The following is a 115,343-nucleotide window of genomic DNA, read 5'->3' as shown; positions in this document are numbered from 1 at the left end:
TTATCTCGATCTTGAGGGTTAAGTATATCTGTAATTTTACCATAAACTTTATCACCCTTCTTATAAATCTCTACAATAGATTTTGCCTCACCAGTCTCATCATCTATAGTTTTCCATTTACCAAAAACAGAGTCTTGTTGTGCCACAGCACTTGTAGTAAACAGTATTACGATAAAAAAACTAATTAGATACTTCATAATGTGATAAGTGTATTTGTGTTTTAAACCAAAAAATGGCAATTCTTAAGAATCGCCATTTTTATAAAAGTTGTAATCTACTAGCTTTTACCTAGCATCGCTTCTTTAAGGTCATCATCTGCAGGGTCGCTACCTAACCAAATTCCAAAAAGTGCTTTTTTGAATTCTAATCCTGATATCATCCCTACTTCTTTACCGTTTTTGTAAACAACAGTTCCTTTACCTTTTATGTAAGCAATGTCAAAAACATTTGTTTTTACAATCTTATCGCTAAAGAAACCTTTAAATTTTGTGATTTGTGCATCTAGAGCGCTTGTGTCTCCGTTCATAGAAGCGTCAAAACCATCGTCTACTGCTCCTATCATTTTCTTACTTGACACCATACCAGAAACGATATCTAGCTTCATAGCCATTGTCTCATCTGCGTTTACAATAGCAGCGGCATCACTCTTTTTTGAGGCTAGGTATAATCCTCCCGCGTAGAGATCAAAAATTACTTTTTCTCTCATTCCCGCACCGTTTAAAACGAGATCTGTTCCTTCTACAGTCATTGTGTTAGGTAATGTTGCATCACCTACAACTGTTTGAGCTTGACTAAAAGTAAGACTACATACTGCTACTAGTGCTAATAAATACTTCTTCATAATTTACGTTTGTGTTAATTTAATTAGGGTTTTTGTGTAATATCCTTAGTTTTTGCAATGTTGCATTGAGCTCAAATCCTAATAATATAAGATTAGAGTTCAACCAAATATAAAGCATCATTATCAATAATGCACCAATTGAGCCATACAACTCATTATATCTTCCAAAAGTGTCGATATAAATACCAAAAAGGTACGTGGTTATCATAAATAATATAGTAGTCATTAATGCACCTGGTGAAAAAAACCTGCTTTTGCGCCCCTCTTTGGTACCAAAATAATAGAGCGTTGCAATCACAGCATATATCATTATCAATACAAAAACGTTTTTTCCAACCGATAGCAATGTTATATCTAAGTTTGTACTCATAAAGTCTCTCTCCTTGAGAGAAACGAGTAAATACTCAAAATAAACGACTACCGATATAGTAGTAACCAACAACAATGCCAAGATAATAGAAGTCGCTATAGCCACGGCATATTGCCTAAAAAAGCTTCGATTAATCTCATTATAATGAGAACCCTCAAAACCACTAAAAATGGAGTTAATACCATTTGCCGTCAGAAACAAAGCAAGAAGACCAGCTACAGACAGCAAGCCTGCACGCTCATTTTGTGCAATATCACTTATAATAGGCCTAAAAAAATCTAGAGACTGTGAAGGTATGAGCTCATAAATAAACGCCATAAACTTAATATCAAAGTCTGGCACAGGTACATAAGGTATAAGATTAAGCACAAATATAAGCGCAGGAAAAATGGCCATAAAAAAACTATAAGCAATAGATCCTGCTCTAGATCCCAGCGCGCCTTTTATAATACCAGTAAAGTAAGCGCGTAACAAGTTTAGTAAAGTCATCCCTTCAAAACCAGGAATCACCACCTTATCTAGCATTGCTACGATCCAGCAAAATGGCTTGAACCGCATAAGGCGTTGCTCTAAGGTCTTGTCTGAGGCCATTATACCGCTTTAAGGCTTAAATCTAGATTATAAACAGAGTGAGTAAGTGCTCCACTAGAGATATAATCTACACCACAAAGTGCATACTCACGTATGGTCTCTTCATTAATACCACCAGAAGATTCTGTAAGGCACTTATCACCTATAAGAGCAACCGCCTTACGCGTATCTTCATAATTAAAATTATCTATAAGAATTCGGTATACGTGCTCGTGATTTTTAAGAATCTCTTCTATCTCCTCAAGGCTTCTCGCCTCTACGATTATTTTAAGATCTCGATTTTCAGTTTTAAGATACGCTGCAGTTTTAAGTATCGCCTTAGTCACTCCTCCAGCAAAGTCTATGTGATTATCCTTAAGCATAATCATATCATATAATGCAAAACGATGATTTTCTCCCCCTCCTATTTTTACGGCCCATTTTTCTAAGGCGCGTATACCTGGAGTGGTCTTTCTTGTGTCGAGTATTTTTGTGCCTGTTCCCTCGAGTAGGTTTACAAAGAACTTTGTTTTGGTCGCTATGGCGCTCATACGCTGCATTGCGTTAAGCACCAGTCGCTCTGCCTTTAAGATGCTTTGGCTCGAACCAGATACATAAAATGCAATGTCTCCATACTTTACCTGATCACCATCTGTAAGTACATCTTCTACTACGAGGCTGTCATCTACGTAGGCAAATACCGCTTTCGCGAAAGCGCAACCCGCAAGAATCCCCTCATCCTTCACCAGTAACTTTGCTTTGCCCGTCGCATCTGCCGGAATACAAGCAAGACTACTGTGATCTCCATCACCGACATCTTCTCTTATTGCATTTGAAATTATACCATCTATCTCAAGCTGAAACTGCGCTTCTGTTATCATAAAAATATAAAATACGGTTTCTGTAAAAATAAGGAAACACAAACACATCCACCGTCATAGAGAGATTTGTATTTTTGCAAAATGAATATAAAACTTCTATGCGTAGGCAAGACAGATAACAAGCAGCTACAGGTACTCGTAGATGAGTACAGCAAGCGCTTGAATTTTTATATTAAGTACAATATTGAGACTCTTCCAGATATAAAGAATGTGAAAAATCTCAGTGAGCAAGAGCAAAAGACTAAAGAAGGCGCCCTCATACTTTCAAAATTGGGTCCCTATGACCACCTTGTATTATTTGACGAGAATGGCAAATCATTTTCTAGCGTGGGGTTTTCTAAGTTTTTACAAAAAAAGATGAACAGTGGCATAAAAACCTTAGTCTTTGTGATAGGAGGTCCTTATGGTTTCTCTCAAGAAGTTTACAATAAAGCGATAGGTAAAGTATCTTTGTCACAAATGACCTTCTCCCACCAGATGGTACGTTTATTTATCACAGAGCAAATTTATAGAGGGTTTACCATTTTAAAAGGAGAACCTTATCATCATCAATAAACCGATCCCTACATAGTTTAACCAATATTTATGAGTACTAAAGATACTAAGACGCCGTACTCACGTTATTTTTGTAATACATATACGACTACTATTTAATGAGTTCAAAATCAGGCATAAAAAAGAAAAACAGACTACAGTTACTGCACCAGTATTATGTATACACTGGCTTTTACTCTTTTCTTAAAGATGCACTTAAAAAAGCACTACCACCTATACTATTCGTTGTAGCTGCCATAATATGCATACACTACTTTGTAATAGACCTTAACACGGCATTACAATACGTGATAGATAATTACTCTAACTTCTTAGTGCTTACCTTATTCTTTGTTTCGGAGTCTATACTCGGTATTATTCCTCCAGAGCTTTTTATAGCTTGGAGCGATAAAACTAGTGATCCCGTATTATATCTTTCTATTATAGCTCTACTATCTTACCTAGGTGGTGCTGTCTCTTATTTTACGGGGAGAGCTTCTCTTAAAATACCAGCGATACACAACTATCTTGAAGTAAGAATGGAAAAGCATTTAAAAAATGCTCGTAAATGGGGAGGTTTCTTAATTTTAGTAGGAGCCTTACTCCCATTACCTTTTGCCGTAGCAAGTCTTGCTGCTGGTATGATTCGTTTTGATTTTAAATATTGGGCACTCTTTGGTCTAGCGCGTTTTGTACGTTATGCGATTTATGGAGCAGCCATTTTTAGTCTTGTCTCTTAAATGAAATTAGTCTTTGCAACACACAACCTTAATAAACTTAAGGAAGTACAAGCCCTAGTACCAGAGCATATCACAATATTATCACTTACAGATATAGGATGTGATGAAGATATTGTAGAAGATGCACCTACAATAGAAGGCAATGCGATTATAAAAGCACAATACGTACGTGATCATTATGGCTATGATTGCTTTGCAGATGACACGGGCCTTGAGGTTACCGCCCTAGATGGTGCACCAGGAGTATACTCTGCACGATATGCAGGGCCTCAAAGAAGCGCTTCAGATAATATGGATAAGCTTCTCATAGCTCTTGCAGTAAAGCAAGATAGAACGGCGAGGTTTAAGACGGTTATCGCTTTCGCGAAAGCAGAAAAAATAGAGACTTTTACAGGTATATGTGAAGGAGAGATTACAAAAGAACGCTATGGAGATGACGGTTTTGGTTATGATCCTATCTTTAAACCTAACGGCTACGAGGCCACTTTTGCCCAAATGGCAATATCTCTTAAAGGTAAAATAGGCCACAGAGGGCGCGCGATGCAGCAGTTTTTATCTTACTTAAGAGACGAGTAAATTACGTTCTTTAAAAAATTACCAAGTCACTTTACGATTATTCAATTATATATAGTAATTTTGCACCTTGAAAAACCTCAGGGTGAGGTACGGCCACTATTTATGGCACGTGTTGATTGAAGCAATTGGTTAATAAGTCGTTGCGCTTCCTACAGCACGATAACTTATTAAAATTTTGTCTTATGACATTTGATCAACTGGGCCTAAACGCGCCCTTACTTCAGGCTATCGCCGATATGGGATTTGAAACCCCATCAAAAATCCAAGAAGAAGCAATCCCACAACTACTCGCCGAAGATCGCGATATGGTTGCACTTGCACAAACAGGTACAGGTAAAACTGCTGCTTTTGGTTTTCCATTATTACAAAACATTGATGCTTCAAGCAAGACCACACAAGGTCTTATTATAGCGCCTACTCGTGAGCTATGTCTCCAGATTACTAACGAGATGAAACTTTATGCAAAACACATTAAAGGTGTGCGCGTAGTAGCTGTTTACGGCGGTTCTAATATACAAGAGCAAGCTCGTGAGATCTCACGTGGTGCTCAAATTGTAGTAGCTACACCAGGACGTATGCAAGATATGATGCGTCGTCGTATGGTAGATATTACAAAATTAAGCTACTGTGTTCTTGATGAGGCAGATGAGATGCTTAATATGGGATTCTATGAGGATATAACAAATATTCTTGCAGACACTCCAGAAGATAAACTTACGTGGCTCTTTAGCGCAACAATGCCTAGAGAGGTTGCACGTATCGCAAAAGAGTTTATGCACGACCCACTAGAAATTACAGTAGGTCATAAAAATGAAGGTGCAAAAAATGTATCACACGAGTACTACGTTGTACACACACGTGATCGTTACCAAGCGCTTAAACGTCTTTCTGATGCAAATCCAGATATATTTTCGGTAATATTCTGTCGTACTAAGAGAGATACTCAAAAAGTTGCAGAGCAACTTATAGAAGATGGATATAATGCAGGTGCGCTACACGGTGACTTAAGTCAGAATCAGCGTGACCTTGTTATGAAGAGCTTTAGAAATAATCAAATACAGATGCTTGTTGCAACAGATGTTGCTGCACGTGGTATAGATGTAGATGATATTACACACGTTATAAACTACCAACTTCCAGATGAGATAGAGACATATACGCACCGTTCTGGTCGTACAGGTCGTGCTGGTAAAACTGGTACCTCTATGGTTATTGTGACCAAGAGTGAAATGCGTAAAATCAAGCAGCTCGAAAAGATTTTAGCAAAGAAGTTTGATCAAAAAACAATTCCTGACGGAAAAGAGATCACACAAGTACAGTTATTTCACCTTGCAAATAGCATAAATAACACAGAGATCAACCAAGAGATTGATGCTTATCTTCCAGAAATAGAAGAAGTACTTAAAGACAATACTAAAGAAGAGCTTATAAAGAAAGTCTTTTCGGTAGAGTTTACACGCTTCTTTAATTACTACAAAAAAGCAAAAGATCTTAATCAAAATGCTGTTGCAGCGTTTAAAGAAGAGTCTGGTGATACAACACGTTACTTTATAAACGTAGGTCGTAAAGACGATTTTGACTGGATGAAGCTTAAGGACTTCTTAAAAGAAATGACAGGCTTAGGTCAAGATGGGATATACCGTGTAGACTGTAAAGACGCTTTCTCATTCTTTAATACAGATACAGAGCATAAAGAAAAAGTACTTGCACTCTTTGAAGATTATCAACTTGATGGTCGTCGTGTAAGTGTAGAAGAGACACAAGGCGGCGGAGGTCGCGGTGGTAACCGTGGCGGTGGCGGAAGAGGCCGAAGTGGCGGAGGCCGTAGAGGTGGCAATGATGGCTTTAGAGGTGGTCGTAGCGGTGGCGGTGATCGTCGTCGTAGCGGTGGTGATCGTGACAGATCAGACAGAAAACGTAGTGACCGTCGTGGCGGTGACCGTGATCGCAAGCCTAGCTATGGAGAAGATAAAGGAAGATCTAGAAATCGCTCAGAAAGATCTAGTAGATCAGAAGGCAGATCAGATCGTAGAGGACCAAGTCGCACTCCAGACAGAGCTACAGAGGGTAACAAAAGCCCATTTTCTGGAAAAAGACGCCGTCGCAGCTAGCCTAAAGTGTTAGAATTATTGTAAAAGTTAAATTTTGGTATGGTTTTCTCATAGGATTGCATAAATTGCTACTCTATATGATGAAAACCATACTTTTTTTATTGCTACTTGCCGTATGCACAGTAGGATACTCGCAAGAACCAGCAACCCCAACTGGAGAAACTTCTACAAAGGAGCTTCAAGATGGATTTATAGAAGGTAAAGTTTTAAGCAGCAGTACAGATATTGCTTTACAAAACGTAAATATTCTCAACCTTTCAAACTTTAAAGGAGCTACTACAGATAAGCTAGGTAACTTTGACATTAAGGCCGCCGTAAATGATACACTATACTTTTCATATTTAGGTTATAAATCGCTCAAAGTAAGAGTAAGTTCTGACTGGATAAAATATGGAGATGTAAAGATTAAAATGACAGAGATAGGCATTGCACTAGAAGAAGTGGTTGTAGAAGAGATAGAACTTACAGGCTACTTAGAGATAGATGCAAAGAGAATCCCTATTTACAGCAACCAGCGCTATAGCATTTCTGGTCTTAACTCTGGTTATGAAGTAGGTCAAGGACAACCTGGTGCCGTGTCACGCGTGCTGAGCTCTATTTTTAACCCTGCAGATTTTCTTTACAATATATTCAGTCGTAAGAAAGGACAATTGCGCAAGCTACGCCAGATGAAAGAAGATGACAAAGTGCGTAACCTTCTTGAACGTAAATTTGACCGCGAGACTCTAGGCGCTCTACTTCAAATAGACCGTGTAGATATAGATGCTATATTAAAGAATTGTAGTTATTCAGATAACTTTATAATGACTGCAAATGACCTTCAGATTCTAGATGCCATAAGTGAGTGTTATGAAGAGTATCGAGTCTTACAAAATAAAGATTAAGAGAATATTTTAATTACGCTTTCGCGAAAGCGTACTCCTACCCTCTTTCACCTAGATAGCGCTGCTCAATGCGCTCTACATCTTTAATCATTTTACGAGTCCAGGCCAGCTTTTTATCAAAAAGTTCTTGCTCAGAAAACCTCCAGTCTACAGCCGAAGATTTGAGCTTAGTCATTATATACTGTAATGTTATTGCCGCCGAAACTGAAATATTGAGACTCTCAGTAAAGCCTACCATAGGTATATAAATAAAATCGTCTGCCTCCTCCATCACGAGGTCGCTTAAACCTTCTGTCTCTCTCCCAAAAAATATAGCAGCCTTCTCTGTCACATCAAACTCTTCTAGTCTGTGTGCATCTTTATGTGGTGAGGTCGCAACAATCTTATACCCTTGCTCACGCAGTGATTTTATACAACTAGAAGCACTATTGTGACGCGCTACATCTACCCATTTTTGAGCCCCCATAGCAATCTCACGATCTATACGCTTTGCGTTTACCTCCTCTATAACGTGCAGTTCTTGTACTCCAAAAGATTCACAGCTACGTATTACAGCACTCGTGTTGTGTAATTGATACACATCCTCTACAGCAACGGTAAAATGTGTTGTGCGCTCGCGTAATACTTTATCAAATAATTGTACGCGACGTTCGGTTAAAAAAGATTGCAGGTAGGTTAAAAGGTCTTGATCCATTAAAAATTGTTTACAGGGTAAAGATACTGTACTTTTAAAGTGTAAAAAACCTATTGAGGAGTATGCAAAAAGTTGTTGTATTATCTGGCGCTGGTATGAGTGCAGAGAGCGGTCTTAAAACCTTTAGAGATGCAAATGGTCTTTGGGAAGGTCACGATGTTATGCAAGTGGCCACACCAGAAGGCTGGAAAGCAAACCAAGAGCTTGTTTTGAGATTTTACAATGAGCGCAGAAAGCAACTACTAGAAGTCTTGCCTAACCAAGGACATCTTGATCTTGTAAAACTAGAAGAAGCCTATGATGTACATATCATCACTCAAAATGTAGATGATTTACACCAGAGAGCGGGTAGCTCACAAGTAATACACCTACACGGTGAATTACTTAAGGTGCGCAGCTGTAAAGATCCATCTCAAGTTTTAGAATGGAAAAAAGATTTAAAAACTGGTGATTTATGTCCTCAAGGAGGCCAGCTTAGACCACATATTGTTTGGTTTGGAGAAGAAGTACCGCTTATGGAAGATGCTACTCATATTGTTAGTCAGGCAGATTATATCATCATAGTAGGTACCTCTATGCAAGTATATCCCGCTGCCGGACTCATTACACTAGCTCAACCAGATGCAGAAGTGTTCTTTATTGACCCTGCACCATCTATTACACAAAAAAAGGGACTAACGATACTCCCAGAGAGAGCAACAACAGGAGTTAAAAAAGTGGTAGATACACTTCTTTCTAAATAAACTAACAATTGACACTTAACGAGCTTTATAAAGATCTAGACTACGTCAATCACAGTCGTGAGAAGCGCGCCTACTATGCGCAACTTATTGTTGATAATCCTGATGCAATGAGACACGTACTAGAAATTCTATTTATGGTGGATGACCCAAGGTCTAATCGTGCTGGATGGCTTGCGGAGTTTGCTATAAAAGAAGATGTGACCATTATTCTCCCACATCTTGACTACTTTACAACTCATATTCACACAGTCTATCAAGATTCTGCTCTCAGACCGGTTGCTAAAATTTGTGAATACCTTACCACCTCATATTATAAACACAAGCATCCAGAAACCAAAAAGAAACTTCTATCAAATCACAAGAATCATATTACAGAATGCGGGTTTGACTGGTTAATCACAGATCAAAAGGTCGCTGTAAAGGCTTATACTATGTCTACACTGTTTTATTTAGGTACCGAAATAGACTGGATACATCCTGAATTACAACGAATTATGGAAGACGGATATCATACCGGGAGTGCAGCTTTTAAGGCCCGATGCAGACACGTTAAAAAATGGATTAAAAAATTCAACAAACTGCAATCTTAACACTGTCAAACGCAGTAAAATCAACGATTACATAATGTAATGTTTAAAGAAAAGTTAAAAGTAGTTAAAGATGAGATTTTAACACTTAAAACTTTCTTAATCCTGTTATATTTGGGCTTTAAACACAAAAACTTCTTATGATTTTACGTACACTTTTTATTGCTGGTTTCCTACTAACGGCAACAGTTTCAACTGGACAAAATACATTTGGCGGCGGCGGCTCTTCTACATCTGCAAATTCTGTTTTTAATCAGAAAATGAACCTTGGATATAAAGCTGGAGCAAATCGCGTTGAAGATAAAAAAATTGATGGATCACCTTATCTTTTTGAAAATTGGGATCGTGCTGCTACGGTTGTAACAAAAGCCGGTGAAAATCTAAAAATTGAAAATGTAAACTTTGACGGCAGAAGAAATAAAATTGTTGCAAAAATCAATAAAGATTCTATTTACACATTTAACTCTCTGGCGGTTGATAAGGCTATTATCAATGGTAAAACATTTGTAAACATAGAATCACCTAATAGTGCTGTCATAAAAGTTTACGAGCTTGTTGTTGAAACACCAGAATTTAAAATATTAAAAGATCACGTAGTAGATATAAATGAGGGAAGCTCAAACCCAATGCGCGGTACAACGGTTGCTCGTTACATACCTAGAGAGTTTTATATGCTTCTTAAAAAAGATAGTTTTGAAAAATTCAGTCTTAGAAAGAAGAAAGTACTTAAGCTTCTTGCTGCACAAGAAGAAAAAGTAAAAACCTTCGTAGATGAAAATGATTTAAATTATAAAAACGAAGAAGACCTTAATAAGATAATGGAATTTTACACAGGTCTATAAAAGCAATAACCTACATACTAAAAAAGCCGCCTACTGGGCGGCTTTTTTAGTATGTAGATAGTAATTATAATTATCTATACATTCGCAGTACGACCAGATTTATATGTATAAAAATTTTCTAGCCGCTGTAGGCCTCTTGTGCTGTAGTTTTATGTTTGCTCAAGAGAGCAATCCTTTTGAAGTAGAGCTCAACTACTTTTATGGGAGTATATTGAGACACAACAAAGACATCACATCGCTCATAACCGGGCATCCAGAGGGGTTGATTTTAAGTTATAACAAAAAAACCTACGGCAATCAAGAATGGTCCAGAAGATATAATTACCCTGACTACGGATTTACATTTGCCTATCAAGATCTTAAAAATGACAACCTAGGCAAGACCTATAACGCCCTAGCGCATTACAGTTTCTACTTTCTTAACCGGAAACTTATGTTTAGAGTTGGTCAAGGTATCGGGTATACTACAAATCCTTTTGACATTGAAACCAATGTAGCAAATAACGCTTATGGGTCAAGGTTTTTTAGCGCCACACTTGTAATGCTTAACTACAAGCAACCTATCACTCCACAAATATCTTTACAAACAGGACTTACCTTTTTACACGGGTCAAATGGTAATTTTAAAGCACCTAACACTAGTACAAACACGCTAGCGATTAACGCAGGTGTGGTTTATACAAATAAACCGATTCCAGACTATATTCCCAGAGTACCTAGAGAGGGTTATACAGAACCTATAGGTTTTAATTTTGCTCTTAATATGGGACTTAACGAGAGTGATTATGTAGGGCTGGGTCAAGAACCATTCTTAATCTTGACTGCTTATGCAGATAAGAGATTGAGTAAAAAAAGCACCATTCTTGCTGGAGGAGAATTCTTTTTCTCAAAATTCTTAAAGAACGAAATTGAGTTTCTATCTGTAGCCCTCCCCTCATTTGGTGTTACAAAAGACCAAGATTGGAAACGAGCGGGCGTATTTGTTGGTCACGAATTGCGATTTAATAAAACCGCACTTATAACGCACGCCGGTTATTATGTGTACTATCCTTATGATTTTGAAGGTAGGTTCTACCAGCGCGTGGGGCTTAAACACTATATACAAGAAAAATACTTTGTTTCTGCTGCCGTAAAAACGCACGGAGCAAAAGCAGAGGCCGTAGAATTTGGATTAGGAATACGATTATGATGACAACAAACTTGAGATTTATAAGAGCTATATATACGCTTTCGCGAAAGCGTAACACCTTCCTACTCGCACTACTGCTAGCAATTTTAATTTCTTGCGACTCTGAAGATGCAAATGATTGTTTTCAAACAGATGGAGATATCATAACGTATACTCTTGATGTGGATACATTTTCAAAAATTCAAATGGAAGATGACATACGCGTTATTCTTAAAGAAGGACCTCAACAAGAAGTTATCGTTGAAACTGGTGAAAATCTAGTGCCAGACCTCAATCTATTTGTAGAACAAGAAACACTTGTACTACAGAACCTAAATGGTTGTAATTTTTTACGCGAGTATGGAAGGACACTTGTGACTGTAACTTCACCAAATATCACTCGCATACGCCAGGCGTCTGCCTTTGAGATTACCAGTGAGGGTTTACTCAACTATGAATCATTAACTATTGTGAGCAACTCAACTCCTAACAGTCTTAACATTACAGATATTAATAAAAGTGGTGCTGTGACGCTCCATATAAACAGTACTAACCTGGTGGTTTCTGCAAATGGATCAAGTAATATTACAATGTCTGGAAGTGTTGAAACGGCATCTATAAACTTTAGCGATGAGTTTCCGCAATTCAATGGTAGAAACCTTGAGATAGGTGATTTGACCTTTAACCATACCAGTGCTGCACAAATGGTAGTAAATCCTCAAAACAGCCTGCAAGGCGTTATAAAAGCCACAGGAGACCTTATATCTGTTACAGAACCGCCACTAGTCGATGTAAATGTGCTTTTTACAGGACAATTAATTTTTGAGGATTAGATTAATTACAATATCTTAAACACTTTGTATATTAAAAACAAATTAACACTAATACTAAAATAATGGTAAAAGCAAAATATCAAAACGTTCTTGACCTAGGAGAAAAACTTAACATCCAGAACGGAGATGTAAAAGAAGAAAATGGAGTCCTTCACGTAACAGGTACTGCAACAAATCAATATGAGAAAAACCAACTTTGGGATGCTATAAAAGCGGCTGGAGGAGAAAATCCAAGTGACATTGTAGCAGACATTAAAGTTGCAGATACTTCTGTTTATGCACGTCATACAGTAGCGAGTGGAGACACACTAGGCAAGATTGCAAAGCATTATTATGGAGACGCAATGAAGTACAAAGAGATCTTTGAAGCAAATACAGACATTCTTAAAAACCCAGATGTTATACATCCAGATCAAGAATTAGTAATTCCAAACCTAGGATAATATAAAACATCCCACAAAGAATTATATTCATAAAAAAGCTCCTTTTTGAGGAGCTTTTTACATTTTAGTCTAATCTAAAAATTTAACATTAAATATTCAAAATCAAATACTTACAATTATTATATAAATCAATAATTTACATTTTAAAATTATCCTAATCCCGAGATGTAATTACCATAAAGATCATTAAAACGCATCCCTGTAGTGAGTTTATACTTGCTCAGTTTCTTATATTCTACAAGTCCAAAAAGGATAAACTCTTTTAAGAAATAGCGGTCCTCCTCTACTGTTTCGGGCTGATATTTATTTACGAGTTCTTCTAAAGGTGTAATGCTATCTAGCATTAATCTGTATTCCTTGTCAGTCAAATTATCTTCAAGTTCAAAACCACTTTGCTCAAAGAACCAAGCCAAGACATCACCATAAGGATCTTCTTGATTATCTTTTACAAGCTTTTCAATCTTTGGGAAATAATCATCAAAAAGTGAACGCGTTGCATCACCTATAAGAATTTTTGCAACCTCATCTGCTCCCTCTTGTTCTCCTTCATATACTAATTCTACCTTTCCGGTAATCGCAGGAATGATGCCCATAAGATCAGAATATCGTATTGTAGTAGTTGTATCTCCAGATAGCAACATACGACGCTCTGCTGTACTCATTAAGTTTTCAAATGCCGTTATACTCATACGTGCACTTATACCACTCTTTTCATCTATATACTCGCTCTCTCTAGCAACAAAACCTATCTCTTCTATAAGATCTTTTACTAGGTTAGGTACGTGCACTTTAGTTTTCTGACGTTCGTCTAGATTTGCTTCTTGATCTGTTATAGTACGGGCGATAGCCACTGTTTCTGGATAGTGAGTAAGTATTTGAGAGCCTATACGGTCTTTAAGTGGAGTAACTATGCTTCCTCTGTTTGTATAATCTTCTGGATTTGCAGTAAAAACAAACTGCATATCAAGTGGTAGTCTCAATTTAAAGCCGCGTATTTGAATATCGCCTTCTTGTAGTATATTAAACAAGGCCACTTGTATACGTGCTTGTAAATCTGGTAACTCGTTGATTACAAAAATTGACCTGTTTGCACGAGGAATCATTCCGTAGTGTATCACGCGGTCGTCTGCATAACTCAATTTAAGGTTTGCTGCCTTTATAGGATCTACGTCACCTACTATATCTGCAACAGTCACATCTGGTGTTGCGAGCTTCTCTGCAAAGCGCTCAGATCTATGCACCCAGTCTATAGGTGTGTCATCTCCTTTTTCCTTAATAAGCTCTGTAGCATACCTCGAGATAGGATTAAGTGGATCATCATTAATTTCTGAACCTGCTACTATAGGCATCCATTCGTCAAGTAAGTTTGCCATTTGACGTGCAAGTCTAGTTTTTGCCTGGCCACGTAACCCTAATAAATTGATATTATGTTTACTTAATATGGCTCTTTCTAGTTCTGGTATAACCGTATGCTCATAACCGTGTATACCTGTAAATGTAGGTGTACCAGCTTGTAATTTTGATATAAGATGCTCGCGCAATTCTTCTTTTATACTTCTAGATGTCCACGATGCTTTTTTAAGAGCTCCTAGTGTTTTTATTTCTGTATGATTCATAGCTATTCTTGTTTTACCTCATCTCACAATGAGGTATCTATTCTTTTTTTTTACAATTATTTTATTCTCTTCTTTCTGTTGCTTTCATAATCTTGAAAGATCATCTCCCCTAGACCTTGTAGTCCTGTATAGAACGCTTTACCTTGGTTTGCCTCAGTAAAATTATCTACAAACTGTTGCAGGTAAGGGTCATTTGCAATCATAAATGTTGTGATAGGGATATGAAGCTTACGTGCTTGTCTAGCCATACTGTAACACTTGTTTACAATATACTCGTCTAGTCCATTTGGATTTTTATAGTAGCGCCCATCTTTAAGCTTTATACAAGACGGTTTACCATCTGTAACATTAAAGATCTGTTTATTTGAGTTACGCTTACGCCTCAAGATATCCATAGCGAGATTAAGACCTGCTACTGTGTTAGTGTGATAAGGACCCACTTGCAAATACGGTAAATCTTTAATTTTGATAGGCCAGGCATCATTACCATAGACGATAATATCTAAAGAGTCTTTGGGATACCTGGTTGTGATGAGCTGTGCAAGTGCCATCGCTACCTTTTTGGCTGGAGTAATACGGTCTTCTCCATAGAGTATCATACTGTGCGATATATCTATCATAAGTACGGTACTCATTTGCGCCTTAAAGTGGGTTTCTTCTACCACTAGGTCGCTTTCGCGTAAGCGGAAATCTTCTGCGCCATTATTAATTTGGGCATTGCGTAAACTTTCTGTCATAGAGATACGCTCTAGCCCATCACCAAAACGATACTCGCGATAATCACCAGTATGCTCATCACCTCTACCGTTAAGTTTTGACCTGTGGTTACCCTGAGAGCTCTTCTTAAGCTTCCCAAAAATTTGATCTAGGGCTCTCTTACGTATGGCGCGCTCTGTCTTCTCTGTGATAGCCGTACCGTTATTACCGTCTGGCTTAATTTCTTCTCGTATGTAGCCTTTGTCTTTAAGCTCCTGTACAAAGTCGTCTAAGGTATACTCATCATTTGTGAGTTTATATTCTTTATCAAGCTCTTTAAGCCAGTCCATCGCCTCGTCAAAATCACCAGAGGTGTGGGTGATGAGCTCTTGAAATATATCAAGCAGCTGGTCAAAAAGGGATTTTTGCGGAGCGTCATAGGTTTTGAATACAAAACCGCTCCTATTTTGTTGTTTTCTCATAGCTGTATAAAATTACTACCTAATAGGTCAATAAAAAAGCGCCCCTACTGAGGCGCTTCTTAATTCTTTATTAAATGTGGGTTGTAATTACTTCCCTTTAGGCATAATTACAGTGTCTATAGCGTGTATTACTCCGTTTGAAGCATCTACATCTGTCATAATAATTACAGATGTCCCGCCTTTTGCATCTTTAATAACAACGTTTTCTCCGTCCATCATTAAAGTAATTTGTTCTCCCATCACAGTGTTTGTACTAAAAGAACCATTGTTCTTTTTAATAGCAGCAACTACGTCTCCAGCCATATACTCACCAGCTACTACGTGGTAGGTTAAGATATCTGTTAACATTGCTTTGTTTTCTGGCTTTACTAGAGTACCTACAGTTCCTTCAGGAAGTTTTGCAAAAGCATCATTTGTAGGTGCAAATACAGTAAATGGTCCCGTACTAGATAAAGTTTCTACAAGTCCTGCTGCTTTTACAGCTGTTACTAGTGTTGTAAAATTTTCATTACCTACAGCGATATCCACTATTGTTCCCTGCTCTTCTACTACAGGCTCTTCTAGCTCTACTACTGCTTGTGCAACTTCCTCATTAGTTTCTGTTGCTTTTTCTTTAGTTCCTTCGGCGCAAGAAGCAAATAATAAACCTGCTGTTGCTGCCATTAATAAAGTCTTTTTCATAATTATTGGTTTTTTTATTTGTTCAAAGATATGTTCATATTCTTAAACAAAAAGCTAATGTTATACCAATATCTTGTTAATTATTTCATAACGCTTTATTAGAGATATAATTGCGCTTTCGCGAAAGCGTGAATAAAACCTTTAAAACATAGCGTATCCATTAACAACTATTTAAGAAATTAAGATTGTCTTTTATTTAACTTTAGTCCCTTGACCGAAAGGTCATTATAATTCAACCAAAATTTTATAATGAAACAACTCTTCTCACTCCTACTGCTATGCATCTGCACAGTAGTATCTGCTCAAAAACTTGATATGTCCTTGCTCAAGGATGTACAACCCCGTAACATAGGCCCAGGCGGTATGTCTGGTCGTGTGACTGCTATAGATGTGGTTACAGATAATCCAGATGTAATGTACGTAGGTACAGCTTCTGGAGGTTTATGGAAATCTACTTCTGGCGGTATAAAATGGGATCCTGTTTTTGAAAACGAGCTTACAGCATCTATAGGAGCTGTAGCGATACAACAATCTAATCCATCTGTGATATGGGTAGGTACAGGTGAAGGAAACCCACGTAACTCCCTTAATGGTGGTTATGGTGTTTATAAATCACTAGATGGCGGTAAGACGTGGCAATCTATGGGATTAGAAAAAACCCGTCACATACACCGTGTTATTATAGATCCTACTAATCCAGATGTGGTTTATGTGGGCGCTATAGGTTCTCCTTGGGGAGAACACCCAGAGCGTGGCGTTTTTAAAACTACAGATGGCGGTAAGACTTGGAACAAGATTTTATTTACAAACATCAAGTCTGGTGTGGCAGATATGGTTATGGACCCTACAAATCCTAATAAACTTATTGTAGCAATGTGGGAGCACAAACGTGACCCTTGGTTCTTTAAGTCTGGTGGTGAAGGTTCTGGTATGTATATGACGCACGATGGTGGTGACACTTGGAAAGAGCTTACAGATCAAGATGGACTTCCTAAAGGAGAACTAGGTCGTATAGGTCTCTCTATTGCTCCCGGAAGCCCTAACGTGGTTTATGCGCTTGTAGAAGCAAAAAAGAATGCATTGTACCGCTCTAATGATGGCGGCTTTAATTGGAAAAAGATTAATGACAAAAGTGATATAGGCAACAGACCATTTTACTATAGTGATATACACGTAGATCCTCAAAATGAAAATCGTGTGTTTTCTGTATTTACCTATGTAAACGTTTCTGAAGATGGTGGGAAGAATTTTGACCAACTTATGGGCGCTTACGGAGTAGATAACGGCGTGCACCCAGATCACCACGCCTGGTGGATACACCCTAATAACGGTAAGTTTATGATGGACGGTAATGACGGTGGTCTTAACATCACAAAAGATGGTGGTAAGACGTGGCGCTTTATAGGTAACTTACCTGTAGCTCAGTTTTATCACATTAATGTAGATAATGAGTTTCCTTATAATGTATATGGAGGTATGCAAGATAATGGATCGTGGAGAGGACCTGCTTACGTGTGGAAAGCTCAAGGAATACGAAACGATTACTGGCAAGAAATCTCTTTTGGAGATGGTTTTGACGTAGTGCCAGATCGCGATGATAGCCAGTACGGGTGGTCTATGAGTCAGCAGGGGTTTGTGAGCCGTTATGATTACAAAACAGGAAATAACTATGGTGTTAAGCCTACGCACCCAGATGCAGATGTAAAACTTCGTTTTAACTGGAACAGTGCTATTAATATTGATCCTTTTGATAACAGTACCATATACTTTGGTAGTCAGTTTGTACACAAGTCTACAGATAAGGGACTCACTTGGGAAGTAATTTCTCCAGACCTTACTACAAACGACCCAGAGAAACAAAAGCAATCTGAATCTGGTGGTCTTACTATGGATGCCACTGGTGCAGAAAATCACACTACCATACTTGTTATAGAACCTTCTCCGCTTGAAAAAGATATGTTTTGGGTAGGGACAGACGATGGCCGTGTACATTATACTACAAATGGCGGATCATCATACACAGAAGTGTCTAATAACTTAAAAGGTTTACCTAAAGGAAGCTGGATTGTACAAATTAAAGCAAGTGATAAGAATAAAGGAGAAGCGCTTCTAGTTGCAAACGACTATAGACGCTTTAATTACACCCCTTATGCCTACAGAACTACAAATTATGGTAAAAGCTGGACGCGCATTGTAGACGAGAATGATGTACAGAGTTATGCGTTATCAATTATAGAAGATCCAGAAGAAAAGAATCTTTTGTTCTTAGGTACAGATGACGGTCTTTATGTGTCTATTGATGCAGGTAACAACTGGCAGAAATGGACTAAAGGATTCCCTACTACTTCGGTAAAAGATTTAGTAATTCATCCTAGAGAGCACGATCTTGTCATTGGGACCTTTGGACGTGCAGCCTGGGTTCTTGATGATATACGACCACTGCGTAAGATAGCGAGTGATAGAAGTACGCTTTCGCGAAAGCTACAACTCTTCACCCCTCCTACTGCATATGACGCATCATACCAGCAACCTACGGGAAGTCGTTTTGGAGCAGATGCCATCTATAACGGTGAGAACAGAAAAAGCGGTGCGCAAATCGCTTACTATGTAACTAAACAAAAAGTAGATAAAAAGAAAAAAGGCGACGATAAAGATGCCGAAGAAGCAGATGAGGCAAAAGTAACTTGGGATTCTATCCACCTTAAAATATATGATGGTGCTAGACAGATACGTCACCTCAAGTGGAAAACTCCAGACAGCACAGGTATTTATAAAACTACTTGGTATATGAATGAGTCTGGTGGTGATCGCCCATCTAGAAGCATAAGAAAACGCAAAAATGAACCTAGAGGGGTTTCTGTAAAACCGGGAACGTACAAGCTTGTAATGCAGTATGGAGATCAAACAAGCGAGAGCGCTATCACAGTAGAGAGCGATCCAAGGTACGATGTGCCGCAAAAAGCAATAGACGATAGTTACAATGCTGCCAAAGATCTTGAAGCGATGACTCAAGTAGCCGCAGATGCTGTAAAACAACTTGTAGAGAGCAAGAACCTTGCAAATGATTACAAGAAAATGATTAATAAACTTGATGATAAAAAGGCCTATAAAGATGAGCTAGCCTCTATAAAAGATATGGACAAGCGCATAGATGAAGTAATCGCATTATACATAGGTAAGGTAGATAAAAGGCAAGGTATCACACGTAATCCAGAAATCACAGTGATGAATCGTATAGGTGCTGCCAGTGGTTATGTACGTAGTCGCCCTAACGGACTTACTACGACAGAGACTACTCTTATGTCACACGCACGTAATGAGCTACAGAGCGCGCTAGAGAAGACTAATACATTCTTTAGCACTGAGTGGACACCATTTGAAACTACGCTTAAAGCTATGGATGTAAGAAGCTTTAAAGAGATAAAAACGTTTAAACTAAACTAAACTAAGTATGAAAAAGCTTTTAGCCTCATTACTATTATTCTCATCTCTTATATCATTACAAGCCCAAGACCGTGGCGAAGATGATCTAGGCGCGTGGGCAATGATATTCACAAATAATAGAATATCTGAAAAGCTAAGCATACACGCAGAGGCACAGTATAGAACGTATGAGTTTGGGAGTAACTTTAATCAGTTACTCCTGCGTACGGCTCTTAACTACCATATATCAGACAAGGCTATGGCATCTTTTGGGTATGGTAACATCACCACAGATACAAACTTTCTTGAGTTTGCAGGTGAAGAGAATGTAAATGAAAATCGTCTGTACGAGCAGTTTGTTCTTAAAAATAGTCTTGGCAAATTTAACTTTAGCCATAGATATCGACTAGAGCAACGTTTTATAAATAGACCTGCTGGTGAGAACACAACAGAGCATAGAGCGCGTTACTTTTTACGAGTAACCTATCCTCTTAATGATAAATGGTTCTTAACCGCATATGATGAGATTTTTATAAATCTGCAGAATGACTTTTTTGGGCAGAATAGACTGTACGGCGCTTTAGGACATAACTTTAGCGAGAATCTAAGTGCACAAATGGGATATCTCAAAAATGATTTTGCGGTAGACACCTATGACAGGTTTCAACTCGCTGTTTTTATAAAAACAGACTGGCGAAAGAAAGAAGGATGATAACATCCCTATAATGATTAAAAAACCTCAATCTTATGATTGGGGTTTTCTTTTTTACGCTTTCGCGAAAGCGGAATAGAAAAATATGATAAAAGTGTAAAAAACAAGAAGGATAACCTTTATTGTATATTAATTACACGTAATAATCGTACATTAAATTCTTTAAAGATAGGTTGCTAGATTTCCTTCGACAGAAGAGCTACAACCATTAAATATACTACGTATTATGAGATCAAGTAAAATAAACTTCACAAATGCACACGGAGAAGTATTGGCTGGAAGATTAGATCTACCGGCAAATCAAGACCCACATAACTTTGCCATTTTTGCACATTGCTTTACCTGTACAAAAGATTTTAGTGCTGTGCGCAATGTAAGTAGAGCACTTGCCTCTCAAGGTTTTGGCGTGCTACGGTTTGATTTTACGGGTTTAGGTGACAGTGATGGTGACTTTGCAGATACAAACTTCTCCAGTAATGTAGATGATCTCATAAGCGCTGCAGATTTTCTTGCCAAAGAATACAAAGCGCCCTCTCTACTTGTGGGACACTCGCTAGGTGGTGCTGCAGCAATTTTTGCAGGTGGTAAGATTGATACGATAAAGGCTGTCGCAACTATAGGGGCTCCTAGCAATCCAGTACACGTACAAAAGCAACTAGGCTCTCAGCTTTCAGTAATAAAAGATAAAGGTCAGGCTAATGTAAAACTCGCAGGGCGTGACTTTACTTTTAAAAAGCAGTTTATAGATAACCTAGAAGAAAACTCTTGTGTAGAAGCTGCTGGTAACCTTCACGAGGCTTTACTTATACTCCACTCCCCACAAGATGCAACAGTTTCTATAAAAAATGCCGAAGAAATATACAACGCCGCGCATCACCCTAAGAGTTTTGTAACTCTGGATGGATCTGAGCATTTACTTATTGACAAAGAAAATGCTGCTTACGTAGGTAAAATTATAGCTGGATGGGCTGCGAGATATATACCACAACCTGTCCAAGAGACCATAAAAACCACCTTTCAAGTGGTGGCAAGCCTAGATGAAGAAGATGGGTTTACAACCTTATTAAAACTGGGTAATCACCATATGAAGGCAGATGAGCCTGTACGCGTAGGCGGAAACGACTATGGCCCTACCCCATATGAGTTGCTCGCAGGTAGTCTTTCTGCCTGTACCGCAATGACCATACAGATGTATGCAAGACGCAAAAAGTGGGCGGTAGAAAATGTTGAGGTACACACAAGTTATAGTAAAACCCACGCTCGAGATTGTGTTGACTGTGAAGAAAACCCTTCGGCAAAGATTGATACCTTTCACCGTGAGATTAAAATCACTTCAGATCTTGATGAGAAGCAACTCAATCGTCTTTTACAAATAGCAGATAAATGTCCAGTACACAAAACCCTTCATAGCGAGACTCAAGTATTAACTACACTTAGATAGGGTTACGCTTTCGCGAAAGCGTACTCATAACCATAAAACTAAAAACGCCACAGCATCAAAAAATCACAAGTCATACAAGTACAACTCCAAAAAGGAGGCTTTATATTGCCTAAAAAATTGGGTGATGAGTGGTCTAATGCTGGACATAAGCGGGTCTTGCTTAAAGCAAGTAATGATACAAATACACTAGAAACACATATTGCTTTACGTAAAATGAAAGGTGTCTACTGGGTACTATTTGGAAAACAGCATCATAAAACTTTAAAAATTGGGCCTTTAGACATCTTTAGTATCCAACTCATAGAAGATAACACTAAGTATGGTGTAGTTACTCCAGAGGCTTTTGACGCAGTTTATGATAGCGACCCAGACGGTGCGTCAATTTTTGAATCGCTTACAGATGGTAAAAAAAGAGGTCTTATCTATCAAGTAAAGCGCTATAAAAGTGAGCAAACACAAGTAGATAAAATGCTTATACTCTTTGAAAATCTTAAACGAGGTATACGTGACCCAAGACAACTATTTAAAACAGGCTAATATTAAATAATTGTAAAGTATTGACAATCACGCGCAACGTATATGCAGTTATTGCATCTAGAGTAAAAACTATATTATATGAAACATTTGTGTATCCTACTACTTGTATGTATCACCTCTCTAAGCTGCGTCACAGACAGAACCAGCGATGATGTAGATACTGTTGATCTATTAACAAACTATGATGCGATTACTCTTGATCGCCCTACGTTTGAGGCCAGCGTCACTCTCGAAGACGCTAGAAGCATTATAAACTCGGGTAAAATCTATGTATTTAATGGTTTACTGTTTGTAAACGAAAAGAACAAGGGCTTTCACGTTTTTGATAACGAGAACCCTTCTTCTCCAGTTGCTCTTGCTTATATAAAAGCACCTGGAGCTACAGATCTTGCTATAAAGAATGAGGTATACTACATAAATCAAGCTGTAGACCTTATTGCTGTTACTTATGATAAGCAAACAGCAAACCTGCAGGTAACAAAACGCATTAGAGAAGTTTTTCCTCCTAAAGTGTCTCCAGATGGCTTTGTACACAATATCCCAGATGGAGAAATTATCATTGATTACGAACTTGAAGATTAAATAAGATGAAAAAGTATATATATATAATTGCCCTAGTGATTGTTGCACTAGGATGTAGTTCTGACGGGACTAGCAGTGGTGAATCTTTAAGCACAGCAGATAGTGTAGGTCAAGGTGGCTCACTTGCAACCTTTGTTATAAAAGGAAATTATCTCTACACGGTAGATAATGAAGATCTAAATGTATTTAACATCACAAATACATCAGAACCTGTATTAGTAAACACTGTACGCATAGGTTTTGATATCGAGACTTTATTTAGCTACAGAAATTACCTCTATATAGGATCTCGTAACGGTATGTTTATCTATGGTGTAGATAGTCCAGAGTTTCCAGAACAATTATCTTCAGTACAACATTTTACTTCTTGTGATCCTGTGGTTGCAAATGATCAATATGCATTTGTAACCCTATGGAGTGACTTGGGCTGTAATGGTTTTGTAAATCAACTAGAGGTGTATGATGTGACAGATGTTCTTAATCCTGTTCTCATCAATGTGCGCGAACTTACATTCCCAAAAGGGTTAGGTCTTTATGGTGATTACCTTATCGTATGTGATGATGAGATTAAAATATTTGATGTGTCAAATCCTGCAGAGTCTACACTAGTACACGCTATAGATAAGCTTGCTTTTGATGTGATTATACAAGGAGATTTACTCATAGCCGTGGGAGAAACTGGTGTATATCAATATAGCCTTGATGCTCAAGATATCACAAACACATCACAATTAAGCACCATAAGTATCTAAAAGGTTTTATAAAATCTTAGTATTTCTTAAGTTGTCGTGGTATATTAGAGCTAATTAATTACTAATTATCAAAACCAAAAGATGATGAAATACAGATTTATGACAATAGCCTTACTTTCTCTAGCCACACTAGCGAGTTGTAAAGGTGACAAAAAAGAAAGTGAAGAAGTAATAGAGGTTGTTGAAGTAGAAGAAGTTGAAGTTATGCCAGAGATGCAAAAACTCACTTTAAAACTTGAACCTAAGAGTGACAGTAAAGCTTCTGGAAGTGTTGTTTTTAAAGAAGAAGATGGTGTTGTAAAATTTACAGCCGTAATAGGTGGACTAGATGAAGGTATGCACGCCATACACATACACGACAAGGCAGACTGTTCAAGTGCAGATGGAAAATCTACAGGAGGACACTGGAACCCTACAAACGAGCAACACGGTAAGTGGGGCGCAGCAGAGGGATATCATAAAGGTGATATAGGTAACTTCCCGGCAGATGAAAACGGAAACGGAACTATCACAATGAGCACAGACCAGTGGTGTATTGGTTGCGGAGATCCTAAAAAAGATGTTGTAGGTAAAGCAATTATCGTACACCAAGGTACAGATGATTTTACATCACAACCTAGTGGTGCTGCAGGAGCAAGAATTTCTTGCGGTGGTATTATTAAATAATTAATTACACTATAAAAAGTAAAATGCTCTTGCTTACCGCAAGAGCATTTTTTTTATGAGCCATATTCTATTAGTATGCAAGCCTATTTATTACTTAGGTAATGCTCGTATAATCTCATCCATACCTATAAGTTAGTGTGAAGATAGACCCTATTAAATAATAGAAATAGAAGACATAAAAAAGCCCTCGCAATTGCGAGGGCTTTATCTATAGTAATTTAGAAAAGACTATTTCTTTGCTTCTACAACACTTTTATTAAGCGCTTGTGTCATCTCAATAGATAGTGCAGATCTTTCAAACTTCATTTTACCAGACATTGTTTCCAATACACAAGTACCATTATCATTAAGTTCTAAAATCTTGCCGTGTAGACCACTTTTTGTAATTACACGATCACCCTTTTTAAGATCTTTATCAAAGTTCTTTTCTTGTTTAAGTTTCTTACGTTGTGGTAATACTATAAAGAATATTATAAACACCGTAAATAATAGAATAGGACCGCCTATTCCGTTAAAAAGATCCATCATATTATTTAGCTGCTCCAGCAGCAGGGTTTACAAATGCTTTGATCTTTACAGTCTCTGTACCTCTCTCAGTATTTGCTTTAATTGTTACAGTTTTAGTTACTTGGTTAGTACCGCTACCGTTGTATTTTACAAGAAGCTCACCTTTCTCACCTGGTGCAACTGGATTTTTAGAATATTCTGGTACTGTACATCCACAAGAGCTCTTTGCGTCTACAATTACAAGTGGTGCTTTACCTGTGTTAGTAAATGTAAATTTGTGCTCTACAGTATTTCCCTTTTCAATGTTTCCAAAATCAAATTCAGTCTCATCAAAAGTAATCACTGGGTATGTTGTAGCTTGTGCGTCTCTTGCAGCTGCAACTTCAACATTTTCTTCTTTTACTTTGCTTGCTGCATCTTCTTTACAAGAAGTAAACACCATAGCCGAAAGTACTCCTAATACTAATAAACCTTTTTTCATTGTTGTTTTTTTATAAATAATGATTCGTAAAAATAAGAAAAAGTATACTATTTTAAACCTCTACCCTCTTTCTTTAACCTTTTTTCTCGCTCATATTGTTTTACAAGCTTATCGAGTATACCGTTTATAAAGATGCTACTCTTAGGTGTTGAGTATTCCTTAGAGATTTCTAAGTACTCATTTATAGTCACTTTTACAGGTATGGTAGGAAATTTTAAGAACTCACAAAGTGCCATCTTTATAAGCACCATATCTACATCTGCGATACGTTCTTTATCCCAGTTTGGTGTGTTTTCTGTAATCTCGTTTGCTAGAAAAGTCTCATTTGCAACCGTCTTCTCTAGTAACTCTGTACCAAAATGTACATCCTCCTCATTTTTAAATAAGCTAGGTAGTAATGAAGACTCTGGTGATGCTGGTTTAAGCTTACCCAGTCTTCTTAACACTGCCATATTAATCATAGGCAAGTCATCTATCCAGGTAAGGCGTGCATCTTCTATATAATCGTATAGCTTGTCATTAGGCGCTATAATCTCTGTATAGATATCTACCACAAACTTTCTATCAATTTTAAAGGTAGTCTCCTCCTCTTCCATATATGAGGCATAGCGATCACTTGCTACAATCTCGTTATATATGATAGCAACATACTCATCATTCTGTCTCCAGTGTTTGAGCTTACGCTTGCTTATTTCATCACGCAACTCAGCATTGTCAGACAGTTTTGTCAAGACCTGGTTGTTAATGAATTTTGTGTTGGGATTTTTTTCTTCTTCGGTAGCTAGAATCTTTTTAGAGATTTTTTCTTGTTCCGCTTTCGCGAAAGCGTGAACCTCCACCATTAAATCTAGCATTAAGAGATACAGATTGTACATCTGGTTCATACTCTCAACCGTAAATTTATCCTCATTTTGAAGATCAAACTGCTCCTTACTCCCTAGGGCGTAAATGGTTTGCATTACTTTGACACGGATATGGCGTCTGTTTAACATAGCGACAAAGAACTTTTATAGTTATAAGAACGAATTAGGTTCGTTTTTAAATCGGTGCAAAAATACAGTATTTCTAAAAGTATCATCACATTTTATCAATTATGTTATAGGAAAATTTGGCTCGCACAGGTCTTAAAAAAAACCGACCTTAGCGCTTCAAAAAAATTGCAGTACGGCGATGGGTGCATTAAAATCTCTTAACAAATATTTTTTACGTTATAAATGGCGTCTTATAGCCGGTTTCTTTATAGTTATCGCGGCTCGTGTCTTTGCCGTTTTTAATGTAGATATTGTAGGTGATATCGTAAACGATGTTGAGACTTACATAAAAAGTGGAGACACAAACCTAGATGGCCTTAAAGATAGTATGCTTTTAAAACTGGGTTTACTTTTAGGTGCTGCCCTACTCTCTGGTTTTTTTACATTCTTAATGAGACAACTCATCATTGTAGTCTCTAGATTTATAGAGGCAGATCTAAAAGATGATGTCTATGCACAGTACCAGCGTCTCAGCCTAGGTTTTTATAAAAAAAATAGAACTGGTGACCTTATGAACCGCATCTCTGAAGATGTAACAAAAGTACGTATGTACCTAGGTCCAGCGATAATGTATTTACTACAAGCTCTCGTACTCTTTGCTGTAGTAATACCCTATATGGTACGTATGGCTCCATCACTCGCCGCATATACCTTAATACCACTACCTATACTATCTATTGCTATTTATAAACTAAGCCGTGCGATACACGTGCGTAGTACTATTGTACAAGAGTACCTATCAAAACTTACTACATTTACACAAGAATCTTTTAGTGGTATATCTGTTATAAAAGCATATACTTTAGAACCTAATACATTTAGAGACTTTGCAACACTTAGTGAAGACAGCAAGCAAAAAAATCTAAACCTCGTTAAGGTACAAGCATTTTTCTTCCCACTTATGATAGGGCTTATAGGTGCGAGTAACCTTATTGTGATATTTGTAGGTGGGCAGCAGTATATAGATGGTACCATTGCAGAGCTAGGAACCCTAGTAGAGTTTATAATGTATGTAAATATGCTCACGTGGCCAGTTGCTACTGTAGGATGGGTAACCTCAATTATAAAAGCAGCAGAGGCATCTCAGGTACGTATTAATGAGTTTTTAGAAATCGAACCAGACATTGTAAATACCTTTACAGAGCACACACCTATAAATGGTGCTATCGCTTTTAAGGATGTAACTTTTACCTATGAAGACACACTCATTACAGCTCTTAAAAATATAAGTTTTACCGTGCAGCCAGGACAAACACTTGCTGTAATAGGGCCTACAGGATCTGGAAAATCTACTATTTTAGAACTCATAGGCCGTCTGTATGATGTAACTAGCGGCAGTATTGCTATAGATGGTACAGATGTAAAGATGCTCAACCTTAATGATTTTCGTTCTGAGATAGGTTATGTACCTCAAGATGCTTTTTTATTTTCTGACACCATAGGTGAGAATATAAAATTTGGTAAAACAGATGCTACAGACGAAGAGGTTTACGCTTTCGCGAAAGCGGCCTCCGTACACCATAACATCATAGACTTTAAGGATGGGTATGATACCGTACTTGGTGAGCGAGGCATAACCTTATCTGGAGGACAGAAGCAACGCGTCTCTATTGCAAGAGCACTTATAGGATCTCCTAAAATCTTGTTACTAGATGACTCATTAAGCGCAGTAGATACCGAGACAGAAGAAGAAATACTCAACAATTTACAGCAGCTCACAACAAATACAACCACTATTATCGTGAGCCACAGAATCTCATCTGCAAAAAATGCCGATCAAATTATCATTCTCGAAGATGGTAAAATCACACAGCAAGGATCTCATAATCAATTAATAACAGAAGAAGGCTACTATAAAGAGCTGTATGTAAAGCAGCTGGACGAGAAAGAAATGTAAAAAATAATTGGGCAATGGTATATTTTTTACCATTTTTGAAACAACAAACACACAATCCAAAACAAGAAGGACCATTATGAGTGATTACGACGGAAGAGACAATGAAGAGATTTTTTCAAAAGTACTTAGAGCAGGACGACGCACGTACTTCTTTGATGTAAGATCTACAAAGGCAGGAGATTATTACCTTACCATTACAGAGAGTAAAAAATTTACTAATGATGACGGTTCTTTCCACTTTAAAAAACATAAAATCTATTTATACAAAGAAGACTTTGCTGGATTTACAGAAAATCTTAATGAGATGACTTCTTACATACTAGAAGAAAAAGGTGAAGAAGTAATATCTGACCGCCACCAGAATGATTATACAAGACCAGTAGCGTCAGAAGTGGTAGATTCTGGAGGGGTAACCTCAGAAGAGCCTACTGCAACGGCAGATAAGTTTACAGATGTAAGCTTTGACGATATATAAATCGTAAAAGATTTTAAATAAAAAAAGCCACGTTTATGACGTGGCTTTTTTTATTGGTCTAGCTTAAAAAGCTTTTAGTTAAATATGATAGGTATTTCCACAAGACTATGTGGTCGTATATCTCCACTACTGGCTGTTTGTATTACCGTTAAATCTCTGTTGAGAATTACCACCATCCCTTGAGTCTCTCCATCTACTTCTGTAGTACCCATTACAATATAATAAGATGTAAACTGCGCTATATCTGTATTGCGTATGTTTATACTCATCCCAGTCTGATCTAAAATAGTATTAATAAGACCTACCTCTGTATAAGTACTAATTGTATTTGTATTGTAATTATACACATTTGCTATTTTTCCGGTAGGGTCTTTATAAACAAGTTCTTGAGCTAGTGATTTAGTTTGATTAAATCCTTCTGTAACAGTAAAACCACTCGGAAAAGAACTCTGCTCACTTATCGTAAGCGTTTCAAAATCTAGCGTGGCGTATGCAAGCGCAGCACCGTTAAAGTCAAATAGGTACATCTCGTCAAGATTCTCATCGTATATGTAAGCACCATACTGATCTATATCCCACACTCCCACTGGCATCCCTGTCTCTGCATTGTGTACAAATAGCTTCTTTACGCCTGTAAGAGTATCTGTACCTACTATAAATGTCTTAGACCCTTTTGCCATCACACTTGAATTGACATCGTTTATTGTTATATTACCTATGTAAGCATCGGTAATAACGCTAGTAGTTTTATCATATGTACTTACGTTTAAGTTGCAACAGCTACTAGACTCATTCACATAGTAAGTAATGATATTGTTTTCGGTATTTGTCGTATAAAGCTCAGATTCATTTACAGGGTTAGTCGGAGTAAAGTAATCACTATAAACTTCTTGGTCTCCATTAACCACGCTATATGTGATAAACTGAGAAGTAGGTATGCCAGAAGCTATCGCTAGGCGATCCCTAAAGGTGTTTCTTAAAAAGCCAAACTCAAAGCCTATTTCCTCTTGTAAATTTACAGTTGTGCTTTGCTCATCTAGATAATTCCAAGTAACTACATTACCACTAGATCCAGTAACTAGATTGTCTCCTACGATTGCTATTTGAGCCAGTGAGGTATTTACATCAGACTCGGCTACGCTAGTCGTATCGTCGTCATTAGAACAGGCGGTGAAGCCTAGAAGTAAAAAAGGTAAAAATTTAAAAATTCTCATTGATTGATGATGTTTTAATTCATTGATTAAAAGTAAGTTATTTCTTTCTTACAGCAATAACTTCAATCTCAATTTTTGCCCCTGCGGCCAGTGCCTTTGCTGCAAAGGTGGTCCTCGCAGGTTTTTGTGGCAAGTACGATTTATAGATAGCGTTAAATGTTGCAAAGTCCTCAATATCATCTAGCACAACCATTGCTTTTACAATATCTGTCATTTCTAGATTGTGATGGGCAAGCACCGCTTTTATGTTTTCTAAGGTTTGCTTTGTTTCGGCTTCAATACCGCCTGTTACGAGTGTTCTCGTGCTTTGATCCATCCCTATTTGTCCAGATAGAAAATACATATCACCTACTTGCACCACATCAGAAAATGGTGCGTCTGCCTTAGTAGGTTCGTGAGACGTGTGGAACACAGGAGCTCTCTTCTCCATATGACCTTCAGGAGGTGGTGTGTGGGATCTTTGTAACTCCTCATTACAAGAAGTGAGTAAAAGCATCCCAAAGATTGTCAATATAATAGGCCTCATAGTTATAGATTTTGGTAATAAATGTACGGATAGATGGCAACATTTTTTAACTATTATGTATTTTTAAACTTTGAGATAAATGCGATTTAGTACGCTTTCGCGAAAGCGTAAACACAACAATCTACTATGGACAGAAAAGAAGAGTTTCTAAAATCTATTACAACAGGAAACACCTTTAAGGGTGACTTTATCACTATGGGAGCAGCAATGCTAGATGGCGAGACCATCACAAATGCTCACGTAAAAGTACCTCTTAAAACTCTTAATCGTCACGGTCTCATTGCTGGTGCTACAGGTACTGGTAAAACAAAAACATTACAAGTACTTGCCGAAAATCTGTCTGATAAAGGGATACCGGTACTACTTATGGATATGAAAGGTGATCTCTCTGGTATTGCAAAAGCAAGCCCAGGTCACGCAAAGATAGATGAGCGCCACGAGAAGATAGGCCTACCCTTTGATGCCAAAGATTTCCCAGTAGAACTCCTCACACTTTCTGAACAAAATGGCGTGCGCCTTAGAGCTACCGTAAGTGAATTTGGACCTGTGCTGTTCTCACGTATACTTGACGCTACGGTGGCACAGTCTGGTATTATCTCTATACTTTTTAAGTACAGTGATGATAAAAAATTACCGCTGCTAGATCTTAAAGACTTTAAAAAGATTTTACAATATGCGACCAAAGAAGGTAAGGCAGAAATAGAAGAAGAGTATGGGCGTATCTCTCCAGCTTCTTCTGGTTCTATCCTGCGTAAAATAGTAGAACTAGAACAGCAGGGAGCAGATATTTTCTTTGGAGAAAAATCATTTGACACAGATGACCTTACTCGCACCACCTCTGACGGTCGTGGAGTAATAAATGTGATACGCCTTACAGATATACAAGACAGACCAAAATTATTCTCAACTTTTATGTTGAGTTTACTTGCAGAGATTTACTCCACATTTCCAGAGCAAGGAGATAGCGGCCAGCCAGAGCTTGTAATTTTTATAGATGAAGCGCACCTTATTTTTAAAGAAGCTTCAAAAGCGTTACATAGCCAGATAGAAAGTATTGTAAAGTTGATACGATCTAAAGGTGTAGGTATTTATTTTGTAACTCAAAACCCAACAGATATTCCAGATGGTGTATTGAGCCAGTTAGGTCTTAAAGTGCAGCACGCATTACGTGCGTTTACTGCAAAAGATAGAAAAGCTATAAAACTCACTGCCGAAAACTATCCAGATTCTAAATATTATGACACAAAGACCGTTCTTACATCTTTAGGTATAGGAGAAGCACTTGTATCTGCTCTAGATGAGAAGGGTCGCCCTACTCCCCTTGCAGCTACAATGCTACGCGCACCTATGTCACGTATGGATGTATTAACCCAAAAGGAAATAGACGGTATAAACGATAGATCTGAGCTTGTAGAAAAATATAGCGAAATCTCAGATAGAGAGAGTGCCTACGAGCTACTCAAAAAGAAAATAGATAAAGCAAACGAAGCGGAAGCAAAGGAAAAGGCTCAAAAAGAAAGAGCCAAAGCTTCAAAAACGTCTTCTAGATCTAAAAGTTCTAGGTCTACTCAAAGTGCTGGATCAAAAGCATTAATAAAAGTGCTTACAAGTGCAACCGTAATACGTGGTGTCTTTGGGATACTAGGTAAAATGTTAAAATAATAATTGCGCATTTTTTATGCGTACCCTCAATTTAATTTTATGAAAAAAAATATAATAGCTCTTTCTATTCTAGGCTTAATAGCTACTAGCTGTAGTAACTCTGGAAACTTTGCTATTACAAATGAAGGTGTAGGACCACTTACTAAAACTACAAAAGTAAGTGAACTTAAAACCACCTTTGTAAATGATAGCCTTGTAGATGCAAATGGATCTACAGAACTAAAAGCACCTGTACAATATATTACCGTTTTTGAAAAAGGAGGTAAAAAATTATTAGAACTAGAACCTACCACGGGCGACTCTGATGCTACAATAAATTACATACGTTTATATGACGAGCGCTATACAACAGATGGTGGAGTTACTGTAAAAAGTACTTTTAAGGATATTCTAGATGGACACAAGATAAAGCGTATAGAAAACCTTATATCTACCATTGTTGTTTTGATAGAAGATAGTGATGTGTACTTTACTATAGATAAAAAACACTTGCCATCAGAACTTATGTTTGATACAACTACTAAGGTTGAACTTACTCAAATCCCTGATGATGCTCCTATTAAGTACATTCAAATAAGCTGGTAAATATGAGTTATAAAATCCAAAAAAGCCCTTTTGTAGTACCCACTACAGATGGTAAAACCATAGAGGAGCACTGGGGAAAAGCGACAGACGGTAATAATGATATAAGCATCGCTCATATGATTGCTCCACCTGGGTGGAGTGAGCCGTTTCAAACTCCAGAGTTTGATGAGTATACATATATTATAAAAGGTAAAAAGCAATTTATCATAGACGGTGATACCGTAGTACTTCACGCCGGCCAGAGTATTAAAATTGCTCGTAATACTAGAGTACAATACAGCAATCCTTTTGATACAGAGTGTGAGTATATGGCTGTTTGTACACCTGCGTTTTCACCAGATTCAGTTCATAGAGAAGAATAGATATTTTGAAAAAGACCCTACAACGATTCATTCCTAAGGCTATAGGAGCAAAGATAAATGCACTAAGTTTAGTAAATCCTAGAGCTGCAGCTCAGCAAGCTTTTAATATATTCTGCACACCACGCAAGGGTAAACCTTATGGTGAGCAGGTTGCTTATCTAGAAAATGCTGCGTATGAACGTTTTCCTTCTGGATCGTGTGAGTTACAAGCATATCACTGGGAAGGCACTGGTAAAAAAGTACTTCTTATACACGGCTGGGAAAGCAACACGCATCGCTGGTTTAAACTAGTGGAAGAACTACAGCAAGAAAACTATGACATCTATGCCATAGATGCACCGGCTCACGGTAACTCTACAGGGACGCTCCTCAATGTGCCGCGTTATGCAAAAGCCATAGAAGAAGCTGTACAGCGATACCAACCAGACCATATTATAGGACATTCTATAGGAGGACTAGCTACGGTTTTTCATCAATATACTTATAAACCTATGCAGTTTACTTCTGCAGTCATATTAGGATCTGCATCAGAGCTTAGTGAGATAATGGTAGATTATAGAGCAATTTTAGGACTTAATAACAGAACAATGAAGTCTCTAGAACAGCTCGTAAAAGAGTTATTTGGTTTTGACTTTAAAGGTTTTTCTGGAGCAGCTTTTGCAAAAGAACTTACATTGCCTGCTTTGATCATACACGATAAGTTTGACAAAATCACTCCTGTATCTGCCTCACAAAACATCCATAAAAGCTGGAAAGGAAGCACCTACATCGAGACCGAAGGTTTTGGTCACTCACTATATCAAGAAGAAGTAAGATCTGAAATCATCAAATTCTTAAAGAAAGAATTTTAATCTTCTTCATTAAGGGTATTTAAGTTCATTCCCTCATAAAACCCAAGGGGCTGGTCTATAACAAGTTTTACTTGCATAGCTATTTGCCCCGTGTGATATGAGAAGTGCTCAACAGCGTGTAATACAATACCTATACCTGAGAGATCAAAACCTTGCACTTTTCGCTTCTTTAATAAATTTTCTGGTGTTGCATCATCTATAATAGTCGTGGCTGTTTGTACAGTAAGTAAAAGTCGTTGAAGCAACTCATCTTTTGTAAAGCCATCTTCGGTACTAAACTCTTCGTCTCTATTGCGCTCATCTGGATTACCTCCTAGTCCAGAAACGATATACTGTGTCATATTACCACAAATATGCAATAACTGGTTACCAAGTGTGTTGAGACTCTGGTTTTGCTTTGTCCACAGCTCCTCCTCTACTACCTTAGAGAGTGCGATACTTATCATACGCACATTCTCTTCAAGTCTAAAAATAGCATTGTCTTTAAAATCTTGATGCCAAGTATTAATCATATCTATACGTTCTAACTTAGTATAAAATCTTCTAGTTGCTTCAATGAGATTCTATTCTCATAGATTGCCTTCCCTATAATGGTTCCCTCACAGCCCATCTCTGCAAGCTTTGGCAACTCGTCAAAGGTAGAAATTCCTCCAGAAGCAATAAGTTTTAAGTCTGGTGTGCTAGCAAGTATTTCTTGATATAAGTCAAAACTAGGTCCTTCTAGCATACCGTCTTTACTTATATCTGTACAGATTACATAAGAGACACCTTCTTTTTGATAAGCGTTTATAAACTCAACCACATCATCATCAGACTCCTCTAGCCAGCCAGAGATAGCAATTTTACGATGATGAGCATCTGCTCCCAAGATAATTTTATCACTGCCAAATTTTGACAACCAGCTTTTAAACGTATCTGGATTTTTTACAGCAATACTACCACCAGTTATTTGAGAAGCTCCGCTCTCAAAGGCAATGCGTAAATCTTCGTCTGTTTTAAGACCTCCTCCAAAGTCTACTTTTAACGCAGTCTTTGTAGCTATTTGCTCAAGAATTTTGTGGTTTACAATGTGCTTGCTTTTTGCACCATCTAAATCTACAAGGTGTAAATGCGTGATACCGTGTGCCTCAAACTGCTTTGCAACCTCCAGCGGATTTTCATTATATATTTTCTTTGTGTTATAATCTCCCTTTGAGAGACGCACACAATTACCATCTATGATATCTATAGCAGGTATTATTCTCATAATTCTAAAAAGTTTTTAAGTATTTGCTCTCCTACAGCGCTACTTTTTTCTGGGTGGAACTGGGTTCCATAAAAATTATTTTTGGCAAGAGCACTACTGTAAGGAAGTCCGTACGTAGTAGTCGCAATCGTGTCTTCTACTACGGGAGCATAAAAACTGTGCACCATATATATAAAAGAATCTTCGGCTACTTGATTAAAAAGTGGTGATGATAGATTGTTAATGGTGTTCCACTGTATTTGTGGGACTTTTACGCTTTCGCGAAAGCGTACTACATCTACATTAAAAATATCAAGACCTATAGTATCTCCTTCTTCTGAACCTGTACACATTAATTGCATACCCAGACAGATACCCAGCACAGGCTGTGTGAGTGTAGGAATCACTTTATCGAGACCAGTCTCTCGTAATTTACTCATAGCACTACTCGCCTCTCCTACTCCAGGAAAAATGACTTTATCTGCACTACGTATTTCTTCTTCACTATCACTTAAGACCGCCTGATAACCAAGGCGCTCTATCGCAAATTTTATGCTCTGGATGTTTCCAGCGCCATAATTAATGATCACAATTTTCATTATAACATTCCTTTTGTAGATGGAAGAATCATTTTATCTGCATCACGCTTTACGGCTACTTTAATCGCTTTTGCAAATGCCTTAAAGATAGCTTCAATCTTGTGGTGCTCGTTTGTTCCTTCGGCTTTGATATTTAGGTTTGCCTTTGCACCATCTGTAAATGATTTAAAGAAGTGATAAAACATCTCTGTAGGCATTTTACCTATCATCTCACGGTTAAAATCTGCTTCCCATACGAGCCAGTTTCTACCACCAAAATCTATGGCAACTTGTGCAAGACAGTCATCCATAGGCAGGCAAAAACCGTAGCGCTCTATTCCTAATTTATTACCTAAAGCAATGGCAAACACTTCTCCTAGTGCAATTGCCGTGTCTTCTATAGTGTGATGCTCATCTACTTCTAGGTCTCCTTTTACCTGGATGTCTAAGTCCATTTGCCCGTGACGCGCTATCTGGTCAAGCATATGGTCAAAGAAAGCTAGACCTGTATCTATGTTAGATTTACCCGTACCGTCTAGGTTAAGGGTGATGTTTATGTCTGTCTCATTAGTTTTTCGCGCAAGCGTAGCAACACGACTTTCTAATTTTAAAAACTCGTAAATTTTTTGCCAGTCGTTTGTCTCTAGCGCAATGTCCTTATTGAGCTCATCTTCAGAGATGGTAATCTCACCAGTACCCAGGTTTGTGTTATCATTTATATAGATTCCTTTGGCTCCCAGATTTGTCGCTAGTTGCATATCTGTAAGTCTATCACCTATTACAAAAGAGTTTTTGAGATCATATTCCTCAGAAAAGTATTGTGTAAGTAAACCGGTCCCAGGCTTTCTAGTGTCTTTATTTTCGTGCGGAAAGGTTCTATCTAAAAATACATTATCAAAAACAACACCTTCATTTTCAAAAGACTTCATAATAAAGTTATGCACTGGCCAGAATGTATCTTCTGGAAAAGAATCCGTACCTAAACCATCTTGATTTGTAATCATCACTAGCTCATAATCGAGCTCTTGAGCAATCTTACCTAACCAAGTAAAACACTTAGGGTAAAAAATCATTTTTTCAAACGCATCGATTTGTTCATCTACCGTTTCTTTAATCATTGTACCATCGCGGTCGATAAAAAGTACTTTTTTTGCCATTACTGTATTGTATTTAATGCGTTTATTAGTGTTGTATTTTCTTCTTTGGTCCCTACTGTAAAACGTAGTGTGTTCTCACAAAGCGCCTGTGTACTTCGATTGCGCACAACTATTCCTTTTTCTATAAGCTGATTATAACGCTTGTTTGCATCGTCTACTTTAGTTAAAATAAAGTTTGCGTCAGACGGATATACTTTTTCTACAAAAGCCACATCCTTAAGCACAGCTGCCAGTGTTTTTCTATTATCAAGTAAGGTATCTACCTCATTATGAACCATAGGTAAATCGCTCAATCTATCATAAGCGCGATCTTGCGTTAATGCATTTACATTATAAGGAGGCTTAATTTTATTAAGAATCGCAATAACTTCTTTGCTTGCAAAGCATAAACCTAGACGTATACCAGCAAGACCGTAAGCCTTAGAAAGCGTTTGAGTGATTACCAGGTTAGGATAATTTTTTAATTGTGATATCCAACTCTCTGCTGCTGCAAAATCTATATATGCCTCATCAAGAACTACTAACCCATTAAAGTTTTCTAACACCTCAATAATAAGATCCGGTTTGATCATATTACCCGTAGGATTGTTTGGTGAGCAAATAAAAATGAGCTTTGTAGTATCACTCACAGCATTCAGAATACCTTCAGTATCCAGCTGAAAATCTTCAGTAAGGAGTACCTCTGTATTTGCTACGTCATTTGTACCTGCCAGTACATTATACATACCGTAAGTAGGTGGTACCGTTATAATACCATCTACTCCAGGATTACAGAATGCTCTAAAAATAAGATCGAGCACCTCGTCGCTTCCATTACCTAGTAAAATCTGAGATTCTGAGACCTTTTTTTGAGAGGCTACCAAACTCTTTAAACTACGCTGTTGCGGGTCTGGATAACGGTTTACACCATTATCAAACGGATTTTCATTTGCATCTAGAAAAACCATTTCTTTATCAAAATCTGTAAACTCATCTCGCGCAGAAGAGTACGGTTTCATCCTTGCAACATTTGCTCTTACGAGCTTATTTATGTCAAATTTGTTCATTGTGCTATACGTACTTAATAATCTTTACTGCTTTATTTTAATGCGTTAAGTCTAAGAGTTACCGCATTTTTATGAGCATCAAGACCTTCTGCCTCTGCCATAAGTTCTATAGCACGACCTATATTTTTTATTCCAGTTTCAGATATTTTTTGAAACGTCATAGACTTCATAAAACTATCTAGATTTACACCGCTGTACTGCTTAGCATAACCGTTTGTAGGTAAGGTGTGGTTTGTACCAGACGCATAATCTCCAGCGCTCTCAGGCGTATAGTTGCCTATAAAAACAGATCCCGCATTACCTATATTATCTACATAGTAGTCATCATTTGAGGTACAAACTATAAAGTGTTCTGGACCGTATTCATCTATCAGCGCGAGTGCCGTCTCATCGTCTTTTACATAAATGAGCTTACTATTATCAATAGCTTTTTCTGCAATACGCTTTCGCGAAAGCGTACTCATCTGCTCTTCTACTTCTTTTTCTACCTCGTCTATCAAATCCTTTGAAGTAGAAACCAAAATAACCTGACTATCAACACCGTGCTCTGCCTGACTTAATAAGTCTGAAGCTACAAAACTTGCCTGAGCAGCATCATCTGCAACAACAAGTAATTCTGATGGACCTGCTGGCATATCTATTGCCACTCCGTGCTTTGTAGCAAGCTGCTTTGCAACAGTTACAAACTGATTACCTGGCCCGAAAATTTTATAAACTTGAGGAACGCTCTCTGTACCAAAGGTCATCGCAGCAATAGCTTGAATACCTCCTACTTTAAATATTTTTGTAACTCCGCTTAACTTTGCTGTATAAAGGATGGCAGGGTTTACCTTCCCTTCTTTATCAGGTGGCGTACATAATACAATCTCTTTACAACCAGCGATATTTGCTGGCGTTGCGAGCATTAAAATAGTTGAAAATAATGGCGCTGTACCTCCCGGTATATAAAGTCCCACTTTTTGAATAGGCCTTTTTTCTTGCCAGCAGTCTACCCCTTCTGTAGTAGCAATAGCTACTCTCTCGGTTTTTTGAGCTGTGTGAAAGCGTTCTATATTACCTTTTGCAAGTTGTATGGCTTCCTTTAACTCTGTAGATATAAGCTCTTGCGCTTCCTTTATTTCTGTATCAGTCACTACAGTGCTCTCAAGAGTCACATTATCAAAGATACTTGTGTACTTTGCTACCGCAGTATCTCCTTTTTCCTTTACTTCCTTAAAAATATCGGTAACGGTGGCTTCTATATCATCTACAGTTTGAGTAGGTCTTTTTAAAATTTCTGCCCACTCACTTCTTTCTGGATTATAAATCTTATTCATAGCAATGTAAAATTATAGTACCATTTTTTCGATTGGGCATACAAGTATTCCTTCTGCACCTGCTTTTTTGAGATTATCTATCACATCCCAAAAGCTATCTTTATTTATTACTGAGTGTACACTACTCCAGCCTTCTTGTGCTAGTGGTAAAACCGTAGGACTTCTCATACCTGGAAGCATTGCGATAACATCATCAAGCTTTGCGTCTGGCACATTCATAAGTACATACTTACTGCGTTGTCCTGCAAGTACAGATTGTATACGGAATTTAAGTGTTTCTAATAGCTCCTTACGCTCGTCAGAAATAGTAGGTGATGCAGTAAGAACAGCCTCAGACGTGAGCATTTGCTCTACTTCCTTAAGGTTATTTTTAAATAATGTACTACCACTAGAAACAATATCACAGATAGCATCTGCAAGTCCAATATTTGGAGCGATTTCTACCGAACCGTTAATGATGTGTAGCTCTGCGTTTACACCTTTTTCAGCTAGGTATTCTCTTACTGTATTAGGATATGATGTTGCAATGCGCTTACCTTCGAGATCTTTTACAGAGTTATATTCTTGTCCTTTTGGGATGGCTAGTGACACCTTGCATTTTGAAAAACCTAATCTCTCTATAATAGGAAGATCCTTTCCTTTTTCTATAAGTGTATTTTCGCCTAGTATTGCGATATCTACTACTCCGTCTCTTAAGTACTGAGGGATATCTCCATTACGTAGGTATAAAACTTCTAGCGGAAAGTTTCTAGCAATGGCTTTAAGTTGATCCTTACCATTATCTATAGATACACCACAGTTTTTAAGCAGTTGTAAAGACTCCTCATTGAGACGACCTGACTTCTGAATAGCAATTCTAATTTTTTGACTCATTTTTGTTGGTTTGTGTTTGAATTACCCAAAAAAGAAAAAACCCGTTTGAGTATCTCAAACGGGTTTATATATGAATTATTTACATACCAAACTACCTCGCTTGAGCGAATAATGTAGTATGGTGATGATGTGTTTTGTTCAATTTCATTTCTGGCACAAATTTAAGAAGTCTTTTGTTAAAAACAAGTGAATAAAGTGATTTAATAATTACTTAACACACGTAACTTTTTAGTAGATTTGAAATAGCGCTTTAAATCAACTACTAAAGCACATAAATTTAACTATGAAAGGATTTTTGGGGGCCTTCCTTGTTTTTTTACTTTGGTCATTTACGTGTATCTATTACGTAAGTGCTAAGGAGCCATCACCATTTATAGAAAAAAAATCATCTACTACAATTTCTAATAGTAATGATAAACAACCTATTACTAATCCAACTAAGACAAGTACTAGTAATAGCGAGATAAAAACTACAGATAGCATTGCAAAAACGCACATAGATAGGGAGGCGTCCATTTTTATTGCTGAAGAAATACAAAAATCTATTGCTATAAGTGATACTGTAGATTTTACAAAAGATGAACCGGTTATTACTTTTGAAAAAGAGCTTAACTCACTTTCAGGCCCTTCTTTTTCTAGCGAGCTATTTTACCCACAGTATAACAATACAGATTTAATACTTGATAAAGAGCTCGTTGCATATGCATCTGAACTCAAAGAATTATTAAAAAATAATCCAGATAAAAAAGTAACAATATTAGGCCATACAGATAACGTAGGAAATGCTCGAGATAATTTTAGCACAGGTTTAAAAAAATCAAGACAAATTAAATGGTATCTTACAGCCCGTAGAGGAATCCCCCGCAGTAAAATTACTGCCACCTCAAGAGGTGAAGAAGAACCTATCGCCTCAAATAACACCGTATCTGGACGACGCCAAAACAACAGAATAGAAATTATAGTAGATTAATGCTCGCATTACAGGAGGCCATATCAATACCCATTGCTTATATAGAGACATTTATAATGACTCTTGTTGCATTTTTGATAGGTTATGGAGGATCGCAACTCTCTCAAAAATTTTCTCACAAACGTAAAGAACAACAGCATAAAAACACGTTACAACAGCTCAACAATACGATCAAAAATTTACAAGACGAGTTAGATAGAAAGGCAGATGGCGTTTTTAGAAAAGACCGTATGGATGAGGAATATGAGCATCTACAGATACGAAACAGAGCTTTTTCTGATGATGTGCTTACAGAAAAGCTCTCTAAAACAGAAATTAAGGATCCTATAAGTTATGAACGCATAGGAAGAGCCACAATGGCAGAGCGTAATGACTTACAACAAATTACTGGAATAGGTCCATATACTGAGGCTAAACTCAATGAACTAGGGATTTACACTTACGAGCAAATAAGCCGTTTTAATAATGACGACATCGCCGCAGTAACAAAACTAATTAAGTTTTTTCCAGATAGAATTAAAAATGATCGATGGGTAGCAAAGGCAAAAAGACTTACCGAGAATACACAAGCTGAGGATAACGAAAAAGGAAACTCAAAAAAAAATATGATAAATGAAAAAACCACCTATTAGGTGGTTTTTTCATTTATATAAAACATAGATTTATTAATTTATCTCCTCACCTGCCTCATTAAACTCTACATCTTTATTTTTCCCTTTACGTTTAAATTCTACGTCATAAAATAGCCCTTTTTCGGCGCTTTGCACGCGCTCAATCTCTGTGATCTTCTCGTGACTATAATCTCTTTTTATAGCTTTTTTAATTGCCTTTGGCAATTCATCCTTATCTATACTTACTTCTGTCTCAATCCAATCTCCATTAGGACTAAAATCTGCACGGTGTCTTATACCATCTATTCTAAATCTTGACTCATAATTTCCATTTGAGTCTACGTGCCAGTCTGGATCATTCTCTCCTGGATATTTGGCTTGAAATGTAGCCTTTACTGCCTCTGGTGCATATCCTTTCTTACTATTTTGACTTTCAACTTTTTGACCACAACTCACTGCGAGTATAAAGCCAAATAATAAAAGTGCTTTCTGATATTTAAACATAAAAAAATCTTTACAATCTACCCATTATGACGAGTAGACTGTAAAGATATAAGCTTTCGCGAAAGCGTCATCTTAACACTTTCATATAATTTTAAAGAGTATTCTAATTATTTCCTAAAATTAATGGTAGTCCAGATTCACCAGAACCTACAACTATCACCTTAGAATTTGGAGATTTTGATAACTCTATTGTTGCATCAATACCTTTATCTTGTAGAATCTTATCTGTAAGTGAAGCACTAAGAATTTTGTTTGCATCTGCCTTACCTTGTGCTTCTATACGTACTTTTTCTGCCTCCTTTGTAGCTGTTACTAGACGAAATTCATACTCAAGAGACTCTTGCTCTTGCTTTAATTTACGCTCGATAGCTTCTTTAATTGTATTTGGCAAGGTTACATCTCTTACTAGTATCTCATCTAGCTCGATGTACTGATCCTTTATAATCTTCTTTGTTTCTTCAAAAATTTCTGACTGTATCGCATCTCTCTTAGAAGAATATAACTGCTCTGGCGTATAACGCCCCACAACAGATCTCGCTGCAGATCGTATAGTAGGTAATAAGATACGTTGTAAATAATCTTCACCTATCTCTTGGTGTAACTTACCTACATCATTGTATCTAGGCTTGTACCAAGCAGATGCGTCTAGTTGTATATCTAGTCCGTTTGAGGATAATACTTTCATTTTTTCAAAAAGCTCTTGACGACGCACTTCATAAACGTACACTTTGTTCCAAGGGGCTACTAGGTGAAATCCTTCTCCTAGTGGTGGCTCATCTGTTACCACACCACCTCCAAATGTTTTATACAACACGCCAGCCTCTCCTGAATCTATTGTGATGGCAGATTTTGTGATAATCACGAGTAGAATAACGAGGCCTATTACGACAGGCACTCCAATTTTAGGTAATTTTTCCATAGCTAATTTTTAATTTTGATTTTAAGTAAGTCCATTATACTTGCGCATAAACCACTCCAAAGCAAGCAGTAATGCCAAAATTGCAAGTAGTAATTTCCAGTCTATAAAAGGTACACTATTTTTTGTACTCTTCTGTATAGGTTTATATCTATTATCTACAACGAGCGACGTTATAAGTTTATCTATACTTACAGGGTTATATAAACCACCATCTGTATGAGACGCTAGAAGTTGTAGCTGTGTTACATTTGCATTTAAAAATTGTTGCTCTATATCAAAAGGAACAATTGTAAAAGATCCAGAACGCGCAATACCTTGCTCTGCTACAGATACAGTAAACTTATAACTTCCAGGCTCAAGATTATTCATATCTACCTGGTAGGTGTTCTTTTTAAGTAATAATGGAATCTCTGTAAGCTTTTTTGACTCCTGATTTATCACTTTTATAGATACCTTAGCCCTTGCATCAAAATTGTAATTTTTATCAAAGTACTGTGCATAAAGCATCACTGCTTTATTGCCATAGTAAAACGACTCATAATCTAAGTTAAGTCTACTTTTCTTCTTGTTTGAAGCAGCATATTGTACTAGATTATCTATAAAATTATCAAAAGATTTAAAATCACGCTTGTCTACAAAACTCTGTGCTCGCCACTTCCATAAACCTTCTCCTAATATATATACCTCTCGTCTTCCACTATCTTCTGTTGTGGCTATAAGTGGTTGATTAGTCTCCACAAGGCCTATACTTTGTGATAAAGCAATGTCTGCTTTTGTATTAAAACGCGTCTCTCCAAAGGCCGCAACTAGTGGTGGAAAATCGTCAAAACCTATATCCTCAATTACAAAAGCAGAAAAGTTAGGATTAAGCCGAGCCTGAACTTCTTCTGTTTGACCTGTAATCTCTTGCGTTATTGTTTTTTGAAACTTATTTATAGCATTCCAGCCAGTGTGTTCTCCAGTTATTGTTATACTATTTTTAGCTAGTGTTTCTAATTGTTTATATACTCCAGAAAAACTTGCATCTGGCTGGTAAAGTATTATGAGCTCATAATCATTGATCTTTGCAACAGCATCTGCTGGTTTTGTAAATGTAACCGTGCGCAACCTATTACTCTCAATACTCTTTTTAAGCATTCCCACATCTGGGTGAACTATATTACTTATAAGAAGTACATTCGTTTTTTGATCTATAACCTCTATCGCAAAGTTTTTATAGTTATTACTCTCATTCTTTTCGCTTTCTACAGGAGCAATACTTATGGCATACTGAGTCACTCCCACCCTTTCAGCAGGGACGTTTACGGTAAAAACTTGTGATGCATTATCTGGGCTAAAATTTACAGACTGCTTATGTAAAGTTTTACCTCCAGAACGTATAGTAAGCACAGATTGTACTGTTGCTTTACCATTATAAGAAGCAAAAATCTCAACAGGAAATTTGTTATTTATATAGGCATATCGATTTACATTTATTTGACCTAATTTGAGATCATCATAAATGATTGTATCTCCCAGTATTACGGGATATACCTGCTGGCTATAATTCTGACCAAGATATTGATAGGCCTCACCATAGGTTTGATTACCATCTGTGACTAGTACCACAGGAGCAACATCTGTTGTATAAATATCTTCAAGACTACGCAAAGCGTTTGAGATATTAGTCTGCTTATTAGTAAATGAAAGGGAATCTAATGATTTAAAATCATCTCCAAATTGATAGTACTGAATGTCAAAAGCATCGTTGAGTTTTACGCTTTCGCGAAAGCGGGATATCACATCTTGAGACACACCATCATAACCAAGGTGTGCAATACTAGAAGAATTATCTACAGCGACAGCCAGTGAAGGCTTCTCTGTGTAGTAAGATACTTGCTCATACTTAGGGTTGATAAGTAAAAGCAGTAAGCCAAAAATGGTTAAAAACCGTAAAAATGCATAAACGCGATTGCGCTTACTTTTATATTTAACACGATAGAAATATTGAAAAACCGCTACTCCCAGTGAGAGAATAGCAGCTCCAATTATTAATAATAGTGTCTCTGTTTGCAATAGTATATGACTAAATTATATTGAGTTTTACCTCGTTTTAGGTAAGCATCCCTCCATCTACATTAATCACTTGACCTGTGATATAGGCACTCATATCACTTGCTAAAAATACACAAGCGTTTGCAATATCTTCTGGGCTACCACCACGTTTAAGCGGTATAGCATCTCTCCACGATGCAACAGTAGCCTCATCTAGCTTACCTGTCATTTCTGTCTCGATAAATCCTGGTGCAATCACGTTAGTACGTATGTTACGAGAACCTAGCTCTAGAGCCATAGATTTTGAAAAACCTATCATACCTGCCTTTGATGCTGCATAGTTTGCCTGCCCAGCATTTCCTTTTACTCCTACTACAGAGCTCATATTTATGATACTTCCCTTACGAGCCTTAAGCATTGTGCGTTGTACAGCCTTAGTCATATTAAAAATAGACTTAAGGTTTACTTCTATCACTTTATCAAAATCTTCTTCAGACATACGCATAAGGAGATTATCTTTTGTGATACCTGCGTTGTTTATCAAGATATCAATCGCGCCAAAATCTTCAAGTACATTTTTTACAAGTTCTTGTGCCTGCTCAAAATCTGCAGCGTTGCTTTTATATCCTTTTACCTTTACGCCAGTTCCTTCTAAGCTTTTCTCAAGCTCATCTGCCGCGGCAGATGATGAGCTGTATGTAAAAGCTACATTTGCCCCGTGTTGTGCAAAAACCTCTGCTATTCCTTTTCCTATACCACGGCTAGCACCTGTAATAATGGCTGTTTTTCCCTCTAGTAATTTCATTATAAATATTGTGTCTGTTGGCTGTTTATTCGTTAGTATTACTTCTTATCAATTACATACCTAACTAATTAGGTATGAAAGATGTCTTTTTATGCTTTCGCGAAAGCGCAATACGCAACTTAATTTTCTATATCAAATATAAGAATTACGATAACCATAAAGCACAAAAAAACCTCTCGATACTTGAGAGGTTTTTTTTATAGTTATTAGATAAAATACTAGCCTAAAACTTCTGCTACTTTCTTACCTATTTCTGCTGGAGAATCTACTACGTGTATTCCACATTCTCTCATAATTGCTTTTTTAGCTTGAGCTGTATCATCAGATCCACCTACAATTGCACCTGCGTGCCCCATTGTACGTCCTGCTGGTGCAGTCTCTCCGGCTATAAATCCTATAACTGGTTTCTTGCTTCCGCTTTCTTTATACCACTTTGCAGCATCACCTTCTAGTTGACCACCTATCTCACCTATCATTACGACAGCTTCTGTTGCTGGGTCATTTATAAGTAACTCTACAGCTTCTTTTGTAGTTGTCCCGATAATTGGGTCACCACCTATACCGATAGCTGTTGTGATACCAAGACCTTGTTTTACAACCTGGTCTGCAGCTTCATAAGTAAGTGTTCCAGATTTTGAAACGATACCTACTTTTCCTTCTTTAAAAACAAAACCTGGCATAATACCTACTTTTGCTTCTCCTGGAGTGATTACACCTGGACAGTTAGGTCCTATAAGGCGACACTCTTTTGTAGCGATATAGTCTGATGCTTTAATCATATCTGCAACAGGGATACCTTCTGTAATTGTTATAATTACTTTGATACCTGCATCTGCAGCTTCCATAATTGCATCTGCAGCAAATGCTGGCGGTACAAAAATAATAGTTGTGTCTGCTCCTACTTTTTCTACAGCTTCTTGTACTGTGTTAAAAACAGGCTTATCTAGGTGTACTTGTCCTCCTTTACCTGGAGTAACTCCACCTACTACATTTGTTCCATAGTCGATCATCTGGCCCGCGTGGAAAGTTCCCTCGCTACCTGTAAATCCTTGAACAATTATTTTTGAATCTTTATTTACTAAAACGCTCATCAGTTTGTTTTAAAATTTTGCTCTGCAAAAATAGCAGTTTGATTAAGTATTCTCAAGTAAAATATTAATGAATTTTACTTCCAAGACTTCATAGCCTCTTTATCTTCTTCTATAGGCTGGGTCATCTGGTAACCACGGTACATTAATCCGTCCTTAAGTTCCCATATAGCCATAAAGTGTGCAATAGGCTCTTCTACCTCTGGTGTCTCTATAGTAGTTACGTGATATGTAAAACGTATTACGACATTATCACCATCAGACATAAGGTGTGTAATATGAGGTCGCACTGCATCAAAAGACTTAGCAGCCTCTGTTGCCATATCCTTTACAGCCTGGATGTCCATATGATTGTATCCAGTTTTTGCATTCCAGTAAAGTTCCATTTCTGGATGCATATACTTATCAAGGTTAGAGGTGTCATTAAAAAAATCTGACTCATAAAACTCTCGCACGATCTTCTTCTTACTCTTAGCCATTATTGCTTATTTAATTTATCTAATAATTCTTGAACCTGGCGCAATGCCGCAAGTTCTTTATATTTTGTTCTAAAATCTCCTGCTGGAGATCCAAAATAACTTTTACCACCTTCTAGTGACTTACTTACGCCACTTTGTGCAGAGATCACGGCTTTACCACCTACGGTTATACCACTGGTTACACCTACCTGACCCCACAATGTCACTTCATCCTCTATAACTACACAACCAGCTATACCTGTCTGAGAGGCTATTAAAACCTTCTCTCCTATAACCGTATCGTGACCTATGTGCACCTGGTTATCTATTTTAGTACCAGCACCTACAGTAGTGTCTCCCGTAACGCCTTTATCTATAGTACAGGCAGCGCCTATATCTACATTATCTTTTATAACCACGCGACCACCAGATTTAAGTTTATCAAAACCTTCTGGTCGTTTTTTATAATAAAAAGCATCTGCTCCTAGTATACTCCCAGCGTGTATAGTCACATTATCACCTATTACCGTATGATCGTAAAGACTTACGTTAGAGTGTATGGTGCAATTTTTTCCTATTGTAACGTGATTACCTATAAAGGCATTAGGTTGTATAACCGTTCCCTCACCTATTGATGCTGTTGTGGCAACACTGGCTCCTGCACTCTCAAAAGGTTTAAAATGCGTAGTAAGTTTATTAAAATCTCTAAAAGGATCATCAGAGATAAGTAGTCCTTTGCCTTCTGGACAATCTACCTCTTTATTAATAAGTATTACCGTAGCAGCACTGTTAAGCGCTTTATCATAATACTTAGGATGATCTACAAAAACGATGTCTCCCGCCTCAACGACGTGTATCTCATTCATACCAAGTACTGGAAATGATGCATCACCCACAAAAGTGGCGTCTATGAGACTGGCGATTTCTTGAAGTGTATGTTGTTTTTGAAATTTCACGATTACGAATATAATAAGAAAATCCCGCCAAATTGCGGGATTTTTATAATTAGTTAGCTAGTATTATTTATTCTTTAACACGCTCCTTATACGTACCTTTTACAGTCTCGATCTTGATCTTATCTCCTTCATTTATAAATAAAGGTACATTTACCTCTGCTCCTGTCTCTACTGTTGCAGGTTTTGTCGCATTTGTAGCTGTATTTCCTTTTACTCCAGGCTCAGTATGTGTCACTTCAAGCACAACAGAGGCTGGCATATCTACAGAGAGTGGAGAGTTGTCTTCAGAGTTAATAAGTACAGTTACTACTTCACCTTCTTTTAATAAATCAGAACGATCTAGCGCTGTTTCTTGTAATGCAATCTGTGTATAATCTTCGGTATTCATAAAGTGATACCCTTCTCCATCATTGTATAAAAACTGAAATTTGTGAGTTTCTACACGTACTTCGTCTATTTTATGTCCTGCCGAAAATGTGTTATCTAACACTTTTCCAGTTGTCACGCTCTTCATTTTTGTACGTACAAAAGCTGGACCTTTACCAGGTTTTACGTGTAAAAATTCTACAATTTTATAGATGTCATTATTGTAGTGTAAACAAAGACCGTTACGGATATCTGATGTTGTTGCCATAAATTAAAATTAATCGACTACCTCTTAGCTCGAGATACTCATATTGATATTGTTGTTAAATAACGCTTTCGCGAAAATAGGAAAAGATTACCACTCTCCCCTCTTGTTTATTATTCTGTCACCCCGCGCCTAAAGCTAGAGATTATTTGATATGGTTTATATTCCGCTTTCGCGAAAGCGTAAACATAGCTATTAAGAGCTAAAGTACCCCTTCATAATACCGCGTTGAGAATTCTTTATAAACTGTAAGATCTCATCACGCTCTTGAGTTGCCTCCATCTCTGCTTCTATAATAGTGACCGCTTGTGAGTTGTTATAATTCTTTTGGTATAGTATACGGAAGATATCTTGTATCTCTCTTATCTTTTCTGTTGTAAAACCACGTCTACGTAGTCCTATAGAGTTTATACCTACATAACTTAATGGCTCACGACCTGCTTTTACAAATGGCGGTACATCCTTACGTACTAGCGATCCACCGGTTACAAAGGCGTGACTCCCTATGGTACAAAATTGCTGTATGGCAGCCATACCTGCAAGAACCACATAATCACCTACGGTAATGTGTCCTGCTAGCGTACTATTGTTTGAAAAAATACAGTTATCGCCCACGATACAATCGTGTGCTATGTGACAGTATGCCATAATCCAGCAGTTGTTACCTACTTGAGTTTTCATACGGTCTGATGTGCCACGGTTTATTGTAACACACTCACGTATCGTGGTGTTATCACCTATAATGGTAACAGTATCTTCGTCATTAAACTTTTTATCTTGCGGTACTGCCGAGATTACTGCTCCCGGAAAGATACTTACGTTCTTCCCTATACGAGCTCCCTCCATAATAGTTACGTTAGAACCTATCCAGCTTCCCTCACCTATTACAACATTATTATGTATAGTTGTAAAAGGCTCTATCACTACATTCTTTGCAATTTTTGCACCCGGGTGCACATATGCTAATGGCTGATTCATATTAGTTATTTTTTACTTTAACGATCTGAGCCATTATTTCTGCCTCCGACACTAATTTTCCATTTGCATAAGCTCGTGCTTGCATCTGGCAAATTCCTCTACGTATAGGCGCCATAAGGTCTAGCTTAAAAATAAGCGTATCACCCGGCACCACTTGATGTTTATATCTTACGTTATCTATTTTAAGTAAATATGTAAGATAGTTTTCTGGATCTGGCACTGTACTAAGTACCAGTATACCTCCTGTTTGTGCCATTGCCTCAATTTGAAGTACTCCTGGCATTACAGGTGCACCAGGAAAATGCCCTACGAAGAATGGTTCATTCATCGTGACATTTTTTATACCTATTACGTGCTCTTCTGTAAGTTCTAGAATTTTATCTACCAGTAAGAATGGAGGTCTGTGTGGTAACATCTCCATAATTTGATTAATATCCTTTACTGGCGCTGCGTGTAAGTCTACATCTGGCACATAGTTACGACGCTCATTTTTTATGATTTTCTGTAGCTTCTTTGCAAACTGTGTGTTTACAAAATGCCCAGGTTTATTTGCTATAACTTTACCACGTATACGGGTACCTGCAAGTGCAAGGTCACCTATTACATCAAGTAATTTATGACGTGCTGCCTCGTTTGCGTGATGCAAAGTAAGGTTGTCTAAAATACCGTTAGGTTTTACCGAAATGTGATCTTTATTAAAGGCTACACGTAACTTTTCCATTGTACTAGGCGATAATTCCTTATCTACATATACAATCGCATTGTTAAGATCACCTCCTTTTATAAGACCGTGCTCAAGTAGCATCTCTATCTCGTGTAGAAAACTAAAGGTTCTACTATCTGATATCTCTTCCTTAAACTCTGAGATGTGCTGTATACTTGCATTTTGAGTACCTAGCACCTTTGTACCAAAGTCTACCATTGTAGTTACCTGATACTCGTCTGATGGCATAAGGATAATCTCACTTCCCGTTTCTTCATCTCTATAAGTGATGACCTCCTTTACTATATACTCATCACGTGCTGCATCCTGCTCTTGTATACCTGCTTCTTCTAGTGCTTCTACAAAAAACTTTGACGATCCATCCATAATAGGCGGCTCAGATGCGTCTAGCTCGATAAGCAGGTTATCTATCTCTAGACCTACACAAGCAGCAAGAACGTGCTCTGTAGTTTGTATAGCCACTCCACCTTTTTCAAGGTTTGTACCTCTTTGAGTATTTGTAACGAGAGAGGCATCTGCATTGAGAATAGGTTCCCCCTCAAGGTCTATACGTTTAAACTTATATCCGTGATTTTCTGGCGCTGGCTTAAATGTCATTTTTACATTTGCACCAGTGTGTAAACCTACTCCTGTAAGGCTTACTTCTTTTGCTATCGTACGTTGTTGTGCTTTAGCGTTACCCATTGTTTTGTTGTTTTTCTAGTTTGTTTACCGCTTGTACAATTTTTGGTAAATTTTTAAAATGTACATAAGAGCGGTTCCAGTCTGCGTAGTTAAATGACGGAGAGCCTTGCAGCACTTCACCATCTTTTATATTTCTTCCTATACCAGATTGTGCTTGTATGCGCACTTTATCACCTATGGTGAGGTGACCAGAGATACCTACTTGCCCACCTATAAGACAGTGCTTACCTATCTTAGTAGAACCTGCAATTCCTGTTTGAGCAGCAATAGCGGTGTGTGCACCTATCTCTACGTTATGTGCAATCTGTATTTGGTTATCTAGTTTTACTCCTCTTCTTATAATAGTAGATCCTAGTGTAGCACGATCTATAGTAGTACCAGCACCTATATCTACGTGATCTTCTATAATTACATTACCTGTTTGTGGTACTTTACTATACTCCCCTTTTTCATTTGGCGTAAAGCCAAATCCATCTGCGCCTACTATAGCACCACTGTGTATATAAACCGTATTACCTATCACACTGTCTGAGTATACCTTAGACCCTGCAAAAAGCACGCAGTTATCACCTATGGTTACATTATCACCTATATAAACGTTAGGATAAATCTTTACATTATCACCTATACGCACGTTATCTCCTAAATAAGAAAATGCACCTAGATATAGCCCTTCACCATAACTAGCCGTATCAGATATAAAACAAGGTTGTTCTATACCAGACTTACTTAGTTTTACTTGGTTATAATATTCTAATAATTTTGAGAAAGACTTATAAGCATCTTCTACACGTATGAGTGTAGGCTTAACTTCTTGATCTGCCACAAAATCATTACCCACAATGGCAATACTAGCCTCTGTTGAGTAGATGTATGATGTATACTTAGGGTTTGCCAGAAAAGTAAGAGAACCAGGGGTTCCTTCTTCTATTTTGGCGAGCTTAGAGACCTCTACTTCTGGGTTACCTTCTACGGTCCCTTCTAGTATGCCTGCGATTTGGGTTGCGGTAAATTTCATAAAGCACAAAAATAGGAAAAATTAACGTTTAGGTTTTGGGTAACACAGATAGTTTTTAACTACTTCTTTAGTAAGCGATTTTAAACTAAGCTGGTCACTAGCCTTTACAACATCTACAATCTTTCCATTACTCAATAATATATTAATCCCCCCTTTTTTATAATTATACGCTTGATTTGATATCGTACCTGTAAACACAAAGTAGCTCGCCTCGTGATGAGATATATCATATTGCTCCATAAGTGTAGTCGTTTGCTTTTCAAGTTTAGCTGGTGCAAAAGGCTTCTTACGTATTTTTACTTTTAATAAGTCTCTATTTATGATACTCTTAGAGAGCTCAGATAGCACAAAGTCCTTATGTGAGCACCACTCCTTCATTGCCGAAATAATGTCATAATCATCAAGCTGTGCAAAGGTATCTAAGCTCTTTTTTATGGTATCGCTATCTATTTGATTTTGTAAAAAGAACTGCAGTGCCTTGCTAGAAGGTAATATCTCACCCTCTCGCGAGAGCTCTTTTGCTCTTTTAAGCACCCTGGTAAGCAATTGCTCTGCAACGATACCCGTTTTATGTAAATACACTTGCCAGTACATAAGGCGTCGCGCCACGAGAAACTTCTCTACCGTATACACCCCTTTTTCTTCTACTACTAGGTGGTCATCCTTTACATTGAGCATTGCGACTATGCGCTCTGTATTAATGTTACCCTCTGCCATACCCGTATAAAAGCTATCGCGCTTGAGGTAGTCTGTACGGTCCATATCTAGCTGCCCAGAAACCAGCTGATTTAAAAACGAGCGATGATATGAGCCTTCAAAAATCTGTATGGCAAGCGTTAAACTTCCGTTAAACTCCTCATTGAGAGCCTCCATAAATAAGGTAGAAATATCTTCGTGACTCACTCCATCTACAATGCTATGCTCCATCGCGTGCGAAAAAGGACCGTGACCTATATCGTGTAATAAGATGGCGATAAGTACAGCTTCTTGCTCTGCCTCAGATATGACAACACCTTTGTCTACAAGGACTTTGAGCGCTTTTTGCATTACACCCAGACAGCCTATAGCGTGCTGAAATCTGGTGTGATGCGCCCCAGGATATACGAGATAAGAGAGTCCCATCTGAGTGATACGTCTCAGTCGCTGAAAATATTTGTGCTGTATGAGATCGAAGAGCACCCCATTTGGTATGGTAATAAACCCATAAATAGGGTCGTTAATAATTGTAACTTTGGAAGACTGCAATAGAAAAAGTTTAAATTCTGTTGTTTTACGCTTTCGCGAAAGCGTACTCCTTACAAATATAAGGTTTCACCATACAACGGTAAGGCCACTAAAGAACTAACTATATATATGAGCAACATACAAATACTCTGGGTAGACGACGAAATAGATTTATTGAAACCACACATACTCTTTCTTGAAAAGAAAAACTATAGCGTGACCACCTGTGATAACGGTGCAGAGGCAGTAGATATGATAGATGAACAAAACTTTGACATCATATTTCTAGATGAGAATATGCCTGGCCTCACGGGGCTTGAGACGCTCAATGAGATAAAAAATAAAAGAGAAAATGTGCCCGTCGTGATGATCACTAAGAGTGAAGAAGAGTACATTATGGAAGAAGCCATAGGCTCAAAAATAGTAGACTACCTTATAAAACCGGTAAACCCTAACCAGATCTTACTAAGCTTAAAGAAAAACCTTGACCATAGCCGTCTTATAAGCCAGAAAACAACATCCTCATACCAGCAAGAGTTTAGAAAAATTGCGATGGACCTCTCTATGATAAATAGTTTTGAAGAGTGGAGCGAACTGTACCAGAAACTCATTTACTGGGAGATGGAGCTAGAGGGCATAGAAGATAGCGGGATGTTTGAGATTCTAGAGTCTCAAAAAACAGAGGCAAATAACCAGTTTTGTAAATTTATAGATAAAAATTACCCAGACTGGTTTGACGGTTATGATGCTCCTACAATGTCTCACACCTTATTTAAGGACAAGGTGCAGCCTCATATTAAAAAGGGTACTCCTACCCTCTTTGTGGTGATAGATAATATGCGCTATGACCAGTGGAAGGCTTTTGAGCCACACCTTGCTGCCCATTATAAAAAAGTACAAGAAGAGCCTTACTACAGTATACTCCCTACCGCAACACAGTATGCTCGTAATGCCATATTTTCTGGGCTTATGCCAGAAGATATGAAAAAGAAACACCCCAATCTATGGCTAGATGATACAGATGAGGGAGGAAAAAATATGCACGAGGCGGCCTTTCTTGAGGCGCAACTTAAGAGACTAAGCCTAGATGTAAAGTGGGAATACCATAAAATTACTAATCTTAAAAATGGTAAAAAGCTAGCAGACAACTTTAGATCTCAAAAGGATAACGACCTTACTGTGGTGGTCTATAACTTTGTAGATATGCTCTCGCACTCTAAAACCGAGATGGAGGTCATAAAAGAGCTAGCTAGTAATGATAAGGCATACCGCTCCCTTACAGAGAGCTGGTTTAAAAACTCACCGCTGCTCTCTATGATACAGCAAGCACAAGAGCTAGGTATGAAGCTGGTACTTACCACAGACCACGGTACTATTAATGTAAAAAATCCTTCTAAGGTAATAGGTGATAAAAACACCAGTCTTAACCTGCGTTATAAAACAGGCCGTAGCCTTACCTATGAAGATAAAGATGTACTCGCAGCACCAGACCCGCGCACCATACACTTACCTTCTATAAATATGAGTAGCTCTTATATTTTTGCAAAGAGTGACCTCTTTTTTGCCTACCCAAATAACTTTAACCACTACGTGAGTTATTACAGAAATACCTACCAGCACGGCGGCGTGAGCCTTGAAGAAATGGTGATTCCATTTGTTGTAATGGAACCTAAATAGACCTGTTACGCTTTCGCGAAAGCGTAAACTCAACTAAAAAACCACAGCCAAAAGCTGTGGTTTTTTTATACTATTATGAGATATGACAACTCGATTATTATTAGGAATATTTATAAAACAAGGCTGCTTTTTTATGATTCTTCGTAAACACATTTTGTACGTCATCTAGGAAAAGAGCATCTTTAAATTATAAAACAATTAAAATGCTCAAAGCAAAATACCTCCCTCTTTTCTTTTTATTATTACATAGTGTCTTTGGCTTATCTCAAGAACAAGAAACCAAAAGAAAAAAGTTCTCCTTCTCTATAGGTACAGAATATAGAATAACAACTATAAAAGAACTTGAGCCAGGTCTTATTATGTCTTTAGCGCCTGTATCATTTAATACTGATGATATGTTAATAGGTCCCTCCATAAACTATGAGTTGGGGTGGGAGTTTGTAAAAAATTGGAGTTTTAACTTTTCACACTCCTTACGTTATAACTTTGTCTATAACGAGAGAGCAAACGTTCCAAATAATTTGGAAATAACTTATGACAAGCCTATATATAGATTAATAATGGATTATAATTTTTATATAGAAAAGCATTTTATGCTCTCACAAGGCAAGAGCCTTTACGTGAGGTTTGGAACAAGTATTGCAAATACTGGAACAAGATATGCCACTACGCAATTTTTAGATATACCTGAACTGGGTGAATTTGGTAGTATAGCTACTAGAAGAGATGGAAATTTTACGTGGTATCCTACTAATGCGGCTTTAGGTTATGAAAGCAATGGCATAAGCTTTACAGGTGGCATATACTTTTCTACACAACACGAGTTTGGTACGACCACAAGACCTAATGCTTCTATTATATTGCCGTACTTTAACCTGAGCTATCGACTTAAGAAGTTTTAAACACCCTCCTTTTTAAATAAAAAACCACAGCTCTGGCTGTGGTTTTTTTATGATGCTATAAGATATAAAAACGTAGTTACCCCGTTTTATTAATTCGCTCTAAAAAGTCTATCACATTATCATCCTTTTTCTTCACAGCAGTCTCTTTAATACCCTCTAGATTCTTAATAAAATAAGACACAGAGAGTCCAGTCACACGCTTAAAGTGTGTAGAAAATGATTTTACGTTAGAAAAACCTATCTCCTCTGCAATGGCGGCAACAGTATATGAACGTAGTTTGTGAGAAGCATACAGCTCCTTAAGCACATAATTAACACGTAAATCACTTAGGTAGGTAGAAAAATTATCAGATTTTTCTACATTAATGTATTTAGAAAGATAGGAGGCGTTTGTTCCTATTTGTGCAGCAAGGCTCTTAAGCGTCACATTATGAGAAGTGAAAAGGGCCTTTTTCTCAAAACGGTCTAGACCTTCTTGTATCTTTTCTAGCTGCGCTGGCTTTATGTGTGATAAAGGGCCGTCTTGCTCAGCTTTTACAACAGGTAAGGTTGCTTCGGCTTCCTTTACAGGGTTTGTTTCTTGTACAACCCACTCACTATATATGGCGCGCAAGTTTTCAAAACGTTGTTTTAAAATACGTCGCTTTCTATATTGAATAAGCGCATAAAATAGGGCAAGTAACCCTAGGCTTATAAAAAAAATAAGACCAAGGTTGCGCTGTTTTTTATCACCCTCAAGACTTTGTATAACTGCTTCCTTTTCTGAGAGTAATTGAGGGATTGTATAAGATGCCACAATACCATCACCTATGGTTTTACTAAGTGAACCATAATCCTCTTCATAGGTTATCATTTTATTGAGGTACTCAATTTGTTTTGTGCTATTACCCGTGTTTTTGTAGTGTGTAAGGAGGTAATCGTAGGTGGTTTTAAGTTCTTGAAAGAAATAATCTGCACCACCAGTCTCGTGTAAACTATCAGTTTTAAGAAATGAAGCGAGCGCCTCTTCAGGCTGCCGTAGTCCTTTATGAGCAATACCTTTTAAAGCATAAGAGTGTGATAAAGCATCGGGATCTGCATTTTTACTTATAGATAAATATTGATTTGTAAGTTGCAATCCTTTTTTATACTCCCCGCTTTTTATGGCTATACCTCCCCTTAGGCTCATACTTCTGGTCAAATAATTGCTGTCATTTTCTTGCATACCGTAAGTATGTACTTTTTCTATATATATAGATGCGCTATCTAGTATATGCCGTTTAAAATAATTTATTGCGAGACTATATTGAACATTTACCAAAGCAGATTTGTAATAGGAATCATCGCCGTAGGGATGTATTTTCTTTATATTATCATATTGATAACCTTTCTCTACTTCTTTAAATAAATCTGTTCCTTCTGGTAATTTACCGCTATCACTAAGTAATACTCCCATTATATCCATTAGAAGATACTTGTTAGATAAATTTTGAGATTCTTCAGATACGTTATATGCTTTTTCGGCGGCGCTGTAAGCTAGATCAAAATCATCTTTATAAAAATAATAGATTGCCTTATCAAGTAAGAGTCGCTCATATATATCAGATAACTTAATATTTACTGTGTAATCAATAGCATAATCTAATATCTCAATATCACCCCCTCTAAAATTGCTTAAGCTACCATAGAATTTAGCAAAATCGGCTTTTAAATCTTTTTGATGAGCAGTAGTAATAAGATACTTAGCATAGTGCTCTACGGTTAACGAATCAACATTTGCAGGTAGATCATTAGAAAATTTAAAAAACCGTTTTCTAAGTACTGAGTAGTCTATAGAAGCTATAGAATCTGGCACTTCTTGATCTGTGATATAGGGTAGGTCTTGGCTGGATACCAAAGCTGGTAGGCAAAGAAGTATTGTAAAGAAATATAAGGTGTAAACCTTCATAAGGGAAACTAACTAATAGCCGACAAAAATAGAAATTACATTTTAAATTTTACGAAATTTCTTACGATTTTAGAATGTAGACTATCCTTTTAGCCACCTTTTGATCATACAAAACTTATATATTGCAAAGCGTGAGTACGCTTTCGCGAAAGCGTACTAAAAATCAATATACCTTAACCAGCTTTATTCACACGGTCAGAAAGGTTGATAACGCCGTCTTTATCCTCCTTAGAAAAGCTGTCTCGCTCACTAGAAAGATTTTTTATAAAATAGGAGACCGAAAGCCCAGTGACACGTTTAAAGTGTGTTGAAAATGATTTTACGTTAGAAAAGCCTACCTCCTCTGCTAAAGCGGCCACTGTGTAAGATTTTAATTTTGGATTGTTATAAAGCTCTTTGAGGACATAATTAATTCTCAAATCATTTAAGTAAGTAGAAAAATTCTCAGATTTTTCAACATTAATATATTTCGAAAGGTATGAGGCGTTTGTCCCAATTTGTTTGGCAAGGCTCTTGAGGGTCACGCTATGAGATGTAAAAAGAGCCTTTTTCTCAAAAAGATCTAGGCCTTCTTGTATCTTTTCTAGCTGGGCTGGTTTAATATGTGATAATGCGCCTTCTATATGATCTTGCACAATAGGCATCGTAACGGCAGTAGCTTCTTCTGGCTTTTTCTCAGTAGTTATGCGTTCACTATAAGTATCTCTTAAGTTTATAAAACGTTGCTTTAACTTGAGTCGTCTTCTATACTGGTAAATCGCAAAGCTTATCGCTGCCAGTCCCAATATTACAAAGAGAATTAAACCAATGTTTCTACTTTCTTTTTCTTGTTCTAAGGTCTTTATCGCGTTTTCTTTTTCTGACAGTAACTCTGGTAACGTGTAAGACGCTATTATCTGATCACCTATATTCTGGCTAAGTTTGCCATACTCCTCTTCATAAGCAATCATCTTGTTGAGATATTCAATTTGTCTAGTTACATCTCCTGTTTGTTTATAATGATTGTGTAGATACTCATAAGTCACTTTTAAATCTGAAAATAAATAATCTGATCCAGCAACATCACGTAAACTATCGGCTGTGAGAAATGAAGTTAAAGCCTTCTCAGGTTGATGTAAACCCCTATAGGCGATGCCTTGCATTGTATAGGAGTGAGAAAACTCATCATTATCTAGATTAACTGCTATGTCTAAATATTCATTGGTAAACTTTAAACCTTCGTTATAGCTTCCCTGTCTGATTAAAATACCACCTTTGAGACCCAAATATGCGCTAACATATTCTGTGTTACCAGAGATATCGGTATACTCTTTTACTTTGTTTATATATTCAGAAGCTTTTTTATAATTATGAAGCCTAAAATATGCTAAAGCCAGACCATACTGTATTTCTGTAAGAGCCTCCTTAATATATTGATCAGTATCAAACTTAAATATTTCATTAATTACATCAGTATGATATAACTCTTCAAGTTCTAAATACATTTTAATAGCCTCCTTAATTTTACCACTGTCTTCTAGCAAAACTCCCATAATATTCTTTGTAGTATACGCTATAACTGGATTATCAAAACGTTGATTCTTATCATAAGCTTCTTGAGCTAAACTATAAGCTTCTTCTAAATTAGACTCTGTATTAATAAAAAAAAGAGCTTTACTTATTAAAGCTTTAATGTGGAACTCGTCAAGATTATGTGTTTTCGTATATCCTAATACATAATCAATAGTAGGTAAACTATTTTCACGATAATTACTTAGTGTATCATAAAAATTGGAGACTTCTAGATGGTCATTTTTCTCTGTAGCTTTAATTATTAAATCTTTACTGTACAACTCTAATAATAGCGTATCAATTACTTGAGGGTCTTTGTAAGTAAGTTCAAAGAATTTTTTCCTTACTGTTTGATAATCTTGTAGGCGTATAGAATCTGGAACTTTATTATCTATTAGGAAAGGTAAATCTTGAGCCTTACCAGAAATAGTTACAACAGAAAAAATTAAAAAAAGGAGAAAAACGCGCTTCTTCATAAATAACAAGTAAAAGTCAAAAATATACATTCATTAATAAACAAACGAAATTTCTTACTTAATTCATAATACTCATAACATCTTATAGTTTACACGTAAAACTTAAAGTAAGTGTATGTCGTACCGCTGTTTTATGCCGTTATTTTAGCAGGATTTTTGACTTCAAGTGTCTATTTGAAATACATTATGCTCTTTTTAGTTTAGATGAACTAAACAACGCACAAACCATTGGTTTACAGCATACTGAAATTTCGGTAAAAAGATAAATATAGACGGTATATTTATAAATGTACCTATACCCTAGTTGATTGGTATGGTATAAAACAAGACCTTTAAATTATTAATGTCGTTTAAGGACAATCAAAAAATGGACAAGTACCTGATTCTATTTACTATTACAATGTAGTAATAGTAAAATAAGGTACTATCACAATTCTAATGATCGGTGTTTATCAACTCGTTTTTTACTACATATTAGGGGTTTGCAACTGAAACAAGTTATATGAAGGGATCTAACAGTTAATCAAATGTTGCCTTCAAATCTATTACAGATTGACATCGATTTATTAGAATTATAGTAAGTATTACGCTCGCAATACTTCTCTCAAAACTACTCTTCTTCTTACTAGAAAATAACATCTTCATAAACCTCATTCCTACTTCTTAAGGAAAGGAATAAAATTCTATTCAAAAAATTCAACCCAGATATTACAAAAAAATGACAATAGCTCTTGTCAATTCTAATTGAAAGAATATTCCTACTCTTTTAAATATTTTAAGACTCATAATTAGTATTTGAACGATAAAAGTTTAAAAAATTCTTATATTAGCAACGCCCTTAAACTACTTAATAATGCAAATATCTTATGATTTATCTGATATAGAAGCTATTGCAGATAAAATCATCACTACCGTCCGAAGCAACGTATTGCTTTTTTATGGAGAGATGGGTGCTGGTAAAACAACACTTATTAAAGCCATTGCAAAAAAACTTGGTGTGACAGACACCATAAGTAGCCCCACTTTTTCAATAGTTAATGAATATGTCACAGGTAATGATCAGCTCATTTACCACTTTGACTTTTATAGAATCACAAATCAAGAAGAAGCGCTTGATATGGGATTTGAAGAATATATATATAATGGCGACTGGATATTTATTGAGTGGCCTGATAATATTTCAAAATTTTTACCAAAAGAGGCTGATATTATCAAGATAGAGAAGCAAAACACTAATAAAAGAGTAATATCAATAAATTAATTATGTTAAAATTATGTTAATGTGATTTAACAAAAATGTAGGTTTTTTCTGATAACTAGATTTTACCTATTGATAAATAACCTAACATAAAACTTTTAATCGAAAAATAGGATTTTAATAGACAACCCCTAACAAGTGTAAAATGTTGTTTTCGTGTATTTTTTTTCAAAAAGGGCGCGAATATACAAAAAAAAGCAATTGGTTATAATTTGAGAGAATAGAGTGATGTTTGTACCAACAAATCATTAATACTCAAAACACTCTAAATTATGAAAATTAAAGCTTTACTATTAGGCCTGCTTATCGCGGGAGCAACAGCATTAACGTACACTGCAATAACAGAAAATGCAGAACAAGCAATCGATAAAGGAGCAATTAAAGTACCACCAAGGGGATAAAAGAAAAATTTTATCTGTAGGTACACTTATTGCCTTATGTGTAGTGCTATCGCCTATACTTTTTTATGCATATCAAGGATTCCCAAATCTGAAAACTTGGGAGTCCTTTTTGTTTGGTACGATACACAGTAATTATTACGAAAGTATTCACACCTTAGCTTGGGTAGTTTTTAGCAAAGTTGTTCCCTTTATGTTATTATTAATCTGGTTTTTCACCTGTAAACACTGGTGGTATCATTCTATTTTAGTGCCAATAGCGATGTATGTTTTCCAGATTTATACTACAATTCAAGATGATTTACAATTTGCAGATACTGATGAATTCTACATTATCATACCTCTTATAGCAATTGTCGCAGCTATAACGTATACAATCAGAACAAAAATATTTGATCGTTTATATGGTGTAAATCTAGATCAAGAGCTTAAACGTGTACGTTGGAATGGTAAAATTGTTACCATACCTGCAGACTCTCCTTTAGATTTGCAACAAATTAATGATGAAAGTGAAGAGATCATAGAAGATGAAGAAGAAGATGATGTTTTTTGAACTTCTCTTATGCTATAAAAATCACTCTTTAGTTTAGATAATAATCATACTTACTCTAACATCATTATATCTTACTTTACGCTTCCGCGAAAGTAGCCACTCCCCTATTAAATATAAATTAAGCTATTATATATAGTTTCTAAAAATTAAGGCTAAAAGAAATTCATAAAAAAACTCCCTACAGAGCCGTAGAGAGTTTTTTTATGTTGTAATATGGTGTTTTATCGCTTCAACGTAAAATGCCCATTTATGGTACGTTGTGTCCCTAGGTCATCTACCTCTGTAAACTCTACTCTAAACCAGTAGTCATTACTCGGCATCGGTTGTCCATTAAAGGTACCGTCCCATCCTGGGCTTGTAGGGCTCAGCTGTTTTAAGAGCTTCCCGTATCTATCAAAGATAAAAATCTTCGCATTCAGGTTAGGATCTACTCCTAGCCCTATAATATTCCACGTATCGTGGAAACCATCTGCGTTAGGTGTAAAGAAACGTGGGTAATCGATAATCCCTATCTCAAACTCAGAGATCGAACAGTTACCACTTGCTAGTCTTCCAAAAATGGTGTGCGTCCCTGGAGTCACATTTGTAAAAGTCGTACTACTCTGGAACGGGCCATCATCTAGTGCAAACTCATACTCAGAGCTAGGGTCTACCCCCGTTATATTGATCACCTCTACCGTGTACAATCCGCTACTGTTAAAAGAAGGTTCTAGTACAATCGCCTCAAACACCGGCGCGCTCTCTGCCGTATATACCGCCTCTGCGAGGTAATCACACTCCGTACCATCTACATACGTAGCTGTGACCAGCACCTGATAGGTTCCTGCAGCATCTACAGTCACCACAGGGTCTTGTGATATCAATGCACCATCGAGCGTCCACGCATAGCTATAGCTCACCCCAATCTGAGGATCTTCTACCGTACCATCTATTGTAAATGGATCAAGCGCTTCACCCGTAATCTCATCCACACAAATCTGTCCACCCTCATTGCTAAGGTCTGTATATGGTAGTGGTTGCACAAAAATCTCAAAGTCTACCACCATCGTACTCTCACAGTTACTAGCTGTATTAACCGCTCTGGCATATATAGTCTGTGGGTTACTCGTATTCACATAGGCACTAGGCGTGTCTATTGCATTTATCATTGCCTCTGCATCTGCAAGGCTGGTGTAGTAAGTTACAGAGGTTGCAGTTACACCTCCAGTAATCATCGCATTTTGCTGCGTAAGGTCAAAGGTGGCCTCATCTTGGTTAGGCGCAACATTAATCCCAAGATCATCGGCACACTGTACCATATTATCTGCTGGAGATACCTCTGGACGACTTTCTACTGTAAAGATGATGCTTGTAAAGTTCACACAGCCTGTGGTGTTATCTTCAATACGCACAAAAAGCTCCTCACCATCTGCCACCGTGTATGGCGAACTTAGTGCAGCAGTGTTTGCCTCTGCCTGCACCAGTAACTGGTGATAGCTTATCGTAAAATCACTCGTTACCTGTGGCGCCGCAAGAATCCCTATCTCATCTGCTAGGGTCGTAAGATCAACACTTCCCATTGTATCATCTCCATCAAATTCTTCACAGAAGGTATAATCAATAGGTCCCGCTTCTGCCAAAACAGGTAGCGGATTTACAATCACCTCAAAAGGCACAATTACATAACATAAGTTTCCGTCGCTGTCTAAGTCATCATCTCCTGGCACATTACGTTCCACACGTGCATAGAGCGTTTGGTTGCCAGATGTGGTATTGATAAAATTGGTAACATCTGCCACTGCAAGTGTTGGGTCGTCTGGGTTCGCTTCCGCGAAAGCGAGATCTGTATACACTAAGATATCTACAGGCTCACCTCCACCTATCTGAGCAATCACACCCGTAAGATCAAAGCTCTCAAAACCATCGGTATCTGAACCAGAACCAGCGTCAATCACCCCATCGCCATCAGTATCAATATCTGTCGTGGCATCACACACCTCCACGGCATCTGGCATTGTGTTAGGCGTAGGTAGTGGTAACACCTCAATGTCAAAAGTAGTCTGGTCGGTACATCCTGCTGCGCTAGAGACTACTGCCTGTATCGTCTGTGGGTTCTGAATGTTTGTATAAGCCGTAGGGTCTGCAATAGGCGTATCACTCATCTGGTCTGCAAGACTCGCATAATAGGTCACAGATAATAATGGATCACCACCGGTAAGACTTGCCTCATTAACGGTAAGGTCAAACACATTAAAGGTATCTGCATCATCATCACAAACCATTAGATCTAGATCATCATTGGCTGGGTTTGCCGTAGGTGGGCTTTCTACAGAGATTTCAAAAGAGCTCACTGCAGCACATATATTTGGACTGCCATCATTTACTTGTAAACGTACCCAGATTACCTCAAGTGGTGTCATCTGTGTTGCGTTATAGTTCGCTGGATCTAAGATTGGGTTGTTACCCGTTTCTGCATCTGCGAGGGTATTATGATACGTGATGACAAGCGTGGTTGCATCTTGTGTTCCTATGATGGCAACCTCGTTTTGAGTAAGGTCGATGATTTCCATCAGGTTGTTATCATCATCACACTCAGTAAGTGTTTCAAGAGCCGTAGGAATCTCTGGGATAGGATATACCACAAGCTCAAACTCATAAATCTTAGTACAAGCCGTTGCCGTAGCAGGGTTGGTGTCTTGTGCTACCACATACAGTGAGGTCATCCCTGTGATGTTGTTATAAGGAACGGTAATATCTATCTGCCCTGCTCCCGTGTCTGCCGTGGCATTATCTAGGGTTTCATAAAAACGTAGGGTGATATCTGTAAGCGTTGCTAATAAGTCATCATTATACTGTTGCAAATCAAAGGCTCCAAAACCATCATTGTCTTCATCACAGGCTATAGCCTCTGGTAAAGGTTCTCCAATGACAGGTAGCGGATTTACCTGTAGGTCTACCGTGGTCTCTGCACCACACATTCCTGCATCACTACTACTTACTAAGATAAAAAGCGTCTGCGGACTACTACCATCATTGATATATGCCTCTGGTGTGGCAATAGCATTTGCAATACCGGCATCTAGGTCTGCTTGCGACTCATAGTAGGTCACGGTAAGGGTTGGGTCGCCACCGGTAATACCTGCATCAAGGCTGGTAAGGTCAAAAGTGGTAATTCCATCATCATCGGTTCCCACGAGGGCACCCGCACTATCACAGGCTTCAAAAAGCCCTGGTGGAGTGATGGTAGGAATCATTGCGATGTTTAGATTAAAAGTACCTACTACAGTACAACCTGTTGTGGTGTCTTCTAGACGTACCCACAGCTGGGTAGCTGGTGCACTGGCAAGGTAGTTCACAGGATCTGCAATAGGCATATCTGCCGCACTGCCTACCATAGCTTCTGCACTACCAAGAGTCTCGTGGTACGTAAGAGTTACAGCTGCAGGGGTTTGTGTCCCATAAATCACTGCGTCGTTTTGTGTAAGATCAAACAGCGCTTGCCCATCTCCATCATCATCACACTCGGTAAGGTCTGGGATGGTGGTAGGTAGTACCGGTGCAGGTTGCACGATAAGTTCTAACTCCACGATGCGGTAACACTCAGTGCTGGTAGCTGGGTCTGTATCTGTCGCACGTACATAGATGGTTCTTGATACCGTCTGGTAGGCTGCTGGGTTTGCAATGGCAGGTGTACCTAGCTCGGCAGCGGCAATTGTCTCGTGGAAACTAAGTCCCACAAAGGCCTCGCCATTTATAATATCTGTTGTTACCTGGCCGGTAAGATCAAAAATAGCATCGCCATCATTATCTGGGTCGCCATCATTTGCCATTGTATCACACTCTTCTATTGGTGCTATGGTGGTAGGTGATGGTAATGGATTTACCACTAAGGTTAAGGTGATGGTTTCATAACAAGACGTTACTATATCTTCTACACGTACAAAGATGGTTTGGTTTGCCATCACCACATTCTGATACATATCTGCAAGTGCTGGTGTACCCGCATCTGCATCTGCTTGGGTGAGGTGATAGCTTACACTCCAGTCATCATTACCACCAGTAATCTCATCGTCACGGCTACGTAAATCAAAGCTTGCAAACTCATCGATATCACTACCGCTTTCTATGTCATCACAGAGCTCGTATTCGGCAGGTTGGATAGGAGTTGGTAATGGGTTTACAATAAGTTCTAAAGGAGCAATATTACTACAGAAGGTCATCGTAGTGGTCATCTGTGCAGTGTCGGTTACTAGGGCATAAACGGTAGCGGTATTACTCGTATAAGCAGTAGGGGTTGCAATGGCAGGAGTACCAGCTTCCGCGGAAGCGAGAGAAGAAAACCACTCCACCGTATGCGTTGCAGCGTCTAAGCCGCCTAGAATATTAGCTTCTTGTGTACTTAAATCAAATATTTGAAGCCCATCGGTATCGTCATCACACAGGGCGTATGGAAGCGCATCTTGGTTAGGCATTGGGGTGTTGAGCACACGCAGGGTAAGCGGTGTGGTGCTGTAGCAACCGGCATCGTTAAAGACACGGGCATACACAATTTGCTCAAAAGGCTCATTGTTGATGTACATCATATTATCGAGCTCCTGACCTACTGGTGCATTATCTGCATCTGCCTGGGTGAGGTAATAGGCGACGGTAAGGGTTGGGTCTCCACCGGTGATTTCGGCGTCTCTAGAGGAAAGCACGAAGAAGTCAAAAACTCCGTCGTTATCATCATCACACTCCTCATAATCTGCAGGGGTTACGGGTACCGGCACTGGGAAGCTACGCACACTAAGATTTACTGTCGCATAACAAGCTGTGGTATTATCGGTCACACGAGCCACCACAATCTGAGGGTTGGTGGTCATTGTAAACATTGTTTTGTCTGGGATACTTGCATCACTAGCATCGGCCCCAGCCTGGTCTAAGTGGTAGGTAATAGTAAGGTTTGCATCAAAACCACCCGTAATCTCAATATCTTTTGAAGAGAGGTCTACCGTGGTAAGTCCATCTATCACACCATCATCATCACAAACTTGAAGCTCGGTAGGTGTGGTGAGTACAGGATTTTGGTTTACGATGAGCTCAAAGTTCATCGCAAGATTGACAAAATCAAACGTAGTACAGCCTGTAGTGGCATCCTCTAGACTGTAGTAAATGGTCTGAGGGTTGCTGCTGTTTGAAAAAGCAGTAGGGCTGGCAATGGCATTCATCGCCGTGTAATTCCCTACATTTTCATAATAAGTAACTAGAATATTAGGATCACCGCCCGTAATCTCGGCATCGTTCTGGGTTAAATCAAATTGTGCAGCATTTGCGATAGGTGAACATTCTTCAAGTGAAGAGATGTTGGGTAGAAAGGTGGGGTTAGCCTCCACATTGAGCAAAACGTGTATCCCTAGACCACGACAGTCGTTTGCAGTATCGCCATCTACACGTACCCAGATGCCTTGCTGTCCATTTGCATCTGTATAGGTTAGATTATTTGTATAGGCATCAATAGTTGCCGTAATAGGATTGGTCTCTGTTTCTGCTTCTTGCTGGGTTTCGTAATAGCTTACAGTAAGCATCTGTCCAGCAGGAAATAAAGCTAGCACTTGTGCTGTAGCATCAGAAAAATCAAATACTGACTGACCATCACTATCTGTATCACACTCAAAATATTCTAATTGAAAAGTATCAGGAATCTCTGAAGTATCTACCTCAAGATCAATCTGAGCCTGACGCGTACATCCATTTATGGTAGATATAGTCACGCTTATGGATTCGTTGTTTTGTATTTGATTTAAATATGCCATCGGGTCGACTATTGGTGATCCTCCAGAATCAAAATAAACAAACGTTTCATTATTTGAATCGGCACTAAGTAGGGTCTGTGCTTCTGTGAGATTGAAAAAAGCAAAACCATCTTGATCTGTATCACATTGCGATAACAGTACAGTATTATTTAAAAGTACTGGAAGCTCTGCCACATCAAGCGTAACTTCTCTAATTGCGAAACAATTTACATCGCCATTATTTTCAACTCGCACCCATATCATATCATCCGTACTAGTATAAGCAAATGGTAATGGCATCACATTGTTTGTTGCATCCATAGCCGTCTCGTGATAAGAAACACTGAACATAGCTGGGTCTTGAGTGTCAAGAATAAGACTATTTAACGATGATAAATCAAATACAGTCTCTCCGTTTGTATCACTACCGTCTGATGCATCATCACAAACGATAAAAATTCCAGGATCATTTGCAATAGTTTGACTATTTACTGAAATTATAAATGAGCCCACCTCAAAACAATCTGGACTTAAATCTGTTTCTACACGAACCCATATCTCTTGAGAACTGGATGTATTTGTATATGAATCAGGATTAGGAATCTGATTAATATTCATCTCTGCATCTGACTGATTTTCGTAGTAGGTAACACTTACAACCATAGGATCCTGTGTTCCTAAAATATCTGATGTTTGATCATTTAAATTAAAAATTTCAACACCATCACCAGATGGATCATCACATACAGTTAAATCCAAAGGATCATTATAAATCGCCTCTGCAAACTCTATGACAGCTGTATCCTCACCAAGGCATCCAGTTCCTGCATCTACTAACACTCTATATTCGCCAGCTACATTAACATCTATAATAGGTGTTGTAACTTGCATCCCTGCACCGTCTAGTAGCGGCATAAAACCACCACCATTATCTACCTCCCAAGCATAGCTTATCGCACCATCAAATGTAGCATCAAGCGTAAGTGTCTCTCCTTCACAAACAGCATTAAATTCTGAACCTATTCTATCACCACCTATATCAACTCCTAAATTAAAACTCCCGGCTTCTAAAAAAACTGCGATATCTCTAATAGAGTCACCTTGATCTGCAACTACAAGTTTTATCGTATAAGGATTACCTACTACTACAGTTCCTACTGCCGTTAATGAAACCGTTTGTCCCCGGAAGTTTATAGCAGAATTTGCTTCTGGATTAAATGGTAAAAAATTATAACGATCAAAATATTCCTCATTTATAGCAGGACAATTTCCAGGTACTTCTGGATGAATATTAGTCACCTCAATTGGAGTATTTGTACCAGGAAGTACAGCTAGATTTTGAACTACGCCTGTTGTTAAGTCCGTTAATATAAAGGCAAATGCATCTGAAAATGAACATTCAAAACCTTGATTATACTCTTCGGAGGCCATTATAAAGTTAAAATTTAACTCATCGACAAAAGGTGTAAAATCAAACTGTATAAAACTTGCATCATTAGTATTTATAGCTGTAGTATTTGCTTCAAGATCTGGATCACCTGCCCAGCCACCACCACTAGGTGTCCCGTCTACTTCTGGTCCTGGTACATTATTTACATTACCTGAGACTAATACTATCCCAGCTTCATAAGGGAAATCTGCTCCATTTGCCTCAAATGAACCAATCCCATTTACCCCGGCACCTTGATCTAAGCCAGTAGATTTTGAAACATTACTAATTTCTGCACATTCACTAGAACTACCTATAAGAATATCTGTAATTAAAGTTTCAACATCTGCAACGGTTGTTGCACTTCCATCTACTGTTATTGCCTGAGCATTAACTTGCACAGTAAAAAGTGATAGTAATAATACAGGTATTAGAATTAAAGATGATCTCATAATGGATGTCGTTTTAATGGAGATTTCTTACCATAAATGCCAGTTTTATTTTAACTCAAATAAAACCTAGCGAAAGATATGAAAAATCACACTCAAACACTGAGTGCGAACACTTTGTAATATAACAAGCTTGTTAACATTAATCCTACAATTTTGAGGTCATTTGCTATAAACTAAAGCCACAATTTTTTTGATTTGTGTAGCTTATGTTCTATGAGGTGGAAGGTCTTTATATGAAAATGTAAATGGAAGTAGGCTAAACAAAAAAACCACATCTATAAAAGATGTGGTTTCTTGAATGTTGTGAGCCCTGAAGGATTCGAACCTTCGACCGCCTCCTTAGAAGGGAGGTGCTCTATCCAGCTGAGCTAAGAGCCCTAATCAACAAAATGTCGGGGTAGCAAGATTCGAACTTGCGACCTCCTCGTCCCAAACGAGGCGCGATAACCGGGCTACGCTATACCCCGAGACCTGCACAAAGTGCATAATCCCATACATCAAAAAGAAATCTATAAATAGACTTTTTTTGAAATTTGCGGAGAGACAGGGATTCGAACCCTGGGTAAGTGTTTCCACCTACGACGATTTAGCAAACCGCTCCTTTCGGCCACTCAGGCACCTCTCCTTTCACTAATAAATGAACTTGCTTATTGTAAGCGGATGCAAATGTACATCAAGAAATACAAGAAAACAAGAATAAAATGAGGATTAATTTATAAACTTCACCATAAAAATTAATCTCTAATGGTAATGCTCTCAAAATCAATAATAAATTAAATTAACTGATGATAAAATAAATTTATTTTTTCGCGAAAGCGTACCTATTCTATTGTCGTCTTAATGCAAAGTAGCCCGTAAAGATTACGTTAGACGCTGTATATGCTTTGTACCAAAACCCACTATCTAATAACTGTCTTCCGTGGTAGGTTCCATCCCAGCCAAGACCATAGGGCAAAATGGTTTTTAATCGCTTACCGTAACGGTCATAAATCTCTATGCTAGTAACTGTCTCTCCATTTACTACTACTCCCCTTACCTGCCAGGTATCATTTATACCGTCACCATTAGGTGTAAAATATTTTGGAAAACCTGGATCTGGACGTATTACTCTACTATCCATACCGCAGCCGCCTATATCTCTCACGTATACTTGTATATCTAATGGATTTATATTTTGCAATAATGGGCTAGATTGATAAGGTCCTGCAGGATTACCACTAGCAAATTCAAAATTTCCTTCCTCCTCTAGCTCCACAAGCACACTTGCCGTTGCACCTTGATTTGAAATAACTAGATTACTTATTACAGGAGCTGTAGATATAGTCACGTCAAACATATGCGTGGCTGTGCAGATTACAAAACCTGCCTCTACCATCGCCTCTTCTTTTACTTCTAGCATATATGTGCCTGTCTGAGTGATAGCAATACTAGGATCTGATGAGAGAAGTTGTTGCTGCCCTTCTATAATCTCATACCAAAAGATAGATTCATAGGGATCTGGATAACTTAACTGCAAGGGAGATTGTTCTTCACAAATCTCATAAGAATCTTCAAGATTAATTACAGGGTTAAGATCAACCATTTCACCTGTAATACCGTCTGTATACGGTCCGCAGCCCAGGGTTGTTGTAAAACTGGTTTGCGTGCAATTCTGAGCTTGCCCAGCTGCATTAAAGGGTGTGATGGTTACATAGTAGGTAACGCCTTCCTCAAAGTCTATTACAGGTGTAGATGTGGTTAACCCTATGTTTGTATTTGCTAGTACATCATCGCCGTCTGGAGTTGAGCCTATTTTAATCAAATAGCCTTCTACATTATCTACCGGAAACCACTCAAGCAGTGGTGTAAGAGCGACCTCTATTGCTCCATCTATAGGACTAAAAAGTTGCGTGCACTCCGGTATCTCAGATGCTATGACCTCAGTAGTAAAGCTAGTTTCAGTACAGGTAGTAACTTGCCCGTTTTCATTATAAGGTATTATTGTAATGTAATATGTTGTATCAGACTCTAAGTCAAATGGTGGTGTAAACGTAAGCGTGTTACCCACATCTTGCCCATTTATAACATCTGTGGCCCCTGGCGATGTGCCTATGTTTATAATATAACCCGTAGCTCGTGGAGCATAAGACCACGAAATGCTTGTGCTTACAGATACATCTACAGCGCCATTTATGGGAGAAACAACTTCTGTACATCCCGGTGGAAGCGTATTATCTTCTGTAGTAAAAAATTGAGCATCACAACTCACGGTATTTCCGCTCGGAAAAAAACCTCTTATAGTAATATATATTAATGTACTCTCTGGAAATCCTTGTGGGGCTGTAAACTGCGGGGTACTTCCTGCGTTATAATTATTAAGAATGTCTATGCCATCAGGGGTAGTCCCTAGATCTACAAAGTAACTCACCGCACCAGGTATATCTTCAAAAAATATCGTTTCGGTTACTCCTACATCTGTAGCTCCTTGTGCGGGTGAAGTAAGTAATGCGCAGGGATCATATGTAGTATACGCTTTCGCGAAAGCGGAAAAAAGAACAAATACCACCAAAGAAAGGATCTTTAAATTGATATAATGTCTTAACTGCTTCATAATACTACCACATAAAATAAGTCTAGTCTACCAAATATACGGCAAACTAATTTATGTTTTCGTAGGATTGAAACTGGTTATTGAGTTTAAAATACTCAAATGTTGTGCTATTAAAATAAGGTAGTTTGTCCTTCGCCGTCATCCCTGTTTTCATCATCACTAGGCTTTGTGCCCTGTGCAGTAGCGTCTCCTGAAGGACTAACAACCTTCTCGTCTACTACTTCTATCTCTGTTTTAGCTACTTCTTGCACTTCTTCATAAGGTAGAGAATCTATCCAGTTGAGGCCTTTTAGCTTTTCGGTAAAGAACGTATTACCCATTGCCGAAATACCCTTTATAGCGATAAAATCTTCCATAGAGACTGTTTCATTCTCACGCTGGTCTTTACCACGTTGCTTGTAAAAAACCATCTCTGCAACAGGCCTCCAGTCTGTAGATACAAGTTCTAGCTGGCTGTTGCTATGATCTGAAATAAAGGTTTCTTCCTTATCTGGACTATCTATTAAAAAGCGCTTACCGTAGTAACGTTCCTTTTCTCCATCCCAATAAATTGCGGTTATAGGCTTTTTAGGCACCCACTTCTCTAGTACAATCATATCATCATCAAAGTGGTGCGTTACCTCTGGTATAATGGTACGCACGTTACCGTGCTGGTTAATGATAAGTAATCTGTCATCTGGTCTAAATTCTCCCAGAAGATCTCCGCGCTCATCAAGATTGAGTCTTTGCACAGTCTCGTCAAACCATATTTTACGAGGCTTGAGCGTAGAAAGGCCTTTCTCCTTAAGCTCTACAGATTTTACAGCATTTTTTGAGACAATATTTCCTTTTGAAGATCTCCCTTTTATGAGTACATCTGCAAAGTCTACCTCAAGTCTAAGCTTCTTTACAGAGGCTACAGCTCTTAAATAGACGGTAACAAGCTCTGCCTCACCATTTGGATTTGCACTAAAATAGAGTACTTGTGCTCCTTTTTTATCACCAGCAAGCTGGTAATCATTATTACGTGTGACAGAGGTAACATTAAAACGTTTTACATAAGTAGGCAGTCCACTACCTGCTCTGTAAATCATATTATAGGTGGTGCGTTTATCTTTTTTCTTAAAGATAGCTACGTGTATGATGTCTTTACCTATAAAGGTTTTAGACTCCACCTTAACCACCATCATAGATCCAGACTTTGTAAATACAATAATATCATCTATGTCTGAACAATCTGTAACATACTCGTCTCTTTTAAGAGAAGTACCCACAAAGCCCTCTGCTCTGTTCACATAAAGTTTTGTATTTCTTAAGACAACTTTAGCCGCTTGAATATCGTCAAAAACACGGATCTCAGTTTTACGTTCTTTTCCTTTTCCGTAATCTTTTTTGAGACGGGTAAAATAATCTATAGCGTATTGTGTAAGATTATCTAAGTGATGTTTTACTTGGGCTATTTGATCCTCAAGTGCATCTATCTTCTGCTGTGCTTTATCTATATCAAACTTAGAAATACGCTTAATACGTATCTCGGTAAGACGTGTAATATCTTCTACAGTCACAGCACGTTTTAAGTGACCTATGTGAGGTTTTAAACCTTCATCTATAGCTTTAATTACACCATCCCAAGTCTCTTGTTCTTCAATATCACGATAAATTCTATTCTCAATAAAAATACGTTCTAGTGAAGCATAATGCCATTGGTTTTCAAATTCTCCAAGCTGGATTTCTAACTCAGATTTGAGTAGCTCTTTTGTGCGATCTGTAGACCTGCGTAGCATTTCTGACACTCCCACAAAAAGTGGCTTGTTATCTTCAATAACACAACCTAGTGGTGATATAGATGTCTCACAATTTGTAAATGCATACAATGCATCTATGGTTTTATCTGGAGAAATACCACTAGGTAAATGCACAAGAATCTCAACATTTGCAGAGGTATTATCTTCTATCTTTTTTATCTTTATTTTACCCTTATCATTTGCTTTAAGGATAGAATCTATGAGCGATGTAGTAGTCTGTCCAAAAGGTAGCTCAGTAATTACTAGCGTGTTTTTATCCTGCTGGCTCATACGAGCACGACAGCGTATCTTCCCACCTCTTAAACCATCTTTATAGTCTGTAAAATCTGCAATACCAGCTGTGGGAAAATCTGGATAAATAGTAAATCGCTTTTCTTTAAGATGTTTTATAGAAGCATCTATGAGTTCTATAAAATTGTGAGGCATCACCTTGGTACTTAAGCCTACGGCAATTCCCTCTGCTCCTTGAGCAAGTAATAAAGGAAACATTACCGGTAAGTTTATAGGCTCTTTTTTACGCCCATCATAAGAGGCCTGCCAGTCTGTAATCTTTGGGTTATAAACAACGTCTAGTGCAAATTTTGAGAGGCGTGCCTCAATATATCTAGATGCTGCCGCGCGATCTCCGGTTAAAATATTACCCCAGTTACCCTGTGTATCAATAAGGAGATCTTTCTGACCTATTTGCACCATTGCATCACCTATACTCGCATCACCGTGAGGGTGATACTGCATTGTGTGCCCTACCACATTTGCTACTTTATTATAACGACCGTCATCTAGCTCCTTAAGTGCGTGCATAATACGTCGCTGCACAGGCTTAAAGCCGTCCTCTATTGCAGGTACAGCGCGCTCTAGTATTACATAAGATGCATAGTCTAAAAACCAATCTTCAAACATTCCAGAGACACGGGTGATGGTCTCTCCGGCACCTTCTCCAGTTTCAGAAGGAAGCATATCTGAGTTTAATTCTTCGTCTTGGTTATGGTCGTTTATTTCTTCGCTCATTGATATGGTTTACGCTTTCGCGAAAGCGTTATTCTTTTACTCCTCTACTATTCTATCTAATTCTACCTTTAGATTTTCAATGATAAACTTCTGTCTATCTGGGGTGTTTTTACCCATATAGAATGAAAGAAGTTCCTCTATCATAAGTGCTTTGTCAAGCATCACGGGTGCAAGTCTCATATCTTCTCCTATAAAGAACTGAAACTCATCTGGCGATATCTCACCAAGCCCCTTAAATCGAGTAATCTCTGGCTTTGCGCCTAGCTTTGCCATCGCATCTGCCTTTTCTTGATCACTGTAGCAGTATATGGTTTCTTTCTTATTACGTACTCTAAAAAGTGGCGTCTCAAGTATATACAGATGTCCTTCCTTAATTACTTCAGGAAAAAACTGAAGAAAAAATGTAATTAGTAACAGGCGTATGTGCATACCATCTACATCGGCATCGGTAGCGATTACAATGTTGTTATAGCGCAAATCTTCAATAGACTCTTCTATATTAAGTGCCGCTTGTAATAGGTTAAACTCTTCGTTTTCGTAAACAATCTTTTTAGAAAGACCGTAGCTATTGAGAGGTTTCCCTTTAAGGCTAAAAACCGCTTGTGTGTTTACATCTCGTGACTTTGTTATAGATCCAGATGCAGAGTCTCCCTCTGTGATAAATAGTGTAGTCTCTAGGTTTCGGGCTTTCTTGCTATCTGTAAGATGTATACGGCAATCTCTTAATTTCTTATTGTGTAAACTCGCTTTTTTTGCTCTCTCCTTTGCAAGTTTTCTTATTCCAGAGAGATCTTTACGCTCGCGCTCTGCTTGTAAAATCTTACGTTGCAAGGCATCTGCCACTGGCGGATTTTTATGCAAGAAATTATCAAGGGCGGTTTTTAAGAAATCATTTATGTAGGTTCTTACCGTAGGTAAATCTCCTCCCATATCTGTAGAACCTAGTTTGGTCTTAGTCTGCGACTCAAAAACAGGCTCCATCACCTTGATGCTTATAGCAGAAACAATGGACTTTCTAATATCTGAAGCTTCATAGTTCTTACCATAAAACTCTCGTATCGTACGCACGATACTCTCTCTAAATGCCGCTTGATGTGTACCTCCTTGAGTGGTATGCTGCCCGTTTACAAAAGAGTGATACTCTTCTGAGTACTGCGTTTTACTGTGTGTGATTGCGACCTCAATATCTTCACCTTTAAGATGAATAATGTCATAAAGTCTATCCCCCTCTGCTATAGACTCAGATAATAAATCTTTTAATCCATTTTCAGAAAAGAACTTCTCACCATTAAAAACAATGGTCAGACCCGGATTAAGGTATACGTAATTCTTTATAAGGCGCTCCACATACTCAGAGCGAAACTTAAAGTTCTTGAATATCTCACTATCTGGTACAAACGAAACCTTAGTCCCGCGCCTACGAGAAGTCTCATCTAGCAAGTCTTGATTTGTAAGCTCTCCACGCTCAAACTCTGCACTTGCAGATTTACCATCTCTTGTAGACTCTACTCTAAAATAATTAGAAAGTGCATTTACCGCCTTTGTACCTACACCATTAAGTCCTACAGATTTCTTAAATGCACGCGAGTCATACTTACCACCCGTGTTCATTTTTGAAACCACATCAACCACTTTTCCTAGCGGAATCCCACGGCCGTAATCGCGTACGATTACTTTTTCGCCTTGTATAGAAATCTCAATGGTCTTACCCGCACCCATTACAAATTCATCTATACAGTTATCCAGCACCTCTTTTACAAGGATATAGATACCATCATCTGCACTTGAGCCGTCGCCTAGTTTACCTATATACATCCCGGGACGCATACGGATATGCTCCTTCCAGTCGAGGGAGCGTATATTATCTTCGTTGTATTGTGTTTCTTGAGCCATAAAATGTCGTGGAGTCGCTAATATAAGGACTTGCGATGGGTTAAGTAAGCACAAAAAAAAGAAGTAATTAACAATTTTAAAATGCTATTGTTGATTGCTATATTTTATACGCTTTCGCGAAAAGAAACACTCCTAGATCATCCACTTTTTACTACCATAAACAGCCACTATTTGTATCTTACCATTTGTTAAATCATATTTATGGCCATACTAAGAGGTTTACAAAGAAGACTTGCACTTATTGCTATAGCTGGAGCTGTTGCAGTAGCATTAATAATCATATTTAACACCAATGATAAGAATGTGCAACCAGAAATAATAACTGGAAACTCGTTATTAAAAAAAATAATGAACTCCAGCGGAGGAAAGGAAAACTACGAGGGTATAAAATCACTCTCTTTTAAAAAAGCATTCAAACTTTATGATAAAGACAGCATTACCGAAATAGACCGTCTCGAAAAACACACCTATGATTATACAAATGGTGCTGTGAGATCCATTACCTGGAAAGATAGCCTACACACGTACAAACTCATACAGAGGGATACTGCTATACTGCAGTTTAAGGATGGTACACGTGATACATCTGTAAGCAAGAAGGCTCTACAAAACAAATTATATGCCGCAACTTTTGTGCTAGGTCTTCCCTACACGCTAGATACAGATAGCTCGGTAAAAACGTACTTAGGTATTACAGATTTTCAAGGTAAACCAGCGCACGAGCTTAAAGTGACTTTTCAAGATGGCACAGATACTTGGTATCTTTATTATGAAGAGTCGACATTAGACTGGCTGGGGTACTGGGTACAAACTTCAGATCATTATAGCCTGGTAATTAATGAGGAAATGATTAATAAAAAAGGGTTTACGCTTTCGCGAAAGCGTAAAAGCTACCGCACAGACGCACAAAAAAATCGACTCTACTTGAGAGCCGATTATGAATATTCCAACTATTTAATACAATGATCAGCTCACATTTTCAAGCTTGAGAAACTGTGTAGGTGTGAGATCACAAAATCTTTTAAATGACTTATTAAAAGTCACTTTGTTATTATAGCCTACCTCATAGGCAATATCTATGATGTTAAGGTTTTCTGGGTTGTTTTTTAAACGTTCCATAGCCTCTTCTACTCTATATTTATTTATAAGTTCAAAGAAATTAAGGCCAAAATGCTCATTTATTACCTGTGAAGCATTGTGACGTGTTGTACCTAGTCGCTCTGCAACATACTCCAGTTTGAGAGTACTTTGTCTGTACAATTTATCTTCTTCTAGCAACTTGACAAGTTGCTCTTTGAGTTCGTTTGAGAAACTCGGTGTGAGACCAGAGTTTTGATATTTGTTTACTGCCTTTTTTACTTTAACAACCGTGGTCCCAATAAGCGCCTGTGGATTTGAGTAAGCCACATACCCAACATATAATACAAGGCCTGTCATCGCTAAAAGTTGAATATGCAACAAATCACTTCCAAAACTATACTGTATTAATATAAATGCATAAAGGGCATAAAACACTGCATACACGCTATGCACAACAACTATGTTACGACGTAAACGCAATTGCTTTATCTCAACGTTTGCTGCTTGCTTATTATTTAGATAGAGTTTAATGGTAAAAAATCCGTAGACTACAAGAGATATTATTTTACATATAGTGGCCGGCACTAAATACGGTAGTGTAGAGTAAGAGCCTTCACCAAGCATAATCTCTAATTTTCCCTCGGCAGACATTGCAAATACTGGAATGAGCAGTATTAAAAATATAACCGTAGGTATTAAATGCAGTGCATCTGTCTTTTTAAACTCATAATTTTTTGTAATTCGCTTAAAGTAAAAGTAAAGTACAGGACCATATAAAAATGAAAACGGCGCAGACATCGATAATGTGTGCGGCTCATAATACACATAATTAGATAAATAAAGTGCTACGTGTATTAAGAAAAAAGAGTGCATAAAGACAAAGAGACTTATAAGACCATTTGCCATTTTATCTTGCTTTTTTCTCGCATTTAGAATGAGGGCAATAAATATACCTATCAACCCTACATACAAATAGAAAAAAGTACCCATACTAAACTTAACTAAGTACTTATCTTTTAATTCAATAAAGCCGTTATTACGTTTTAGAACTTCATATGCGCTATTTTCTAAAATAGAGAAATCACCAGTTTTTACAATATAAGCTTCGAGAGATGCTACCGCCTTATCTTCTTGCCCATTTTTGGTATACAAAATGGCCTCACGCTCTAGCGCACTTGCTGTATCAATATAAAGTCCTTCTTGAGTTTCTTGTGTAGCATTTTCGTCTGGGTCTATCGTAGGATTTGAAAAAGCGACTAGCGGGATACTTAGAAAAAGTAATAATACAATGAATGATGATTTCATAAGTGTTCGTTTGATTGATGTCTGCAAGGTACAAAAACATCGTATAAACCATTGATTATAAGTATGCACCGATAAAAGTTTACTTACAGACTAAAATTACAAATTATATTAATCCCAAACCACACTAAACTTAAAATACTGGAAATCAATCTATTAAAAAGTAAGTTTTTATCGGTTAGCACAAAAAATAAAGTAAATATACTTCGGAATAAAAATGTGTTATTTTTAATAAAGAAATGTACTACAAATAAAAAAGCCCCCTATCGAGAGCTTTTCGAATAACTTATTTTACTTCAAAAAGTCTTATAAAACCTTTGCTTCTATAATTTCTATAGCAGATTTTACAGTTTCCATCTTTTCTATCTCATCATCCTCTATGGTAATATCAAAATGATCTTCTACATCTAATACGATGTCTACCAGATTTGCAGAATTTATATTAAGCTCTTGAGTGAGATGACTTGTAGGTTTAATATCATCTACAGAAACATCTTCTGGAAGATAGATTTTAATAATGTTTTTTAACTCGTCGTAATGCTTTGTGTTCATATCTTTAAATGTGTGATGAGATTCTTACTCATCAGGTTACTATCATATTTATATTAGGCTGTAAATTTTTTAAATATCATACAGCAATTTACATCTCCAAAGCCAAAACTAGCCTTAGCCGCTATAGAAATTGTTTTATTTACGGTATGACTAGGCACACAGCTATCATCTATTATACCCTTAATATCTGGATGTAAATTACCAGTATTTATATTGCCAAAGACCTTATTATTTTTAAGTTCTAATATGGTTGCGACAGTCTCAATGCTACCAGCGGCAGCAAGGCAATGACCAGTCATACTCTTGAGAGAATTAATATAAGGAAAATCTTTACCCCTTAACTCTAACGCTTCACTCCAGTTTTTTATCTCTGTAGGGCACATTCCCGTAGATGTAAGGTGACCATTTATGGTATCTATGTCTCTACTATCTATATCACTATTTCTTACAGCAGTACGTATACAGTGCTGCACAGCCTCACTGTTAGGTGCTGTCATAGTACCTCCCATACGCTGTCCTCCACTATTTACAGCTCCTCCTAATACTTCTGCATAAATGCGAGCTCCCCTTGACAGTGCACTATCTAAAGATTCTAGCACAAGTGCTCCTGCCCCACTGCCCGGTACAAAACCATTTGCATCTTCTTGCATAGGCCTACTGCCAGCCGTAGGGTTCTCATTATATTTTTTAGTAAGTACACGCATAGCATCAAAACCTCCCCATATGTAAGGACCACTGTCATTACAGCTCCCTACTAGCATACGCACAGCATCACCATTGCGCACGCGCTCATATCCCATTAAGACACTCTCAAGACCTGTAGTACAGGCACTACTATTTGTTGTAACTTGATTACCACAACCTATGTAACCACCTAAGTAGGCGCTTATCCCGCTTGCCATTGTTTGGATTACTGTAGTGCTTCCTAAGCGGCGTACTTTACCCTCATCAGTTTGGTAAATAGCGCTTCTAAATTTTTCTGCACCCAGTAGCGAAACCCCAAAAATGATCCCACTATCATAGTCTACAGCATCCTTATCCATAATATTGAGACCAGCATCTTTCCAAGCGTCTACACCTGCTATCATACCATACTCAATACCAGAACTTTGTAAATCACGTAACTGTAATGGAGTGAAGTATTCTTTTAAAAGCTCAGGAGTAACATCAGGCTGTCCCGCAATCTGACAGCCAAAATTCAAATCAGCTAGCTGTTGATAAAAAGTAACACCACTTTTACCCGAAAATATAGCATCTGAAAATTGTGCTAATCCTATTCCGTTAGGAGCACATACTCCCATACCTGTAATCACTACTCTATGCTTCATCTTTTGTGTTAAAAATTCCTGCTAGCTCACCTTGAGCGCAAATATCACCTCCTTCATCATATAACTTTACGGTACACTTTAATTTATTAAATCTAAAGTATTTTTGTACAGCTTTTACTATTACTCGCTCTCCTGGTAATACTGGTTTTAAAAACTCCGTTTGTGCATTTGTGAAAGCTACTTGTAATTGAGACAAGTCCTTATCTTGCATTTTATAAATACCTAAGCTTACAAGACCTATTTGTGCCATACACTCTGTAAGAATGACTCCAGGAGTAACAGGTAAATCTTTAAAATGGCCTTTGTAAAAAAAAGCCTCGGGTTTAAAGGTATAACTACCGTGTATCTCCTCTTTTGTAACCATATCTATAGTATCTACAAACAAAAATGGCTCGCCATATGGTAGTGCTGCAATGATTTCTTCTCCGCTCATTATCTTATGTGTTCACCTCCATCTACTGGTATTGTTGCACCGTTAATCCACGAGGCCTCGTCTCTTGTTAAAAGATACACTGCATTTGCCACATCATTAGGAAGTGTAAGTCGTTGGTATGGATTTCTCTTAACCGCCATTTCTTTCATCTTATCACTACCCGGTATAAGGCGTAAACTTTCGGTATCTGTAACGCCGGCTTGTATGCAGTTGGACGTTATACCCAGCGGCGCAAACTCTAGAGCAATTCCGCGAGAGATACTCTCTAGAGCTGCTTTTGCCGCCGCAACTGCTGCATATTGTGGCCACGCACGACTACTACCCTCACTCGTAAACGCAATGGCTCTTGCAGATGGGGTGAATAATTCCGCTTTCGCGAAAGCGGAAACCCAATCATAATAACTCACTGCCATAGCATCCAGCGTACCCTTGAAATCTTCATTTGAAAGTGTATTCCCGCCTTCTGCATCATACAACGGTTTTAGATTACCGCGCGCAATACTATGTAAGATTAATTTAATGACACCTTTACCGAGTTTTGCTAAAATATCATCTACAGTCTCTTGCCTTTTCTTAGGGTTAAGTGCGTCTGTGTTATAAGATATAATCTCACAGCCAGAGACCTCCATCTCCCGCACAGCATCTTCAAAAGCTGCCACCACACTACGTCTTGACCTGTGTATGATAATAATATTCATACCCTCGTGGGCTAGCTTCTTTGCCGTGGCAAGGCCTAATCCAGCACTTCCACCCAGTATAACAGCATATTTGTTTTTATAGCTTTGACTCATCTCTTATTACCATTTTAAAAGTACGCGTTGTGCCGAAAAACCAGGACCAAAACTAAGCATTATCGCTAGATCCCCCGGAGCACACTGTCGGTCTAGAAAACGTTCTAAAACGTACAAAACAGTGGCGCTACTCATATTACCATACAACTTTAGAACCTCTTTTGTATCATCTATATTTTTACCTAGTTTACCAAAAAGGTCTTCTACCGTCTCGACAATTTTACGGCCTCCTGGATGAAATATAAGGTGGTTTACATCTTCTATACTAAATCCATTTTGTGCGAGAAACGGGTGTATAATATCTGGAAACTTATCTGCTATTTGTTGTGGTACTTGCTGGTCTAATATCATTTGTAAACCTGTATTCACGAGCTTAAAACCCATCATCTCTTGTGCATTATAAAAGTGATACATTGCGGTATCTACTATCTCTGGTCCCTTATCTTCTTCTCTACTCGATAATAAAACGCAGGCAGCTCCATCACCAAAAATTGCCGCACTCACCACATTTACCATAGAGTAATCATCGTGCTGAAAGGTAGCCGTAGGACTCTCTATAGCAATTACCGCGGCTCTCTTGCCAGGATTTGCCTTGAGAAACTCATTTGCATAAATGGTACCACTTACACCAGCTGCACATCCCATCTCTGTTACTGGAAGGCGTACAATGTCTTGTCTTAAATTTAATGCATTTATTAAATAGGCATCTAGTGAAGGTATCATAATACCTGTACAGCTCACTGTTATTATAAAATCTAGCGATTGCCCCTCCCACGCAGCTTTATCAAGTGCTTTTGAGAGCACTTGCTCTCCTAGCTTTACAACCTCTCGCGTGTAGATATCGTTTTTTTCTTGAAAACTAGTAGCAGTAAATACCTCCTCTGGTGCCATTATACTGTAGCGTTTGTCTACAGCAGCATTGCCAAAAATCTTTTTTACCTTCCTCTTAAAGCGATCTTCTTGCCCGTCTAACCATATGTCTAAAAAAGGCAAGATCTCCTCTGTGGTGCGAGAGTACTGTGGCAACTGCTTTGCTACCGTTGTGATTTTTACGCTCATATTGTTTTTATAACCCACAAGTATCTAAATGCCCATTTCCATTGTATGGAATAACTATCTAGTGCGAGTTGTTTTGAATAGGTTTCTAATTCTTCTTTTTTGAAGGCTCTAGCTATACTAACCTTACCATCATATTTAGCAATCTTACTTTTCATAAATATACCGCTAAAAAGCTGAAACAAACGATATGCAATCATACTGCGCTGCAAATCATTTATAATCACTCCCGTACTTGCAAGCTGCACAAAGGTTTTAATAAAGGTACAGATTTGCTGGTCTGTAAAGTGATGCATTGTTAAGGTGCATAAAATAATATCGCACCCTGCGGTAGCAGCGTCTAGCGTAAGTATATTTTGAGTACTAAACGCGAGATGTGAGATACCTTCTGACTTCTTTCTTGCTCTAGCAATGCTCTTCTCATTTATATCAAGCCCTATAAAATCTATCTTATAATCTAGGTTTTCAAAATGTCTTGCAATCTGTCTTAAAACCTCTCCATCTCCACAACCTACATCTATCACTCTCCAATGTTTTTTATCGGGTTGTGAGGTAATCATATCCTCAAGCGCATTGATTGTTATCTTGTTACCGCCTAAGTATTTGTTTACCACAGCTAGATCTTTGAGAGCAAGACGTAGGTCTGCTTCTGGCAACTCTGGGTCATCCATTAATTCTGGAGCAGTACTACGTTTATTAAAATTCATTATAAGAGGTTTTTGCCGTGAGTAGATGTTATAATCTTAGTAAGTAATCTAGGTGATTGCTGTAAAACTCTCACACCTACTTTAGTGATAGTATCGCTTTGCAAGCCTCGCTGTATAATAGCACCGTTGCGCATTCTGGTTGTAAATGCAGCCTTCCACTGCTTGGTATAATTTTGCTCTAGGTGCGCTCTACTTTTTGGGTATGCCAGATATTCTAATAAACACTCACTAGCAATCTTAGCACTATGTATCGCCATCGCCATACCATTACCACATAACGGGTGTATAAGACCTGCACTATCACCTATCATAAGTATGTGATTCTCCACAGTCTGCTTGTTCTGAAAGGATATCTGACTTATGGTGAGTGGTTTATTAAACAAGGGTTTCGCTTTCGCGAAAAACGACTTGAGCTCTTTATTCTTTTCTAATACTTCAACTCGATAGGTATCTAAATCTTTATATTTTTTAAATGATGCAACATCTGCCAGATAACAAACATTTACAGCATCTGTCTCTACTTTAGATAGACCACAATACCCGCCTTTAAAGTTATGTAAGGCAACTTGATCTTCTGGAAAATCTGCTTGATAATGTACCTTCACACCGAGCCAAGGAGAACGGGTGGATATAAATTTTCGCGAAAGCGTAATATCTAGCGTACTTCGCTTTCCGTAGGCTCCTATTACGTGTGGTGTTCTATAACTTTTACCAGCTATGGCAACTTCAAAAATCTGATCATCATACGTTATGTCCAAAACGCTTGCTCTCTCAACGGTGACGCCGTTTTCAATAAGCTTATTGTACATCATATAATCTAGCGCATACCTGCTTATACCAAAACCTCCTAGTGGTAAATCTATGCGAAGCACCTCACCGCTTAAACCTGAGAAAGCAAACTTTGTAATTTCCTTTGCTCCGTGAGCGATGGGATCAATACCTAAACGGTTGAGATACGGCAAAACCTCATTTGAGACATATTCACCGCATACTTTATGTTTTGGGTACTCATTTTTTTCTATAAGAAGAATGCTATGAGCAGATTGGGATAAATGGAGAGCTGCGGTTAGTCCCGCAAGGCCACCTCCTACAATAATGATGTCATAATCTTGTCTCACATTGTGAAGTTACGAACCGCGAGACAATAAAAAATCCTTAAAACTAAAGTTTTAAGGATTTTATGAATTCTGTTGAGGCTGGTTCTTAATTACCTCCGTTAGCTTGATTTATTGCATCTTCTTTCATTTGCTCATTAGGCACTATCGCAAGTTGCACTCTTCTATTTTGAGCTCTCCCCTCTGCTGTATCATTACTAGCTGCTGGTTGCGCCTCTCCATACCATACAGTTGTAAAACGCCCTGCAGAGAGCCCTGTACCTATCATATAATTTGTAACTGCGTTTGCTCTGTTTTGAGATAATGTGAGGTTGCTTGCATCAGATCCTACACTATCTGTGTGGCCTGCTACAATAACATTAGTCTGGTTGTATTCTTTCATAATATTAGACAGTTTATTGAGCATAGTCTGGCTATTTGCGTTAATGTTATACTTGGCTGTATCAAAATACACACCAGAGTTCTCATCAAATGTCACCACGATACCATCATCTACACGCTCGACACTTGCACCTGGTATTTCTTGCTCTATCTGTTGTGCCTGCTTGTCCATTTTATTTCCAATAAGAACACCAGCACCACCGCCTACTACACCACCTATCACTGCACCTAGTTCTCCATTACCACCGCTACCAGCGTTGTTACCTATAATGGCTCCTAGTATGGCTCCTCCAGTAGCACCTATTACAGCACCTTTTTGTTTATTATTAGCATTTTTTGTCGCTTCACAACTAGTAAAACCTGTAAGCATTGCAGCACCAAGGGCTACCACCGTTATATTTCTTAATATATTTTTCATTTTTATGATTTTTTGATGTGTTATAATTACTCTGCGTTCTTAGTAAAATTCATTGTGATTTTAAAAGGAGATCCCTCTACATTTACCGTTTGTGTCATTTGTAACTGGCTATCAGAAAGGTAAGAAATGGCTATTCTAAAACCGGTATTAGTCTCAGATTTCATCTTTGCATCTGTAGGCTTTAGTAATATGTCATAATTCATCTCATCACCTTCGTTATTAGGTATAGACCAAACGAAGTATCTTTTTTCGGTATCGCAGCTTGCGCCCGAAAGTTCATAGTTTCCAAAATTATTATTAGGTATAAATCTCCAAGTACTACCTTCCATACACTCCTCAGAAGCATCGTTCAAAAGGTTTATAGTATAAGTGCCTGCACGGTCATAACTCACATCGTTAAGTGTCCAGGTTCCTTTAAGTGTTTTCTTTGATTCTTTAATAACAGATGTAGAACCACAACTTGTAATCACAGCTAGTACTACAACTAGCATTGACATTTTTAAATATTTCATAATAGTTAGGTTTTAAAGTAAAAAGGCAATCTCTCAAAAAAATGAAAGATTGCCAGATATTTTCTAGAGGTACGTATTATCTCTTAAATAAACGACTTACTAATGATAATACAAATAATACAATGAAGATAAAGAATAAGATCTTTGCAATACTCTCAGCTCCAGAGGCTATACCACCAAATCCAAAGATTGCAGCGATAATTGCGATAATAATAAATATGATTGTGTAACGTAACATAATGTGATTGTTTTATTGATTAGTATGGTGTAAAAGTATCGCCATTTGTTGCGTTTTTTTCAGACTTTAGCAGCCTTTAACGGCTAAATGTTAACCGATAGCCAAGATTCTCTCTTTTAACTCATTTTTACTTAAAACATTAACATTTTTCAACGTCATAAAAAAAGGGCTTCATATTTGAAGCCCTTTTTAAATAATAATCTATTCTAAATTCTTAATAGTCTATGAGCTCTTGAAGCACACCTTCTAGACGCTCTAATGGTAAGTATTGCTGCTCTAGATTTGCATCAAAAGGAATAGGTGTATCTAAGCTTGTCACACGTTTTACTGGTGCATCTAGCTTCTCAAAACAAGATTCCATTATAAGTGCCGAAATATCTGACATAATAGACCCAAAGCCAGAATCTTCTGTAAGTAATAATGCCTTACCCGTTTTACAGACAGATGCGATGATGCTCTCCTTATCTAGTGGTTGTAAAGTTCTTAAGTCTATAAGATCTACAGATAACTCTGTTCTTTTATTTAATAAGTCAAGCGCCCAGTGCACCCCTGCTCCGTAGGTGATGATGGTAAGCTGTGACCCTTCTCTTACCAGTGCAGCCTTACCTAACGGGATTGTGTAATAATCTATAGGCACTTCTTGTCTTATACTTCTGTATAGCTTTTTATGCTCAAAGAATAGTACGGGATTTGGATCTTCTATAGCCGTTGCAAGTAATCCTTTGGCATCTGCCGGAAAAGCAGGAAAAACCACCTTAAGACCTGGTGTATGTGTAAACCAAGCTTCATTAGTTTGAGAGTGAAAAGGTCCAGCCGCCACTCCTGCACCACAAGGCATACGCACCACGACATCTGCCGGTTGCGACCATCTGTAATGTGACTTAGCCAGGTAGTTTACAATAGGATTAAAACCCGAGGTTGCAAAATCAGAAAACTGCATTTCCATCATTGCTTTTTTTCCGTTAATAGCAAGACCCATTGCTGTCTCAACAATGGCGCTCTCACAAATAGGTGTATTGCGCACACGTTCTTTACCAAACTGCGCTACAAAACCTTCGGTTATTTTAAAGACGCCTCCATACTCTGCCACATCTTGCCCCATTATCACAAGGTCATCATACTTCTCCATAGACTGGCGCAAGCCTTGAGAGATAGCATCTATGAGTCTTAGCTCTTCTTTAGTGTTACTGGGTACGCTTTCGCGAAAGCGGAAAGGTGCATACACATCTTCCATCTCTGTGTTGAGATCTGGAGTGATTTGCTCCTCTTGATATGACTTTTCTAGGTGTTCATTTATTTCATTTTTAATCTCAACGGCATACCGTTCTTTTACCGTAGCCGAAAGTATACCTTCTTGCTCCAAATAGGCCTCATAATTACTAAGCGGATCTTTCTTTGCCCACATATCCATAAGCTCCTGAGGTACGTATTTTGTACCACTAGCTTCCTCGTGACCGCGCATTCTAAAGGTTTTAAACTCTATAAGTACCGGTCGCGGGTTATTACGTATGTCTTCTGTTATTTTTGAGATTTGTGTGTAGACTTCAAGTATGTTATTACCATCTATAATGTGTGACTCCATCCCGTAGCCCTGAGCTCTGTGAGCAAGATGCTCACAATTATACTGCTCTCTAGTAGGTGTCGAGAGTCCGTAGCCGTTATTCTCTATGCAAAAAAGTACGGGCAGCTGCCATACAGACGCTACATTGAGCGCCTCGTGAAAATCTCCTTCACTCGTACCACCCTCTCCTGTAAAAACGGCCGTTACGGCTTTCTCTTCTCTTAATTTATGAGCAAGAGCGATCCCGTCTGCCACACCAAGTTGAGGTCCCAGATGAGATATCATTCCCACAATATTGTATTCTTGAGTGCCAAAGTGAAAACTACGGTCTCTTCCTTTTGTAAAACCACTCATTTTGCCCTGCCATTGTGTAAACAATCTATACAACGGTATCTCTCTCGTGGTAAACACTCCTAGGTTACGGTGCATAGGCAAGATATACTCTTCATCGCGCATTGCAGATGTAACTCCTACAGAAATGGCCTCTTGGCCTATACCAGAAAACCATTTTGAGATTTTGCCTTGTCTAAGTAAGATGAGCATTTTCTCCTCTATCATACGAGGTTTGAGCATCGCTCTGTACAATTGCAAGAGTACTTTGTCATCAAGAGTACCTCGATTATAATTAAATGAGAGTGTAGTTTTTGTATGCGTAGCCATTAGGTTGTGTTTGATATAACCAAATGTAATCATTATTGCCTAACGAAGACTTGCCGTAAAATGTTGAGCTAATAAGCTCATCAATAAGTACGTATATGCAAAAAAGCTAGTAACTCATATGTAATGCATACGAGCTACTAGCTTCTCATAAAATTTGTAAATAATTTAAAAAGCAGTGATTATGCCTCTTCTACTTCTACTTTATTTAAGGCGTCTGCTATGAGCGTATCTCCTTTTATAATTTCAAAAGTTTCTCTATTTGCTACATCATCGTTAAGAGAGCGTACCAACGTTTGAGCTACGTCATTACGACTTATCTCTCCGTGCTTTCCTAGCTTTTCTTGTAGCTCAATTTTATTTGTAAGCTCATCATTTGTTAAGCTTCCTGGGCGCACTATTGTGTAATTAAGACCGCTGTCTTTAAGATACACATCTGCATTATGTTTTGCTTTAAGATACTCTTGTAAGTCTTCTGCCTGCTCTGGGTTGTCTGCTCCCATAGAGCTTAGCATTACAAACTTCTTGATGTTATTCTGTTTTGAAGCATCTATCATCTTCTTTGCTCCTTCTTGGTCTACAGCTACTACTTTTTTACCACCAGATCCGGCTGCAAAAAGTACTTTATCATAAGGCTGGTTAAATACTGGAGTCACATCTTCTTCTAGATCTCCCATTACTGTTGCTATACCCTTTGATGCAAAGAAAGATTTTTGCTCCTCCTTACGCACCATTGCTATAGGTGTGAAGTATTGTGATTCATTTAAAAGGTTTACTATTTTTTTTCCTGTGGTACCGTGGGCACCTGCTACTAATATCTTTTCCATAACCTCAAGATAGAAAGATACTGGCGGCAAACCATAGATTACTAATCGGTTTAACTCCGATTTAGTATGAAAGTTCCATTTTGAGAATCAATTACTAATGAAATTAACATAAAGAAAGTGCTAATGTGTTGCAATACGTTTTCGCGAAAGCGCACAAAAAGTTACTAACAATTTGAGCCTCCAAAATGTGAAAAACGCTGTTAAGCCTCTAAAATTCCTTACCTTCGTAACAAACAGTAAAGATTACAAGATGAATAATATACCAAGTGTAAACCTTGAGGATTTTTTGAGCGATGATCCTGCAACTAAGGATAAGTTTGTTCAAGAAATAGGTAAGGCATATGAAGAAATAGGATTTGTATCCCTTAAGAATCATTTTCTAGATGATGAGCTTGTAGATGATTTATATAAGAATGTAAAGGACTTTTTTGCACTTCCAGAGGCTACAAAAAAGAAGTATGAAATAGAAGGTGGCGGTGGCCAGCGCGGTTATATTTCTTTTGGTAAAGAACACGCAAAAGGAAAGAAAGAAGGTGACTTAAAAGAGTTTTGGCATTTTGGACAAGAGGCAGATGAAGATGCAAATCTTATTGAAGAGTATCCAGAAAATGTGATTGTAAACGAGGTTCCAGCGTTTAATGAAAAAGGTATGGAAGCATACCGTATGCTAGAAAAAACAGGTATCTATGTACTACGTGCATTAGCCTTATATATAGGTCTTGATGAGTTTTATTTTGACCACTGGGCTAGAAACGGAAATAGCATCTTAAGACCTATACACTACCCTCCTATTACCGAAGAGCCTAAAGGTGCCGTACGTGCAGGTGCTCACGGTGATATAAACCTTATTACCTTACTTATGGGAGCCTCTGCCGGAGGATTACAAGTACTACGTAAAGATGGCGAGTGGATAGATGCCATACCTAATGAAGATGAGCTTGTAATAAACGTAGGTGATATGCTAGAGCGTCATACTAATAATAAATTACGTTCTACTATACACCGTGTGGTAAACCCTCCAAAAGAGCAATGGGGAACGGCTCGCTATAGTATTCCTTTCTTTATGCACCCTAGGTCGGATATGAAACTTAACTGTCTTGACGAGTGTGTAGATGAAAACCACCCAAAGGCTTTTGAAGATATTACAGCGGGTGACTTTTTACACCAGCGCCTTGTAGAAATAGGGTTGATTAAAGAATAAGTATGGACTTAAGTGATCAATTAAAGAATCTTTTTCCGGATCACACTCCGGAAAAAGATGCTACAGAAAATCTTGACATAGAAGATACACTCTGGATACAAGATGATCCTCTCATTTGTAAATACGAGAAACGTAAAGGAAAACCTATCACGATTATAGAGGGGTATACCGGTGCTACCTCAGACTTTAAAATTCTTGCCAAAGAGATTAAAGTTTTACTAGGTGTAGGTGGTAGTTTTAAAAATGAAAGTATCATCATCCAAGGTGATTATAGAGATCGTATTATGTCTTTTCTAAAAGATAAAGGTTTTAAAACTAAACGTGTAGGCGGATAAGCTTACTTCTTCCTCTTAAGATACATCATCCCTATGTCAAAGCTTTTACACGTTACAAACGGCGATAGCCTTAATGATAGATTACTTGCCCTTAAGGTAAAAGGTGATTATGCGGTATGGCGAGAGATGCTGTGTGAAGGTAAGACAGTGGCAAACCTAGCCAGTGAGGAGTTTAGAGCGGCACGTATATCCTTTTTTGAATCAAATTACCCGGAGCACGCTGGATCTTATGATGATATCTTTGGGAGTCAACTAGCTATTATTGCAGATGCCCATTTATATGAAGAAGTCGTCTTATGGTTTGAATATGATCTCTTTTGTCATATTAATATGCTTGCCTGTATAAGTTTTTTACGTGCTATAAATTACAAAGGTATTGTCTCACTTGTGTGTAGCGGTCGTGTAAGTGGTGAAAAAGAGCTTAAAGGCCTCTCGCAATTATCTGACCAGCAACTACTGGCCCATTATAAAGACAAGACTACACTTACAAACCACGATATCTTTCTCGCAGATGATTTATGGAGACTATATTGTGGTAATGACCACTTAAAACTTAAACCACAGCGTGCAAAAGACGCTAGCTTCATCTATTTATCTAACTGTATAAGTGCACACAAAGAGCGTTTTCCGCACGTGCAGAGTGGACTTAATACACTGGAAACAAATATGCTTAGACTCATACGCAAGTATGAAATAAAAACAGAAAAACAACTTTGTGGTTATATGCTCAATTACCAAGGTTACTATGGGTATGGAGATATACAAATATTTAAAATGATTACTAGAATGCGACCATTTTTCATCCTCGAGAATGATGTACTTACTCTCACAGAAGAGTCTAATAACATTCTGGATACGGGTAAAAATGTATTTCAAAAAATCGCTTATTCTTGCAACCTAGGTGGTGTATCAAAATATGATTACACCTATGATGAAAATAACCACCAGCTTACAAAATTATAATATGGCCATAGCCTCTTCAGAACTTATACTCAACCCAGACGGGAGTATCTATCATCTAAATATTAAACCGCAAGATATTGCTACAACAATTATCACCGTAGGTGATCCAGATCGTGTAGATACGGTTACAAAGTACTTTGACAGTATACGATTTACAACACAAAAGAGAGAGTTTAAAACTACTACTGGAACCTATAAAGGAAAAGAGATTACCGTCATATCAACCGGTATAGGTACAGATAATATTGATATTGTCCTTAATGAACTAGATGCTCTTGTAAATATAGATCTAGAGACTAGAGCTGTAAAAGATATGCACACAACACTTGATATTATACGTATTGGTACCAGTGGGGCGATTCAAAAAGACATCCCCGTAGACTCGTTTTTAATAAGTCGTTACGCAATGGGACTTGATGCGCTTTTACATTTTTATGATAGTAAGCACATACAGCACTTTGAGGTACAAGAAGCGTTTATAAAACATATTGACTGGGCTCCAGAAAAGAGTGCTCCTTACGTAGTTTCTTGTGATGAAACGCTAGCAGCAAAATTTAATGAGCCAGATTTTTACCAAGGTTTTACTGCTACAAACATAGGTTTTTATGCGCCTCAAGGTAGAATGCTTAGACTTAAGACGAGTGACGTTGAGATGAATGATAAATTGGGTTCTTTTAGCTTTCGCGAAAGCGGACTCAACCTGCGCGTTACAAATCTAGAAATGGAAACTTCTGGAATTTACGGGCTCGCAAAATTACTGGGACATCGAGCTATATCTCTTAATTGTATCCTGGCAAATAGAGTTAATAAAACCTTTAGCACACAACCTACAGCACAAACCGAAAAGCTTATAGAAGAGGTTTTAGACCGTATTTAACACTTAATTAAAACTGTAGGGACGTCGCTTTTGTACTTTTGAGAAAAATGCCCTATGACTAATCTAGATGAAACTAATTTTAAGCATCGCGATATAAACTGGCTTGCTTTTAATGAGCGTGTATTACAAGAGGCAGAAGATGTAGAGAATAATCCGCTTTATGAGCGCCTCAAGTTTCTTGCTATTTACTCTACTAATCTGGATGAGTTTTTTCGTGTGCGCGTGTCACAACTACGCCAGCTTAAACGTGTAAAAAAGAAGATACGTAAAGAACTCACACTACGACCTAATAAGATTGTAAAGGAGATAAAAAAAACTGTACATACTCAGCAGGAGCGTTTTGGTAAAGTCTTTAGGTTACATATCATACCAGAGCTTAAAGCAAATAACATACACCTACTTACCTCAAAATCATATACAGAAAAGCATTTTGATTTAATAGACAACTTTTACAACCAAGTAATACAACCACTTCTAGAGGTAACCATAGTAGATGTAACTCAAGGCGATATCTTCTTGCAGGATCAAGCGCTTTATTTTTACGTGCTATTTAAGGATACTCAAAAGGTAGGATTTGTAAATATCCCTTCAGATAAAATAAATCGTTTTATTAATCTTTATAATGAAAACGGAGCTCACTATCTAACATTTATAGACGATATCATTCATCACAAGATGAAGGAAATTTTCCCTGCACAAACTGTTAGAGGAATTTACGAGGTGAAAATATCAAGAGATGCAGAGCTATACCTGGATGATGAGGTAGATGGTATACTTGCAGAGCGTATTTATGAATCGTTAAAACGAAGACATAAAGGACAGCCCACTCGTCTACTCTACGATGCATCTATGGACAAGAACGATGCAAAGCGCTTAAGAAAATTGCTCAATGTGGGTAAGGTAGATATGATGCCAGGAGGTCGTTATCATAACTTTAATGATTTTTTTAGTTTTCCCGATCCGACAGATAACCCAAAACTTCATTATCGAGAACAACCTTCCATACCACACGGCACGCTAGCCCATACAGACGATTATTTTACAGCATTAAAAGAGCGCGATCATCTGGTCCATTTTCCTTTTATGTCCTTTCACTATGTTGAACGTCTTATAGAACAAGCTTCTATAGATCCAGCTGTTACCGAAATAAAAATATCGCTTTATCGTGTTGCAAATGAGTCACCACTTACAACTGCGCTACTTAAGGCTTTAGATAACGGTAAGAAGGTGTTTATTTTTATAGAAGCCAAAGCACGCTTTGACGAAGAGAACAATATAAAATGGGGTAGAAAATTTGAAGAAAAAGGTGCTGTAGTCATTTACAGTTACCCAAGAATAAAAGTACATTCTAAAATATTACTAATAAAACGTCTTGAGGACGAAAAAAACAGAAGATACATCTACATAGGTACAGGTAATTTTAATGCAAAAACCTCAAAAATTTATGCAGATCACGGTTTATTCTCTGCAGATAAAAAGTTAAGTAAAGAACTCGATAGAGTATTTAAAGTGTTACAGGGAGACCTTATTGTACCGCGCAACAAACACTTGCTAGTAAGCCCTTTTACCACACGTCGCACTTTTGAAAAACTTATATATGATGAGATAGAATATGCTCAAGCAGGACAAAAGGCAGAAATTAAAATAAAAATCAACAGTCTCGAGGATAAAGAGATGATTCAATTACTGTATAAGGCTAGTCAGGCCGGAGTAAAAATACGTATGCTGGTAAGAGGGTTTACTTCTCTAGTCCCTGGTATACCTGGCTTGAGTCAAAACATTTATATTACCTCTATATTAGATAGATACTTAGAGCACGGTCGCATCTACTATTTTTATCACGGCGGTGAGGAGCAAGTGTATATGGGAAGTGCAGACCTTATGACGCGCAACTTAGATAGACGTATAGAAGTACTAGTACCTATCACACAACCAGATTGTAAGAAAGAGTTGCTAGATATATTTAAACTACAACTGGCAGATACTGTTAAAGCCCGCATACAAGATGCTGAGGCTACAAACTCGTATGTAAAAATCCAAGATAAAAATAAAACCCCTATTAGGTCACAATATGCTATTTTTGACTACTTAAAGCATAAGCATACCTAATATATGATTAAAATACGCATAGGCGGAGTACCAGAACACTTTAACCTCCCTTGGCACCTTGCTATAGAAGATGGGATGTTTGATCACCACGGCATAGATCTAGAGTGGATAATGTTTCCAGAAGGAACTGGTGCAATGAATAAGGCGCTGCGCAACAAAGAGATTGATCTTGCGGTTATCCTCACAGGAGGAATAATAAAAGACATAGCAAATGGCAATCCATCAAAAATATTGCAAGTCTACGTATCATCACCTTTACAATGGGGAGTACACGTAGGTGCAAAGAGTGAGTTTACATCTATAGAAGAACTTGAGAACGCAACCTGTGCCATAAGCCGTTATGGGTCTGGCTCTCACGTAATGGCACACGTACAAGCAGAACAGCGCGGCTGGGATACTGGCGCTCTTAAGTTTAATGTGATTAACACATTAGACGGGGCTATAGAAGCACTCACTGAAGGTACTGCAGACTATTTTATGTGGGAACATTTTACCACAAAACCCATTGTAGATAATGGAGTCTTTAGACGTCTAGGTGACTTTCCTACTCCTTGGAGTTGTTTTGTAATTGCGGGTAGAGAGTCGTTTATAGAGGAACATAAGGCATCAATAAAGATTGTGCTAGATGTAATTAATACCGTTACAGCAGATTTTAAGAAAATACCATCTATAGACCGTACCCTAGCAAATAGATACGAGCAACAACTAGAAGACATACAGCAATGGCTATCTATGACTACTTGGTCTCAAAAACAGATTACAGACGAAGAATTAACACGTGTACAGTCTAAAATATTTGATCTAAAAATGATTGATAATCAAATAGATATAAATAAATTTAAGATTAATTTATAATTTTTTTGATTTTATACGCAACCATTCCTATTTCTGTGCATCTATAGCACAACAACCAACTTTCAATACCCTAGATGACGACATTTTTTATTGTTATAGGAATTCTAGTCGCTGTAAATTTTTTACTGCTGCAATTTTCTTGCAACAAGGGGTCTGAAGTAGAAACTGAGGAAGAAGAGTAAGCTAATTATATATTAAGTTAAGAACGGCGCTGAAAGCTAATTCAAATTTTCGGCGTCGTTTTTTTTATGTCTTGTTTTACCAGTTTATTGGTGCTTCTCCTTTACTCAATAAAATCTCATTTACCTTACTAAAATGCTTGTTACCAAACCAGTAACCACGGTTTGCGCTTAGTGGTGATGGATGCCCAGAGAGTAAGATAAAATGTTTTGACGCATCTATCTTTCTACCTTTCTTTTTGGCAAATCCTCCCCAGAGTAAGAAAATGATGTTTTCACGCTTTCGCGAAAGCGTATCTATCACCGCATCTGTAAACTGCTCCCAGCCTTGCTTTTGATGAGATCCTGCCTCGGCTGCTCTTACTGTAAGCGTTGCATTGAGAAGTAGAACTCCTTGTGCTGCCCACCTATCCAGATTACCAGATACTGCTGTAGGTAGTCCCATATCTGTTTCTAGCTCCTTAAAGATATTTTTAAGTGATGGAGGATGCGCTACGCCATCTTGCACAGAAAAGCAAAGTCCGTTAGCCTGTCCAGCTCCGTGGTAAGGATCTTGGCCTATAATCACGACTTTTACCTTATCAAAAGGGCAATGATCAAAGGCAGAAAAAATCTCCCCAGCCGGCGGATAGCACGTGCGTGTAGCATACTCCTCCTTTACAAATGTGGTCAGCGATTTAAAATAAGGCTTCTCAAATTCGGCAGTGAGTTCTTGCTTCCAGCTGTCTTCTATATTTACGTGCATAATCCGTATTTTTGTATAAGAGTTTGTCATTGCTATTAGACAACTCAAAGCTAGAGAAAAAAGAAATAATTACAGAGCCGTTGTGGTTCTATTACGCTTTCGCGAAAGCGAGATCCCTATGATAAAAATCAATAAAAAGACACTTCAAGACTTAGAATTTGATATTGTTTGTGAGCAGGTTTCTGAGCGTTGTACGACAGAAAAAGGTAAAGCAAAAGCGCTCACCATAGAACCTTACCCTACACCTAAGCAAGCGCTTTTTGGCCTTCATCAGACTAATGAGTATCTGTCTTCTAGAACCGCAGATAGTGCAATACCTAATCACGGCTTTGATAGTCTTGACCACGAGTTAAAATACCTAGCCATAGAAGATAGTACCCTCGAGAAAGGGAGTTTTAAAAAACTATCTAGCATCTCTGAGACAGTAAATATTCACCTCAAGTTTTTTAAAAAGTTTGAAGAACTCTACCCTACGCTTTATAATACGGTGAGGGAAACAGAGTATACCACAGCGATTATAGATGCTGTCACAAGAATTATAGATAAGTATGGTGAGGTGCGCGATGATGCAACACCTACCCTAGGCACTTTACGCCGAGCGATTAACCAAACTAAGGGTCGCATAAACTCGAGCTTCTCTAGCGCGCTGGGGCAGTATGCTGGTTATGGTTATCTAGATGATATACGCGAGACTATAGTAGATAATGTGCGTGTACTTGCTGTTACGGCTATGCATAGACGTAAGGTAAAAGGTTCTATTATGGGTAGCTCAAAAACGGGAAGCATCACCTATATACAACCAGAAGCTACGCTACAGGCGCAGCGCGAACTTAACAACCTTATTTTTGAGGAAGATGAGGAGGTAAAACGTATTCTTAAAGAACTTACTAATGCGATGCGACCTTTTATCCCGCTATTTGAGGAGTATCAAGAGCTACTGAGCGACATAGATGTCATTGCCGCAAAAATGAAGTATGCCGAAAAGCTAAATGGCCTACTTCCTAAAATTACTACAGATAGGGAACTTACCATAAAAGATGCCTATCACCCACTACTTCTTCTTAATAACAATGCAAAAAATGAGAAGACGTATCCGCAAGACATACACCTAGATCAAGGGAGTCGCATTATTGTAATCTCTGGGCCTAATGCCGGCGGTAAGAGTATCACTTTAAAAACCGTAGGGCTGTTGCAAGTAATGCTACAAAGTGGTATGCTTATACCGGTACACGAGTATTCTAGAATGTGCTTGTTTAATAAGATTCTTACAGATATAGGTGATAACCAGAGTATAGAAAATCACTTAAGTACCTACAGCTACCGCCTTAAGAATATGAACTACTTCCTTAAGAAGTGTGATAAAAACACGCTTATCCTTATAGATGAGTTTGGTACAGGGTCAGATCCTGAGCTGGGTGGTGCGCTGGCAGAAACGTTTCTTGAGGTTTTTCACGAGCGTGAGGCTTTTGGTATTATCACGACGCACTATGCAAATCTCAAGATGATGGCAAACGAGACACCAGAGATTGTAAATGCAAATATGCTCTTTGACGCACGCACGCTGGAGCCACTATTTAAGCTACATATGGGAGAAGCGGGAAGCTCTTTTACCTTTGAAGTGGCACAAAAAAATGGCATCCCCTACTCGCTTATAAATCGTTCTAAGAAAAAGGTAGAGCGTGGCAAAATACGTTTTGACAAGAGTATTGCAAACCTACAAAAGGAGCGCAGCAAACTCTCAAAAACTACTAGTTCGCTTAAAGCGAAGGAACAACAAGCCGCAAAAGAAAAAGCTCAACTCGCCGAAATAAACGAGAAAGTACAAAGCAAGCTAGAGGCTTACCAAGAACTCTATGACAGCAACCAGCGCTTAATTTACTTAGGTACAAAGCTAGATGGCATAAGCAAGAAATTCTATCACGATAAGAAAAAACGCGAACTCGTAGCCGAGTTTATGAAAATCGTACAGATAGAAAATAGTAAGCGTAAAAAACAAAGTGCAAAACAAGCCAAGGCAGAAAAAGCCAAAGCAATCGCCACAAAAAAAGAAGCCGAAAAGCACGTAAAAGTCATACGTGAGAAAAAGAAAGAGGCTAAGAAAACAGCACCAGAGGTTGTAAAACCAAAGGTGATTTTAAGAGAAGGAGATCGCGTGCGTATGTTTGATGGTAAGGCTGTGGGAGTGATAGATAGTATAGAAAAAGGCAAAGCCACCGTAGATTACGGAATGTTTACCACAAATGTTTCTCTAGAACAACTAGAGCTCGTACAACGCAAAAAGAAGAATGCTAAGTAATAGCCTATCATTAATATGACTAAAAAAATCATCCTTTTTGACGGAGTTTGTAATTTATGCAACGGGGCCATCACCTTTATCATACAGCGTGATAAGAAGGATCTATTTAGATATGCTCCATTGCAAAGCGAGATAGGAAAAGAACTTGCTGCAAAACATCATATAGACCTTGATAAGGTAGACTCTATCATTTTAGTGACTGAAGATAAAGCCTATGCAAAATCTACGGCTGCGCTTCGTATTGCAAAGCATCTCTCTGCGGGCTGGCCTTTGCTTGCTGTGTTTTTAATTCTTCCGAAATTCTTGCGTGATGCGGTTTATGACTTTATTGCTCGTAATCGCTACAGATGGTTTGGAAAAAAAGAAGCCTGTATGATTCCTACTCCAGAGCTTAAGAGTAAGTTTTTGGACACTACACCTATGTAGTGAAAATCCATTATTAAAAGAAAGCGTTATTTATATCATTAAATAGCGCTTTTCTGATTATAAAAGTTTTGAAATAGCGTTTTTCAATTTCTAAAATTCATACCGAGTACATTTTCGCGAAAGCGTGAATACCTATAAACACTGCACGTAACAAGGTTTTTACATTTCTGGCACGCTGATTGCAAACTAATTAGCAAGCGTACACCGAAAGACGGTAACGTATCAACCCTAATACTTTTATATTATGAAAAAGCTATTAATCGCGGTATTGTTTCTAGGAGGAATGACTGCACAAGCAAACACAGTGACAGATCTCGATCACACTACAGAAAGAGGGCCACGTTACAATGTACCACAGTCTATCACATTTACTGAGCGAGGTATCACCTTTGAGGTATATACAAATGGACAGTTTGATTTTACACAACGTGGTAATAGATATCAAACTCGCACACAAGGGCGCAGAGGTTTTAATCAAGGAACGCCAGGACACGCCTATGGTGTAACATATCCTTACAGAAATAACACTTTTGTAAAGTATAACCGTTACGGTGAAATTTATAAAGTAGGTCGCAATCTCATAGATTACAACCGTCGTGGTAAAGTAAGACAAATAGGTTCTGTTGCCTTGAGATATAATAATGGTCGTCTAGATCGTGTAGGAGATATGAAGGTAATTTATAATAGAAGAGGTCGTATTGTAGATCTTGTAGATTATAACTACCGTACTCACAGAGCACAGCGTGCAAATGGAAGAAATATAAAGATTAAGAAGAATAAAAAAATACATGTACGAGGATAAATGTTCATCCTCAAATACTAACGATAACTTTGGTTGGTTTGTTAAAGCCTCGATTTACAATTGTAAATCGGGGTTTTTCTATGTCACTAAGCAATGTTTTTATCTTTTAAACACAGTACCAAGCAAGCTATCAATCGCGTTATTAATATCTAAAGAAAGTTTAAGCTTATAAGAAAGTATAAGATAAATACTTACTAACATAGTGCCTTTTACAGCTATTGCCACTAGCGGATTAAAAGAAAAATCCCAAAAGTAAAACCCACAAAACAAGGTAGCAATCACTCCAAAGGTTAATAGCGACTTTTTAGAAAATGGTTGCATTTTAAATTTGGCTTGCACCACAAGTAATTTGGCAAGCGAATAGCCTACTGTTGCGATAAGCGTTGCCACTCCTGCACCATTTATCCCCAGTGTAGGAATCAACACCATATTTAAAATTACTGCTACAACTACCGCCACAACACCTATTGCCAGTACAACGCGATAATAATCACTATTAAATACAATAGCATTATTTATACCCAGACAGTTATCTAAAAGTTTTGAAGCACTTATACAAAGTACTACATAAAGTGCCGTCGCATACGCGGGACCTACAATGAGGTAAAGGCTTTTGATATTACAGCATATAAGTAAAAATAGCAAGCCAGAAATCACTAATAAACTCAGGCTACTTTTCTTATAAAGTATGCGCATTTCTTCCCACTGTTTATTATTGAGCATACCTGCCACCATCGGGTACGTTATCTGGTGCATTGCCCTCGCAGGCACACCTATTACCGTTGCGATGTAGATAGCAACTGCATAATAAGCTACATTTTCTATCGCCACATATTTACCTATCATAAACTTGTCTATATCGATAAGCAAAGTCGCCACAGAACCCGCAATTATGATAAGCGTTGAATACTTTATAATAGCGGTGCGCTGTCTATCAAGTTTTGAGGGATTACGCTTTCGCGAAAGCGTAAAAACAGGCTTTCGTTGTCCAAAGGCATAGAGCAGCATCACAATCATTCTCACTACGTAGATTGCAACCGTAAGCATTAAAAAAGTATCCACATTTATGATAGAAAAAGCCAGTAACAGAAGAAGTAAGGTCACGCCCAAACGATGAAAAACCTCCTTTAAAAAATTACCAAATGTACTTTTGAGCTGCACTTTTGACCAAGAGAAAAATATCTCAAAATAAGCCGACGATAAGGCGATAATGAAGATATACCACACGTAGCCAGAAACAATCTCATTTTTTGACGAAAGGAAATCTGCAATTTGTTGATGTAAGAAATACGTGATTCCAGTAATGGGAATAATTAAAAATAGTGGTAAAACCAGCATCCAACTTAGAAACCGATCTTGATCTTCACCCTCAAAAGATGAGTAAAACTTGACTATTGTATTTTGAACCCCAAAAGCCAGAAAAGGCACTAAAATAAACGCCGTAGAAAGAATAAAGCTTACTAAACCATAATAGGTGTCGCTCATAAAATTCACGTACAAAAACAATGTATTTAAGGCACCTAAACCAAAACCTAAGTAGGTTGTGATAAGATTCTGAAAAGATTGTTTTAATACGATTCCCACAGTTTCCTTTTATAGTTGCGCTATTAAATTATTCAATTGTGCTGTGAGCTCTCTCCTATGATATTTGGCTACTTCAGTTGTATTACTAGCATACTTATAGTCACCAGTAAATAACGCTTCAATTACTGATTTTAGCTTTTTTTCCTGACTATAGTCTACAAAACTACCTGTTGCTGTTTTTTCTATAATAGCTCCTATATCTGCGTCCTTTGGACCTATAGCGACTATTGGTCGCTGTGCGCTTAGGTATTCAAAAAGTTTTCCAGCAATGATACCTTTTGTCTTTTCGGCGTTAATTTCTATGAGGAGCAAGGCATTTGCCTGTTCTTGTAATCGCTGTGCTTCTTGATGACTTACATAACCTACAAGGTTCAATTGTGACTCTAGACCTGCTGTCGTTATTGCGTCAATAATTTCTTGACTTACTTTCCCTACAAGCTGTATTTCTAACGCTTTAGAAAAGGCTGGTAACTCATCACATAATTCTCTCAACACCTTCCACAACAACTGCGGATTACGGTCTGAGAGTAAAGAACCTATGTGAGATAATACAAACCGCTCTGTAGGTTGATGCGGAGTGATTACTCTATCATCAAAACCATTTGTGATAACGATAATAGGTTTTTCGGTAATCGCTTGAAATTCTCTTTTTGTTCCTGGGCTGGTTACAATGATATGATCTGCAGTGGTGAGTACTTGCTTTTCTAACTGCTTGTGACGCGCTTTTGTTTTGGCGGTCATTCGGAGTTTATCGTGATACCCAATAGTCGTCCACGGATCTCTAAAATCGGCTAGCCAACTTAGATTGGGTTTCCAGTTTTTAAGTTGGTTACCTATAAGATGTAGACTGTGCGGAGGTCCTGTAGTGATGATTTTTTCAATATCGTTTTCTTTGATGTACTTTTTCAAAAACGTCACAGAAGGTGCTACCCACCCTACTCTTGCGTCTGGCACAAAGAAATTACCACGTACGTAGAGCATCGCTTTTTGTAACAAACTCTGCTTTCCTTTTTTAGGTAAAATACCCGATGAAATGGTTTTAGTTTGCTTTCGCGAAAGCGTACTTGCCCACCCATACGGCTCTTTAATAGGTTGTTTAATCACAGTCACCTTATCTGAAACCTCAGCAACCAAAGAATCATCTATGATAGGATAACTAGGATTTTCTGGAACGTAAACTATAGGTTCTATGTCAAATTCTGGCAGGTACTTTGTAAACTTGAGCCATCGTTGCACACCAGGACCACCAGCGGGCGGCCAATAATATGCGATGATGAGTACCTTGTTATTCATTAAGCCTGTGCTTCTGTATCACGGTTTTTTACCGTATAGAATATTCCTCCGGCAACTAGTAAGAAAAGTAATAAACTACTGCCTAGCATAATCATCCCTCCGGTTTTTACCACTTGTGGCTCAAAAGTCATTACTACTTCGTGAGCGCCTGCAGGTACTTTAATACCTCTCAAGGCATAGTTTACTGGTAAAATAGTAGTTTCTTCACCATCTACAGTGGCAATCCATCCATTTTTGTAATAGTTCTCTGCAAAAACCATAAAACCATCGCTTCCATTTTCTACTTGGTACACGAGTTTGTTAGGTTGTACCTCCAGTGTTTTTACCACAGCCGTGCTATCACGTTGCGGCTGGAAGTTTCCTAGTTCCTCACGATATTCTTCACGGATGAGTACTGTATTTTTTGTGTCTACTTTTGTGAGCCCCTCAAACTCTGCATTATAATCTGGTACGTACTGTATCTCATTTACAAACCAAGCTGGACCGTTTGCTTCTGGGTTTTTGCTTATCCCCATACCCTGCTCACTATCTTGAAGGATGTATTTTACATTGTACATATTAAGCACCTCAGCATTACCCTGAGCAATCTGCTGAGTGTATAAATCATCAATCGTACGCGGTTGTACAGCAGAATATCCGTTAAGCGAATTGAAATAGTACGAAGTATGGCTATTATTAAATCCTCGAGCAAGATCAATCACGCGGAAATAGCTATCATCCTTAAGCATCTCCTCATCTGCTGGAGTAATCTGGAAGTTTTGATCATACTGTCGCTGGGTGATAAAGTTTTCTTCATTTACAGAACGTCTGTCTACCCCTACAAGGTCAAAAACTATAAGCGCACCAATGGTTATTATTGCAATGTTTTCTGAAATCTTTTTCTTAAGCGTTAACCACAAAGCGGTTCCTATAAAAAGCACAAATAGTAAAGACCTCAACACATCACTTTTTAATACAGCGAGGCGATCTTCTTTTATGGCATTTAATATTTCTGGTTGCTCGATGGCCATCTGTCCTTCGGCGGCAGAGCGTAGGTTAAATAAGCTTCCGCTAAAAAGGTAGAGTATCACAAAAAGACCTGCTAGCGAACCTATAGCGATGAGCAACTTCTTTTGCTTTTCGGCTTGATCAACTCGGTCGTTTAAAAATCTGTGTAAACCTACCATTGCAGCGATAGGTAACAGTAATTCTAGAATCACCTGTATACTCGTAACCGCCCTAAACTTATTGTATAATGGCACGTAGTCAATAAAGAAACGAGTAATTCCTTCTACGTTCTTTCCCCAACTCAGTACTAAGGAAACAATCATACCTGCTAGTAACCACCAGCGCAATCTTCCATTTACTAGAAACAGTCCTAATAATGCAAGTGCAAAAACTGTTACTCCAAGGTATGGAGGAGCTTCTACAAAGGGTTGCTCTCCCCAGTACAATCTCGTTCCTTGCGCATAGTAACTTACTTCATTAGGAGGTACTCCAAGCTCGCTTAGCTTTTTCGCGAAAGCGGAATCACGACCCAAATCGGCAGCGGTACCGGTTCCCATAAAATCTGATGCAATGAGATTGAGAGACTCTAGCTTTCCATAACTCCACTGCGTGATATAATCAAAGCCAAGACCGTCTTCTACGGCGTCTTTGGCTAGGTCATCTTTTAATAATTGCTCACCACGTATACTTGTCTCTGCATACTCTGCAGTAGCAAGTAAGGTGGTTGCATTTGTAGCGAGACCTAATAGTACGGCAATTACTAGTATTCCCGAAGCTTTAAAGAAATGCGGAAGTTGTTTTTTCTTGATAGCATCTATGAGGTATGCAATCCCTAAAATCACACATAACAACCCTAGATAATAGGTCATCTGGTAATGATTAGCCTGTATTTCTAGCCCCATTGCTACGGCAGTGAGTAAAAATCCCCACAGGTATCTTTTCTGATACGTAAGTATAATACCCGCAAGTACGAGCGGGAAATACCCTATGGCGTGCACCTTTGAGTTATGCCCTACGCCTATAATAATAATGAGATACGTAGACAGGCCAAAGGCAAGCGCACCTACTACGGCGAGCTTCCAAGGAACGCGCATTACGAGCATTAATGCATAAAAAGAAATAAAATATAGAAAAAGATAATCTGCTGGGCGGGGTAAGAAGCGAATCACACGGTCCAACTTATCCATCATATCATACTCAAACCTCGCTCCCATCTGGTAGGTAGGCATCCCTCCAAAGGCACTATTAGTCCAGTAGGTCTCTTCACCCGTCTCTGCTCTAAAGTCACGATGCTGCTTTGCCATCCCTTCATAGAGCTTAATATCATTTTGATAAATGCGCTTTCCAGATAACACCGGATTGAAGTAAACCAGCGCCACGACTATAAAGCCAAGTACAACTAGAATATGAGGAAGGAGTTTTTTAAAATCGATGTTCATAGGTGTTAAGTCAATAGTCGTTAGTCACAGAGCTTTCCGTTCTTATAGGGTGGCTCGGTTTAAATTTTATTTCAAAGCTGCTACTAGCTCATCTATGTTTACAGTCTCTTGTGAGCCTTCTGCCATATTTTTGAGCGTGTATTGTTTTGCATCCATCTCTTCCTTTCCAGCTAGTACTAAAAACGGAATATTACGACGGTTTGCGTAGGTCATTTGCTTTTTCATCTGCTTATTGCTCGTCACGGCGTCTGGATATAACTCGGCTGAGATTCCTGCTTTACGTAGCTTGCTTATCGCTTGCATTGCATAACCCGCTTCTTGATCACCAAAGTTTACAAAAAACACTTTTACACCTTCTGTCGCCTCTTCTGGAAATAAGCCTAGCTCCTCAATCACAAGGTAAATACGATCTAGACCAAAAGAGATCCCTACACCACTCATATCTTTAAGTCCAAAAATACCTGTAAGATCTGCATAGCGACCACCGCCACCTATACTTCCCATCTTTACACCTTCTGGAGCACTTACTTCAAAAATAGCTCCTGTGTAGTAATTAAGTCCGCGGGCTAATGTTACGTCTAGTTGTAGTGTTGCAGTATGTAAACCTAAATTTTCTATAGCATCATTAATAAATAGCAGTTCGTTTATTCCTTCCATTCCCGTCTCAGAATCTGCCAGCAAGGTTTTAAGTGTTGCTAGCTGATCTCCAAAAGAACCAGATAGTGTAAATAGCGGTGCTACCTTATCTATCGCCTCTTGGGTAATGCCTTTGGCAAGCATTTCTTTAGTCACGCCCTCTTCTCCTATTTTGTCAAGCTTATCAAGCGCTACGGTAAAATCTATGAGTTTATCACTTGCGCCTATCACCTCTGCAATACCAGAAAGTACCTTGCGGTTGTTCATTTTTATAGTAACTCCCTCTAGCTTTAATGCGCTAAAAACAGCATCGTACAACTGTACAAACTCCACTTCTTGCCATAAAGAATCACTACCAACCACATCTGCATCACACTGATAAAACTCGCGGAAACGTCCTTTCTGTGGGCGATCTGCTCTCCATACAGGTTGCATCTGGAAACGCTTGAATGGGAATACAATATCATTTTGATGCTGTACTACGTAGCGTGCGAAGGGTACCGTAAGGTCGTAACGGAGGGCTTTTTCTGAGATTTGTGGTGTGAGTGCGGTTGAATCCGCTTTCGCGAAAGCGTCATCCTTTACCTTACGTAAATAGTCACCACTATTAAGAATCTTAAATATCAAGCGATCACCTTCTTCTCCGTACTTACCCATCAAAGTGCTGCTGTTTTCAAAACTAGGCGTCTCGATAGGTTGAAAACCAAAACGCTGAAACTGCGTGCGTATGGTGTTCATAATATAGCTGCGCTTTGCAACTTCTTCTGGTGAAAAATCTCTGGTTCCTTTAGGTATAGAAGGTTTTGTACTCATATGTTACAGTCGTATTCTTTAAGGTACTTCCTGTCAAAATAATTAAAAGGAAAGACTACCTGTGTTCTTTTTATGCTTTCGCGAAAGCGTATATCTCTTTTTTACAATGTGATTTACCACAAAAATTGAGGTTGTGGCATTTTTAAAATGCACTCGCAAATATCTTAAAAATTGAAGCCACGAGAGAATTATTTGAAAAGTTTGGTAACTTTTTGACGAGTTAATAGTCTTATCGTACATTGTGTACAGAGACAATTGTGTTTCTGAAATGCTTAATTCATACTTGAACCTATGTTTTCACTTTTTCGCGAGAATTTAAGAATCGCCTTTGACAGTATTAAAAGTCAGCTGTTGCGTACTATTTTGACTGTATTTATCATTGCCATAGGTATCACGGCACTGGTAGGGATTTTAAGTCTTGTAAAGGCGCTTGAGAATACGATAAGCTCAGACTTTGCAAGTATGGGAAGTAACACGTTTAATGTGCAACGTTATGAGTTTACCTCACGTCGCTCTGATGAAAAACAGGTGATTAACCCCGTCATAGGTTATCGCCAGGTAAAGGAATTTACAGAGCAGTATAATTACCCTACCGCACGTACGGCTATCTCTTTTCAAGGAACACGAACTGCAGAAGTGAAGTATGAAAATGAAAAGACAGATCCAGAAGCAAGCGTAGTAGGTGTAAATGAAAACTTCTTAAACAACTCCGGCCTCAAGCTAGAAAAGGGTAGAAACTTCACCTCTTTTGATATAAATAACAATACACGTGTTTGTGTACTAGGGAGTGACTTTTATAAAAATATATTTAAGGATGATAACCCCATAGGGAAAACCATAAGCATACGTGGCACCAAGTTTAACGTAATAGGAATGCTTGAAGAAAAGGGAGCCACCTTTGGCAACAATCAAGACTTGCGAGTTCTCATACCGATACAAGTAGCGAGAACAATGTTTACCCAACCTAACATAAACTATAACGTGAGTGTAATGGTAGAAGACGCCGAACTTCTAGACAGCGCCGAAGAAGAAGCGATTATTACCTTTAGAAACATACGTGGTCTCTCACCTATAGAAGAAAATAATTTTGGTATAGGGCGTAGCGATGACCTCATCAATCAAATAGGTGAGATAACAGGAGTTCTAAGTGTTGCCGCCTGGGTTATAAGTATTATTACAATCTTTGGGTCTTGTATTGCACTTATGAACATAATGCTTGTCTCTGTTACAGAACGTACACGAGAGATAGGCGTACGTAAAGCCCTCGGTGCAAAAAAATCTACCATTGCAGCACAATTCTTATACGAGGCAGTTATCGTGGGACAGCTAGGAGGCCTTACAGGGATTGTACTTGGTATAAGCATAGGAGCGCTCATAGCATCTGTGGCAGATTTTGTATTTACTACGCCTTGGGGAGCTATTATTGCGGCTACAATTATCACCTTTGTTATTGCAATTATCTCAGGATTATTTCCAGCTATTAAAGCAGCAAAACTTGACCCTGTAGAGTCTTTACGTTATGAGTAAGAGAAGTCCTGTATAGAGAAATCTTAACTGCACAATCTGCAATCATTTATCAAAAGAGTATATTCGTATTCTTAATTTAATTGATATGCAGCCCTTACATATATTACTTCTTATTGCTGGTTACTTTGGTGTGCTTATGCTCATAAGCTACTTAACAAGCAAGGGAGATTCTAACACAGATTTTTTTAAAGCAGGCAAGCAATCTCCTTGGTATCTTGTTGCTTTTGGGATGATAGGAGCCTCACTATCTGGAGTTACCTTTATATCTGTCCCTGGATGGATTGAGGCATCAAGCTTCAGCTATTTTCAAGTCGTCCTTGGTTATACTGTGGGTTATGCGGTAATAGGCCTCGTACTACTCCCTCTCTACTATAAGTTGAACCTTACCTCTATCTATACCTATCTAGAAGGGAGATTTGGCACCTATTCTTATAAGACGGGAGCATCTTTCTTTTTACTAAGTAGAATTATAGGTGCGAGTTTTAGATTATACCTTGTTGCAAACGTATTACAGCTACTCGTTTTTGATGAGATGGGTGTACCATTTTTTGTAACAGTTACCCTCACCATCATCCTTATCTGGCTCTATACCTTTAAAGCTGGTATAAAAACCATTGTGTGGACAGATACCTTGCAGACACTCTTTATGCTTATCGCGGTGGGTGTGGCAATCTACTTTGTGAGCGATGAGATGGATCTCAATGCAGGAGCGGCTTTAGATCTTATTTCTAATAGCGATATGAGTCAGATTTTCTTTTTTGACGACTGGAAAAGTGGTGACTTCTTTGTAAAACAATTTTTATCTGGAGCCTTTATATCTATTGTGATGACAGGGCTAGATCAAGATATGATGCAAAAAAACCTTACTTGTCGTAATCTAGGTGATGCTCAAAAAAATATGTTTTGGTTTACCATCGTGCTTACCATTGTAAATCTTGTATTCTTAGCACTGGGATTATTACTCACTGTATATGCATCACAAAACGGTATAGACGCACATAAAGATGAACTCTTCCCTACCATTGCAGTAAATAGCGGCTTAGGTATAGGACTGGCTATTGTCTTTTTATTAGGATTAATTGCTGCAGCATACTCAAGTGCAGATAGTGCCCTTACATCACTTACCACCTCTTTTAGTATAGACATACTAGACATCGAAAAAAAATATGATGCCGTAAAGCAAGTAGCCGTGCGCAAACGCATTCACATTGTAATGTCGCTTGTACTTATAGCCGTGATCATCATATTTAAATACGTAATTGCAGATGCTACAGTAATCGCAAAACTATTTACGTTTGCTGGATATACTTATGGACCTCTCTTAGGCCTTTATGCATACGGACTCTTTACAAAATGGAATGTAAAAGACAAGTTTGTCCCAGTAGTTGCCATTGCATCGCCTATTCTTGCATACATCATAAGTACACTTTCGGCAGGAGTGGGATTTGAATTTGGGTTCTTTATTTTAATCTTAAACGGTGCTTTGACCTTTTTAGGATTATTATTAATAAGAAAGTAGTTTATTACGCTTTCGCGAAAGCGTACTTATAAAATCTATAAAATTTTAATACTGATCTGTCCCAAGTAAAACAAGTGTACACGCAACATCAACTTCGATATTGTGCTCCTGTAACTTTTTATAAAGAATGGGATTTTCTGTTCCTGGGTTAAAGATGACACGCTTAGGAGCCAGATTAATTATGAAGTCATAATAAGCCTCTTGCCACTGCGGATTAAGATAAAGTGTGATAGTATCTAAATCTTCTTTAAGCTCATCTACGGTCTCGATGGCTTGGTCAAACGTGATGATTTCTATATCACCTACCTTTCCTCCTCTTAATCCAACGGCAATCACGGGATGATTTTGTGCATTAAGACGTATGATTGCTCTATGTGAATATCGCTGAGGTTTTAAGGATGCCCCGATAACCATTGTGGTTTTTAACATAACGTAAAGTTAAAAAATTATTACGGTGTAACAGACCGCTATTTTAAACGTCTCTATTATAAGTTAACTTACTTGTTAGGTACGTTTTTAATTCGTTTTGATGGTTAGTGTTAATTTTAGATGCTACCTAACAAAAAATCCCGAGATATCGAGTCTCGGGATTTTGTTGTTTTTGGGCTAACCTGCTGATTCTACGGTTAAATAATTGTTAATTGATCTAAGTAAATGAAACATTGATTGATTTTTTACGTCTAATACATAAGTAATAGTCTCAACTGAATACTCAAATCAGGATTTTAAATTATTTGAATTAGCCTTTATAATATTTTAAACCTATTTTCTAAAGAGTCTATTAGGTTTCTTAAGGTCTCTGCTCACGCAGGGACCTTTTGTTTTTTTAAGAATAATCTTTTCTATACACACTAGGCAAACTCCACTCCTTTACTACTGCCAGCGTTCTAACTAAAATAATAATACATCCTGCAACAAGCATTGCTATAGATTGTGGAAGTCCAGCCGTGGTAGATGCTAGATAAACACTCCCACCTAATATGCATACTGTAGCATATATCTCTTTATGAAATATTATAGGGATCTCATTACATAGTATATCTCTAAGTACACCTCCAAAACACGCCGAGATTGTACCAAGCACCACACAAACTACAGGGTGTAAACCTGCTGCAGTAGCGATCTGAACTCCAGCAATGGTATACAAGGCAATACCTATAGTGTCAAACAAGAAGAGAGATCTCCTCACATATTTTAAATAGCTTCTAAAAATAATTGCCACTAGTGTTGCTCCAAAAATCACGTAAACAAAGGTCATATTAAGCATCCAGCTTACGGGTGTCTTCCCTATGAGTATATCTCTCAGTGTACCTCCACCTACTGAGGTAACCAGTGCGATGATTAATATCCCAAAGACGTCAAGCTTTTTACGCATAGCGGTAAGTGCTCCAGATATGGCAAACGAGACCGTACCTAGTATGTCTATAATTGTGGTAATCTCCATTTACTGCTGTGTGTAATAATTATAGTCTGCAAGCACGCGCTCTACAAAGGCTACATTAGTCTCTTCTGGAGTGACATCCATTTTTTCTTTAAGTCTGTCTGCTAGTTTTATGATCACGTTGTGATTTCCATTGCGCTTAGCATCTTTAAAGAGCGTTTTAATAAGTTGTACATCCTTATCGTTAAAAACGGTAACCTGAGGATAAGTAGGTATATAGTTTTCTGGTATGTCTACAATAAGACTATCAGATAGACGTGCTCGTTTCTTTTCTGTAATGACTGTTGTACCTGCTGCCATATCACCTAGTCTTTGCCCTTTCTCACTCATAAGGATACTTACTACAGCAATCCCTCCAGAAGAGCCAGCTATATCTATAATGCGCATAAGCCATCTTACAAAGTAACTCCCAAAACCTGGTTTTGAGCCGTCTAGTTTTACTACTCTAATTTTCATCACAGCCTTACCCGGTGTTTTACCATCCCAGAAGGTCTCAAAAAGTATGTAGTATAAAAATATAGGTAGCCCTAATACAAGGTAGTATGCCCAGATATCACCCATTGCTTGAGAGTCTAACCCAAACTGAGCTATGATAAAAATGGAAACAACCCAGTAAGCAATAATTATGAGTAAATCGACAATGTATGCTAGTATACGATCTCCTATGCTTGCAACATTCTGATAAATGCTCACATTTTGAGCGGTTTCTATTTGAAAGTTATCCATATATTCTTTTTCTTTACCTGTATAATTAAGGGTATATGCGTGAGGCTGCTTTTGTTAAGCAAAATAAGGATAAATGGTTAACATTTGAAAGTGTTCTGGTAAACAAAGACCAGATTCACCCAGATGAGCTATCTAGCCTGTATATGGAAGTTACAGACCACTTAAGTTATGCACAAACGTTTTACCCTCATAGTAAGACTTTAGAGTATCTCAATCACCTTGCTTCACAATCACACCAGATTATTTATAAAACAAAGCGCGAGTCAAGTAAGCGCTTTATTACCTTCTTTACAGAAGAGTTTCCGCTTGTAATGTATCAATACCAGCGACAGCTACTCATTGCATTTTTAGTCTTTCTATTATTTAGCATTATAGGTGCTTATAGCGCTGCCAGTGATGGTGCCTTTGTAAGAAGTATTATGGGTGATGGCTATGTAAATATGACCCTAGATAATATAGAAAAAGGCGACCCTATGGGCGTTTACAAGAAGCAGGGAGAAATAAATATGTTTTTAGGTATTACCATAAACAATATCAAGGTAGCCCTATTTGCTTTTATCTATGGAATTTTCTTTACGGTAGGTTCCCTGTATATAATAATGCGCAATGCCGTAATGCTGGGTAGTTTTCAGTATTTCTTCTTTGAGCAAGGCGTGGGCTGGGAGTCTGTGCGTACTATATGGATTCACGGCACTATAGAGATTTCTGTTATTATAATTGCGGGATGTGCAGGTATGGTACTAGGTAACTCTATACTCTTTCCTAAAACCTATACGCGCCTAGAATCTTTTAAGAGAGGAATGAAAAACGGGCTTAAGATTGTAGTGAGCACCATACCCCTTTTTGTTATTGCAGGTTTTCTTGAAGGGTTTGTAACACGCCACACAGAGATGCCAGACTGGCTAGCAATTACGATTATAAGTTGCTCACTTGCCTTAATCATATTCTATTACGTCTATTACCCTATTAAAAAACATAAAGAAGAGAAATCTCGCCTAGCTGCGCTTCCCACATTATAAAAATTATAAGAATGAGTATAAAAAAATACGTTGAGTTTAGAAAAAAACGTGAACTAGGTGATGTTATAAGTGACACATTTAAGTTCTTAAGGACTAATGCAAAACCACTTTTTAAAGTACTTGTACGCACTTGTATTATTCCGTTTATTTTACTCATCGTAGCAATAGGTTTTTATACAAACGAGTCTTCTGGGGCAAACTTGATTGCAGCACTAAGTACTGAGAGTGATATAATAGGTTTTGTACTAGCCGGTTGTGGTCTTGCTATAGCTGGCATTATCTACAACTCTATGTTATATGGCAGTACTTCTGAATATATAAAAGCATATGTCGCAAGTGGTGAGGCACCTGAGACAGATGCTATTGTAGAGACTATAAAAAAGAAAACCGGAAACTTTCTTGCTCTAGGTTTTGTAAACCTACTTATCGTACTTGGAGTTGCGCTTATTCCTGCAGGTATTGGAGGATTTTTAATCGCCTCTGGGTCTAATGCAATGGGCGTTATCTTATTATTACTTTTGTTTTTCCCACTGTTATATATTTATACAAAGCTTATGGTTATTTTTCCTGCAATGGTAAATAAAGAGCTTACCGTTGTAGCCTCATTAAAAGAAAGCTGGAGACTTGTAAAAGATGAGTGGTGGATGACTTTTATCACCGTTATTATAATGGCATTTCTAATAGGTATTATAGGTTTTGTCTTTCAGATACCTGTATTAATTTATACCATTATCAAAACATTTGCGGCTGTAGATGCTGGATCTATGAGTGACCCCGCTGCTTTATATGATACCGTCTCTATAACCCTACAAACCCTTGCATCTGCTATGAATTATATATTATACGTAATCCTTGCGATTGCTATAAACCTCATTTACTTTAACCTTAATGAGCGCAAAGACCAGTCTGGAAGCTTAGATCAAATAGACAGTATAGGTCACACTAATGCATAGACAGCTCTTTCTTATTACGTTTTTCTTTATTTCGCTTTGCGCGAAAGCAACCATCGTACAACAAAATGAAGATGAGACAACCGCCGAAGAAATAGCTGTAGAAGAAACAAATAGACCAGAACAAGTTTATAATGACCCTAGAGGCGTCATAATCTATGATGAAGAAAAAGTCTCACCCTTTACCATAGATGAAGCTACCGTAAGAGACTTTCAAAAC

General features: G+C 38.0%; 105 protein-coding genes and 3 tRNA genes (2 of these 108 only partly in view). 46 read left to right on the top strand and 62 right to left on the bottom strand.

The features are described 5' to 3' along the window. From ABVM49_RS11415 to nadC, 4 genes are all read right to left on the bottom strand, one after another. Positions 1–197: the start of a DUF2147 domain-containing protein gene (locus tag ABVM49_RS11415; RefSeq protein WP_405202009.1), read on the bottom strand. 235 nt of this gene lie to the left of the window's left edge; the window shows 197 of its 432 coding nt (coding positions 1–197); the start codon lies at positions 195–197; its stop codon lies beyond the left edge, outside the window. An 80-nt stretch (positions 198–277) separates the two neighbouring features. Next, positions 278–841: a chalcone isomerase family protein gene (locus ABVM49_RS11410; protein ID WP_405202006.1), complete on the bottom strand. Its 564-nt coding sequence runs from the start codon at positions 839–841 to the stop codon at positions 278–280. Between the two features lie 19 nt (positions 842–860). Then, on the bottom strand, positions 861–1,802 hold the full coding sequence (locus ABVM49_RS11405; RefSeq protein ID WP_405202005.1) for a YihY/virulence factor BrkB family protein: 942 nt from the start codon (positions 1,800–1,802) through the stop codon (positions 861–863). Next, positions 1,802–2,662 carry a carboxylating nicotinate-nucleotide diphosphorylase gene (nadC, locus tag ABVM49_RS11400; RefSeq protein WP_375253403.1) on the bottom strand — a complete coding sequence of 287 codons (861 nt, stop codon included), beginning with the start codon at positions 2,660–2,662 and terminating at the stop codon, positions 1,802–1,804. Before nadC ends, ABVM49_RS11405 begins: the two co-directional genes overlap by 1 nt. Before the next feature lie 81 nt (positions 2,663–2,743). Here nadC and rlmH point away from each other — a divergent pair, with 81 nt between their 5' ends. From rlmH to ABVM49_RS11375, 5 genes are all read left to right on the top strand, one after another. Next, positions 2,744–3,217, top strand: coding sequence for a 23S rRNA (pseudouridine(1915)-N(3))-methyltransferase RlmH (gene rlmH, locus ABVM49_RS11395; protein ID WP_021778992.1), 474 nt, complete (start codon positions 2,744–2,746; stop codon positions 3,215–3,217). Positions 3,218–3,315: 98 nt separating this feature from the next. Beyond that, a complete protein-coding gene (locus ABVM49_RS11390; protein WP_405202003.1) occupies positions 3,316–3,936 on the top strand; it encodes a YqaA family protein in 621 nt (206 codons plus the stop codon). Then, positions 3,937–4,512, top strand: a complete 576-nt coding sequence (locus ABVM49_RS11385; protein WP_375253405.1) for a non-canonical purine NTP diphosphatase — start codon at positions 3,937–3,939, stop codon at positions 4,510–4,512. 182 nt (positions 4,513–4,694) lie between these two features. After that, complete coding sequence (locus ABVM49_RS11380; protein WP_405202001.1) at positions 4,695–6,623, top strand: DEAD/DEAH box helicase; 1,929 nt, start codon at positions 4,695–4,697, stop codon at positions 6,621–6,623. A gap of 77 nt (positions 6,624–6,700) precedes the next feature. Further along, entirely contained in the window at positions 6,701–7,507 is an 807-nt protein-coding gene (locus ABVM49_RS11375; RefSeq protein WP_375253408.1) for a carboxypeptidase-like regulatory domain-containing protein, read from the top strand. 37 nt (positions 7,508–7,544) lie between these two features. Here ABVM49_RS11375 and ABVM49_RS11370 read toward each other — a convergent pair whose 3' ends face one another. Continuing rightward, positions 7,545–8,201 (bottom strand): TrmH family RNA methyltransferase, encoded by a 657-nt coding sequence (locus ABVM49_RS11370; RefSeq protein ID WP_405202000.1) that lies wholly within the window; start codon positions 8,199–8,201, stop codon positions 7,545–7,547. Between the two features lie 62 nt (positions 8,202–8,263). Between ABVM49_RS11370 and ABVM49_RS11365 the strand changes: the two genes are divergently transcribed. From ABVM49_RS11365 to ABVM49_RS11340, 6 genes are all read left to right on the top strand, one after another. Next, positions 8,264–8,944, top strand: coding sequence for an SIR2 family NAD-dependent protein deacylase (locus tag ABVM49_RS11365; RefSeq protein ID WP_405201999.1), 681 nt, complete (start codon positions 8,264–8,266; stop codon positions 8,942–8,944). A gap of 8 nt (positions 8,945–8,952) precedes the next feature. Beyond that, a complete protein-coding gene (locus ABVM49_RS11360) occupies positions 8,953–9,534 on the top strand; it encodes an adenylosuccinate lyase (RefSeq protein WP_405201998.1) in 582 nt (193 codons plus the stop codon). A 137-nt stretch (positions 9,535–9,671) separates the two neighbouring features. Beyond that, positions 9,672–10,373, top strand: a complete 702-nt coding sequence (locus ABVM49_RS11355; RefSeq protein WP_021778984.1) for a hypothetical protein — start codon at positions 9,672–9,674, stop codon at positions 10,371–10,373. A gap of 103 nt (positions 10,374–10,476) precedes the next feature. Continuing rightward, a complete protein-coding gene (locus ABVM49_RS11350) occupies positions 10,477–11,562 on the top strand; it encodes an acyloxyacyl hydrolase (RefSeq protein WP_405201997.1) in 1,086 nt (361 codons plus the stop codon). Continuing rightward, positions 11,559–12,374 (top strand): head GIN domain-containing protein, encoded by an 816-nt coding sequence (locus ABVM49_RS11345; RefSeq protein ID WP_380031152.1) that lies wholly within the window; start codon positions 11,559–11,561, stop codon positions 12,372–12,374. The genes ABVM49_RS11350 and ABVM49_RS11345 overlap by 4 nt, the downstream gene beginning before the upstream one ends. Positions 12,375–12,436: 62 nt before the next feature. Continuing rightward, a complete protein-coding gene (locus tag ABVM49_RS11340) occupies positions 12,437–12,817 on the top strand; it encodes a LysM peptidoglycan-binding domain-containing protein (protein WP_405201996.1) in 381 nt (126 codons plus the stop codon). Between the two features lie 149 nt (positions 12,818–12,966). Here the strand turns inward: ABVM49_RS11340 and ABVM49_RS11335 are convergent, their stop codons facing one another. The 3 genes from ABVM49_RS11335 to ABVM49_RS11325 all read right to left on the bottom strand — a co-directional run bounded on the left by ABVM49_RS11335 (position 12,967) and on the right by ABVM49_RS11325 (position 16,292). Further along, positions 12,967–14,433 (bottom strand): magnesium chelatase, encoded by a 1,467-nt coding sequence (locus tag ABVM49_RS11335; protein WP_405201995.1) that lies wholly within the window; start codon positions 14,431–14,433, stop codon positions 12,967–12,969. A gap of 56 nt (positions 14,434–14,489) precedes the next feature. Further along, complete coding sequence (locus tag ABVM49_RS11330; RefSeq protein WP_405201994.1) at positions 14,490–15,611, bottom strand: vWA domain-containing protein; 1,122 nt, start codon at positions 15,609–15,611, stop codon at positions 14,490–14,492. 87 nt (positions 15,612–15,698) lie between these two features. Next, on the bottom strand, positions 15,699–16,292 hold the full coding sequence (locus tag ABVM49_RS11325; protein WP_375253614.1) for a fasciclin domain-containing protein: 594 nt from the start codon (positions 16,290–16,292) through the stop codon (positions 15,699–15,701). 249 nt (positions 16,293–16,541) lie between these two features. On the opposite strand from ABVM49_RS11325, the gene ABVM49_RS11320 reads away from it, so the two are divergent. From ABVM49_RS11320 to ABVM49_RS11290, 7 genes are all read left to right on the top strand, one after another. Then, entirely contained in the window at positions 16,542–19,736 is a 3,195-nt protein-coding gene (locus ABVM49_RS11320) for a WD40/YVTN/BNR-like repeat-containing protein (RefSeq protein ID WP_405201993.1), read from the top strand. A gap of 7 nt (positions 19,737–19,743) precedes the next feature. Beyond that, on the top strand, positions 19,744–20,427 hold the full coding sequence (locus tag ABVM49_RS11315) for a DUF2490 domain-containing protein (RefSeq protein WP_405201991.1): 684 nt from the start codon (positions 19,744–19,746) through the stop codon (positions 20,425–20,427). Between the two features lie 226 nt (positions 20,428–20,653). After that, positions 20,654–21,868 carry an alpha/beta fold hydrolase gene (locus tag ABVM49_RS11310; RefSeq protein ID WP_405201989.1) on the top strand — a complete coding sequence of 405 codons (1,215 nt, stop codon included), beginning with the start codon at positions 20,654–20,656 and terminating at the stop codon, positions 21,866–21,868. Positions 21,869–21,973: 105 nt separating this feature from the next. Beyond that, the gene (locus ABVM49_RS11305; RefSeq protein WP_405201988.1) at positions 21,974–22,405 is read left to right on the top strand and encodes a YdeI/OmpD-associated family protein; all 432 of its coding nucleotides are present in this window, start codon (positions 21,974–21,976) and stop codon (positions 22,403–22,405) included. A gap of 78 nt (positions 22,406–22,483) precedes the next feature. Then, a complete protein-coding gene (locus tag ABVM49_RS11300) occupies positions 22,484–22,987 on the top strand; it encodes a hypothetical protein (RefSeq protein WP_375251993.1) in 504 nt (167 codons plus the stop codon). Positions 22,988–22,992: 5 nt separating this feature from the next. Continuing rightward, positions 22,993–23,739: an LVIVD repeat-containing protein gene (locus ABVM49_RS11295; protein ID WP_375251994.1), complete on the top strand. Its 747-nt coding sequence runs from the start codon at positions 22,993–22,995 to the stop codon at positions 23,737–23,739. An 84-nt stretch (positions 23,740–23,823) separates the two neighbouring features. Further along, the gene (locus ABVM49_RS11290; protein ID WP_052084128.1) at positions 23,824–24,405 is read left to right on the top strand and encodes a superoxide dismutase family protein; all 582 of its coding nucleotides are present in this window, start codon (positions 23,824–23,826) and stop codon (positions 24,403–24,405) included. Positions 24,406–24,633: 228 nt separating this feature from the next. Here ABVM49_RS11290 and yajC read toward each other — a convergent pair whose 3' ends face one another. From yajC to ABVM49_RS11275, 3 genes are read right to left on the bottom strand one after another with little or no spacing between them, the layout of a single operon-like run. Then, positions 24,634–24,930, bottom strand: a complete 297-nt coding sequence (gene yajC / locus ABVM49_RS11285; protein ID WP_021778970.1) for a preprotein translocase subunit YajC — start codon at positions 24,928–24,930, stop codon at positions 24,634–24,636. A 4-nt stretch (positions 24,931–24,934) separates the two neighbouring features. Beyond that, on the bottom strand, positions 24,935–25,393 hold the full coding sequence (locus ABVM49_RS11280; protein WP_021778969.1) for a DUF1573 domain-containing protein: 459 nt from the start codon (positions 25,391–25,393) through the stop codon (positions 24,935–24,937). Positions 25,394–25,440: 47 nt separating this feature from the next. Next, positions 25,441–26,352: a transcription antitermination protein NusB gene (locus tag ABVM49_RS11275; RefSeq protein ID WP_035324872.1), complete on the bottom strand. Its 912-nt coding sequence runs from the start codon at positions 26,350–26,352 to the stop codon at positions 25,441–25,443. A 211-nt stretch (positions 26,353–26,563) separates the two neighbouring features. Between ABVM49_RS11275 and ABVM49_RS11270 the strand changes: the two genes are divergently transcribed. Together ABVM49_RS11270 and ABVM49_RS11265 are read left to right on the top strand one after the other, a co-directional pair. Next, complete coding sequence (locus tag ABVM49_RS11270; RefSeq protein WP_405201986.1) at positions 26,564–28,321, top strand: ABC transporter ATP-binding protein; 1,758 nt, start codon at positions 26,564–26,566, stop codon at positions 28,319–28,321. A gap of 76 nt (positions 28,322–28,397) precedes the next feature. Then, positions 28,398–28,796 (top strand): PUR family DNA/RNA-binding protein, encoded by a 399-nt coding sequence (locus ABVM49_RS11265; protein ID WP_021778966.1) that lies wholly within the window; start codon positions 28,398–28,400, stop codon positions 28,794–28,796. 74 nt (positions 28,797–28,870) lie between these two features. Here ABVM49_RS11265 and ABVM49_RS11260 read toward each other — a convergent pair whose 3' ends face one another. Then, positions 28,871–30,010: a hypothetical protein gene (locus tag ABVM49_RS11260; RefSeq protein WP_405201985.1), complete on the bottom strand. Its 1,140-nt coding sequence runs from the start codon at positions 30,008–30,010 to the stop codon at positions 28,871–28,873. Between the two features lie 37 nt (positions 30,011–30,047). Then, the gene (locus tag ABVM49_RS11255; protein WP_405201984.1) at positions 30,048–30,536 is read right to left on the bottom strand and encodes a Rid family detoxifying hydrolase; all 489 of its coding nucleotides are present in this window, start codon (positions 30,534–30,536) and stop codon (positions 30,048–30,050) included. A 126-nt stretch (positions 30,537–30,662) separates the two neighbouring features. On the opposite strand from ABVM49_RS11255, the gene ABVM49_RS11250 reads away from it, so the two are divergent. From ABVM49_RS11250 to ABVM49_RS11235, 4 genes are read left to right on the top strand one after another with little or no spacing between them, the layout of a single operon-like run. Further along, complete coding sequence (locus ABVM49_RS11250) at positions 30,663–32,198, top strand: helicase HerA-like domain-containing protein (RefSeq protein ID WP_405201983.1); 1,536 nt, start codon at positions 30,663–30,665, stop codon at positions 32,196–32,198. A gap of 39 nt (positions 32,199–32,237) precedes the next feature. After that, positions 32,238–32,783, top strand: a complete 546-nt coding sequence (locus ABVM49_RS11245) for a hypothetical protein (protein ID WP_021778962.1) — start codon at positions 32,238–32,240, stop codon at positions 32,781–32,783. A 2-nt stretch (positions 32,784–32,785) separates the two neighbouring features. Next, positions 32,786–33,145, top strand: a complete 360-nt coding sequence (locus tag ABVM49_RS11240; protein ID WP_021778961.1) for a cupin domain-containing protein — start codon at positions 32,786–32,788, stop codon at positions 33,143–33,145. Between the two features lie 5 nt (positions 33,146–33,150). Next, positions 33,151–33,996, top strand: coding sequence for an alpha/beta hydrolase (locus tag ABVM49_RS11235; RefSeq protein WP_405201982.1), 846 nt, complete (start codon positions 33,151–33,153; stop codon positions 33,994–33,996). On the opposite strand, the gene ABVM49_RS11230 is transcribed toward ABVM49_RS11235, so the two are convergent. Genes ABVM49_RS11230 through hisG form a run of 7 tightly spaced genes read right to left on the bottom strand, consistent with a single transcriptional unit; the run spans position 33,993 to position 40,191 of the window. Beyond that, positions 33,993–34,508, bottom strand: a complete 516-nt coding sequence (locus tag ABVM49_RS11230; RefSeq protein WP_405201981.1) for a DinB family protein — start codon at positions 34,506–34,508, stop codon at positions 33,993–33,995. The genes ABVM49_RS11235 and ABVM49_RS11230 overlap by 4 nt on opposite strands. An 11-nt stretch (positions 34,509–34,519) precedes the next feature. Continuing rightward, positions 34,520–35,242 (bottom strand): 1-(5-phosphoribosyl)-5-[(5-phosphoribosylamino)methylideneamino]imidazole-4-carboxamide isomerase, encoded by a 723-nt coding sequence (gene hisA, locus ABVM49_RS11225; RefSeq protein ID WP_035324881.1) that lies wholly within the window; start codon positions 35,240–35,242, stop codon positions 34,520–34,522. Next, positions 35,239–35,820 carry an imidazole glycerol phosphate synthase subunit HisH gene (gene hisH, locus ABVM49_RS11220; RefSeq protein ID WP_021778957.1) on the bottom strand — a complete coding sequence of 194 codons (582 nt, stop codon included), beginning with the start codon at positions 35,818–35,820 and terminating at the stop codon, positions 35,239–35,241. Before hisH ends, hisA begins: the two co-directional genes overlap by 4 nt. Beyond that, positions 35,820–36,956, bottom strand: a complete 1,137-nt coding sequence (gene hisB / locus ABVM49_RS11215; RefSeq protein WP_021778956.1) for a bifunctional histidinol-phosphatase/imidazoleglycerol-phosphate dehydratase HisB — start codon at positions 36,954–36,956, stop codon at positions 35,820–35,822. The genes hisH and hisB overlap by 1 nt, the downstream gene beginning before the upstream one ends. Next, positions 36,956–38,002: a histidinol-phosphate transaminase gene (hisC, locus tag ABVM49_RS11210; RefSeq protein WP_405201979.1), complete on the bottom strand. Its 1,047-nt coding sequence runs from the start codon at positions 38,000–38,002 to the stop codon at positions 36,956–36,958. Before hisC ends, hisB begins: the two co-directional genes overlap by 1 nt. 32 nt (positions 38,003–38,034) lie before the next feature. Beyond that, positions 38,035–39,318: a histidinol dehydrogenase gene (gene hisD, locus ABVM49_RS11205; RefSeq protein WP_405201978.1), complete on the bottom strand. Its 1,284-nt coding sequence runs from the start codon at positions 39,316–39,318 to the stop codon at positions 38,035–38,037. 12 nt (positions 39,319–39,330) lie between these two features. Next, on the bottom strand, positions 39,331–40,191 hold the full coding sequence (hisG, locus tag ABVM49_RS11200; RefSeq protein ID WP_405201977.1) for an ATP phosphoribosyltransferase: 861 nt from the start codon (positions 40,189–40,191) through the stop codon (positions 39,331–39,333). 283 nt (positions 40,192–40,474) lie between these two features. Here hisG and ABVM49_RS11195 point away from each other — a divergent pair, with 283 nt between their 5' ends. Further along, entirely contained in the window at positions 40,475–41,161 is a 687-nt protein-coding gene (locus ABVM49_RS11195) for an OmpA family protein (protein ID WP_405201976.1), read from the top strand. Further along, a complete protein-coding gene (locus ABVM49_RS11190; RefSeq protein WP_405201975.1) occupies positions 41,161–41,793 on the top strand; it encodes a hypothetical protein in 633 nt (210 codons plus the stop codon). Before ABVM49_RS11195 ends, ABVM49_RS11190 begins: the two co-directional genes overlap by 1 nt. A 33-nt stretch (positions 41,794–41,826) precedes the next feature. On the opposite strand, the gene ABVM49_RS11185 is transcribed toward ABVM49_RS11190, so the two are convergent. From ABVM49_RS11185 to ABVM49_RS11130, 12 genes are all read right to left on the bottom strand, one after another. Further along, positions 41,827–42,276, bottom strand: coding sequence for a PepSY-like domain-containing protein (locus ABVM49_RS11185; protein WP_405201973.1), 450 nt, complete (start codon positions 42,274–42,276; stop codon positions 41,827–41,829). A 103-nt stretch (positions 42,277–42,379) separates the two neighbouring features. Then, on the bottom strand, positions 42,380–43,195 hold the full coding sequence (locus ABVM49_RS11180; RefSeq protein WP_021778949.1) for a prohibitin family protein: 816 nt from the start codon (positions 43,193–43,195) through the stop codon (positions 42,380–42,382). A 21-nt stretch (positions 43,196–43,216) separates the two neighbouring features. Next, positions 43,217–45,250, bottom strand: a complete 2,034-nt coding sequence (locus ABVM49_RS11175; protein WP_405201970.1) for a VWA domain-containing protein — start codon at positions 45,248–45,250, stop codon at positions 43,217–43,219. A gap of 37 nt (positions 45,251–45,287) precedes the next feature. Then, a complete protein-coding gene (gene fabG / locus ABVM49_RS11170) occupies positions 45,288–46,034 on the bottom strand; it encodes a 3-oxoacyl-[acyl-carrier-protein] reductase (protein WP_021778947.1) in 747 nt (248 codons plus the stop codon). A 218-nt stretch (positions 46,035–46,252) separates the two neighbouring features. Continuing rightward, on the bottom strand, positions 46,253–47,125 hold the full coding sequence (sucD, locus tag ABVM49_RS11165; RefSeq protein ID WP_021778946.1) for a succinate--CoA ligase subunit alpha: 873 nt from the start codon (positions 47,123–47,125) through the stop codon (positions 46,253–46,255). A 74-nt stretch (positions 47,126–47,199) separates the two neighbouring features. After that, entirely contained in the window at positions 47,200–47,601 is a 402-nt protein-coding gene (locus tag ABVM49_RS11160) for a nuclear transport factor 2 family protein (protein WP_405201968.1), read from the bottom strand. Beyond that, positions 47,601–48,536 (bottom strand): UDP-3-O-(3-hydroxymyristoyl)glucosamine N-acyltransferase, encoded by a 936-nt coding sequence (locus ABVM49_RS11155; RefSeq protein ID WP_405201967.1) that lies wholly within the window; start codon positions 48,534–48,536, stop codon positions 47,601–47,603. Before ABVM49_RS11155 ends, ABVM49_RS11160 begins: the two co-directional genes overlap by 1 nt. Positions 48,537–48,603: 67 nt before the next feature. Next, the gene (gene efp / locus ABVM49_RS11150; protein WP_021778943.1) at positions 48,604–49,170 is read right to left on the bottom strand and encodes an elongation factor P; all 567 of its coding nucleotides are present in this window, start codon (positions 49,168–49,170) and stop codon (positions 48,604–48,606) included. A 192-nt stretch (positions 49,171–49,362) separates the two neighbouring features. Beyond that, positions 49,363–50,145, bottom strand: a complete 783-nt coding sequence (gene lpxA, locus ABVM49_RS11145) for an acyl-ACP--UDP-N-acetylglucosamine O-acyltransferase (protein WP_021778942.1) — start codon at positions 50,143–50,145, stop codon at positions 49,363–49,365. A 1-nt stretch (position 50,146) separates the two neighbouring features. Continuing rightward, positions 50,147–51,553 (bottom strand): bifunctional UDP-3-O-[3-hydroxymyristoyl] N-acetylglucosamine deacetylase/3-hydroxyacyl-ACP dehydratase, encoded by a 1,407-nt coding sequence (locus ABVM49_RS11140; RefSeq protein ID WP_021778941.1) that lies wholly within the window; start codon positions 51,551–51,553, stop codon positions 50,147–50,149. Beyond that, positions 51,546–52,571: a UDP-3-O-(3-hydroxymyristoyl)glucosamine N-acyltransferase gene (lpxD, locus tag ABVM49_RS11135; protein WP_405201964.1), complete on the bottom strand. Its 1,026-nt coding sequence runs from the start codon at positions 52,569–52,571 to the stop codon at positions 51,546–51,548. The genes ABVM49_RS11140 and lpxD overlap by 8 nt, the downstream gene beginning before the upstream one ends. Before the next feature lie 21 nt (positions 52,572–52,592). After that, the gene (locus tag ABVM49_RS11130) at positions 52,593–53,816 is read right to left on the bottom strand and encodes an HD domain-containing protein (RefSeq protein WP_405201962.1); all 1,224 of its coding nucleotides are present in this window, start codon (positions 53,814–53,816) and stop codon (positions 52,593–52,595) included. Positions 53,817–53,924: 108 nt separating this feature from the next. On the opposite strand from ABVM49_RS11130, the gene ABVM49_RS11125 reads away from it, so the two are divergent. Together ABVM49_RS11125 and ABVM49_RS11120 are read left to right on the top strand one after the other, a co-directional pair. Further along, the gene (locus tag ABVM49_RS11125) at positions 53,925–55,472 is read left to right on the top strand and encodes a PglZ domain-containing protein (protein ID WP_405201959.1); all 1,548 of its coding nucleotides are present in this window, start codon (positions 53,925–53,927) and stop codon (positions 55,470–55,472) included. Positions 55,473–55,675: 203 nt separating this feature from the next. Beyond that, positions 55,676–56,374 carry a hypothetical protein gene (locus ABVM49_RS11120; protein WP_405201958.1) on the top strand — a complete coding sequence of 233 codons (699 nt, stop codon included), beginning with the start codon at positions 55,676–55,678 and terminating at the stop codon, positions 56,372–56,374. Between the two features lie 76 nt (positions 56,375–56,450). On the opposite strand, the gene ABVM49_RS11115 is transcribed toward ABVM49_RS11120, so the two are convergent. Then, positions 56,451–58,250, bottom strand: coding sequence for a helix-turn-helix domain-containing protein (locus ABVM49_RS11115; protein WP_405201957.1), 1,800 nt, complete (start codon positions 58,248–58,250; stop codon positions 56,451–56,453). Between the two features lie 224 nt (positions 58,251–58,474). Then, complete coding sequence (locus ABVM49_RS11110; protein WP_405201956.1) at positions 58,475–60,328, bottom strand: helix-turn-helix domain-containing protein; 1,854 nt, start codon at positions 60,326–60,328, stop codon at positions 58,475–58,477. Between the two features lie 853 nt (positions 60,329–61,181). On the opposite strand from ABVM49_RS11110, the gene tsaE reads away from it, so the two are divergent. The 3 genes from tsaE to ABVM49_RS11095 all read left to right on the top strand — a co-directional run bounded on the left by tsaE (position 61,182) and on the right by ABVM49_RS11095 (position 62,537). After that, entirely contained in the window at positions 61,182–61,589 is a 408-nt protein-coding gene (tsaE, locus tag ABVM49_RS11105) for a tRNA (adenosine(37)-N6)-threonylcarbamoyltransferase complex ATPase subunit type 1 TsaE (protein ID WP_405201955.1), read from the top strand. Between the two features lie 269 nt (positions 61,590–61,858). Beyond that, entirely contained in the window at positions 61,859–61,987 is a 129-nt protein-coding gene (locus ABVM49_RS11100; protein WP_405201954.1) for a hypothetical protein, read from the top strand. 190 nt (positions 61,988–62,177) lie between these two features. Further along, on the top strand, positions 62,178–62,537 hold the full coding sequence (locus ABVM49_RS11095) for a hypothetical protein (RefSeq protein ID WP_405201953.1): 360 nt from the start codon (positions 62,178–62,180) through the stop codon (positions 62,535–62,537). A 221-nt stretch (positions 62,538–62,758) separates the two neighbouring features. Here the strand turns inward: ABVM49_RS11095 and ABVM49_RS11090 are convergent, their stop codons facing one another. The 7 genes from ABVM49_RS11090 to ABVM49_RS11060 all read right to left on the bottom strand — a co-directional run bounded on the left by ABVM49_RS11090 (position 62,759) and on the right by ABVM49_RS11060 (position 77,443). Next, positions 62,759–70,168, bottom strand: coding sequence for a choice-of-anchor L domain-containing protein (locus tag ABVM49_RS11090; protein ID WP_405201952.1), 7,410 nt, complete (start codon positions 70,166–70,168; stop codon positions 62,759–62,761). Between the two features lie 304 nt (positions 70,169–70,472). Then, positions 70,473–70,546, bottom strand: a tRNA-Arg gene (locus ABVM49_RS11085). 14 nt (positions 70,547–70,560) lie between these two features. Next, positions 70,561–70,635, bottom strand: a tRNA-Pro gene (locus ABVM49_RS11080). A gap of 69 nt (positions 70,636–70,704) precedes the next feature. Then, positions 70,705–70,793 (bottom strand) — tRNA-Ser (locus ABVM49_RS11075). A 201-nt stretch (positions 70,794–70,994) separates the two neighbouring features. Next, on the bottom strand, positions 70,995–72,713 hold the full coding sequence (locus ABVM49_RS11070; protein WP_405203675.1) for a T9SS type B sorting domain-containing protein: 1,719 nt from the start codon (positions 72,711–72,713) through the stop codon (positions 70,995–70,997). Positions 72,714–72,868: 155 nt separating this feature from the next. Further along, positions 72,869–75,550: a DNA gyrase/topoisomerase IV subunit A gene (locus ABVM49_RS11065; RefSeq protein ID WP_405201951.1), complete on the bottom strand. Its 2,682-nt coding sequence runs from the start codon at positions 75,548–75,550 to the stop codon at positions 72,869–72,871. A 36-nt stretch (positions 75,551–75,586) separates the two neighbouring features. Next, a complete protein-coding gene (locus ABVM49_RS11060) occupies positions 75,587–77,443 on the bottom strand; it encodes a DNA topoisomerase IV subunit B (RefSeq protein WP_405201949.1) in 1,857 nt (618 codons plus the stop codon). A 201-nt stretch (positions 77,444–77,644) separates the two neighbouring features. Here ABVM49_RS11060 and ABVM49_RS11055 point away from each other — a divergent pair, with 201 nt between their 5' ends. Further along, positions 77,645–78,409: a hypothetical protein gene (locus ABVM49_RS11055; RefSeq protein ID WP_405201948.1), complete on the top strand. Its 765-nt coding sequence runs from the start codon at positions 77,645–77,647 to the stop codon at positions 78,407–78,409. On the opposite strand, the gene ABVM49_RS11050 is transcribed toward ABVM49_RS11055, so the two are convergent. The 13 genes from ABVM49_RS11050 to ABVM49_RS10990 form a co-directional block, all read right to left on the bottom strand. Beyond that, positions 78,410–79,828: a helix-turn-helix domain-containing protein gene (locus ABVM49_RS11050; RefSeq protein ID WP_405201947.1), complete on the bottom strand. Its 1,419-nt coding sequence runs from the start codon at positions 79,826–79,828 to the stop codon at positions 78,410–78,412. It lies immediately after the preceding gene. 303 nt (positions 79,829–80,131) lie between these two features. Continuing rightward, the gene (locus tag ABVM49_RS11045; RefSeq protein WP_298348757.1) at positions 80,132–80,377 is read right to left on the bottom strand and encodes an acyl carrier protein; all 246 of its coding nucleotides are present in this window, start codon (positions 80,375–80,377) and stop codon (positions 80,132–80,134) included. 53 nt (positions 80,378–80,430) lie between these two features. Further along, positions 80,431–81,705: a beta-ketoacyl-[acyl-carrier-protein] synthase family protein gene (locus ABVM49_RS11040; RefSeq protein WP_405201946.1), complete on the bottom strand. Its 1,275-nt coding sequence runs from the start codon at positions 81,703–81,705 to the stop codon at positions 80,431–80,433. Then, complete coding sequence (locus ABVM49_RS11035; protein ID WP_405201945.1) at positions 81,695–82,138, bottom strand: 3-hydroxyacyl-ACP dehydratase FabZ family protein; 444 nt, start codon at positions 82,136–82,138, stop codon at positions 81,695–81,697. Before ABVM49_RS11035 ends, ABVM49_RS11040 begins: the two co-directional genes overlap by 11 nt. Continuing rightward, positions 82,138–82,929: an SDR family oxidoreductase gene (locus ABVM49_RS11030; protein WP_405201943.1), complete on the bottom strand. Its 792-nt coding sequence runs from the start codon at positions 82,927–82,929 to the stop codon at positions 82,138–82,140. Before ABVM49_RS11030 ends, ABVM49_RS11035 begins: the two co-directional genes overlap by 1 nt. 6 nt (positions 82,930–82,935) lie before the next feature. After that, positions 82,936–83,988, bottom strand: a complete 1,053-nt coding sequence (locus ABVM49_RS11025; protein WP_405201940.1) for a type III polyketide synthase — start codon at positions 83,986–83,988, stop codon at positions 82,936–82,938. Next, positions 83,985–84,692, bottom strand: a complete 708-nt coding sequence (locus ABVM49_RS11020; protein WP_405201939.1) for a methyltransferase domain-containing protein — start codon at positions 84,690–84,692, stop codon at positions 83,985–83,987. The genes ABVM49_RS11025 and ABVM49_RS11020 overlap by 4 nt, the downstream gene beginning before the upstream one ends. Beyond that, entirely contained in the window at positions 84,692–85,810 is a 1,119-nt protein-coding gene (locus tag ABVM49_RS11015; protein WP_405201938.1) for an NAD(P)/FAD-dependent oxidoreductase, read from the bottom strand. The genes ABVM49_RS11020 and ABVM49_RS11015 overlap by 1 nt, the downstream gene beginning before the upstream one ends. Before the next feature lie 85 nt (positions 85,811–85,895). Next, on the bottom strand, positions 85,896–86,606 hold the full coding sequence (locus tag ABVM49_RS11010; protein WP_021778918.1) for an OmpA family protein: 711 nt from the start codon (positions 86,604–86,606) through the stop codon (positions 85,896–85,898). 26 nt (positions 86,607–86,632) lie between these two features. Next, positions 86,633–87,118, bottom strand: a complete 486-nt coding sequence (locus tag ABVM49_RS11005) for a lipocalin family protein (protein ID WP_405201937.1) — start codon at positions 87,116–87,118, stop codon at positions 86,633–86,635. A gap of 76 nt (positions 87,119–87,194) precedes the next feature. Further along, entirely contained in the window at positions 87,195–87,356 is a 162-nt protein-coding gene (locus ABVM49_RS11000) for a DUF1328 family protein (protein WP_021778916.1), read from the bottom strand. Between the two features lie 214 nt (positions 87,357–87,570). After that, positions 87,571–89,577, bottom strand: a complete 2,007-nt coding sequence (locus tag ABVM49_RS10995; RefSeq protein ID WP_405201936.1) for a thiamine pyrophosphate-dependent enzyme — start codon at positions 89,575–89,577, stop codon at positions 87,571–87,573. Positions 89,578–89,756: 179 nt separating this feature from the next. Beyond that, positions 89,757–90,401, bottom strand: a complete 645-nt coding sequence (locus tag ABVM49_RS10990; RefSeq protein ID WP_405201935.1) for an SDR family oxidoreductase — start codon at positions 90,399–90,401, stop codon at positions 89,757–89,759. 250 nt (positions 90,402–90,651) lie between these two features. On the opposite strand from ABVM49_RS10990, the gene ABVM49_RS10985 reads away from it, so the two are divergent. Genes ABVM49_RS10985 through ABVM49_RS10960 form a run of 6 tightly spaced genes read left to right on the top strand, consistent with a single transcriptional unit; the run spans position 90,652 to position 96,741 of the window. Further along, positions 90,652–91,602 carry an isopenicillin N synthase family dioxygenase gene (locus ABVM49_RS10985; RefSeq protein ID WP_405201934.1) on the top strand — a complete coding sequence of 317 codons (951 nt, stop codon included), beginning with the start codon at positions 90,652–90,654 and terminating at the stop codon, positions 91,600–91,602. Positions 91,603–91,604: 2 nt separating this feature from the next. Next, a complete protein-coding gene (locus ABVM49_RS10980) occupies positions 91,605–91,937 on the top strand; it encodes a translation initiation factor (RefSeq protein ID WP_035324927.1) in 333 nt (110 codons plus the stop codon). Positions 91,938–91,970: 33 nt separating this feature from the next. After that, on the top strand, positions 91,971–92,900 hold the full coding sequence (locus ABVM49_RS10975; protein WP_405201933.1) for a DUF1835 domain-containing protein: 930 nt from the start codon (positions 91,971–91,973) through the stop codon (positions 92,898–92,900). Position 92,901: 1 nt separating this feature from the next. Beyond that, positions 92,902–93,777: a nucleoside phosphorylase gene (locus ABVM49_RS10970; protein WP_405203674.1), complete on the top strand. Its 876-nt coding sequence runs from the start codon at positions 92,902–92,904 to the stop codon at positions 93,775–93,777. 54 nt (positions 93,778–93,831) lie between these two features. Further along, the gene (gene ppk1, locus ABVM49_RS10965; protein WP_405201931.1) at positions 93,832–95,886 is read left to right on the top strand and encodes a polyphosphate kinase 1; all 2,055 of its coding nucleotides are present in this window, start codon (positions 93,832–93,834) and stop codon (positions 95,884–95,886) included. A 3-nt stretch (positions 95,887–95,889) separates the two neighbouring features. Further along, entirely contained in the window at positions 95,890–96,741 is an 852-nt protein-coding gene (locus tag ABVM49_RS10960; RefSeq protein WP_405201929.1) for a substrate-binding domain-containing protein, read from the top strand. A gap of 258 nt (positions 96,742–96,999) precedes the next feature. Here ABVM49_RS10960 and ABVM49_RS10955 read toward each other — a convergent pair whose 3' ends face one another. Then, positions 97,000–97,665, bottom strand: a complete 666-nt coding sequence (locus ABVM49_RS10955; RefSeq protein ID WP_405201927.1) for a uracil-DNA glycosylase — start codon at positions 97,663–97,665, stop codon at positions 97,000–97,002. A 118-nt stretch (positions 97,666–97,783) separates the two neighbouring features. Between ABVM49_RS10955 and ABVM49_RS10950 the strand changes: the two genes are divergently transcribed. The 3 genes from ABVM49_RS10950 (at position 97,784) to ABVM49_RS10940 (ending at position 101,189) form a co-directional block, all read left to right on the top strand. Continuing rightward, positions 97,784–99,961 (top strand): endonuclease MutS2, encoded by a 2,178-nt coding sequence (locus ABVM49_RS10950; protein WP_299148861.1) that lies wholly within the window; start codon positions 97,784–97,786, stop codon positions 99,959–99,961. A 15-nt stretch (positions 99,962–99,976) separates the two neighbouring features. Further along, entirely contained in the window at positions 99,977–100,387 is a 411-nt protein-coding gene (locus ABVM49_RS10945) for a thiol-disulfide oxidoreductase DCC family protein (RefSeq protein ID WP_405201925.1), read from the top strand. A gap of 244 nt (positions 100,388–100,631) precedes the next feature. Next, positions 100,632–101,189, top strand: coding sequence for a hypothetical protein (locus ABVM49_RS10940; protein ID WP_405201923.1), 558 nt, complete (start codon positions 100,632–100,634; stop codon positions 101,187–101,189). Positions 101,190–101,288: 99 nt separating this feature from the next. Here the strand turns inward: ABVM49_RS10940 and ABVM49_RS10935 are convergent, their stop codons facing one another. The 4 genes from ABVM49_RS10935 to hisS all read right to left on the bottom strand — a co-directional run bounded on the left by ABVM49_RS10935 (position 101,289) and on the right by hisS (position 107,941). Continuing rightward, the gene (locus ABVM49_RS10935) at positions 101,289–102,773 is read right to left on the bottom strand and encodes a lipopolysaccharide biosynthesis protein (protein WP_405201921.1); all 1,485 of its coding nucleotides are present in this window, start codon (positions 102,771–102,773) and stop codon (positions 101,289–101,291) included. Between the two features lie 9 nt (positions 102,774–102,782). Continuing rightward, entirely contained in the window at positions 102,783–104,066 is a 1,284-nt protein-coding gene (locus ABVM49_RS10930; RefSeq protein WP_405201920.1) for a glycosyl transferase family 1, read from the bottom strand. Continuing rightward, positions 104,066–106,492, bottom strand: a complete 2,427-nt coding sequence (locus tag ABVM49_RS10925) for a YfhO family protein (RefSeq protein ID WP_405201918.1) — start codon at positions 106,490–106,492, stop codon at positions 104,066–104,068. Before ABVM49_RS10925 ends, ABVM49_RS10930 begins: the two co-directional genes overlap by 1 nt. 66 nt (positions 106,493–106,558) lie before the next feature. Further along, positions 106,559–107,941 carry a histidine--tRNA ligase gene (gene hisS, locus ABVM49_RS10920; RefSeq protein ID WP_405201916.1) on the bottom strand — a complete coding sequence of 461 codons (1,383 nt, stop codon included), beginning with the start codon at positions 107,939–107,941 and terminating at the stop codon, positions 106,559–106,561. A 291-nt stretch (positions 107,942–108,232) separates the two neighbouring features. Here hisS and ABVM49_RS10915 point away from each other — a divergent pair, with 291 nt between their 5' ends. Then, the gene (locus tag ABVM49_RS10915; RefSeq protein ID WP_405201915.1) at positions 108,233–109,468 is read left to right on the top strand and encodes an ABC transporter permease; all 1,236 of its coding nucleotides are present in this window, start codon (positions 108,233–108,235) and stop codon (positions 109,466–109,468) included. Between the two features lie 85 nt (positions 109,469–109,553). Continuing rightward, positions 109,554–110,987, top strand: a complete 1,434-nt coding sequence (locus ABVM49_RS10910; protein WP_405201913.1) for a sodium:solute symporter — start codon at positions 109,554–109,556, stop codon at positions 110,985–110,987. 45 nt (positions 110,988–111,032) lie between these two features. Here the strand turns inward: ABVM49_RS10910 and ABVM49_RS10905 are convergent, their stop codons facing one another. The 3 genes from ABVM49_RS10905 to ABVM49_RS10895 all read right to left on the bottom strand — a co-directional run bounded on the left by ABVM49_RS10905 (position 111,033) and on the right by ABVM49_RS10895 (position 113,154). Next, positions 111,033–111,416, bottom strand: coding sequence for a CoA-binding protein (locus tag ABVM49_RS10905; RefSeq protein WP_405201912.1), 384 nt, complete (start codon positions 111,414–111,416; stop codon positions 111,033–111,035). Positions 111,417–111,813: 397 nt separating this feature from the next. After that, the gene (locus tag ABVM49_RS10900; protein WP_298348702.1) at positions 111,814–112,431 is read right to left on the bottom strand and encodes a trimeric intracellular cation channel family protein; all 618 of its coding nucleotides are present in this window, start codon (positions 112,429–112,431) and stop codon (positions 111,814–111,816) included. Further along, entirely contained in the window at positions 112,432–113,154 is a 723-nt protein-coding gene (locus ABVM49_RS10895) for an RDD family protein (protein ID WP_021778893.1), read from the bottom strand. A gap of 35 nt (positions 113,155–113,189) precedes the next feature. Between ABVM49_RS10895 and ABVM49_RS10890 the strand changes: the two genes are divergently transcribed. The 3 genes in view from ABVM49_RS10890 to ABVM49_RS10880 are tightly spaced (at most 11 nt apart) and all read left to right on the top strand, a layout consistent with a single transcriptional unit that may run on beyond the window. Continuing rightward, positions 113,190–114,173: a stage II sporulation protein M gene (locus ABVM49_RS10890; RefSeq protein ID WP_405201911.1), complete on the top strand. Its 984-nt coding sequence runs from the start codon at positions 113,190–113,192 to the stop codon at positions 114,171–114,173. A gap of 11 nt (positions 114,174–114,184) precedes the next feature. Next, positions 114,185–115,126 carry a hypothetical protein gene (locus ABVM49_RS10885; protein ID WP_405201910.1) on the top strand — a complete coding sequence of 314 codons (942 nt, stop codon included), beginning with the start codon at positions 114,185–114,187 and terminating at the stop codon, positions 115,124–115,126. After that, positions 115,119–115,343 carry the 5' end (the start) of a DUF4129 domain-containing protein gene (locus ABVM49_RS10880; protein WP_405201909.1) on the top strand. It continues 582 nt past the right edge of the window, so only the first 225 of its 807 coding nucleotides appear in the window; the start codon lies at positions 115,119–115,121; its stop codon lies beyond the right edge, outside the window. The genes ABVM49_RS10885 and ABVM49_RS10880 overlap by 8 nt, the downstream gene beginning before the upstream one ends.

It is taken from the genome of Dokdonia sp. LLG6352-1 (genome assembly GCF_045055815.1).
GTDB classification, from domain to species: domain Bacteria; phylum Bacteroidota; class Bacteroidia; order Flavobacteriales; family Flavobacteriaceae; genus Dokdonia; species Dokdonia donghaensis.
This window is presented reverse-complemented; position numbering and strand designations above follow the sequence as displayed.

Coding starts and splice junctions, on each gene's coding strand:
- ABVM49_RS11245 (WP_021778962.1), top strand. CDS start 32,238: ATGAAAAAAAATATAATAGCTCTTTCTATTCTAGGCTTAATAGCTACT.
- ABVM49_RS10960 (WP_405201929.1), top strand. CDS start 95,890: ATGATTAAAATACGCATAGGCGGAGTACCAGAACACTTTAACCTCCCT.
- ABVM49_RS10905 (WP_405201912.1), bottom strand. CDS start 111,416: ATGTTAAAAACCACAATGGTTATCGGGGCATCCTTAAAACCTCAGCGA.
- ABVM49_RS11100 (WP_405201954.1), top strand. CDS start 61,859: ATGAAAATTAAAGCTTTACTATTAGGCCTGCTTATCGCGGGAGCAACA.
- ABVM49_RS10980 (WP_035324927.1), top strand. CDS start 91,605: ATGGACTTAAGTGATCAATTAAAGAATCTTTTTCCGGATCACACTCCG.
- ABVM49_RS11180 (WP_021778949.1), bottom strand. CDS start 43,195: ATGGAAAAATTACCTAAAATTGGAGTGCCTGTCGTAATAGGCCTCGTT.
- ABVM49_RS11270 (WP_405201986.1), top strand. CDS start 26,564: ATGGGTGCATTAAAATCTCTTAACAAATATTTTTTACGTTATAAATGG.
- yajC (WP_021778970.1), bottom strand. CDS start 24,930: ATGGATCTTTTTAACGGAATAGGCGGTCCTATTCTATTATTTACGGTG.
- tsaE (WP_405201955.1), top strand. CDS start 61,182: ATGCAAATATCTTATGATTTATCTGATATAGAAGCTATTGCAGATAAA.
- ABVM49_RS11405 (WP_405202005.1), bottom strand. CDS start 1,802: ATGGCCTCAGACAAGACCTTAGAGCAACGCCTTATGCGGTTCAAGCCA.
- ABVM49_RS11250 (WP_405201983.1), top strand. CDS start 30,663: ATGGACAGAAAAGAAGAGTTTCTAAAATCTATTACAACAGGAAACACC.
- ABVM49_RS11325 (WP_375253614.1), bottom strand. CDS start 16,292: ATGAAAAAGACTTTATTAATGGCAGCAACAGCAGGTTTATTATTTGCT.
- ABVM49_RS10970 (WP_405203674.1), top strand. CDS start 92,902: ATGGCCATAGCCTCTTCAGAACTTATACTCAACCCAGACGGGAGTATC.
- ABVM49_RS11320 (WP_405201993.1), top strand. CDS start 16,542: ATGAAACAACTCTTCTCACTCCTACTGCTATGCATCTGCACAGTAGTA.
- ABVM49_RS10915 (WP_405201915.1), top strand. CDS start 108,233: ATGTTTTCACTTTTTCGCGAGAATTTAAGAATCGCCTTTGACAGTATT.
- lpxD (WP_405201964.1), bottom strand. CDS start 52,571: ATGAAATTTACCGCAACCCAAATCGCAGGCATACTAGAAGGGACCGTA.
- ABVM49_RS11005 (WP_405201937.1), bottom strand. CDS start 87,118: ATGAAATATTTAAAAATGTCAATGCTAGTTGTAGTACTAGCTGTGATT.
- ABVM49_RS11110 (WP_405201956.1), bottom strand. CDS start 60,328: ATGAAGAAGCGCGTTTTTCTCCTTTTTTTAATTTTTTCTGTTGTAACT.
- ABVM49_RS11260 (WP_405201985.1), bottom strand. CDS start 30,010: ATGAGAATTTTTAAATTTTTACCTTTTTTACTTCTAGGCTTCACCGCC.
- ABVM49_RS11030 (WP_405201943.1), bottom strand. CDS start 82,929: ATGAGTCAAAGCTATAAAAACAAATATGCTGTTATACTGGGTGGAAGT.
- hisA (WP_035324881.1), bottom strand. CDS start 35,242: ATGAGAATAATACCTGCTATAGATATCATAGATGGTAATTGTGTGCGT.
- ABVM49_RS11255 (WP_405201984.1), bottom strand. CDS start 30,536: ATGAGGCCTATTATATTGACAATCTTTGGGATGCTTTTACTCACTTCT.
- ABVM49_RS11095 (WP_405201953.1), top strand. CDS start 62,178: ATGTTATTATTAATCTGGTTTTTCACCTGTAAACACTGGTGGTATCAT.
- ABVM49_RS11195 (WP_405201976.1), top strand. CDS start 40,475: ATGAAAGGATTTTTGGGGGCCTTCCTTGTTTTTTTACTTTGGTCATTT.
- ABVM49_RS11020 (WP_405201939.1), bottom strand. CDS start 84,692: ATGAATTTTAATAAACGTAGTACTGCTCCAGAATTAATGGATGACCCA.
- ABVM49_RS11300 (WP_375251993.1), top strand. CDS start 22,484: ATGAAACATTTGTGTATCCTACTACTTGTATGTATCACCTCTCTAAGC.
- ABVM49_RS11355 (WP_021778984.1), top strand. CDS start 9,672: ATGATTTTACGTACACTTTTTATTGCTGGTTTCCTACTAACGGCAACA.
- ABVM49_RS10995 (WP_405201936.1), bottom strand. CDS start 89,577: ATGGCTACGCATACAAAAACTACACTCTCATTTAATTATAATCGAGGT.
- ABVM49_RS11060 (WP_405201949.1), bottom strand. CDS start 77,443: ATGGCTCAAGAAACACAATACAACGAAGATAATATACGCTCCCTCGAC.
- ABVM49_RS11295 (WP_375251994.1), top strand. CDS start 22,993: ATGAAAAAGTATATATATATAATTGCCCTAGTGATTGTTGCACTAGGA.
- ABVM49_RS10940 (WP_405201923.1), top strand. CDS start 100,632: ATGAAAAAGCTATTAATCGCGGTATTGTTTCTAGGAGGAATGACTGCA.
- ppk1 (WP_405201931.1), top strand. CDS start 93,832: ATGACTAATCTAGATGAAACTAATTTTAAGCATCGCGATATAAACTGG.
- ABVM49_RS11340 (WP_405201996.1), top strand. CDS start 12,437: ATGGTAAAAGCAAAATATCAAAACGTTCTTGACCTAGGAGAAAAACTT.
- ABVM49_RS11120 (WP_405201958.1), top strand. CDS start 55,676: ATGCTCAAAGCAAAATACCTCCCTCTTTTCTTTTTATTATTACATAGT.
- ABVM49_RS11010 (WP_021778918.1), bottom strand. CDS start 86,606: ATGAAAAATATATTAAGAAATATAACGGTGGTAGCCCTTGGTGCTGCA.
- nadC (WP_375253403.1), bottom strand. CDS start 2,662: ATGATAACAGAAGCGCAGTTTCAGCTTGAGATAGATGGTATAATTTCA.
- ABVM49_RS11240 (WP_021778961.1), top strand. CDS start 32,786: ATGAGTTATAAAATCCAAAAAAGCCCTTTTGTAGTACCCACTACAGAT.
- hisS (WP_405201916.1), bottom strand. CDS start 107,941: ATGAGTACAAAACCTTCTATACCTAAAGGAACCAGAGATTTTTCACCA.
- hisB (WP_021778956.1), bottom strand. CDS start 36,956: ATGGCAAAAAAAGTACTTTTTATCGACCGCGATGGTACAATGATTAAA.
- ABVM49_RS10885 (WP_405201910.1), top strand. CDS start 114,185: ATGAGTATAAAAAAATACGTTGAGTTTAGAAAAAAACGTGAACTAGGT.
- sucD (WP_021778946.1), bottom strand. CDS start 47,125: ATGAGCGTTTTAGTAAATAAAGATTCAAAAATAATTGTTCAAGGATTT.
- ABVM49_RS10955 (WP_405201927.1), bottom strand. CDS start 97,665: ATGCACGTAAATATAGAAGACAGCTGGAAGCAAGAACTCACTGCCGAA.
- ABVM49_RS10990 (WP_405201935.1), bottom strand. CDS start 90,401: ATGGAAAAGATATTAGTAGCAGGTGCCCACGGTACCACAGGAAAAAAA.
- ABVM49_RS11025 (WP_405201940.1), bottom strand. CDS start 83,988: ATGAGCGTAAAAATCACAACGGTAGCAAAGCAGTTGCCACAGTACTCT.
- hisC (WP_405201979.1), bottom strand. CDS start 38,002: ATGAACAAATTTGACATAAATAAGCTCGTAAGAGCAAATGTTGCAAGG.
- ABVM49_RS10985 (WP_405201934.1), top strand. CDS start 90,652: ATGAATAATATACCAAGTGTAAACCTTGAGGATTTTTTGAGCGATGAT.
- ABVM49_RS11230 (WP_405201981.1), bottom strand. CDS start 34,508: ATGATTAATACTTGGCATCAAGATTTTAAAGACAATGCTATTTTTAGA.
- ABVM49_RS11035 (WP_405201945.1), bottom strand. CDS start 82,138: ATGAGCGGAGAAGAAATCATTGCAGCACTACCATATGGCGAGCCATTT.
- ABVM49_RS11375 (WP_375253408.1), top strand. CDS start 6,701: ATGATGAAAACCATACTTTTTTTATTGCTACTTGCCGTATGCACAGTA.
- lpxA (WP_021778942.1), bottom strand. CDS start 50,145: ATGAATCAGCCATTAGCATATGTGCACCCGGGTGCAAAAATTGCAAAG.
- ABVM49_RS11335 (WP_405201995.1), bottom strand. CDS start 14,433: ATGAATCATACAGAAATAAAAACACTAGGAGCTCTTAAAAAAGCATCG.
- efp (WP_021778943.1), bottom strand. CDS start 49,170: ATGGCAACAACATCAGATATCCGTAACGGTCTTTGTTTACACTACAAT.
- ABVM49_RS10890 (WP_405201911.1), top strand. CDS start 113,190: ATGCGTGAGGCTGCTTTTGTTAAGCAAAATAAGGATAAATGGTTAACA.
- rlmH (WP_021778992.1), top strand. CDS start 2,744: ATGAATATAAAACTTCTATGCGTAGGCAAGACAGATAACAAGCAGCTA.
- ABVM49_RS10975 (WP_405201933.1), top strand. CDS start 91,971: ATGTCAAAGCTTTTACACGTTACAAACGGCGATAGCCTTAATGATAGA.
- ABVM49_RS11385 (WP_375253405.1), top strand. CDS start 3,937: ATGAAATTAGTCTTTGCAACACACAACCTTAATAAACTTAAGGAAGTA.
- fabG (WP_021778947.1), bottom strand. CDS start 46,034: ATGAAATTACTAGAGGGAAAAACAGCCATTATTACAGGTGCTAGCCGT.
- ABVM49_RS10950 (WP_299148861.1), top strand. CDS start 97,784: ATGATAAAAATCAATAAAAAGACACTTCAAGACTTAGAATTTGATATT.
- ABVM49_RS11065 (WP_405201951.1), bottom strand. CDS start 75,550: ATGAGCGAAGAAATAAACGACCATAACCAAGACGAAGAATTAAACTCA.
- ABVM49_RS11185 (WP_405201973.1), bottom strand. CDS start 42,276: ATGTTTAAATATCAGAAAGCACTTTTATTATTTGGCTTTATACTCGCA.
- ABVM49_RS11050 (WP_405201947.1), bottom strand. CDS start 79,828: ATGAAATCATCATTCATTGTATTATTACTTTTTCTAAGTATCCCGCTA.
- ABVM49_RS11370 (WP_405202000.1), bottom strand. CDS start 8,201: ATGGATCAAGACCTTTTAACCTACCTGCAATCTTTTTTAACCGAACGT.
- ABVM49_RS10910 (WP_405201913.1), top strand. CDS start 109,554: ATGCAGCCCTTACATATATTACTTCTTATTGCTGGTTACTTTGGTGTG.
- ABVM49_RS11350 (WP_405201997.1), top strand. CDS start 10,477: ATGTATAAAAATTTTCTAGCCGCTGTAGGCCTCTTGTGCTGTAGTTTT.
- hisH (WP_021778957.1), bottom strand. CDS start 35,820: ATGAAAATTGTGATCATTAATTATGGCGCTGGAAACATCCAGAGCATA.
- hisG (WP_405201977.1), bottom strand. CDS start 40,191: ATGAGTCAAAAAATTAGAATTGCTATTCAGAAGTCAGGTCGTCTCAAT.
- ABVM49_RS11380 (WP_405202001.1), top strand. CDS start 4,695: ATGACATTTGATCAACTGGGCCTAAACGCGCCCTTACTTCAGGCTATC.
- ABVM49_RS11090 (WP_405201952.1), bottom strand. CDS start 70,168: ATGAGATCATCTTTAATTCTAATACCTGTATTATTACTATCACTTTTT.
- ABVM49_RS11310 (WP_405201989.1), top strand. CDS start 20,654: ATGAGATCAAGTAAAATAAACTTCACAAATGCACACGGAGAAGTATTG.
- ABVM49_RS10945 (WP_405201925.1), top strand. CDS start 99,977: ATGACTAAAAAAATCATCCTTTTTGACGGAGTTTGTAATTTATGCAAC.
- ABVM49_RS11345 (WP_380031152.1), top strand. CDS start 11,559: ATGATGACAACAAACTTGAGATTTATAAGAGCTATATATACGCTTTCG.
- ABVM49_RS11390 (WP_405202003.1), top strand. CDS start 3,316: ATGAGTTCAAAATCAGGCATAAAAAAGAAAAACAGACTACAGTTACTG.
- ABVM49_RS10900 (WP_298348702.1), bottom strand. CDS start 112,431: ATGGAGATTACCACAATTATAGACATACTAGGTACGGTCTCGTTTGCC.
- ABVM49_RS11055 (WP_405201948.1), top strand. CDS start 77,645: ATGGCCATACTAAGAGGTTTACAAAGAAGACTTGCACTTATTGCTATA.
- ABVM49_RS11410 (WP_405202006.1), bottom strand. CDS start 841: ATGAAGAAGTATTTATTAGCACTAGTAGCAGTATGTAGTCTTACTTTT.
- ABVM49_RS11280 (WP_021778969.1), bottom strand. CDS start 25,393: ATGAAAAAAGGTTTATTAGTATTAGGAGTACTTTCGGCTATGGTGTTT.
- ABVM49_RS11190 (WP_405201975.1), top strand. CDS start 41,161: ATGCTCGCATTACAGGAGGCCATATCAATACCCATTGCTTATATAGAG.
- ABVM49_RS11140 (WP_021778941.1), bottom strand. CDS start 51,553: ATGGGTAACGCTAAAGCACAACAACGTACGATAGCAAAAGAAGTAAGC.
- ABVM49_RS11040 (WP_405201946.1), bottom strand. CDS start 81,705: ATGAAGCATAGAGTAGTGATTACAGGTATGGGAGTATGTGCTCCTAAC.
- ABVM49_RS10895 (WP_021778893.1), bottom strand. CDS start 113,154: ATGGATAACTTTCAAATAGAAACCGCTCAAAATGTGAGCATTTATCAG.
- hisD (WP_405201978.1), bottom strand. CDS start 39,318: ATGAATAAGATTTATAATCCAGAAAGAAGTGAGTGGGCAGAAATTTTA.
- ABVM49_RS11275 (WP_035324872.1), bottom strand. CDS start 26,352: ATGCAAACCATTTACGCCCTAGGGAGTAAGGAGCAGTTTGATCTTCAA.
- ABVM49_RS11000 (WP_021778916.1), bottom strand. CDS start 87,356: ATGTTACGTTACACAATCATATTTATTATTATCGCAATTATCGCTGCA.
- ABVM49_RS11290 (WP_052084128.1), top strand. CDS start 23,824: ATGAAATACAGATTTATGACAATAGCCTTACTTTCTCTAGCCACACTA.
- ABVM49_RS10925 (WP_405201918.1), bottom strand. CDS start 106,492: ATGAACATCGATTTTAAAAAACTCCTTCCTCATATTCTAGTTGTACTT.
- ABVM49_RS11265 (WP_021778966.1), top strand. CDS start 28,398: ATGAGTGATTACGACGGAAGAGACAATGAAGAGATTTTTTCAAAAGTA.
- ABVM49_RS10930 (WP_405201920.1), bottom strand. CDS start 104,066: ATGAATAACAAGGTACTCATCATCGCATATTATTGGCCGCCCGCTGGT.
- ABVM49_RS11125 (WP_405201959.1), top strand. CDS start 53,925: ATGAGCAACATACAAATACTCTGGGTAGACGACGAAATAGATTTATTG.
- ABVM49_RS11045 (WP_298348757.1), bottom strand. CDS start 80,377: ATGAACACAAAGCATTACGACGAGTTAAAAAACATTATTAAAATCTAT.
- ABVM49_RS11160 (WP_405201968.1), bottom strand. CDS start 47,601: ATGGCTAAGAGTAAGAAGAAGATCGTGCGAGAGTTTTATGAGTCAGAT.
- ABVM49_RS11315 (WP_405201991.1), top strand. CDS start 19,744: ATGAAAAAGCTTTTAGCCTCATTACTATTATTCTCATCTCTTATATCA.
- ABVM49_RS11330 (WP_405201994.1), bottom strand. CDS start 15,611: ATGAGAAAACAACAAAATAGGAGCGGTTTTGTATTCAAAACCTATGAC.
- ABVM49_RS11365 (WP_405201999.1), top strand. CDS start 8,264: ATGCAAAAAGTTGTTGTATTATCTGGCGCTGGTATGAGTGCAGAGAGC.